Annotated in this window: 95 protein-coding genes (1 of these 95 running past the window's edge); 51 read left to right on the top strand and 44 right to left on the bottom strand. The window is 48.0% G+C overall.

What is annotated here, in order from left to right:
• From IM638_14705 to IM638_14620, 18 genes are all read right to left on the bottom strand, one after another.
• Positions 1–1,697 carry the 5' portion of a hypothetical protein gene (locus tag IM638_14705; protein ID MCA6364286.1) on the bottom strand. 607 nt of this gene lie to the left of the window's left edge, so the window shows 1,697 of its 2,304 coding nt (coding positions 1–1,697); it begins with the start codon at positions 1,695–1,697; its stop codon lies off the left edge, out of view.
• Between the two features lie 33 nt (positions 1,698–1,730).
• Positions 1,731–5,231 carry a hypothetical protein gene (locus IM638_14700; GenBank protein ID MCA6364285.1) on the bottom strand — a complete coding sequence of 1,167 codons (3,501 nt, stop codon included), beginning with the start codon at positions 5,229–5,231 and terminating at the stop codon, positions 1,731–1,733.
• A 2-nt stretch (positions 5,232–5,233) separates the two neighbouring features.
• Entirely contained in the window at positions 5,234–9,199 is a 3,966-nt protein-coding gene (locus IM638_14695) for a baseplate J/gp47 family protein (GenBank protein MCA6364284.1), read from the bottom strand.
• Between the two features lie 7 nt (positions 9,200–9,206).
• Positions 9,207–9,632, bottom strand: coding sequence for a GPW/gp25 family protein (locus IM638_14690; GenBank protein MCA6364283.1), 426 nt, complete (start codon positions 9,630–9,632; stop codon positions 9,207–9,209).
• 24 nt (positions 9,633–9,656) lie between these two features.
• A complete protein-coding gene (locus IM638_14685) occupies positions 9,657–9,947 on the bottom strand; it encodes a PAAR domain-containing protein (protein ID MCA6364282.1) in 291 nt (96 codons plus the stop codon).
• Positions 9,948–9,954: 7 nt separating this feature from the next.
• Positions 9,955–11,715: a type VI secretion system tip protein VgrG gene (vgrG, locus tag IM638_14680; protein ID MCA6364281.1), complete on the bottom strand. Its 1,761-nt coding sequence runs from the start codon at positions 11,713–11,715 to the stop codon at positions 9,955–9,957.
• A complete protein-coding gene (locus IM638_14675; GenBank protein MCA6364280.1) occupies positions 11,712–12,419 on the bottom strand; it encodes a hypothetical protein in 708 nt (235 codons plus the stop codon). The genes vgrG and IM638_14675 overlap by 4 nt, the downstream gene beginning before the upstream one ends.
• 8 nt (positions 12,420–12,427) lie before the next feature.
• Positions 12,428–12,592: a hypothetical protein gene (locus IM638_14670; protein MCA6364279.1), complete on the bottom strand. Its 165-nt coding sequence runs from the start codon at positions 12,590–12,592 to the stop codon at positions 12,428–12,430.
• Positions 12,589–13,110: a phage tail protein gene (locus IM638_14665; GenBank protein ID MCA6364278.1), complete on the bottom strand. Its 522-nt coding sequence runs from the start codon at positions 13,108–13,110 to the stop codon at positions 12,589–12,591. The genes IM638_14670 and IM638_14665 overlap by 4 nt, the downstream gene beginning before the upstream one ends.
• 2 nt (positions 13,111–13,112) lie before the next feature.
• Positions 13,113–13,547 carry a phage tail protein gene (locus IM638_14660; GenBank protein MCA6364277.1) on the bottom strand — a complete coding sequence of 145 codons (435 nt, stop codon included), beginning with the start codon at positions 13,545–13,547 and terminating at the stop codon, positions 13,113–13,115.
• A 51-nt stretch (positions 13,548–13,598) separates the two neighbouring features.
• Positions 13,599–15,524 carry a phage tail sheath family protein gene (locus IM638_14655; protein ID MCA6364276.1) on the bottom strand — a complete coding sequence of 642 codons (1,926 nt, stop codon included), beginning with the start codon at positions 15,522–15,524 and terminating at the stop codon, positions 13,599–13,601.
• 43 nt (positions 15,525–15,567) lie between these two features.
• Positions 15,568–16,632, bottom strand: coding sequence for a hypothetical protein (locus tag IM638_14650; GenBank protein MCA6364275.1), 1,065 nt, complete (start codon positions 16,630–16,632; stop codon positions 15,568–15,570).
• A gap of 9 nt (positions 16,633–16,641) precedes the next feature.
• Entirely contained in the window at positions 16,642–17,214 is a 573-nt protein-coding gene (locus IM638_14645) for a DUF4255 domain-containing protein (GenBank protein MCA6364274.1), read from the bottom strand.
• A gap of 680 nt (positions 17,215–17,894) precedes the next feature.
• Positions 17,895–18,671 carry an OmpA family protein gene (locus IM638_14640; GenBank protein ID MCA6364273.1) on the bottom strand — a complete coding sequence of 259 codons (777 nt, stop codon included), beginning with the start codon at positions 18,669–18,671 and terminating at the stop codon, positions 17,895–17,897.
• A 258-nt stretch (positions 18,672–18,929) separates the two neighbouring features.
• The gene (locus tag IM638_14635; GenBank protein ID MCA6364272.1) at positions 18,930–19,412 is read right to left on the bottom strand and encodes a cupin domain-containing protein; all 483 of its coding nucleotides are present in this window, start codon (positions 19,410–19,412) and stop codon (positions 18,930–18,932) included.
• Between the two features lie 165 nt (positions 19,413–19,577).
• On the bottom strand, positions 19,578–21,371 hold the full coding sequence (locus IM638_14630; protein ID MCA6364271.1) for a PspC domain-containing protein: 1,794 nt from the start codon (positions 21,369–21,371) through the stop codon (positions 19,578–19,580).
• A complete protein-coding gene (locus IM638_14625) occupies positions 21,368–21,805 on the bottom strand; it encodes a PadR family transcriptional regulator (protein MCA6364270.1) in 438 nt (145 codons plus the stop codon). The genes IM638_14630 and IM638_14625 overlap by 4 nt, the downstream gene beginning before the upstream one ends.
• Positions 21,802–22,050, bottom strand: coding sequence for a hypothetical protein (locus IM638_14620; GenBank protein MCA6364269.1), 249 nt, complete (start codon positions 22,048–22,050; stop codon positions 21,802–21,804). Before IM638_14620 ends, IM638_14625 begins: the two co-directional genes overlap by 4 nt.
• A gap of 199 nt (positions 22,051–22,249) precedes the next feature.
• Between IM638_14620 and IM638_14615 the strand changes: the two genes are divergently transcribed.
• Positions 22,250–22,996: a TerC family protein gene (locus tag IM638_14615; protein MCA6364268.1), complete on the top strand. Its 747-nt coding sequence runs from the start codon at positions 22,250–22,252 to the stop codon at positions 22,994–22,996.
• 52 nt (positions 22,997–23,048) lie between these two features.
• Here the strand turns inward: IM638_14615 and IM638_14610 are convergent, their stop codons facing one another.
• A complete protein-coding gene (locus IM638_14610) occupies positions 23,049–23,741 on the bottom strand; it encodes a response regulator transcription factor (protein ID MCA6364267.1) in 693 nt (230 codons plus the stop codon).
• Complete coding sequence (locus IM638_14605) at positions 23,732–24,697, bottom strand: histidine kinase (GenBank protein MCA6364266.1); 966 nt, start codon at positions 24,695–24,697, stop codon at positions 23,732–23,734. Before IM638_14605 ends, IM638_14610 begins: the two co-directional genes overlap by 10 nt.
• Positions 24,698–24,848: 151 nt before the next feature.
• Here IM638_14605 and IM638_14600 point away from each other — a divergent pair, with 151 nt between their 5' ends.
• On the top strand, positions 24,849–25,583 hold the full coding sequence (locus IM638_14600; GenBank protein ID MCA6364265.1) for a hypothetical protein: 735 nt from the start codon (positions 24,849–24,851) through the stop codon (positions 25,581–25,583).
• 187 nt (positions 25,584–25,770) lie between these two features.
• On the opposite strand, the gene IM638_14595 is transcribed toward IM638_14600, so the two are convergent.
• From IM638_14595 to IM638_14575, 5 genes are all read right to left on the bottom strand, one after another.
• Positions 25,771–26,448: a YdcF family protein gene (locus tag IM638_14595; GenBank protein MCA6364264.1), complete on the bottom strand. Its 678-nt coding sequence runs from the start codon at positions 26,446–26,448 to the stop codon at positions 25,771–25,773.
• Between the two features lies 1 nt (position 26,449).
• On the bottom strand, positions 26,450–27,331 hold the full coding sequence (locus tag IM638_14590) for a UbiA family prenyltransferase (GenBank protein MCA6364263.1): 882 nt from the start codon (positions 27,329–27,331) through the stop codon (positions 26,450–26,452).
• Positions 27,331–27,588, bottom strand: coding sequence for a hypothetical protein (locus IM638_14585; GenBank protein MCA6364262.1), 258 nt, complete (start codon positions 27,586–27,588; stop codon positions 27,331–27,333). Before IM638_14585 ends, IM638_14590 begins: the two co-directional genes overlap by 1 nt.
• 9 nt (positions 27,589–27,597) lie before the next feature.
• Complete coding sequence (locus IM638_14580; GenBank protein ID MCA6364261.1) at positions 27,598–29,736, bottom strand: S8 family peptidase; 2,139 nt, start codon at positions 29,734–29,736, stop codon at positions 27,598–27,600.
• Between the two features lie 97 nt (positions 29,737–29,833).
• Complete coding sequence (locus IM638_14575) at positions 29,834–31,282, bottom strand: hypothetical protein (GenBank protein MCA6364260.1); 1,449 nt, start codon at positions 31,280–31,282, stop codon at positions 29,834–29,836.
• A 146-nt stretch (positions 31,283–31,428) separates the two neighbouring features.
• Here IM638_14575 and IM638_14570 point away from each other — a divergent pair, with 146 nt between their 5' ends.
• From IM638_14570 to IM638_14560, 3 genes are read left to right on the top strand one after another with little or no spacing between them, the layout of a single operon-like run.
• Positions 31,429–31,788, top strand: coding sequence for a cupin domain-containing protein (locus tag IM638_14570; protein MCA6364259.1), 360 nt, complete (start codon positions 31,429–31,431; stop codon positions 31,786–31,788).
• Between the two features lie 9 nt (positions 31,789–31,797).
• Complete coding sequence (locus tag IM638_14565; GenBank protein MCA6364258.1) at positions 31,798–32,418, top strand: hypothetical protein; 621 nt, start codon at positions 31,798–31,800, stop codon at positions 32,416–32,418.
• A gap of 21 nt (positions 32,419–32,439) precedes the next feature.
• Positions 32,440–33,048, top strand: a complete 609-nt coding sequence (locus tag IM638_14560; GenBank protein MCA6364257.1) for a phosphatase PAP2 family protein — start codon at positions 32,440–32,442, stop codon at positions 33,046–33,048.
• 6 nt (positions 33,049–33,054) lie between these two features.
• Here the strand turns inward: IM638_14560 and IM638_14555 are convergent, their stop codons facing one another.
• The 3 genes from IM638_14555 to IM638_14545 form a co-directional block, all read right to left on the bottom strand.
• Positions 33,055–33,846, bottom strand: coding sequence for a hypothetical protein (locus tag IM638_14555; GenBank protein MCA6364256.1), 792 nt, complete (start codon positions 33,844–33,846; stop codon positions 33,055–33,057).
• 47 nt (positions 33,847–33,893) lie between these two features.
• The gene (locus IM638_14550) at positions 33,894–34,565 is read right to left on the bottom strand and encodes a hypothetical protein (protein ID MCA6364255.1); all 672 of its coding nucleotides are present in this window, start codon (positions 34,563–34,565) and stop codon (positions 33,894–33,896) included.
• A gap of 87 nt (positions 34,566–34,652) precedes the next feature.
• Positions 34,653–35,102, bottom strand: coding sequence for a hypothetical protein (locus IM638_14545; GenBank protein MCA6364254.1), 450 nt, complete (start codon positions 35,100–35,102; stop codon positions 34,653–34,655).
• 239 nt (positions 35,103–35,341) lie between these two features.
• Here IM638_14545 and ettA point away from each other — a divergent pair, with 239 nt between their 5' ends.
• The 9 genes from ettA to IM638_14500 all read left to right on the top strand — a co-directional run bounded on the left by ettA (position 35,342) and on the right by IM638_14500 (position 44,723).
• Positions 35,342–37,021 carry an energy-dependent translational throttle protein EttA gene (ettA, locus tag IM638_14540; GenBank protein ID MCA6364253.1) on the top strand — a complete coding sequence of 560 codons (1,680 nt, stop codon included), beginning with the start codon at positions 35,342–35,344 and terminating at the stop codon, positions 37,019–37,021.
• 125 nt (positions 37,022–37,146) lie between these two features.
• On the top strand, positions 37,147–37,854 hold the full coding sequence (locus IM638_14535) for a hypothetical protein (GenBank protein ID MCA6364252.1): 708 nt from the start codon (positions 37,147–37,149) through the stop codon (positions 37,852–37,854).
• Between the two features lie 73 nt (positions 37,855–37,927).
• The gene (locus IM638_14530; GenBank protein MCA6364251.1) at positions 37,928–38,629 is read left to right on the top strand and encodes a hypothetical protein; all 702 of its coding nucleotides are present in this window, start codon (positions 37,928–37,930) and stop codon (positions 38,627–38,629) included.
• A gap of 32 nt (positions 38,630–38,661) precedes the next feature.
• Positions 38,662–39,717 carry an AAA family ATPase gene (locus tag IM638_14525; protein MCA6364250.1) on the top strand — a complete coding sequence of 352 codons (1,056 nt, stop codon included), beginning with the start codon at positions 38,662–38,664 and terminating at the stop codon, positions 39,715–39,717.
• A gap of 7 nt (positions 39,718–39,724) precedes the next feature.
• Positions 39,725–40,354 (top strand): hypothetical protein, encoded by a 630-nt coding sequence (locus IM638_14520; protein MCA6364249.1) that lies wholly within the window; start codon positions 39,725–39,727, stop codon positions 40,352–40,354.
• A gap of 1 nt (position 40,355) precedes the next feature.
• Positions 40,356–41,744 (top strand): histidine--tRNA ligase, encoded by a 1,389-nt coding sequence (locus tag IM638_14515; protein ID MCA6364248.1) that lies wholly within the window; start codon positions 40,356–40,358, stop codon positions 41,742–41,744.
• A gap of 225 nt (positions 41,745–41,969) precedes the next feature.
• On the top strand, positions 41,970–43,469 hold the full coding sequence (gene hutH, locus IM638_14510) for a histidine ammonia-lyase (protein MCA6364247.1): 1,500 nt from the start codon (positions 41,970–41,972) through the stop codon (positions 43,467–43,469).
• The gene (locus IM638_14505; protein ID MCA6364246.1) at positions 43,466–44,056 is read left to right on the top strand and encodes a hypothetical protein; all 591 of its coding nucleotides are present in this window, start codon (positions 43,466–43,468) and stop codon (positions 44,054–44,056) included. Before hutH ends, IM638_14505 begins: the two co-directional genes overlap by 4 nt.
• Positions 44,057–44,204: 148 nt before the next feature.
• Complete coding sequence (locus IM638_14500; protein MCA6364245.1) at positions 44,205–44,723, top strand: hypothetical protein; 519 nt, start codon at positions 44,205–44,207, stop codon at positions 44,721–44,723.
• A gap of 82 nt (positions 44,724–44,805) precedes the next feature.
• On the opposite strand, the gene IM638_14495 is transcribed toward IM638_14500, so the two are convergent.
• The 4 genes from IM638_14495 to IM638_14480 form a co-directional block, all read right to left on the bottom strand.
• Entirely contained in the window at positions 44,806–45,444 is a 639-nt protein-coding gene (locus IM638_14495) for a cupin domain-containing protein (protein ID MCA6364244.1), read from the bottom strand.
• Positions 45,445–45,517: 73 nt separating this feature from the next.
• Positions 45,518–46,372, bottom strand: a complete 855-nt coding sequence (locus IM638_14490) for a helix-turn-helix transcriptional regulator (protein MCA6364243.1) — start codon at positions 46,370–46,372, stop codon at positions 45,518–45,520.
• 76 nt (positions 46,373–46,448) lie between these two features.
• A complete protein-coding gene (locus tag IM638_14485) occupies positions 46,449–47,294 on the bottom strand; it encodes a HEAT repeat domain-containing protein (protein MCA6364242.1) in 846 nt (281 codons plus the stop codon).
• A gap of 722 nt (positions 47,295–48,016) precedes the next feature.
• Positions 48,017–48,463, bottom strand: coding sequence for a hypothetical protein (locus IM638_14480; protein ID MCA6364241.1), 447 nt, complete (start codon positions 48,461–48,463; stop codon positions 48,017–48,019).
• A gap of 98 nt (positions 48,464–48,561) precedes the next feature.
• Between IM638_14480 and IM638_14475 the strand changes: the two genes are divergently transcribed.
• Positions 48,562–49,839 (top strand): replication-associated recombination protein A, encoded by a 1,278-nt coding sequence (locus tag IM638_14475; GenBank protein MCA6364240.1) that lies wholly within the window; start codon positions 48,562–48,564, stop codon positions 49,837–49,839.
• Between the two features lie 254 nt (positions 49,840–50,093).
• Here the strand turns inward: IM638_14475 and IM638_14470 are convergent, their stop codons facing one another.
• Complete coding sequence (locus IM638_14470; GenBank protein MCA6364239.1) at positions 50,094–50,870, bottom strand: TIGR02757 family protein; 777 nt, start codon at positions 50,868–50,870, stop codon at positions 50,094–50,096.
• A gap of 187 nt (positions 50,871–51,057) precedes the next feature.
• Between IM638_14470 and IM638_14465 the strand changes: the two genes are divergently transcribed.
• The 3 genes from IM638_14465 to IM638_14455 all read left to right on the top strand — a co-directional run bounded on the left by IM638_14465 (position 51,058) and on the right by IM638_14455 (position 60,405).
• A complete protein-coding gene (locus IM638_14465) occupies positions 51,058–53,763 on the top strand; it encodes a gliding motility-associated C-terminal domain-containing protein (GenBank protein ID MCA6364238.1) in 2,706 nt (901 codons plus the stop codon).
• A gap of 100 nt (positions 53,764–53,863) precedes the next feature.
• Positions 53,864–57,316, top strand: coding sequence for an immune inhibitor A (locus IM638_14460; protein ID MCA6364237.1), 3,453 nt, complete (start codon positions 53,864–53,866; stop codon positions 57,314–57,316).
• A gap of 398 nt (positions 57,317–57,714) precedes the next feature.
• Complete coding sequence (locus IM638_14455) at positions 57,715–60,405, top strand: gliding motility-associated C-terminal domain-containing protein (GenBank protein ID MCA6364236.1); 2,691 nt, start codon at positions 57,715–57,717, stop codon at positions 60,403–60,405.
• Positions 60,406–60,416: 11 nt separating this feature from the next.
• Here the strand turns inward: IM638_14455 and IM638_14450 are convergent, their stop codons facing one another.
• Both IM638_14450 and IM638_14445 read right to left on the bottom strand, forming a co-directional pair.
• A complete protein-coding gene (locus IM638_14450) occupies positions 60,417–61,433 on the bottom strand; it encodes a hypothetical protein (protein ID MCA6364235.1) in 1,017 nt (338 codons plus the stop codon).
• A 157-nt stretch (positions 61,434–61,590) separates the two neighbouring features.
• Entirely contained in the window at positions 61,591–62,844 is a 1,254-nt protein-coding gene (locus IM638_14445; GenBank protein MCA6364234.1) for an aminotransferase class V-fold PLP-dependent enzyme, read from the bottom strand.
• Positions 62,845–63,200: 356 nt separating this feature from the next.
• Here IM638_14445 and IM638_14440 point away from each other — a divergent pair, with 356 nt between their 5' ends.
• The 11 genes from IM638_14440 (at position 63,201) to IM638_14390 (ending at position 74,907) form a co-directional block, all read left to right on the top strand.
• Positions 63,201–64,349, top strand: coding sequence for a hypothetical protein (locus IM638_14440; GenBank protein ID MCA6364233.1), 1,149 nt, complete (start codon positions 63,201–63,203; stop codon positions 64,347–64,349).
• 13 nt (positions 64,350–64,362) lie between these two features.
• Positions 64,363–64,596, top strand: coding sequence for a hypothetical protein (locus tag IM638_14435; protein MCA6364232.1), 234 nt, complete (start codon positions 64,363–64,365; stop codon positions 64,594–64,596).
• Positions 64,597–64,720: 124 nt separating this feature from the next.
• Entirely contained in the window at positions 64,721–65,419 is a 699-nt protein-coding gene (locus IM638_14430) for a hypothetical protein (protein MCA6364231.1), read from the top strand.
• A gap of 476 nt (positions 65,420–65,895) precedes the next feature.
• Positions 65,896–66,570 (top strand): hypothetical protein, encoded by a 675-nt coding sequence (locus IM638_14425; protein MCA6364230.1) that lies wholly within the window; start codon positions 65,896–65,898, stop codon positions 66,568–66,570.
• 471 nt (positions 66,571–67,041) lie between these two features.
• The gene (locus tag IM638_14420; protein MCA6364229.1) at positions 67,042–68,892 is read left to right on the top strand and encodes a PKD domain-containing protein; all 1,851 of its coding nucleotides are present in this window, start codon (positions 67,042–67,044) and stop codon (positions 68,890–68,892) included.
• Positions 68,893–69,017: 125 nt separating this feature from the next.
• Positions 69,018–69,521, top strand: coding sequence for a GNAT family N-acetyltransferase (locus IM638_14415; GenBank protein MCA6364228.1), 504 nt, complete (start codon positions 69,018–69,020; stop codon positions 69,519–69,521).
• Positions 69,522–69,737: 216 nt separating this feature from the next.
• Positions 69,738–70,097 (top strand): hypothetical protein, encoded by a 360-nt coding sequence (locus IM638_14410; protein ID MCA6364227.1) that lies wholly within the window; start codon positions 69,738–69,740, stop codon positions 70,095–70,097.
• 83 nt (positions 70,098–70,180) lie between these two features.
• Positions 70,181–72,253 (top strand): tetratricopeptide repeat protein, encoded by a 2,073-nt coding sequence (locus IM638_14405; protein MCA6364226.1) that lies wholly within the window; start codon positions 70,181–70,183, stop codon positions 72,251–72,253.
• Between the two features lie 10 nt (positions 72,254–72,263).
• Positions 72,264–72,896, top strand: a complete 633-nt coding sequence (locus IM638_14400) for a response regulator transcription factor (protein ID MCA6364225.1) — start codon at positions 72,264–72,266, stop codon at positions 72,894–72,896.
• Between the two features lie 103 nt (positions 72,897–72,999).
• Positions 73,000–73,965: a caspase family protein gene (locus tag IM638_14395; GenBank protein MCA6364224.1), complete on the top strand. Its 966-nt coding sequence runs from the start codon at positions 73,000–73,002 to the stop codon at positions 73,963–73,965.
• A gap of 3 nt (positions 73,966–73,968) precedes the next feature.
• Complete coding sequence (locus IM638_14390; protein MCA6364223.1) at positions 73,969–74,907, top strand: nucleotide-binding protein; 939 nt, start codon at positions 73,969–73,971, stop codon at positions 74,905–74,907.
• A 97-nt stretch (positions 74,908–75,004) separates the two neighbouring features.
• Here IM638_14390 and IM638_14385 read toward each other — a convergent pair whose 3' ends face one another.
• A complete protein-coding gene (locus IM638_14385) occupies positions 75,005–78,154 on the bottom strand; it encodes a UvrD-helicase domain-containing protein (GenBank protein ID MCA6364222.1) in 3,150 nt (1,049 codons plus the stop codon).
• Positions 78,155–78,342: 188 nt separating this feature from the next.
• On the opposite strand from IM638_14385, the gene surE reads away from it, so the two are divergent.
• The 4 genes from surE to IM638_14365 are packed head-to-tail and all read left to right on the top strand — an operon-like array spanning position 78,343 to position 81,709.
• Positions 78,343–79,137, top strand: a complete 795-nt coding sequence (gene surE, locus IM638_14380) for a 5'/3'-nucleotidase SurE (GenBank protein MCA6364221.1) — start codon at positions 78,343–78,345, stop codon at positions 79,135–79,137.
• A 4-nt stretch (positions 79,138–79,141) separates the two neighbouring features.
• Positions 79,142–79,435, top strand: coding sequence for a hypothetical protein (locus IM638_14375; protein ID MCA6364220.1), 294 nt, complete (start codon positions 79,142–79,144; stop codon positions 79,433–79,435).
• A 4-nt stretch (positions 79,436–79,439) separates the two neighbouring features.
• The gene (gene lpxB / locus IM638_14370; protein MCA6364219.1) at positions 79,440–80,543 is read left to right on the top strand and encodes a lipid-A-disaccharide synthase; all 1,104 of its coding nucleotides are present in this window, start codon (positions 79,440–79,442) and stop codon (positions 80,541–80,543) included.
• Entirely contained in the window at positions 80,540–81,709 is a 1,170-nt protein-coding gene (locus IM638_14365) for a SpoIID/LytB domain-containing protein (protein ID MCA6364218.1), read from the top strand. The genes lpxB and IM638_14365 overlap by 4 nt, the downstream gene beginning before the upstream one ends.
• A gap of 8 nt (positions 81,710–81,717) precedes the next feature.
• On the opposite strand, the gene IM638_14360 is transcribed toward IM638_14365, so the two are convergent.
• Positions 81,718–82,110: a transcriptional repressor gene (locus tag IM638_14360; protein MCA6364217.1), complete on the bottom strand. Its 393-nt coding sequence runs from the start codon at positions 82,108–82,110 to the stop codon at positions 81,718–81,720.
• A gap of 141 nt (positions 82,111–82,251) precedes the next feature.
• On the opposite strand from IM638_14360, the gene IM638_14355 reads away from it, so the two are divergent.
• Positions 82,252–83,481 carry a GTP-binding protein gene (locus tag IM638_14355; protein ID MCA6364216.1) on the top strand — a complete coding sequence of 410 codons (1,230 nt, stop codon included), beginning with the start codon at positions 82,252–82,254 and terminating at the stop codon, positions 83,479–83,481.
• Between the two features lie 15 nt (positions 83,482–83,496).
• Here the strand turns inward: IM638_14355 and IM638_14350 are convergent, their stop codons facing one another.
• The 5 genes from IM638_14350 to IM638_14330 form a co-directional block, all read right to left on the bottom strand.
• Positions 83,497–86,199, bottom strand: a complete 2,703-nt coding sequence (locus IM638_14350; protein ID MCA6364215.1) for a gliding motility-associated C-terminal domain-containing protein — start codon at positions 86,197–86,199, stop codon at positions 83,497–83,499.
• A gap of 114 nt (positions 86,200–86,313) precedes the next feature.
• Positions 86,314–89,034, bottom strand: a complete 2,721-nt coding sequence (locus IM638_14345) for a gliding motility-associated C-terminal domain-containing protein (GenBank protein MCA6364214.1) — start codon at positions 89,032–89,034, stop codon at positions 86,314–86,316.
• A 429-nt stretch (positions 89,035–89,463) separates the two neighbouring features.
• The gene (locus tag IM638_14340) at positions 89,464–90,162 is read right to left on the bottom strand and encodes a WG repeat-containing protein (protein ID MCA6364213.1); all 699 of its coding nucleotides are present in this window, start codon (positions 90,160–90,162) and stop codon (positions 89,464–89,466) included.
• Between the two features lie 73 nt (positions 90,163–90,235).
• On the bottom strand, positions 90,236–92,944 hold the full coding sequence (locus IM638_14335) for a gliding motility-associated C-terminal domain-containing protein (protein MCA6364212.1): 2,709 nt from the start codon (positions 92,942–92,944) through the stop codon (positions 90,236–90,238).
• A 142-nt stretch (positions 92,945–93,086) separates the two neighbouring features.
• A complete protein-coding gene (locus tag IM638_14330) occupies positions 93,087–95,561 on the bottom strand; it encodes a carbohydrate binding family 9 domain-containing protein (GenBank protein ID MCA6364211.1) in 2,475 nt (824 codons plus the stop codon).
• A 218-nt stretch (positions 95,562–95,779) separates the two neighbouring features.
• On the opposite strand from IM638_14330, the gene IM638_14325 reads away from it, so the two are divergent.
• Positions 95,780–96,319 carry a hypothetical protein gene (locus IM638_14325; GenBank protein MCA6364210.1) on the top strand — a complete coding sequence of 180 codons (540 nt, stop codon included), beginning with the start codon at positions 95,780–95,782 and terminating at the stop codon, positions 96,317–96,319.
• 61 nt (positions 96,320–96,380) lie between these two features.
• Positions 96,381–97,106, top strand: coding sequence for a hypothetical protein (locus IM638_14320; protein MCA6364209.1), 726 nt, complete (start codon positions 96,381–96,383; stop codon positions 97,104–97,106).
• Positions 97,107–97,157: 51 nt separating this feature from the next.
• On the opposite strand, the gene IM638_14315 is transcribed toward IM638_14320, so the two are convergent.
• A complete protein-coding gene (locus tag IM638_14315; protein ID MCA6364208.1) occupies positions 97,158–97,940 on the bottom strand; it encodes a hypothetical protein in 783 nt (260 codons plus the stop codon).
• A 156-nt stretch (positions 97,941–98,096) separates the two neighbouring features.
• Between IM638_14315 and sucC the strand changes: the two genes are divergently transcribed.
• The 8 genes from sucC (at position 98,097) to IM638_14275 (ending at position 105,984) form a co-directional block, all read left to right on the top strand.
• Positions 98,097–99,311: an ADP-forming succinate--CoA ligase subunit beta gene (sucC, locus tag IM638_14310; protein ID MCA6364207.1), complete on the top strand. Its 1,215-nt coding sequence runs from the start codon at positions 98,097–98,099 to the stop codon at positions 99,309–99,311.
• A gap of 75 nt (positions 99,312–99,386) precedes the next feature.
• Positions 99,387–100,064: a Crp/Fnr family transcriptional regulator gene (locus tag IM638_14305; protein MCA6364206.1), complete on the top strand. Its 678-nt coding sequence runs from the start codon at positions 99,387–99,389 to the stop codon at positions 100,062–100,064.
• A 77-nt stretch (positions 100,065–100,141) separates the two neighbouring features.
• On the top strand, positions 100,142–100,957 hold the full coding sequence (gene bamD, locus IM638_14300; GenBank protein MCA6364205.1) for an outer membrane protein assembly factor BamD: 816 nt from the start codon (positions 100,142–100,144) through the stop codon (positions 100,955–100,957).
• Between the two features lie 32 nt (positions 100,958–100,989).
• Complete coding sequence (locus IM638_14295) at positions 100,990–101,328, top strand: DNA-directed RNA polymerase subunit omega (protein MCA6364204.1); 339 nt, start codon at positions 100,990–100,992, stop codon at positions 101,326–101,328.
• Positions 101,329–101,451: 123 nt separating this feature from the next.
• Positions 101,452–102,654, top strand: coding sequence for a bifunctional phosphopantothenoylcysteine decarboxylase/phosphopantothenate--cysteine ligase CoaBC (gene coaBC / locus IM638_14290; protein ID MCA6364203.1), 1,203 nt, complete (start codon positions 101,452–101,454; stop codon positions 102,652–102,654).
• Positions 102,654–103,559, top strand: a complete 906-nt coding sequence (locus tag IM638_14285) for a DUF4835 family protein (protein MCA6364202.1) — start codon at positions 102,654–102,656, stop codon at positions 103,557–103,559. The genes coaBC and IM638_14285 overlap by 1 nt, the downstream gene beginning before the upstream one ends.
• A gap of 80 nt (positions 103,560–103,639) precedes the next feature.
• On the top strand, positions 103,640–104,734 hold the full coding sequence (locus tag IM638_14280) for a hypothetical protein (protein ID MCA6364201.1): 1,095 nt from the start codon (positions 103,640–103,642) through the stop codon (positions 104,732–104,734).
• A 113-nt stretch (positions 104,735–104,847) separates the two neighbouring features.
• Complete coding sequence (locus IM638_14275; protein ID MCA6364200.1) at positions 104,848–105,984, top strand: BamA/TamA family outer membrane protein; 1,137 nt, start codon at positions 104,848–104,850, stop codon at positions 105,982–105,984.
• Here the strand turns inward: IM638_14275 and IM638_14270 are convergent.
• A complete protein-coding gene (locus IM638_14270) occupies positions 105,981–106,463 on the bottom strand; it encodes a hypothetical protein (protein ID MCA6364199.1) in 483 nt (160 codons plus the stop codon). The two genes, IM638_14275 and IM638_14270, sit on opposite strands and share 4 nt — an antisense overlap.
• A 301-nt stretch (positions 106,464–106,764) precedes the next feature.
• On the opposite strand from IM638_14270, the gene IM638_14265 reads away from it, so the two are divergent.
• The 7 genes from IM638_14265 to IM638_14235 form a co-directional block, all read left to right on the top strand.
• A complete protein-coding gene (locus IM638_14265; GenBank protein MCA6364198.1) occupies positions 106,765–108,480 on the top strand; it encodes an alpha-keto acid decarboxylase family protein in 1,716 nt (571 codons plus the stop codon).
• 27 nt (positions 108,481–108,507) lie between these two features.
• On the top strand, positions 108,508–110,526 hold the full coding sequence (locus IM638_14260; protein MCA6364197.1) for a hypothetical protein: 2,019 nt from the start codon (positions 108,508–108,510) through the stop codon (positions 110,524–110,526).
• A gap of 177 nt (positions 110,527–110,703) precedes the next feature.
• On the top strand, positions 110,704–111,414 hold the full coding sequence (locus IM638_14255) for a DUF2490 domain-containing protein (protein MCA6364196.1): 711 nt from the start codon (positions 110,704–110,706) through the stop codon (positions 111,412–111,414).
• Positions 111,415–111,580: 166 nt separating this feature from the next.
• Positions 111,581–112,165 (top strand): sigma-70 family RNA polymerase sigma factor, encoded by a 585-nt coding sequence (locus IM638_14250; GenBank protein ID MCA6364195.1) that lies wholly within the window; start codon positions 111,581–111,583, stop codon positions 112,163–112,165.
• A gap of 21 nt (positions 112,166–112,186) precedes the next feature.
• Complete coding sequence (locus tag IM638_14245; protein ID MCA6364194.1) at positions 112,187–113,815, top strand: hypothetical protein; 1,629 nt, start codon at positions 112,187–112,189, stop codon at positions 113,813–113,815.
• Positions 113,816–113,826: 11 nt separating this feature from the next.
• Positions 113,827–114,519: a hypothetical protein gene (locus IM638_14240; GenBank protein ID MCA6364193.1), complete on the top strand. Its 693-nt coding sequence runs from the start codon at positions 113,827–113,829 to the stop codon at positions 114,517–114,519.
• A 144-nt stretch (positions 114,520–114,663) separates the two neighbouring features.
• Positions 114,664–115,343, top strand: a 680-nt coding sequence (locus tag IM638_14235) for a hypothetical protein (GenBank protein ID MCA6364192.1), incomplete at its 3' end; no start/stop codon positions are given.

Genomic DNA, 115,343 nt, shown 5'->3' with positions numbered 1-115,343 from the left:
GCTGTATCAGCCGGTTGCAGCTCCTCGTTAATATTTTCTTTGGTGGGTTCGTTACTGATAATTAATACGGCTGCATCTTTCACAATCATGTTGAGCGTATCAATTATCTCATTGAAAAAGTTGAGCAGAAAGAAACGTGCTGCGATATAATCTTCCTGAACATCCTCAAAACCGCAGAGTTTTTCTTTGCCTGCCCTTACACCGTCGTTATTTATTTTCAGTGCAATTACATTGAAGCTGAGGTTATGCTGTCGTTTAAGCTGCTCAATTCTGGCAATCACATCGGGATAGGGTAGTCCGGCAAAACCTTCGATACGCAGAAAAGGAGTTTGCTGCAGCGACCAGCTCTGTGCCTGATTGTACCACGAAAGCGGATCGCCGGTATTGTGTGAGTTGTAATACGAAAGGTGATTTCGCCATAATCCGAGTGATGATCGTGCCGGATACCAGAGCTTGGCAATGCGGTCGCTGTTTTCGTTGGGATTATAGTAGTACGGGATGGCGCGTTCGGCCAGTTGCTGTGGCGACCAGCCGCCGGGTGTAATGCGGATATTATTTACCGATGAAGAAGGAGGGAGTTTTTTAAAATCCTGAATGAGAGCCAGCACCCGGTCGAAAAGTATTTTTGCATTTCGCTGGGAGCTTCCGTTGCTGTTGCGCACGGCCACGAAGTTGTGTCGGTATCCGTCGCGCTGGCTGGCGGGTGTTTGTAAAAGCCCGAGTGTGAGGTGGCGTGGATAGTTATCGGGTATGTAGCCACATTCGGTACTGAAACTACCAGCTGCTATTGCAAAATCGTTGCAGGCCAGCGTAATGTGTTGCATTGCATCCACAACGTGCTGGCGGTAAAGCACACCTGTATCGATATTACTGAGCGCGGTTTGTGCTACAGCCGGGGGAGTAAGTGCGAATACAGCCCCAAACTGGCTGAATGCTGTATTGAGCCAGTTGCTAATAACTACTTTTTGTTTTGCAATTACTTCGGTCTGGTAGCCGCTAAAAAGGTCGGCAGGATTGTTTGTATTTGAAAGCACACTTCCCGGAAGCCTGCGCATATTAATAAGCGGAAGCGCTACCGGCGAATTGGGAAACGAGTAGTTACCCATATTAGCAGGTAAGGGAAGCTGCGAAATATTTACCAGCAGGAAACGCAGCGTACCTGAGCGCAATTTGCCTTTATTGTCGCAGTTGCTGGTGCTGCACGAGCGCAGGTCTTCATCGGTTATCTCGTAATGAATAACCACTGCCCAGTTATCAGGGTTCGAAATGGTGCCGCTCAGCGGTAAACCATCGGCCAGTACGTTATGCAGTTCGTACACATTGCTGCGCGCACTATCAAGCGGACCTTGTTTGGGGAATGTTACCGGGCTGGTATCGAGCGCATCGTTGGGAAGGCTATTGCCAAACTGATAGTCGGGGTTGGAAGGGTCTTTCCATTCCTTCACTCTGCTAAAAGTTTTAACACTATCAATGCCAAGCAAGTAGCCTTCGGTAGTTATGCCATATCCTTTGGTAATTGAAATGGACATGCCACTCCAGCTTATCTGCAAACCGCAAACGATGCCGGTTCCCGATAACCGAACCCGGGTAAGCCGGTTTTGCTGATCGAGGTAAGTCCGCATCCGGTTCAGGTTAGTGCTGGTGAGTACCTGATTCGGCTCGAAAATGGGCAGCGCGGTGTTGGTCGGAATTTCCATAGCGGAAGTTATTGAGGTGTAATACGTTTTTCTTTATTGATTTCCTAAGGTGGTCTGATCGAGTATCATCTGCGGTTCGTCGGCATCAATGTCATCGCAACTATGCAGAATGGCTGTGGGATACACGTTATACAGATTACCCATTTGTGTAATTAGCTGGTTGGTAAGCGTGGCATCGGGATACTCGTTTGTATTGAGCGATTCGAGCCAGGGGCGGTAGGCCAGTTCGAAGCCGCGCATCTGCTGAAGGCTAACCCAGCATATTTTCACGTAAATATGTGCGGGTGTTTCTTCGCGGATGGTGCGCTCCACAAATTCGCGGAAGTACGAACTGCGGAAACGGGTAGGCCAGGCCGGCAGGATAAACGACATACGGAATGAATACGGATCATCGGGAATGTCGCATTCTGCAGGCAAATAGCTTTCCCAGCTTATTGTTTTAAAGGCAAGCCAGTTGGCCAGTTTTTCTACAAATTCGCGGGCCAGCGCCTCTGTAAGAAATACCGGTATTATTTCGCACAATACTGTGTTTGAGGTGCCAGAATCGCCAAGCAGTTCTACCGTCCAGCTGTCTGTTGAAACGTCGGCCGGCGGATTGAGCCTGTAGTTGCTTTCGGCCATTCCGCGGCGGCGAATTGCGCCGAGTAATTCGCGTAATTCGGCCGGATCTTCCACCTCCGGTGTTGTTTCAATTATTTTGAGGTAATCACCATTTACCTGCGGCAAAAATTGCTGCCCGTTTTTACGGTAGTTGCCATTTTCCTGCTTACTAAAAATGCGCAGGCTGAATGTATTTGACCCGTTGTCGTGAAAATCGTATTCAAACAAATTTTCCTGGCTGTATTCCGAACTGCGTCGCAAAGTTTGGCAGGCCGGCAGCACATTTTCATACGGCACGTTTTCGGGGTTCATGGGCACACGCGGACGAAGCAGAATGTGCTCAAGCAGGTGAAAATCTTCAATATCGCATCTGTCGCGGAAGAGGAATAGCAAACGGGTAAATGTGGCGTTGCGGGCTTCGGCTGTGGTGAAGGTATTGCCTCTGGCAACCAGACGGGGCGGCTCGCAATCGTCGTAAAATTCGAATGAAAAATCGGCCGGCCCGTTGTCTTTCATCACGTAGTTATCTTCTTCATCGCCCGAGTGGAGCATGAAGAGCAGATGCCCTTCGGCACATTCGAGGCTGTCTTCACACACGGTAGTGAGGAAGGTTTGCACAGGCGCTCCGGGATTGTCGTTTACCGGGGCATTCATTACCACCTGCCAGCCGGGAGCAGAGTTTGCCGTACATGTTTGAATGCTGAACATGTCGGTAGCAATGCTTCTGCGGCGAATGCGGTCGATGATAATGTCTTCGGCAAGCAGCGCAATGGCCTGTGCCGAGAAGGTATTGAGTTCTGTCAGGTTGTCGAAAAACTGGTAGGCCAGTTCGCGGCTGTTATCGCCTGTATCATTCAGGCGGAGTGAAAGGTCGCCAGTGTCGGTTACAAAGTTCGACGCCAGCATGCCGCTTTCGCGAATTTCGTAGTAGCGTTTCTGGGCCAGCTCAAACGTGGAGAAGTTGGGCGTATCAAGCAGCAAATCACCGTTTGCGTTTACTAATTGTACGCGCCATCTGTTGGTACCGGTGCTTATTACACGCAGGTTACTGTCGTCATCATCTTCCACGGGTACACCGGCCATACCCAGCAGGCGTGCAATGCGTACTTTCAGTCCGGCCACATTGGTGGTATTCCAGACATCAGGAAGCTGTGCAGGCGGAGGCGTTGCATTGGGAATTTTTTTGCGGTAGTTAAATGCCTTGCCTCTGTCGCGGCTCAGCAGACTGTAGTCGCGCAGCAGGGCTTCTTTGTCGGCAACCAGACGCAGGCTTCCGGCTTCCTTGCCCATCTGGTGAAAAAGAATGAGGCTGTATTCGGTCATGCTTTCGCAGAAACGCGCCAGCAAATGATCGAGAAAACGGTTACGCCGTTCGGCAAAAAGCGATTCGTCTTCCACCAGCTTATTGAGCTCTTCCTGATATTCAGTAAAGTTGATCAGGCTGTTGAAATCGTTTATACCGCTTTGCTCATCTGCCGAATAATCTTTAAGCAGTTGGGTATAATAACTTCTGCCGGTAACTGTAAGTGTACGCCGGTCAACGGTTTCTGATGCCGAGAAGAGTTTGCGTACGCCGGCCAGCTGAGCCAGATAATTAGTAAGCAGCTGCTCGAAAAAAAGCATGTAGGCTTTTAACTGCCGCGCCTGTGCCTTTCGCAGGTCGGAAGCATTGTCAGACAATCCGGGCTGTCCAATACCATACACCAGCGGAAAATCATTCAGTACCGGGAAATAGTCATTCAACTCACGCCATTTTCCTTTGGGCACTTCAATGTCCATCTTATGCCCGGTTTTGCGGAATCGTCCGCTGCTTTGCTGCAAACGGTTTAGTTCAACCAGTACTTCATCCTGCTGAGCCATGAACGGCAGCAGACCTTTATAAAAAAGAAGCTTTGATTTCAGTCGCGAAAACTGTGCCGCAAACCCCGGATTAAGCGAAAGGATCCACGGTTCGGTATCTTTCAGTACGCCATCTTCATAACGCAGCAGTTTAAAACCACGCACAGCAATCACGTCTTCAATGTCCATAATGGCATTGATCAGGTCAGACGTATATAGTTTTTCGCGCAGGTTGGCATTTTCTACTTCCGTGTTATCGAGGAATCCGTGACGAAGCAGCGGTCCTTCAAAAATTTCATCCACCGTGTAGCTCTTATCGAGCATTTCTTCAAGGGTGTAGAAATTGAGTGAAGGCGAGCAGTAGTTAATGGCAATCTGGTAAATTTTTGCCATCACCAGATTGATATCGGCATTCTGCCGCACCTCAATATCGGCGCAGATGGCAATTTCATTGATGCTTACTTCACTGATTCCGAGAAGGTCTTCACAAAGGTTGCGGTAGGCCATTACGGCTGCATGCACATCGCGACGGGTCTGTTCTTTTACGTTCGCTCTGATTTGTTTTTCCTCGGTATTTAGTTCACTTTCTTCCTTTCCGTCGCCCGGCATTTCATATTCAAGCATGATATTGAAAAGGCCGTTGAGCGGAAGTATGCCCGTGGCAAAAGCGGGATTGTTGGTAAGCTCTCCGTAGTTGCTGTTTATGTACACAGGAGCTTCGCTGGTGCGTGCCGTGGTAATCCACGCATTCTTTACTCCTTTTACATCAATGATTATTTTGCGTAAATCAGTTTCAGTGGTTGGATTAACAGGCAATACTTCTGCGGCGGTGAAAAAATCGCGTGCAGGATTATTTTCCGACGGATGCGGAGCCAGAATATCTTCGAGCGGGAATGACGTGCGGTAGCCAAGATCGGTAATGGCATAGCACAGCAATTCCATAATGGTAATACCCGGATCGTGAACGTTGTAATCAGTCCAGATTTTGGAAGAAAGCCGTTCGATAAATTTTATTCCTTCGCTGCTGAGCAGGGAGTAGTTTTCACTCGTATCGAGCTCGGGTGTTTTAGGTATTGTGAGCTGGCGGTCTGTCATAATCAATACGAGATAATATGATTAGGAGCTGATACAAGAATGGAATATACCTGTGATGCGCTTATTTCTTCGAGCGGCTGACTATTTGCAGGTACTTCACCATTTTCGGCTCTGTACATTTTGAAATCGGTGATATAATCCACGTATTCGCGTTCCTCAATGAAATTAAGGATGTATGATGCGTGCAGTTTACCTCCGAAGCGGATGTCGGTGCCTTCGGCATAAGCCCAGGGCGAGAGGAATTTCTTAATGTCTTCGTTGAGCAGTGAACTGTAATAACCTTTATCACTGCTCCATTTTTTTCCGAAATACACTTTGAAATGTACCTGTACTTCCTCGTACACCGGATTAATCACACTTACATCGGCAAAACGCGAATTCCGTTTTTTCAGCATGAGTCTGATTTCTTCGCGCGTGGCTGTACTGGTAGTGGGTTGAAGCGGATTTACCAGATTTTGGTTGCGCAGGTTCGACACCACAATAACTGTTACACCGCCTCCGGCCATTTGGTTGAAGCAGGCTTCGTTGTTGATGATGCGGTGACGCATGTGGTTAATACATTTCACCTTATAAATTGAAGGGAAGTTTTCGAGCACAAGGCGTTCGTAATCCCAGATGGTAATGGCGCGGCCTTTATGGCGCAAACGTTCGCTGACACGGCGGTAGTATTCATTTCCGGCTTCGCTGAGTTTACCGCCAAATGAAGCGTAGGGCTGGCTTACTGATTTAATAGCCGAGTTGCTGTTTTCGAGTTTCGAGATGGTGGCAGCCGGCAGGGCCTCACGCAGGTGCTCGGGATCGTTGTTGTTGTTTCGGAAACTGGCTTTTATGGCCTGGGTGTGTATGTTTAGTACATTACTCAGCGCACTGGTGGAACCGGGCAGTGTAAGTACAGGTGCATCAATTACCGGATCTTCCTTGAGCACGGTGGCAGCCCGCAGCCAGTGCAAACCATTGGTAAGTATGGAGTTGGTGTTGCTGGCGTCTTCGGGTATGCTCAGTTCGATTAGGCCGCTGTTGATGAAGCCGTTGGTGGTATCGGAAATGAGCATCGACTGATCAAGGGCAACCCATTCATTGTTTCGCAGGTAGCTCCAGTGTACTTCAGGCTGGTTCTGGTTGGGATCGGCACTATCGTCAACCGTTTGTACAAGCATTGATACACTTTCCTGTGGATTCAAGCCTTTGAGCCCGATAAACAACATGCCTTCCAGTCTGCGCGCTATCGGTTCCGGCCTTGTGTCTATGCTTTCGTTAATGGTGTACTTGGGTACAAGACAACGACTGGATGCTTTTCCGCTTCCCACTACTTCGGCTATTTCCGCATCGCCCGGATCGGCCATAATGGCTGGATTGGATGCACTGCGAAAAGCACCGGCTTCTTCGGGCGGCGTATTGATGGCCGTTGTGGATACAAAAGAGCCGTTTGCGTCGAACGTAACGCGCTCCTCGCCAAACGGATGAACAAGGTAAAACTGATCGTGTGTGGTATTCAGGTTGCGTCCTGATTTGTAGGAGGCGCTGATGGATTTAAAAATGGGGGTGTAAGGCGGATTTATACGTGCAATTTGTGGTGTGCCGGGCGTGCTGTTTAATTGCGCGGCACGCATCAGTGCGGCAGCATACTTGTTGTGCTGAAAATCCAGATTGCCTAACTGCAAACGAATAAAACCGCGCTGTGTAGTGGTGGTAAATTCTTTCAGTTCTTCAAACTGATCGGGATCCGGTAAATCAGCATTGAAAATGGGTCTTTGTGTTGCCGGATTCGACGACTGGAAGGAAAAGGTATGAAGATCGGTGGCGGTATTCTGAAACAGGGTTACCTGCACATCATTGGTATTATTTATCACTCTGGCAATTCCGGGTCCTGGTGTGGGTAAATTTTGTACATCGGGTTTTTTCCACACACGTCCGGAGAGATAACTTACCGTAGCCAGTACCGACTGATTATTCGCAAACGGGTTATTGCCACCTAACACGGTTACCGCAGCTGCAGTAGGCGAAGTGGTGGCCGGCACACTGAAATAATGCTGATAATGATCCTTAAACTGAAGCTCAGGAGTTTCGTGCCAGTCAACCGTTACATTGAGTTCGTAAATACTTTTGTATAAAATTTCATCGCTGCCAATGTAAAATGCGGCACCGCGCGGGGCCTGAACACCAAAGGGCTGGAAAGGTTTGGCCGGATCGCCTTTGGCCGCATCATTCTGAATAATGATGCTTTGCAGATTTTTTACCTCCACAGTTACATTCACACTTTCGGGCTCGGCATTCTGAAGAAGCTGCCAGATGTTTCCGTTTGCGATGTTGTTGTTCAGCGTTACCCGCATCACTGGCCAGAGCGACGATGAGTAGGTGCCGCCATGCACTTTGCTGTTCCAGGCCGAGGTTGCCGGATCATCGTTGAGCAGGGTAAGGGTGAAGATGAGTTTCCGGCTGCCCGCCACATAGTCAATATCCACCGTAGCAGGGTTGGCTACTGCATCGAAAGTAAACCACGATTTGGCGGTAGTAATCTGAAAATTGAATGCCGATGCCGGAGGCGAAGCAGGAAACCCAGAGAGATTATTTTTGAGGGTAACGGTAACAATAATTTTTCGTTCACCCTCGCGCAAAATTAATTGTGGCGATGCAATGGCAAAACCTACTGTGGCATCGGGCATGCTGAACGCAGGTGTAAAGCCGGTTTCCAGCGACAGTTGTGGTGAGCCGAAAGCTTCCCATTGCGGCAATGCAGTATCTAATGCGGCACCAAGTCCGTTTGCCGAATTCGCTACAGGTGAGGCAAACAAGGCTGTACGTTCAATACCGTCTGAGGGTTTGTAACGCTGGATGTAAATGCTTTTGAACTCAGTAGCCTGTGCTTTGTTAAATACCAGCGTATCGTCGGTGCCGTATGAAAGTGGTTTGCCTAAAGCATCTTTACCGGCTTTGAGCAATGTGTCTTCTTTAATTTCAAACTGTGCCACATTGGCTGCCAGTTCAAAAATAAGATGAACACTGTCGGCTACTGCCGGTTTGCGTTCGAGTTTAAGTACGCGGTCAAAATAGAAATCAAGATGGCGGCGGGTAATTTTATTGATGTGCTTTTGTGCGTAGCCAAACAATTGCAAAAAAGCAAGAAACAAACCCGCCTGCGCTTTGTGGTAGGGAAACGCTTCAAGACTCTTGAGCAGGTATTCAGGAGCCCGCGAAATAATATTGAGCAGGGCCATGTAGAATTCATCAAAAATACCTCTGATGAAATAAGCCGCTGCGAGTGTGCATTTATGCTTTTGAGCAGGCGAAAGCCCAACGAAAATGTCGAAGTTTGGTGTTACAGGTGTTGTATTGATCTGGGTCAGCCAGTCGGAGTTGATTGAAAGTCCGTTTACAGCCCATGAGCTTACTCCCGGTGGGGGAGGTTCGGGTAAAAGATCATAGAGCGGATTGGCTGCAGCGGCATCAATGTTTCGGAAACGACTGAATCCTTCGCTGAACACAGATGTGAAATAGAGCGAAAGGTCCGAACGCAGGGTCAGCTTTTCGTCGCACAGGTCGTGCCACTGTCCCAGCAGGTTGATCAGATCAATTACAGGTTTATAAAGCGAGAGGTAGGTGGTTTTCGCTTCCGTAATTTCGGCCGGAGAAGGTGCATTGAGCTGTGCAAGCAAATCCAATTTCTGGAATGCGCTGCGGAAGTCTTTCACCAGCTGATCGAGGTTGGTGCCGCTAATGTTTGCACAAAGTACCGACACGTCTTTCGCCAGGAAGTTATACCAGTTGCCGTTCAACTGATTCCCTTCGTTATAAAAATTGAGTTTCTCCGCGTATTTCAGTGCGAATCGCAGCAGGTCATCGATATTACGTTCGTCAACCTGCACGTATGTCGGGTCAAGCGCCTTTAGCAGGCGTTCGGCCTGGCTGGTTCCGTCGCGTTGCAACGGGTTTTTTACTTCACAGCCACAGTTATGGTCGATTTCGCTCATAGTTCAATCAGCGGCTTACGCCGTTGCCTTCGTTGAGGTAATAGGGGTAAACGAAATTATATCGTGAGTTGGTGGCAGAAACCGTAAACTCTACCGTAATGATAATTTTACCTTCGAGGTAAAACTCGGAGTCAATGACAATCTTTTCGGGACGGATGCGTGCTTCGTGATAGAATATGGCATCCTTAATCATTTTCTCCATGTAGCTGATCAGGTTGCTGTCCATAGGTTCAAACAGAAACCGGTTCAGGTTGCAGCCATAGTCGGGCTGCATAATTCGTTCGTTTATTGAGGTTGACAGCAGGATATGCAAGCTCGATTTAATATCGTCGAGCATGGAAGTAAGCTGCACATCGCCGGCCACCTGGTTAAAGGTGGGCGGGAAACTCCAGCCGGTTCCCAGAAAGTCGTAATTCACATCGTAGGTATTCATATTCTGTCTGTGTCAAATCATTTATTAACCGCCAATCATTACTGTCGGACAACCTACTACAATGCTTCCGCCGTGAGCGGTGGTATCGCCCATGCGTGCCGCGGGTTGTCCGCCAATCATTACCGTTGCCGAACCTTTAGCAATGGTATCTGGCGGGCCGGTGCATGTACACATACCGCCTACTACGGCAGCGGGCATACCGCCAATCATAACCGTTGGCGCCCCCGGGGGCATAACCGGGCCGCCTACGTGAGGCACAGTTCCGGTAACCATCGGGCATACGTGCATATCGCCCACTCTTGCAGCCATTGCCATAGTTGTATCAGTTTATCTGAACCATTGCACCTTTAACCACCATATTTCCGCCGGCCGAAACTTCGGCACCTGCGCTTCCTTTGGCGGTAAGCTGTGCAGAGGCTTCTGCTTTAATATTTGTGGCACTCATCTTAATATCGCCCGAGGCGGCATCAAGAATGATGTCTTTTTTACTTGTAAATGTGATGCCCTTGTCGCTCATCTCCACAATGTTTCCTGTTTTGTCGGTGAGCGTAATGGCGCCTTTGTCGTCGTCTATCACCACGGTTTGCTTGCCGGGTGTTTCGAGTGTGATGATTTTTTTTTCGTCGTCGAAAAAGAATTTCATCTCACTGCGGGTGTAAATACCTTTGATGTGATTATCGTCGCTGTCGGCAGTAACGGGTGCGGGCATCTTTTTGCTGTTGAGCATGCCCAGCACCACCGGCTGTCGGGGATCATCGTTAAGGAATCCGAGCAGTACTTCGTCGCCCACTTCAGGGCGGAAGAAAATACCGCGTTTGTTTCCTCCGTCGGGCGTGGAAACGCGCGCCCATATCCCTTCAGCGGCATTGTCGAGCAACGGCATTTTCACCTGTATGCGGTCTTCTCCATCCGGATCACTGCCGAGCTTGGTCACCAGGCCCACATGCAGTCCGTTTACACCCGGCAACATACCCGATGCTTTTCGGTCGGCCAGTTCAAACTGTTCGGCAAAGCCACGTTCTGAGAAACCAAACTGCAAGTCGGTTGTCCAGTTTGTGCCGTTTACCTGATGACGGATGCCGGTTACAAAAGCTTTGCCGTTAAAACGGTCGCCCACGCCTTTGAGGTCAATCATTTGTCCCGGTTTCATGCTTCCCAGTCCCTGAAAACGGGCATGTCCGCAAATACGGGCCAGCTTATGCCTCACAGTACGTGCATCAATCCAGTCTTTCAGTTCCTGTTCTTCAAACTTTCCGGGATGCAGCAATGGCATCGGGTCAATTCCCATCACATCGGCCAGTGCAGCAGCGTCGAGGTTTCCGTTTCCGTTTACCGAGGGGTCGCTGCCTTCTGTTTCCACCAGCTCCTGATCGGAGAAATTCCAGGTTTTACTTTTTATGGCTTTCACCTGCGTTTCGGCATCCATTGTGGCTTCAAATTCAAGCATGGTGGCTCCGAATTCGAGTTGAAGTGCAATTTCGCCTGAGGTGTCTGCTTTCTTCGCTATCAGCTTACCGTCGTCGGTGAGCACAAGCAATCCGCATGCTTCTGCACGTGCCAGCAGGAAATCCCAGTCTGATACGTGGTACTGTACCATTTCTTTGTGCTTCACGCCGGTGGCTTCCACATCAGTTTGCAGGCCGGCGCCGGAAGCAAGCTGTTCAATTATTTCACTGTCTTTCTGTTCGTAGAAATAAGCACTTTTTCGTGCACCGGTAAGCTTAATTGCTTTATCGCGGGCTTCGATGAGCAGAAAATTGCCCTTGTTGTTGCGAATGCGTACTCCGTGTCCGAGAATAATTCCCTTAAATACAGTTTCGTTTTCGCCATGATAGCCCAGTTGAATTTCAATTTCCTGTCCGGGCTTGAAGTCATCCGAGTCACTGATCGCAAATGTTTGCGTGGCCGGATCGCCATCGCTGAGTGTAATGCGGGCATACGAGATTTTATTGTACACCTTTCCAATGTCGATAGAAGTTACCTTGTATTCAGGCTTCATATCGCTTCCTCCCAGTTTGATATCAAACGTGGAAAGGTCATTCGGCTTAGGTGTGGGTATTACCCTTTGATTCTCGTTACTCATGCTTTTTTCTCCTCATTTACCACCGGAGGCAATTTAATCTGGCTGCCAATGTTTAAGCGGCGGAAATTGTTGAGATTATTTGCGCGTGCCACAGAAAGGTAGTAGGTGTGGTCGCGGTATTCTTTCAATGCCATAATGGGCAGTTTGCTATCGTTTTTAACCTGCCTGAGGTGGGTGAGGTTTGGCGACTGCTGGTTTTCCTGCCTAACGCGCAGGGTATCTTCAATGCTTTCGGTAAATGTGGCAGTAACTTTAGCCCTGAGCGGATTGCCCTGCGCATCAAGCAGGGTAACGGCTATGTCGGCTGTTTTAAGAATTACATTAATAGCCAGTTTCCCCCAATTCAGGGTTAAGAAATGCGGACGGTGAGTGTCTTCGCGGCTTATGACAGCCACTTTGAGAAAATCCTGAATTTTTAAGTGAACGTCTGTTTTAGGAGCCGATACACCGGTACCGTCGAAAATGAATTCAAAAGAGAAATCGCGCGGTTTAATTTTGCCAAACTTCGGGGCACCGGCAGTATTGCCTTTTCCCTGTTCGGGTTCATACACTACTTCATACTTTGATGTATATGTAGTGGGGTTGAACATGAGTTCAAACTCAGCGGGATCACCTTTATCACCCTTCTCGAACTTTTCAGTTTTGAAGGTGAGGATCTTCATTTTTACCAAACCGGTATCGGTAGGAGTGCTTTGTACTGCCATAGTCGGTCTCAGCGTTTATTTTCGCGGCGCAGAATTTCGAGCACCTGTTCCACACATTCGGTAATGATGTCTTCTTTTTCCTGTGCATTACCCGTTCCTCCTCCTGCCGGAGGTGCGGAAGAAGCATCAGTAATGGTGGCGCGAATAATGATTTCGTTTACCTGAACCGTCATTGCCTTTCGTTTGTGCGTGTTTGTGCAGAGGGGCGTGTGCTCGACTCTTTCGGATTATCGATTGTAAAGTAGGCGTAGGCGAGGTCAAATGTTTCAATCACAATGGCGTTGTCGGTGGCTTTCAGATCAGCAGTTACCCATTTCAGGGGCCATGCCTTTACAAACTTCCATGTTCTTACCGGCTCGTGATTGAAGTTGAGCAGCGACACGTACACGGTGCAGGTTGAAAATTTATGGTTGCTTATGGCATCCATAACCCATTTCACCACTTCCGAGTCGCCGCGCAACATACCGCGTTTGAGGCTGAGATTTCCGAATTTTGATTTAGTCGGAAGGCGGTGTGTATATCGGTTTTCACCGCCTTCCGACAATTCCTCCACGCCAAGTTCCATGCTCAGGCCACCCACTTCCGAAAACGAGACCTCGGCCATTGTAGTGCCGGATTCGTCGGAGATGAGTTCCACCTTGAAATGGAAGTTAACAGGCGGATAATAATTCGGATTTTTTCTGTTGGCCACGCTTATGCGAATTCAACAGTTAAACCTTCGTGGGCAAGTTCCATCGATTCGATGGCGACTTCGTTACCAGTGGCTTTCAGGCCGGGGCCTTCGAGTTTTACCGGGAACGCATTTTGCACTTTCCAGATCACCACCGGCTCGTGTTTTTCGTTGAGCAGGTTGATGGTGATGTCGCGGCGTTCAATTTCGTTCAGTTTAACGGAATTGAGCCAGGTAAAAAACTCGTTGTTGCCTTTGGTAAGTCCGCGCTTAAGGGTAATGTTGTTGTACTTGCGCATACCCGGCATTTTGATGGATGAATACTCCGGCAGATCGCCGGTGCGGTATTCAATGGCCTGAAGTTCCTGTGTAAGACCTGATACTTCGGTGAAGCTGATGCTGGCACTTCCCCAATCGACACGGAAGTGGAACACAGCCAGCGGATATTTATTTGCCATAATGGTTGTTTGTTATAGAGTTAAACACTTTGTGGTTCGTGCTGCCGTGTATTACGACTGCTGGAGTTTGTGAGAGAATTTGAGGACGATGAATTCTGCCGGGCGAACTACAGCCATGCCGATTTCCACCTTCATGTAACCCTCAAGGATATCCTGGGCACTCATGGTTTGTCCCAGACCAATACGCACAAAAAATGCTTCATCGGGCTTGGCACCTACCAGTGCACCTTCTTTCCATTTGTTGGTGAGGTAATTCTCAATCATACCTTTCACCTTAATCCAGGTGTTGCCGTTGTTCGGCTCAAACACAGCCCAGTAGGTCGATTTCTTGATCGATTCTTCGGCGGTGTTGAAGAAGCGGCGAACCGGAATGTAACGCCATTCGTTGTCGTTGCCGGCCAGTGTACGCGCACCCCAGATGAGTGTGCCTTTGCCTACAAACGAGCGGATGGCGTTGATTGATTTACCAGCATTTACATCAATGTTCAATGCATCAAGCTGTGAAGCGGTAAAGGTGGTAGCCGGGCCAACAACAGATGAAAGGCTTACGTTGGCGGGAGCCTTCCACACGCCGCGGTCGCGGTCGGTAGCTGCATACTGGCCCACAACAGCACCGGAGGGGGGCATTACGGTTGCCGAATCATTCATTCCCTGAATGATTGTTTTATACAGCGGGAATGATTCAAGCAGCGCGTTTTCGAGAGTCTCGTCGAGTGTGTTCACCGCATCAAGCACTTCAATAAATGCAGCTTCGGCCTGATTGAACAATGCCTTGGCAGCAGTAAGTGCCGAATTGTAACGGTCGGTTGCTGTGGTTCCGTTTACATAAGTTGTTGATGGCAATCCGCCAAGGGTTGTTTCATCAAACCAGCCATAAGCATTATTTAGTGTAGTGGTGCCAGACTGAGGAACATACGCTGATTCTTCAGCATCAAGCTCGTATTCGAGTTTGGCAAGCTCTGTCCAAACCGGGTTGAGGCGGGTCTGGATTTTTTGACGAATAGCACCGGTGGTAGCGTCGATAAGACGGCTGCTGGTGAGTGATGTGGCCCAGGCATTAACTTTTTCAAAACCGTCGTAAATTTTCTCCAGCACCGCCTGAATTTGTGTAGGGGTAGGTGCAGTAGTTATAACGCTGGCAATTGCAGTATTAACCTGATTGCGGTATGCACCTGAAGCAGCGAGTGTGTCGCCGTTTACGGTGTTGATATCGTTGAGCAGATTGTTATAGTCTGTGATCAGAGATTTCAGTGCCGGATCAGCAGTAAGCGAGTCGAGCGTTACAGGGCTTCCTCCTTTGCTGAGTACCGATTTCACGTTTTTGTACGTGATGTTTTTTGAGAGGCTTACATTGAGCCAGGGCGTGTAGGCCGAACCATATTTCAGGTAGTTGATACCGATTTTGCTGCGGAAGGTATCGCCAACAGCATCGTTTTTTGCCAGATCAAATACGCAGAAACGATCTTTGAGTTTGTTGGCCTGTGAGAGTGCTGCCTGCTGAATTGTGTAAAGGCCATCGCCCGACAGACTCACCGCATCAGGAAAAACAAGAATGGTGGGTTCATCAACCATTTCTACAGCTGAAAGACCGTTCTGAAACTCAGCCAGATCGGGCGAAGGTGTGGTTTCGTAAAGTCCGATTGAAGTAATGTAGCAATCACCACCGCCATTGGCATAAAACAAGCGCAAACTGTCGTACATGTAATACGAAGTTGACATAGTGGCTTGCTGGTAATTGTTATTGTTATCAATAGCAACAGATGATACATTAACCTCAGGCGCCCCGCCAAAATACTGCGCATAGTCGAGCATTGAGGTGATTCGGGTAGGTTTGTTAATCAGATCGTTGTTACTGATTTTTGTTGCTTTCTCTGTATATCCGATAAAAGCGGGGATACAGGTCTCCACTTCCGCAACGGAGGGAGGGAACACCGAGATTTCCTCGACGTAAACATCTGGCGTTTTGTAGGTAGCCATAGGTGAATTGGATTTGTGGTTGATGATTCTTGTTTATGGTTGTTCAGATGTAGATGAACAGGTTGGTGCCGGTTTTACGGATGTCGGGGTTCGACAAATCGGCCACAATAACTTTTGTAACCAGGTTGTTTCCCACCTGTGTTTTGTGAAGCAGTTGAAGCAGTCGCCGTGCTTTCTGTTTGAAAGCGATGGGCTGAGCCGACTGGAACAAAACCACCGTTTTGCCGGATTTTTGAAGCAGCGGAGCCACGGTATCTGTAGAAGGAATATTGGTGACCCGGTTGAATACAATGGGGCCGGCCAATGTCTCGCTGTAACGGTTTTCACCGTTGCTTTTGTCTTCTACAAAATACTGTGTGGCTACTCCTGTTGATGGCATAACCAGGTAGTAATTCCAGGTCCCGCTCGTGGCGGTGAATCCCAGTTTGTAGGCATCGTTTCCTGAATAGTCATAGGGGTAGGCTGTTTTATTTTCGATGAGCACAATGCCGAATATTCTGCTGTTGAGCAGTTCGGCATCCGCATAGTAGTATGTTCTGTCGGGCGGTGCGGCTCCTACGGTTTCGTGCACTTCGTATAAGCCGGTGGGAAGGGTTTGTATGTCGAACTGATATTCTTTGTTCTGCGAACCGGCCTCAATGCTTCCTGAACGGATTATTATTCCTTCGCGGTTCCTCAGTTCGATGGATGCTGCACTATTGGTTTTTATTTTGTGTGTGATTACTCCGGCCGTAAGAAAAGCTTCGGTTTTGAGGAGCGATAAATAGCCGGCCGTTACCGTGCGCGACACATTGCGGTAGAGATTTATTTTACCAATGGCCGGTAATTCTGTGGTGGTGGTAAAATGAAAGAATTCGGCCGAGTTATTGATGATTGCAAAAGAGAGTGCTTCATTAGTCTGGAAAGCAGTAAGCGGTAAAGAGGCTGTTTCGTTGAGCTGATAAATCACCGCGCCCGAATCACCGCCCCATCTGAACACACAACGCCGGCTGCGAAGCAACTGTGCTGTGGCTGCAGTAGGCTGCAAGGTAAAATCGCCACAGCGTCCGTTGGAATAAAACGTGTGTGTGCAATCTAAGCGGAATAATGTTTTAAACTGATCTTTCATAATACGGCTTTATTCGCGTCCGCCCGCAAAAGAGCGATCAAATGTGCTAACAGCCGGAGCCGTATCGCGTACAAGGTTGTCGTTCATAATCAGCATCCGGATACGGTAAAGCACCGAAGGCAGGTATTTTGCTCCGATAGAAGCCCACAACTGGTTTTGCTGCTCGAAATTGATGGTGTATAAGTCAACCATTAACTGCTCCACATCATCCAGTGCCGGAAACTCCACATTGGAAAATGTATTGCGCCCCTGAAAAAATAATATCGTGTTGGAAATAAGTTTAAGCGCTTCCGTGTGGCTGGTATGATTGGCCGCAATCATCATATACACATTGATCTTCAGTTCGGGATTTACCAAGGTGTAATTTGAACCTACCTGAATGGTTTGCGGCGATACGGAACGAAACTGCTTTTCTTCTTCAATATTTACCACCATCATACCAAGCGTTCCGGCATCAATGTCGAGATTTCCGTTCTGGGCAATAATGGATGTAAGGGTTACCATATCCGTGGTAGAACCCATTTTTAATTTTAAATATTCGTTCAGCTCTTTTTGGAGGAACGACAGCGCTTTATCAATCATAACTGTACTTACTATACTTAAGACTTACAGGCGCTGCTCGGTCAATCGGGGTTGACAGGCAGGGGTCGAGACAAACCTACATAGCAAGCCCCCCCTCCGTCAATACGGTTATCAACAGATCTAGTTTGTTTGCGACAATCCTGTGTTAATCATTCACAATTAACAAAATGTGGAGTTGTTAACAGATGTTGAAATCATCTGATTAGTAATCATCTTACTAAATAAAACGGCTCTCTACTTGTTTTCTGTAAACTAAATCCGTTAATAAAATAAGCATGTATCAGCAACAGCCGGCAAAATAGGTGCCTGTTTTGTTTATGATAAAATGGGTATAGGTTAAACAAACCATCAACCAATAAATGAACTGCTAAACAGTAATTTTACCTGTTTAGCTGAGGCAAATTTTCCGGGCATTAAAACGCTTTCCAAATTTCATCCTCCGGCTGTGTGAGGGTCAATTTTTGTTTGCCGCGTTACCTTGTTTGTCGTTACTTTTTGGTGTTGTCTGTGCCGTTAAATTCAGCGCCGATGACTTGTCGGAGAAAAAACGTTTAAAGACAAAATTCGGACAGCCTTTCAAAAAAGAACTGCGACAATTTGCTGCAATAAAAAACGCCACTGAAATGACATCAGTGGCGTTTAAAGCGGGCTAAATTATGCTGTTCGTGAAGCGGCGCGAATTATTTTTTGGTTACACGCACATCAATACGGCGATTTTGAGCGCGGCCTTCTTCGGTGCTGTTATCGGCTTTGGGGAACTGATCGCCGTAGCCTTCTGCGGCGAGGCGTTTTGCGTCAATGCCGCGCTTTGCAATTTCGGCCATAACCGACTCTGCGCGCTGCTGCGAAAGTTTCTGGTTGTCTTCTTTTTTGCCGGTATTGTCGGTATAACCGCCAATTTTCAGCTCTACAGCCGGATATGCTTTCAACACAGCGGCCATGTTATCAAGCTGGGCCAGGGTTCCGGCGTCGTTCAGGTTGAGGCTGGCTTTGCCGGTTTCAAATACAAGACGGTCGAATGTAAACCAGGTGGTTTTGTCAACCGGCTTTGCTGCATCGCTGATAAAAGCCACCAGTGCTGATTCGATGCCATTGGGAGCACCGCTGATTTCTTTGCCGTCGTTCAGTTTCGTAATCACCATGTTGCTGTCGGGAGCAAGCATAGAATCATTTTCTGAAGTGTGCTTGTGATCAGCCTCGTGCTTGTCGCCATCGTGGTGAGCTGCCATTTCGGTTTTGTGGCCGCCATGTCCGTGTTCGTCATCGGCACTGTGTTTGCCCCAGCGGTCGGTACCGGAAAGGCTGAAGAGCCAGCCGCCCAAACCGGCAAAACCTATAGCAAAAACTACAAGCGCCACCAGCGGAATCCACCAGCCTTTGGGATAATACTGGCGGTTGCCTTCGGTGTGATCATGATCGTGGTCGTGTCCGTCGTGGTGTGCGTCGTGATTGGCCATAATTGTGTTTTCTGTTGAGTTTTTTATCGGTTGCAAACATACACTTTTTAGTGAAATCTGCTTCTTAAAATGATTAAGATCAACTGAAAGAAAAAAGGAAAAGCCGACGCTGCGAAAGCCGGCTTTTCCTGCACACCAATTGCACGAAACAAATTCCTCCCAAAAGAAACAGACCTGACCAAAGGTTGGGAGGATGTTCAGGTATAAGACGCTGAAATGTGTATTTCGTTACAGCCCGGAGGTGTATTTTTTAATTTCTTAACAAAACGCGGCTGCATCGGGGTGTAGCTGGCTTAGTTTTTCGGCTTCCTGCGGGGAGGTAAAACGGAACCCGCTGAACTGAAAAGCCGGAGCCACCGTGCAGCCGCAAAGGCTGTAACTGCCGGTAGAACGCACGGCCTGAAACCAGCCCGCCGGCACCACCGCCGAAGGCTGCGTATCAGCCCCCGGCTGGCCGAGCCTGATTACACGCAATTGCGTAATTTCCGGATTCACCAGCCAAAGTTCCAGCTCGTTGCCCTCGTGCCAGTGCCAGATCTCGTCGGCATCCACTACATGCCAGCGGCTAACTTCATTTTGCTGAAGCAGATAGTAAATTGAAGTTACCGCACTGCGAGGCGCCTCGTTTTGGCGTTCCACCAGCAACTGCGAGCGGTAATGCTCGGCATAGTACCCGCCTTCGGGATGCGGCTGCATGTGTAAATGACGGATCAGATAAGCAGCGCGGCTCTCGGTATTCATATATAGCTGTGAATTTTGGCAAAGGTCATAAAAAAAGATACGCCGGGCTGCGAAACCGGCGTATCTCATTCAATTGCATGAAACAGGTCCTGAATACCTAACCAAAATGGGGAGCTGTTGTGAATAAGACGAACAGACAGGACGTATAGTTACAGTTCCGTGCAATTATTTTTTCCCGGCCGCATTGCGAATACTGTCGGCCACACGCTGAATTTTCTTTTCCAGTTCATCCTGCGCTTTGGCTGTACTGTCGGCTTGCTTATTGGCTTGCGAATTTTCACGGGCTTTGGAATTTGTATTCTCCATATCAAGTCCGTCGCAATCCACACAGGTCAGCATGTCTTTACCCATACGCCAGCGGCGGCCTGCCATATTCGGGTCATAGGTGTTTTGCTCATTGTCCACGTTGTGAATGATTTCACGTGTACTTTGGTCAAGGTTAACTACCTTTCCCTGAGGTACATGTAGCTCAAGCTCCACTTCCTGCGCCCGCCATTTCTGGTCGTGCCCAATGGTAAATGAACCGGGGATGATGAGTTTATTCCCTTCCTGACGCAACTGAAAACGTATTTCTCGTGCCAGCAGACCGGCTTCTTCGCGGGTACTGCCTTCGGAGTATTTGTGTATCACCAGCTCATATTGGCCGGTTTGCGAAGGGATAATATGCAGTTCGGTGGTACCGAATTTCATGCCTTCGTTGGTTACTGCAAAATACGCGTAGCGGCGGTCGTGATTTTTATATTTCTTGTGGCGATAATTATAGGTTTCGTTTTCCAGATCGGAGTCAATATTTACCGAAAGCTGCAGGGTATCGGGTGCCGGACTGGCAAAATTAAAGCGTTCGGTAATGTGACCGCTGTGGCGGAAATTGGAAGCCACGCCCACGCCGCAGTAGATGCCAATAACGATACCTATAAACCAGAGCGACAGGGCGCTATATCCAATTACCTTAGTTGTTACTTTAATATTGAAAAGTGCTTTAATTCCCTGATAAATCATCATCATGGCCGGAATACCGAACACGAGGAAGAAGGCAATAATGGCAAGTATGTAATCGCTGTTGCTGCTGAACAGGTTTCTGAAACTATGGCCAAGTTCGTCGGGGCCCACGCGGTGAAAGGTAAAGGTTGACGTAAGTATGCCGATGAGTATGCCTACACCTATTACGAGCAGTACAAAAGAAAACACGCGCCCGGCTACTTCAAATAGTGACCCAAGCACCCGTTCAATGCCACGGCTGTTTCGGCGTTCGCTGTTATAGTTTTCGCGGGCCGATCCGAACTGTTTTTTACCCCAGTTGCTGGCTTCTTCGCCCAGATCCTCCATGCGCCGTTTGAAGTTTTCGAAATCATCCTTAATGCTTCGGCTTATGTTGTTTACGTCAACCGGCTCGCCGCGCATTTCAAGCTTTTCGGCTGTGGTTTCGGCTTTGGGCATAATGATGAGCAGGAGTATGTAAAGCAGAAATCCTGAACCGAATACAAAGAAGCTCACGGCCAGTGTAAGGCGGATCCAGATGGGATTGATATCGAAATAATGTCCCAAACCGGCGCAAACACCGCCAATAATACGGTCGTCGGGATCGCGGAAGAGCCGTCGGCGGGCGTATCCGCGCGAGTAGCTTTGCTGGCCGGTATTGTTTTGCTGGTTCTGCTGGTTTTGCTGGCCGGTATTTTGTGTTTGCTGGGGTTCTTCGCCTTCCGCAAACGATTCGGGGCTGCCCATTACGGCAATTACGCCTTCTACGTCGGCCATCACAATCACCTCTTTCGAAATACCGGTTTTGGCTTTGAGCAGTTCGGCAATGCGGGCTTCAATGTCGGCCATTATTTCGTCGCAGCCTTCTTCCTGGCTGAAACGGTTGCGCAGGGTTTGCAGGTAATTGCGCAATACCTCAAACGCATCTTCCTCGATATGAAAAATAATGCCGCTGATATTGATGGTTACCGTCTTGTTCATTGTACTTCAGTATTATCGTTGGTGGTTGTGTGGTTGTTTGCTTGTTTTTCGGGCTGCGGAGCAGCTTCCGGATTAAAAGGCACTGCGGCTGATATGGCCTGCTGCTGCGGCTTTTGGGTAACCTGCTCTACCGAGGCCACCAGTTCGTCCCAGGTGGCTTCCAGTTCGCGTAAAAAACTAATACCTGTTTCGGTAAGCCGGTAATATTTACGCGGCGGCCCTGAGGTTGATTCTTCCCAGCGGTAGGTGAGTAAGTCCATGTTTTTCAGGCGGGTAAGCAGCGGATAGAGCGTGCCTTCCACCACTACAAGCCGGGCCAGTTTCATGCGTTCAATAATTTCGGTGGGGTAAGCATCTCCGTCTGAAAGAATGGAGAGAATGCAAAACTCCAGCACCCCTTTGCGCATCTGGGCTTTGGTGTTCTCAATGTTCATGAGCGTTTGGCTTTAATGTGTAATGTGTTCAATTCGCCCACCACTTTATACTCGTGGCGAAAGCAGTTAATGCGGGCTACCCAAATTGAATTACCTCCGGTTTCTTTCACCGTAAGTAAATCAGCCTGTATATAGCGGGTAAATTCAATATGCCGGTTTTTTATCTGGAATGCGCTTTCTGTTTTTACCTCTGCGGGAACATCGGCACCCGGAAACAGAAACAAACTGAGTAATAGCGTTTTCATGGGTATGCGGTGTTATCTTGTTATATATGGATGCGTGTATAGCATTTAACTTTACGAAGCAAAGATATATCCATAGATAGGTACTATGCAAGACATAGTACTAAAATAATTTTCAATTGTTTGATTATCAGTGAATTATTTTTTAGATCGAGAAAGGGAAAAACTGATTATTTTTGTGCGCCTCAATAAATACTACGAAATGGATCAGTTTTTAGAATCTTTATCCGTGTTCGGCCGGGCCGAAGGCTGGATGAACCTGCTTACCTTAATTGTGCTCGAAACCGTTCTGGGAATCGACAACATCATTTTCATTTCCATCATTGCCGGAAAGCTGAATGCCAAGGATCAGCGTAAAGCCTGGAATCTGGGTCTGGCCATAGCCATGGTGGTTCGTGTGGTGCTTCTTTTCTTCATTTCCTTTATTATGGGAATGGAAAAAGAACTCTTTACCGTATTCGGAGAAGGGTTTAGCGGACGTGACCTGATTTTGTTTGCCGGCGGCGTATTCCTGCTTGTAAAAACCACCTCTGAAATTCACAATAAAATGGAGGGGGCAGGTGAGGATGAAGAACAAAAAGGCAGCAAAGCCAAGGCATTATTCAGTCAGGTTATTTTGCAAATAGTACTTATTGATATCGTGTTTTCATTTGATTCTATCCTCACTGCGGTGGGCATCAGTAAGTACCTTTCGGTAATGGTGTTTGCGGTAGTTGCATCAACCGTAATTATGATGCTCTTTTCGCGTCCGGTGGCCGAATTTGTGGAACGTCACCCCACGGTAAAAATGCTGGCGCTGGCGTTTCTGCTTATGATTGGTATGGTGCTTATTCTCGATGCCTTGCATGTGCATGTGGAAAAGGCTTATGTGTATTGCTCCATGGCCTTTGCATTCCTTGTGGAATTGCTCAATATGCGTTTCCGCAAAAAGAGCGCAAAGAAAGAATAATCAAAAGCATACAAAGCATGTATGGCTGTTCTGCATTGGCAGGGCAGCCATTTTATTTTGCGGTGCGTTGTTCGAGCAGGAGTTTGTATTTGCGTCCAACGGGCAGTATCACCTGATTTTGCAGCATGACCGAATTTTCAGAAATCTGCTGCACCAGCGCGGTATTAATCACAAACGATTTATGAATTTGCAAAAAGCCACTGCCGCCCAGTTGCCGGGCTGTATCGCGTAAACTGCCATAAACGGTAAGCGGCAACCGGGCGGCAGTGAAATAAAGCCGGATATAATTGCCCATACTTTCCACATGGCTCAATTCCGAAGGGCGTATATGTACCTTTTCGCCTTTTACCTGAAACTGCAACACTTCTGTTGACTGCTGCACCGGAATAAACGGTTTGGCTTTTTGAAGCGATTTAATGAAACGCGGCAGCGAAATGGGCTTCAGCAAATAATCAGCCACATCAAGCTGGTACGACTCAAAGGCAAAATTTTCGTAGGCCGTGGTAATGATTACAGCCGGACGGTGCGGCAGATTGCGTAACAAATCAAGTCCTGAAATTACCGGCATTTCTATATCCAGAAACACCAGCCCGTAGCGGCCCGAAGCCATTTCCGCCAGTGCTTCGGCACCGTTGCAGGCATGGCCGGCACAGTAAAACCCCGGCACCTGCGCCAGATGCGATTCGATTACCAGATGCGCTGGTGCTTCATCATCGGCAATTAAGCAGGCGCAATTTATATCCATAGCTTCAGCTCCGTAAAATACATCGAAGGTTCTTTCTCGTGGCTGCTTAATTCGTGCCGCAAACCACTCAGCTGCAGGCGCTGCTTCAGGTTTACAAGGCCAAGCCCGGTACCGTTTTTACGCTGTGCAGGTGCCAGACAACTGTTTGTAAGCGAAACAGTAAAAACGCCGCTGCGGTAATCGATCGCTATTTCAAAATACGGCTCAGGCGTTTCGAGCGCAAACTTAATGGCGTTTTCAAGCAGCGGCAAACCCAGCAACGGCGGTATTTCCACGCTTTCTCTTATGCCCGTGGTACGCAAACCTCCACGTAATTGCCGGCTTTTCCATTGCTGGTGCGCAATAAACTTTTCAAGAAATTCAATTTCCTCGTCCAGCTTCACCCGCTCACGGCGTGTAGCATTTACCTGATAGCGCAGCAGCTCCGACAACTCCACAATTTTACCGGGCACCTGATCAGGCGCAGATAGCGATATGCCATACAGGTTGTTCAACGCATTCATCAGAAAATGCGGATTCATTTGCAGATGCAGCAAATGCAACTCATCCTGTTTCTGCCGGAGTTGTTCGCCGGTGCGGATGTAGTTGTCTTTTACCCACAGAAAAATAAAATACAAGCCGCTACCGGTCAGTTGCACAAGCAGGCAATTCACAAATGCCCACAACCACTGACCTTCCTTAAAGCCCTCCATACCGCCCCAGAGCAGAAACGAAACTGCAATAAGATACAGCAACAAGGTGGTGCCAAATATGGCCAGCTTTTTTCGCAGCAACAAAAGACGGACGGCAAAATGATTGAATAGAAAAACAACGCCATAAGTTACCGCCATAAATAGCAGCGGAACAAGAATATAAGACAATGGACGGCTAAGCAGAAGTGATATGAAAATACAGGCCTCTATAAATAGCAGCAGCAGGGCATTGCGCAAAAAAAGGCTTCTCAGTATTCGTATCATGCATGTATAACTGCATCTATAAAAGTACAAAATTCAACAGCCTGCGGCAGGCAATTATATCATCGCCATTGGTATAAAATCTGTTTCGTTGGCATAATTTTAAATCAACTGCTTAACACATCGTTGTACCATTGCCGGAAAATAGGAGCGAATGAAAAAACTTCTGATTGCAATTTGCGTGGTGCCGCTTGGATTTGCACTTGCCGAACAGCCGCTGGTGCCGGGCAGTTCATACATTGATATGCACACAATTAAACCTGTGCGCTACGAAACATCGTGGTTCATGATGGTGGGGAAAAAGGAAATTCCGATCGGACTTATGACAGATTCGGTACGGTTTGCAAACGGAAAACTCTATGTCGTGTCAACCATGCGTATGCGCAATTCAGACAGATTGTGGATTGACTCAACCATTGCCGATTCGGCCACACTTAAACCGATACGGCATAGCTCAGTGAATGCGCAGCGCGAAATGGTACTCAACTTCAATCCAATTATTACCGGGCATTATATCAACCTGAAAAAAAACGAACGCAAAGAAATCCGCGATACTGTTTCAGCAGCTTATTTCGACAGTAATTTATATACACATCTTGTGCGCTGGGTGAAGCTTGAAGACGGGCTCAAAAAAGACATTACCATTTATAACTATGACCCCGACAAAAAATCAGGCATCATGCAAATGCATATTGCCGAGGTGAAATCGCAGGTGTTTACCTCGGGAAAAAACAACAAGTATGAGGTATGGCGTGTGGTAGTAACGGATGATATTTCGCCCGGACTGGCTTCGGTATATTATATCCGTAAATCAGACCGGCAGCTGGTGCATCAGGAAATTGTGAAAGGAAAGAAGGTGAAAATGAAGATGGTGAGAGCTGATTTGTAGTTGTGGGCGCATGGGGGCACGGTGCGGGCTTTGGGGGTTTGCATGTTTTTCATGGGGCTTGGGGCTTGTTTTTCGGTTTCCTTGCGGAAACCGTGGAGTCTGGGTTTTCTTGTGGAAACCCTGGTTTTGGTTTTTGGGTGAAAACCTTGGGTTTGGGTTTTCTTGTGAAAACCGGGAGGATGTGAGATCAAAGTTTGATGGGCTCCGGCGGGCCGCCAAATTTCGGTTGGCGGTTGAGCAGCACCACATCAAACACTGCGCTTACGCGGGCAAGATACTCGCGGAGCTGTGTACGGCGGGAGTAGGCACCGGGCACGTCTTTTGCGTTAAATGCCACGGCGCTAAGGCCACGACGATTGGCAATAAACAGGGCACGCTCATTGTGAAACTGCTGCGAAACAATAATCACACTGCTTTGGCCGAATACTGTTTTGCAACGCACCACCGAGTCGAGCGTGCGGAAACCGGCAAAGTCGAGCGTGATGCACGAATCGGGCACGCCAAGCGAAGTAAGCGCCAGTTTCATCGCTGTAGATTCATCGTAAGTGGCAATGTGATTATCGCCGCTAACAATAATGTGCTTCACTTTACCGGCTTTGTAAAGCGCCGCCGCCGCTTCCATCCGATAAAGAAAATACAGATTGGTGCGGCCCGTGCGCGCAAGCGGATTGGCTCCCAGCACCAGCGCCACGTCATGCGCCGGAACAGCATTTACCTCGCTGTAAATTTGTGCCTGCGTGCTGCGCTGTATCCATAAATGACAACTTACTACCAGCAGCACGCCACACAGCGGCAGCCAAATGAAAGCCCAGCGCCGCAGTCGCGTGGCAATGAACCAGCCGAAAAATCGTTTCACCGCGTTCATTTTACAGCGGGAAAAACAATTCCAGCACCACAAACACCGCAAACACCACGCTGGCTATGCCATTGGTTGTAAAAAAAGCACGGTTCACCTTACTCAGATCATCGGGCTTTACAAGCGTGTGCTGATACACCAGCAAACCGCTGAACACCGATGCGCCGATGCAGTACCATACACCAAAACTGTGTGTATAAACCGGCAGCCAGATAAACACTGCCGCAAACACATGCAGCACTTCCGACAAACGAAGCGCCCCCTTTTTACCCAGCAAAACCGGCATTGAATTCAACTTGTTTTCGCGGTCAAACGATTCGTCCTGCAACGCATAAATCATATCAAACCCGCTCACCCAGCACAGCACCGCAAACGAAAACAGCAGCGGCAGCCAGGCAAACACGCCGGTAACGGCCAGCCACGCACCAATGGGCGCCAGCGCCAGCCCCACGCCCAGCACCAGATGACACAGTGCCGTAAAACGTTTGGTTAAGCTGTAGCCCAGAATTACCGCCAGCGCCACCGGCGAAAGATAAAAGCAAAGCCGGTTGATAAACCACGTGCAGGCCACAAAGGCAAGCGAGGTGAGTATAACAAACCACAACGCATTTTTGGGCGTGATGATGCCGGCCGGAATTTCGCGCGTGGCGGTGCGTGCATTCTTTGCATCAATATCGCGGTCGATGTAGCGGTTAAACGCCATGGCGGCGCTGCGTGCACTTACCATGCAGCCCAGCACCAGCAAAAACAGTTTCCACGAAAACGTATAATCCCCAAACCGTACTGCCAGCAGAAAGCCGATTATGGCAAACGGCAGCGCAAAAATGGTATGGCTGAATGTAACCAGTGAAAGGTAGTTGGATACCTGTGTGCGGGGAGCGGCGGTTTCCATTAGTTGATGAGTTTAAACAAAATAATCAGCAGCAACGGCACCGAACTCAGCAGCAGACCAATGTAGCCGGGGTGTATGTATCCGTGCTCCACGCGGTAACGTGTGCTCAGCATAAGGTAAATAGTAGAAAGCCCCATGCCCATTAGCATCATTGGCAGGGCAAGAAATCCGAGTACCCCCGGAAGTGTGGAAAACCCGGCTGTAAGTGCGCCAAACAAAAGCACAACCCAGCCAAACGGTTTCATATAACGTAGCATACAGTTCTGTCAGCGAATCACAAGCCGCATCACGTTGCCCGCCGTTGTGCGGAGCAGATATAAGCCGGGCGGCAGCTTTTCGGTATGCAAAGTTACCGTATTCCCGCTGGCCGCAATGGTTTGTGCAAGTACAATTTCGCCCAGCATATTGAATACTTCAATTTGTGTGGCCGGTTGCGGCAGCTGAAGCGTAACGGCCAGTCCGGCTGCGGCCGGGTTTGGATACACATTGCCCTGTGCTCCGGCCGGTTGTTCGGGGCCGGTGGTGGTGAGGAAGCAATTGGTGAGTGCTGAAAATGCATCCAGCTTTCCGTAGCCCCAGGTATTATCGGGTGCAGCGGCTACGGGGCCGGTAAAGCTGTCGTTGCGGGTGCAGTAAAGCAGTGCATTGCGCACTTGCAGCCAGTCGGCACCGGGCGTGTGTTGCAGGCACAGTGCCGCTGCGCCCGCCACCACCGGCGATGCTGCTGATGTGCCGCCACCCTGAATATGATAGCCGCCCTGCGCCACCACCTGCGGTGCATTGGTAATAAAATTGGGCAGGGTGCTGATTACCGCGCACGAAAAGTTGTTTGCACCCGGCGCGGCAATTTCGGGCTTGGTACGGCCTGTGCGTGTGGGGCCGCGGCTGCTGTTGCTCATAATATCGCCGGCAGTTACGCTGGCGTCGGTTTGCCACACGTTGTTTACATCGGGCCAGCGGCTGCGGTTTACGTAGTTGCCTACGGTAATTACTTTGTCGGAGCACTGAAAGCTGCTCACTAATGTGCTGATGCGGTCGGGCATACGGTACTCGCTCATGCGTGGATAAACGGCCTGCGAAGGAAGCGAGGCATTGGGCACAAAATCAAAGCTCCAGCTGTGAAACACACCGCTGCCCGTGGCTTCGAGGCTCCAGCCGTAGCCGTTGAGCGAATCGGGCTGCACCAGAAATTCCATTGAATAGGCGCTGCCCTGTACGGTGCCTGCGCGTTGTACAATGCCCAGCCGCTGGCCCTGCGCGTTAAACACCGTGTCGGTGCCAATGCCACTCAGGTTTTGTGCAATGGTGGTAAACGGCGTGCGGCCTCTGTCGGTCCACGAAGTGGTGTTGGTGGTGCCTACGGCAAAATGCGCATTGGCTGCAGCGGCAGTATCCATCCACAACTGCATGTAAATATTGCCGCTGCCCACGGTAAACCACGTCAGCGCAGTATCGGCGCTGAGCGGGTAGGAGAGGTGTATGTCCAGATCGCCGGCGTTGCCTGCTGCGCCCACAAACACGCGGCCTGTTTGCGCCGTAATTAAATTGTCCATCAGCTGCGCCTGCAAATCCTGCCCGTCGTGCGAGCCGTAATAATCGCCAAGGCTGGCATTGATTACGCAGGGCAGGCCGAGGGTTTGTGCCTGTGCATACATCCACGCGGTAGCATCGGCAATGGCCGTGGGGCTGTTGGCGCCTGTAAAGTCAATGGCTACGGCTACAATCACGGCATCAGGCGCAACACCTGAGTAATTCCGAACGGCAGTAGCACGTCCGTTTCCGGCAGCAATGCCGCTTACGTGGGTGCCGTGGCCGTAATACTGCAAATCGTTGTGCGTGCAGTTGCCGCCGTTTATCTGTGCCTGTGTCCACAATGTGCCGTAGTTGTAAGGCGCAGGGCCGGGGCCGGTATTGTCGCGCTGATCCCACAGGGCATAAATGCGCGTATTGCCGAGGCTGTCTTTAAAATCGGGATGGTTAAAGTCGATGCCTGAGTCCATAATGCCCATTACCACATTGCGGCCGGTAAAGCCCTGTGTTAGCGGCGCAAGGCCATTGTGTACTTCATCCACGTGCGATTGTGTGCGCATGGTATCATTCAAAAGCTGCAGCGCCACCGGCGCATGACCAATTTCCAGAATGCCCGGTTCAGCGGCAAATGCCCGCAATGCAGCCACCGGCAACTCCACCGAGCTGATTTGTCCTGTGCTTTGCCGCATGCGCCCGCCATGCTTTTTCACAGCGGCTGAAACCTGTGCCGCATCACCTTTTACCAGCAGGCCGATGGACGAGCCTTGCGGCTGCTTTTGAGCAAGCATCAGTACATTTAATGGCACATTTGTTTGTGCATTGGCCGCAAATGAAAATGTAAAGGAGAGAAACAGGAAGGCGTATAGTTGTTTCATGGCTGATTGTACAGATGATGTATAAAGATCGGTGAATTAAATCAATTGCGGCTGCCAAAGCCAGCAACAGCCGATATTTTAATCACAAAGGATTTATTCATTTTTTCTGATCCGGCGTAAATACACCAGTTAGCTGTGCAGAATATCCCGGTTGCATTTTATCCTTCGTAATTATTGATTGTCCACCGGGTGGTTCTTTAAATCTGGCCGTAATCAAAAATTTATTTTCCGTTAATATCTGAAAATCTACAACCGATATAAACCGACTATTTTCCATGATTACAAACGTGGAAAGCTGATGTGTGGTTAAATCAATACGTGTAAGAATTAACCGGGTTAAGTTAATACAATCCAACAGGTTCTTACCGTTTACAGTATCTGGCCATTGAATGGATAGCACGTCGATCGTTGTTGAATTCATATTGCCTGCCATGCGACTAGGAGCTGTAAACAAACTGTCTGTTTGAAGCTGACCATACCACACTAATTTTCCTGTTGAATCAGTATGCAGCAGAATTGTTTGAATTAGAAACGGACTATTTTTGCTATAGGGATAGTGTATTTCTTTCTGGTCACAGATAATTTTGGGTTCCTGAAAGGTTGATTGCAGACTTATCCTGAAAATAAGATCATGATTAATTTCAACCACATCATCGCTGAAATGCCCCATCCCCTTTATTAAAAAATTTTTATTCCATCTTACTTCACCTGATTGATCAATATAAATGAGTTTATAATTAAAGGTCTCATATTCGTCCAGTGAATGTTTATACTGCGCCTTTGGTAATGTATTTCTGTCTTTCAGAAACTCCAGCATATAGCCCGTTCCGCGTGTATTATAGATTGTTGATAATTTATATGTGGTATCCGTTTTAAATTTCTCCTGGCGGATAATTTGCCCGTTTGCATGAATCAGTATGAGTTCGCTATACGCACCGCTTGTTTTTGTTTTACTTATTGGAGTTTGCAGTTCAATTTCCTGAAAGTTGGAAGTAATCAGTAATACTGTTCCAATGTTATTAATTGAATAATCTGATAAAGATCTGCCTTTATAAATTGCATTTATTGTGGAAATTAACTGGCCTTTAGCAAAAACATAAAAAATAATCTTACCCTGATTCTTGTCAGGCCTGGCAGCATAGGAATCGTATTGGGCAACCAAACAATAGCTTCCGTTTTTACTAAAGGTTACCCTGTTTAACTTTAGTGTATCGTTTAGCGGGAATGAGGAAATACGTTGTGAAGTTTTTGTACTGCTGTCAAACCTGTCGAAATTCAGGTAGTGATTGAATTTACTGGTATTGAGGTATTTTTTTCCTTGAAAAATAATACTGTCGCTTTTTAATTGGATATTATATCTGCTTCGTAAAAAGAAAGAATCGGTTAGCGTATATTTTACGATGTCGGACTCGCGTTGTTTAAAAGTACTTCCGTCGAACCAGGTTACAGTTGCTTTGGGGGGATCTATCTGCGAAAATGCGGAAAGTGGTATCAGCACGAGTAAAAGCTGCACGAACAGCGCACAATTAGACTGTATTTTATTCATGGCGATTGACGAATGAGCTTAAGGGCAAACAAGGGTTACATTCATAGTGTAAATGTATTAATTTGCTAGTGTTTGAGTAAGCATTTTAAATCTCCCGGATTCTTAATTACACCTATTATTCCGGTCAATTCATTTATCTTCACTCCATGCAAAAAATAAACCTCACCGATAAACTCACCCAATTCACCGACCACTGGAACCCGCGCGTAGTAGCCTCTCTCAACGGACAGCAGGTGCGGCTGGTGAAATTTAAAGGTGAGTTTGTATGGCATTCACACACACATGAAGATGAGTTGTTTTATGTGGTGAAGGGAAGTTTTACCATGCAGTTCCGCGATAAAAATGTGCAGCTTCATGAAGGCGAAATGATTGTAGTGCCGCGCGGAGTGGAGCATTGCCCGCTGGCCGATGAAGAAGTATCGGTAATGCTCTTTGAACCGGCCGAAACCATGAACACCGGTAATGCGGGTGGTGATAAAACCCGGATTACCCTCGAAGAAATCTGATTGCTTTGTATGCGTATTCTATTTTTACTTTTTCTTCTTACACTTCCGCCTGTACTCATTGCACAGCCCGATTCCGCATTACGCCACCGGACTGTGGAATTGCAGCCGGGCATTTACCTCAGCTTCGACGCATTTAAAGCCAACAGGCCGGTTCCGCTTGCACAACTTATTTCTGCCGCCGACCGGGAAGCGCCCGATTTTATGAGTAAAACGGTGGCCGGCCGGAACATTTCCTGGCGCGACAGTGCCGGTGTGCAGCATGATACGCTTACTTCGGCACTTTGGGGCTATTGTTTTAACCGCCATATTTATATCCGCACGCAGGAAGGATTCACACGCCTTATGGTGGTGGGCACGCTATGTCATTTTACCACCACAGAAATGAATTATCTATACACGGGCGGCCCTGTTGCAGGCAATGCCCCTGTGCGCCAGCAAATGCAATATGTGCTGGATACCTACACCGGCAGCATAGCCTTGTTTACGCCGCAGTTCATGCTCAGTTTTCTTGAAACGCACGACGAAAAACTGGCCGCAGAATTCAGGCAACTTAATAAACGCAAGCGCGCTCAGCAGCTTTTCATTTTTCTGAAGCGATTTAATGCGGCGCATCCGCTTACATTTAAGTAATTTGAAGCTTTCCTCCTTAGTATGAAATACACTTTACTTAGCCTGACCTGCTTTATTGCCTTGCTGCTGCCTGCCCAAAACTGGGACATCCGCCAGCTGCGCAGCATACATGTAGAACGCAATGTGCGCCTCGACGGACTGATGAAAGGTGCTTCAAACAGCATGGTGCCGGCCTGCGCCATTCTTCCAGCCGGTCTGCTTGTGCATTCGCTCATGAAATGCGATAGTTTGCGCCAGCAGCGTTTCTGGATTGTGGGCAGCACAATGGCAGTTTCCACAGCAATTACGGTTGGGCTTAAATACAGCATTGGTCGCAAGCGGCCGTATGTGACCTATAACGATATTGTGCCGCAGCAGCATGCCGGACCGTATTCATTTCCTTCGGGCCACACTTCTTCGGCGTTTGCGCTGGCTACTTCGCTTACCATGGCTTTTCCCAAATGGTACGTGGCTGCGCCTGCGTTTGTATGGGCAGGTACGGTAGCCTATTCGCGCATGCATCTGGGCATGCACTATCCAACCGATGTAATTGCCGGCGCGCTGATTGGCGTGGGGTCGGCGTGGCTTTGCTGGCAGCTTAACGCATTTATTCTGCGCAGCGGAGCCGGGCTTTTCCGTAAAAACTGCTGATACGTTTTACTGCTGTCTGCTGTTTTCTGCAGCGGCCGGAGGCTTGCCTGAAAAAGGCAAACCACGCAGCGCCTGCACAAGTGTAAACAGCGCCAGTAAAAAGTAAAGCGCAGCCGTAAGCCAAACCCAGCGGCTTTCCCTGAACACATACCAGCCCAGCAACGGCAATACCTGCAAGGCATGCATACCAATAAAATGCGCCAAACGCGGATCGCCGAAGCGTTTGCTCCAGCCTAAAAACGCAATGCCGTGGTTGCCATCGGCCCCGCCAATGGTGTGCGAAAGCCGCGAACCCATTACAAAACCCTCGAGCGAGAAAATGACGAAGATGAAAATACCGGCGCGTATGCCATTCAGATAAGCCGCCGGAAGCTGCACCGGCTGCCTGAAAAATTCGATACCCGCGTATGCCGTGTAAAGTGTAACCACGGTGGCCGCTATGGCCATTAGTCCGTACAGAATTACATAAACAGGCGCACGCTGGTTGTAATGCGAAAGCTCGCCGCGCCCCGCCTGCAGGGCGATGTACACAATTTCAAAACCCAGCAGTACAATAATGGTCAGGTTGAAAAGCGATACATTGAATTTTGGAAGGTAATGTATGAACCAGCCCATTGTCCAGCAGTAAATACCGATTGAAAGGGCAAATTTGATTGGTTTATACCAGGCATTCACACCCGCCACAAGCAGGTTTGAACGCAACGAAAGCAGAATAAACACCAGCGCAGCCGCAAAGCAGAGCAGACCAAACCAAAACAGCGGTTCGTTTCGTGTTCTTAATTCAGAAATGAAATACATGCATACAAAACAACACCTGCACGTATTTGTTTGCCGGAGACGGATTTCTACTTTTTATGCAGCCGCACCAGAAAAGCACCGGTAATTGCACCTACACTTAAACCGGCAAGAATGCTGCCGCAGGCTGCATAGAACAAGGTTTCCAGCAACGGTGTATGTTCTTCGGGCAAGCCGGCAAAGAAATAAATCCAGCCTATTCCGGCACCCCAGCCCAGCGCATTGGCCAAAATCCATTGCTTTGAATGATGCACATAATGTTTCAGTTCAAACCACTGGAAAAGCCCGAACAACGCGCCCAGCAATAGCCCTGCACCCACACTCAGCGCCGCAAATAAAGTACCCGGAAGCGGAGGCGCAGAAGTGCTTGTGTTGGCAGGCTGCTCATCGAAAAAAAACAACGAAGGCAGCATACCCAGCATCCAGCCCAGCACGGCAATAAGCATTGTGTATTGCAGCCAGTTGCTGCGCGGCAGTTCAGGAAGTTTTTGACGCAGTATGCGCCATTGCATGTAGCCCAGCACAGCACCTTCTATTAATCCTGCACACATCATGCAAAACAACACAAGTAACTTCGACCCTGTAGTTTGTGGTTCGCCAAGCAGCTTAAAAACCATCAATGCAATTAAACCCGCCGCACCGATACCCAGCACTTCACCCAACGCACAGTTTATTGTCCAGCGCAGCCAGAACAGATTTTTGTTGTCAATTGATGACGGCATCTTGGTGCAGAGATTGGTTTTGTGGGTAAATATATAAAAATATTAAATTATATGTTTGGTTATTATATGAGTTTTATGTGATTACTATCAGTTCGTGATCCAAAACCGGCCTGCCACTTTTGTCAGTAGCCTGACAAGCTCTTTTTCCTTGCCGCCTTTTATCGTGTGAGGTAGTTTTCCACATACCATCCGGGCTTCATTAATCAACCTGCTGAGGGATGACGTGTTAAGCAGTTTTTTTCCGTCATTTTCCTTTTCATCGCAAACCATTCTGAATGCTTCATGGAAAGGAACGATTAACTGATATTCACTTTTAGTAATACGCGCTTCCTGCAATGCCCAGTCAGGCCCGGCTTTCATATTCAGATCGTCGAACCACGCACTGCAATCTTCGGCCGGAAACCAGCCCCAGCCCACATGTTGTATTCCTTTCAGCCAGGCATCACCCACAATTTCAACCGAGCTGAAGAAAAACAAAGGTCTTATCAGGCTTAAACGCCAGTGCAGAAGGGCTTCTGGGGAGATTGGCTGATTCATTTGATTTATTGCTCTTCTTTTTGAGTGTAAAACAGGATTTGCAACTGATGCGGAAATTTGCGTTGCTGCACGATCTGAGTTATATCAGCAACATACGAAATTCGGGAGATAGATGTTTTTTGGGGTTTAATGGCTTGTTGGTTAGTTGTTTATAGGGTAATTAAGGATGTTGAAGGGAACAGTTTATCCTTCGTTTAATTTACCGATATTTGCATCCTCTAAACCAGATTTTACATACCATGTCGGAAGGCAGACAGATTATTTTTTCGATGGTGGGCGTGAGCAAAATTCACCCGCCGCAAAAACAGGTTCTTAAAGACATTTACCTCTCGTTTTATTACGGTGCCAAAATCGGTATCATTGGTCTTAACGGCTCGGGTAAATCATCGCTGCTTCGCATTATTGCGGGTGTGGACAAGGATTACCTCGGCGATTTGCATTACTCGCCCGGCTACAGCATTGGTTTTCTCGAACAGGAGCCGCAGCTTGATGAGTCGAAAACGGTAATGGATATTGTGAAGGAAGGGGTGAAGGAAATTACCGATGTGCTTAATGAGTACGAAGAGGTAAACAACAAATTTGCCGAGCCCATGAGCGATGAGGAGATGAACAAACTCATCGAACGTCAGGCCCGCCTTTCCGACCGTATTGAGCAGCTTGATGCGTGGAACATTGAAAGCAAGCTGGAACGCGCCATGAGTGCGCTCAACTGCCCCGAAGGCGATACACCCATTAACGTATGTTCGGGTGGTGAGCGCCGCCGCGTGGCTTTGTGCCGCCTGCTGCTTCAGCAGCCTGATATTCTCCTGCTCGACGAACCTACCAACCACCTTGATGCCGAGTCGGTATTGTGGCTCGAGCAGTTCCTGCAGAATTACCACGGCACCGTAATTGCGGTAACGCACGACCGTTACTTCCTCGATAACGTAGCCGGCTGGATTCTCGAACTCGACCGCGGCGAAGGTATTCCGTGGAAAGGCAACTACTCAAGCTGGCTCGACCAGAAATCACAGCGTCTGGCGCAGGAAGAAAAGACCGAGAGCAAACGTCGCAAAACACTTGAACGCGAGCTGGAGTGGGTGCGCCAGGGTGCCAAAGGCCGCCAGGCCAAATCAAAAGCGCGTATTGCCAACTATGAGAAAATGCTCAACGAAGACGTGCGCGCTAAGGAAGATAAGCTCGAACTTTTCATACCCAACGGCCCGCGTCTGGGCAACGAAGTAATTGAAGCCATTGGCGTAAGTAAAGCCTTTGGCGACAAGGTGCTTTACGAAAACCTCAACTTTAAACTGCCCCCGGCGGGCATTGTAGGCATTATTGGTCCCAACGGCGCCGGTAAAACCACGCTGTTCCGCCTCATTATGGGCGAAATACAGCCCGAAGCCGGTGAGTTTAAAGTAGGCCCCACGGTAAAAGTGGCTTATGTCGATCAGTCGCACACCGAAATCAATCCCGAACACACCGTGTTTGAAGCCATAACCGGCGGCACGGAGTATGTGGAGCTTGAAGGCCATAAGCTCAACTCGCGCGCGTTTGTATCGAAATTCAACTTCAGCGGCCCCGATCAGGGCAAGAAAGTAAAAGTGCTTTCGGGTGGTGAGCGTAACCGCCTGCACCTGGCACTCACACTGCGCTCGGGCGCAAACGTGCTCCTGCTCGACGAACCTACCAACGATATTGATGTGAATACGATGCGCGCACTCGAAGAAGCCCTCGAAAACTTTGCAGGCTGCGCCGTAATCATCTCACACGACCGTTGGTTCCTCGACCGGGTGTGTACGCATATCCTTGCTTTTGAAGGCGATGCCAGCGTGTATTTCTTCGAAGGCTCATTCTCCGAATACGAAGAAAACCGCCGCAAACGTCTGGGCGATTCAGCCGAGCCGAAACGCTTTAAGTATAAAAAACTGGCAGTGTAATGCTTTTGTATAAATCCCCGGTACAGTTTTTGCCGGGGATTTTTTATCACAACATCTTTTTTTTATACCACAGGCATTCAACCATATTTCACAACTTTGCGCTGTGCAATAACTCACTCACTGCCATGAAAAAATTACTCTTCCCGCTCCTTGCTTCCGCCTTTCTGTTCACCTCCATGGTGCCTGCTGAAGTGTGCGAAAGCGACCTTTTTGTAAAAGGCGTAAGCATTACCACCACCACCTACGATGAAAAAGGCAAACTGGTATCAACCGGCACCAGTACCATTAAAGAGGTGACCAAAACAGCCAGCAGCGCCACAGCCGAAATGCATGTGAGCACGGTTGACGCCAAAAGCCGCGAAATGGGTTCGGCCGATGTGAAGATGCGTTGCGAAAACGGCAAGTTTTACATGGACATGAAAAATTTCGCATCTACAAGCAATGCCCGCATGGGTGCCGATTTTACATTCGAGTTTGAAGGACTGGATATGGAATATCCCGGCAACATGAGTGTAGGCATGAAACTGCCTGATGCGCATGTGGTAATGAATACCAAAAACAAAGGCACACAGTTTTCAACCACTACCATAAAAATGTACAATCGTAAAGTGGTGGCCAAAGAAAACAAAACCACGCCTGCCGGAACTTTCGATTGCTGGAAGATTGAATACGATATTGATTTTGAAATGGTAATGGCCATGGGTAAACTGCCCATCAAGCCCCGTCATAGCATTGAATGGTTTACACCCAAAATCGGAACGGTTTATTCAGAAAGCTATAAGGAAAGCAAACTCGAAAGCCATTCTGAAATAAGCAAAATTGTGAGACCCTGATTTCCCCTTTTATTCTCACAACCTTCAAACACGCCGCTACGACCCTGTGCGGCGTGTTTTGTATTTTTAGGGAATGAAACATGCCGGATTGATTTTACTGTTAGTGGTGCTCACCGCATTTTCGGGCAGTAATGCCCTGTTGCCAATGCCGGTTCGAAAGCATGCCGCGTTTTCGTTTGTACGTTTTAATGAGAAGGGGCAGGCTATGGGGTATGTGAATGTGAATGTATTGCTCACCACCGATGTGAAGGGAAAAACTGTTTCAACTGCTGAGGCGCAGTACATGACACGCAAACGGATACTTATTGGCACCACGCCGCAGTATTACAGTGCCGATTCGCTTTTTTTCTACGTGGCAGCCCGGCAGTGGGTGGTGGATGTGAAAAACACGGAAGATGAAATGCACTTACCCGAATCGCCGTCCTTGTGGCTCAACTATCCGCTCAATCCGCAGCCCGGCGATTCGCTGCGCGAAGCTTCTTTTTCCGACACCCGGCCCGGTCCCAATGGTCCAAGTACAATGAATTACCGCATTGTAAACCGCTATGTTGTGGCGGCCGATTCGATTATACTGCCCAAAATAGGCAAACTCGCCGCGTGGAAAGTAAGCGCCGATATGCTGGCACAGCGGCCTGATCTTGAAAACGGCAGGTTTTACCGCTATGCCACGGTACTCGAGTGGTATGTGCCGCGGCTCGGTGTGGTGCAGCATGTGCGCAATTATGCTTCGGGCGGATATTATAAGTTGCAGCTGAGAGGGTATAAGGTGCCTTGAAATTGGGGAGTTTGTGGTTATATTTGTGGCTTATGGCTCCAAATTTCCATATTACTGATTTCATGGTCGGGCATTTCAAATGTTTTGATCGTTTTGAAATGAGCAATATCGGCCAGATTAATCTGATTGCCGGTGATAATAATATCGGCAAAACCAGTTTGCTGGAGGCTTTACTGTTAGATACAGATCTTGTTCAGACACTTCATAATCTTAATGCTGTATATGCTGTAAAGCATAGTGTTGACAGCGACGAATCGTCAAAACGAAATTATCTTGCTTATTTTATAAATAACAGCCAGCCCGAAAATCGTGAAATTGAATACGGGTTCAATAATAAATCAGTTTTCAGGATACTAGCTCAGGATATTCGTTTGCATGAAGCAAGTGTAAAGGAGAAATTTAGTGAAAAGTATTCAGGTCAAAACAAAATCGGGGAAGTCGTTGCTCAATACACTAATAATACCCTTACTGATGTATCACCTGCAGTTTATTTACCAGAAAAGCATTTAACTACAGGAGCAATTATTCCTAATAATGTTGGCTATACTTCGCGCATTGTAAAAAACTACTCGCGTCTAATTAATCAGGATCTCAGTAATAACGCCAGACTAATTCAGTCGCTGAAACTATTTATTCCTGAAATCGAGGATATACGCCTTCTCGAAGATCAATACGAAGAAACTTCAATTGCTATTCAGCAGAAAGACAATTCTAAATTATTACCAATAACAGCTTTTGGCGATGGTGCTCTCAAAATGCTCCGCCTTATGCTGCGTATAATGACTTCATCCAATCAACGTCTGATGATTGATGAAATTGATACCGGTGTGTATTACCTGCGTATGAAAGAATATATCAAAGCCATTATTGAATCGGCTTTAGAATATAATGTGCAGCTTTTTGCAACAACACACAGCAAAGAGTTTATTGAAGCATATCAAGAAGCACTCTTCGAACTGGGTGAAAAATATCAGGACAAGTCCAGATACATCATTTTAGGTAAAACAAAAGATAACCAGATAAAGTCGTATGTGTTAAATTATACCGAGTTGGCTGCAAATATTATTTCAGAGAACGAGATTAGATAATTGAGCGATGAAAGAGTTTTTGCTAATAGTTGAAGGTGTTGCCGATCAGCGCTTCATATCTCAATACATTTCTCAAGTTACCCAAGGCTCGATTTTAATTAATGACAATAGTTTTCTGAGATTAGATACTAATCTGGAAGGTTTTATTAAAAGAACTATGTTTCAATCTCAGCTTCAGAAAGCAATGGATGCGGGCAAGTCCGTTATAGCTATTCTCGATGCCGATTTTGTATATACTCAACGATTAGACAAACTTCAGCAAATGGTTGAAGTAAATTTGCTCACCGATTTCTTTCTGCTACCATTTAACAGACCACGCGAAGAAAAAGACATATACTCAAATGTTTATAATCTTGAAACATTGCTGATTAATCTTTGTCACGAAGATCATCACGACATCAATCAATGCCACAATCGATATGTAGAATGTTTGTTGGGCACAGGTAAAGAACTTCAGTTACCTGACGAAAAAATAAAGCTGTATGCTTATTCAGCATTACTCAATAAACGGACCGACAGAAATATTGATCCGGCTCATGAAAAGTCAAGAAATTATCTTGATCAAACACAGTGGAATTTGAATCACGAAGCATTAAATCCGCTCAAAGAATTTCTCCTCAAACACCTATCCGCCTAAAATGGCCGCTCAGAAACCTTCCATTCCCAAAGGCACACGCGATTTCTCTCCGCAGGAGATGGTGCGCCGCAACTATATTTTTGATACCATCCGCACCGTGTTTCGCCGTTATGGCTACCTGCCCATTGAAACACCGGCCATGGAAACTATTGAAACCCTTACCGGCAAATACGGCGACGAAGGCGATCAGCTGCTGTTCAAAATACTAAATTCTCGTCCGCACGAAGCCAAAGACGAGACCAAAGCGAAAATGCGCGATACATTTGAACGCACACTTTCGCAAAATACCAACTCCGACATACTCACCGAAAAAGCCCTGCGCTACGACCTCACCGTGCCCTTTGCGCGCTTTGTGGTGATGCACCAGAACGAAATTACATTCCCTTTCCGCCGCTACCAGATACAGCCTGTATGGCGTGCCGATAAGCCGCAAAAGGGACGATACCGCGAGTTTTACCAGTGTGATGCCGATGTAATCGGAAGCAATTCGCTGCTGAATGAGGTGGAACTGGTGCAGATGATTGACGATGTGTTTACCACATTTGATGTGCCGGTAACGGTGAAAATTAACAACCGCAAAATCCTCAGCGGTATTGCCGAAGTGATTGGCGAGAAGGAACGCATTGTCACCATCACCGTAGCGATCGACAAGCTCGATAAAATCGGGGTGGATGGCGTAAACAAAGAGCTCGAAGCCAATGGCGTTTCGGCGGAGGCCATCGAAAAACTGCAACCGCTTATTGCTTTTACCGGTAATTACGCCGCCAAGCGCGATTTGCTGCGCAGCATGCTTGCAGAATCGGAAACAGGGCAGAAGGGCATTGAAGAAGTCGATTACATCTTCACCAAAATTGCCGAGGCCGGTTTGCAGAAAGCCGAAGTGGAACTCGACATTACGCTTGCGCGCGGACTGAATTATTACACCGGGGCCATTTTTGAAGTGAAGGCCAATGCCGGTTCACTCAGCAGCAGCATTTGCGGTGGCGGCCGTTACGATGACCTCACAGGCATTTTCGGGTTGAAGAACATGTCGGGCGTAGGCATTTCGTTTGGTGCTGATCGTATTTACGATGTGCTGAACGAACTGAACCGCTATCCGGCCGATGTGACCATGAGCACGCAACTGCTGTTCATCAACTTTGGCGGTGAAGATGGCGACGAAGCTTTCCGCACCCTGCACAAAGCCCGCCGGGCCGGCATTGCTGCCGAAATTTATCCGGATGCCGCCAAAATTCAGAAACAGTTCAAGTATGCTGATGCCCGTAAAATTCCGTTCGTGGCCGTAATTGGTGAAAGCGAACGTGCAGCCGGTAAAGTCATGCTCAAAAACATGCAGAACGGCGAACAGGAGCTGATTGCCATTGATGAATTGATAAAACGACTGGCATAGGCAGTAAGGCATTTGTTGTTTCCGGCGGCTTCGATCCCCGCAGGCCTGCAGGGATCAGCCTCCGGGAAAGCAAAGTCCTCCGGCGGCTTCTGCAAGATCAGCCTCCGGGAAAACGTATCCCCACGGTGGTTGAGCCTGTCGAAACCACCGTGTACAAATCGCCCGGCGGCTTCGGTAAAACCCGCCGCCGGCAAGTAAGAAGTAAAAAATACGACGCTCAGACACATGGCGCATACTTTTCAAATACACCCGCAAACTCCGTTGCAGCTTGCTCATCTTACACATGCACTGCAGCCGGGCGCGCATATCGAACTTACAGCGGCTGCCGCCGAAGCAATTCACCACGGCCGTGCGTGGCTCGACAGTCTCAATACTGAAGGCGCAGCGCCGGTGTATGGCATCAACACCGGCTTCGGGGCTTTGTACAACATTACCATTGCGCCCGATCAGCTGGGGCAGTTGCAGCAAAACCTTGTGATGTCTCACGCCTGCGGAACGGGCGATGAAGTGCCGGCCGAAATTGTGCGGCTCATGCTGCTGCTGAAAGTGCAGGCGCTGGCGCGCGGCAACTCAGGCGTGCAGCTTGTTACCGTGCAGCGCCTGGCCGATTTCTTTAACCACGATGTGCTTCCGGTTATCGTTGAGCAAGGCTCGCTGGGCGCTTCGGGCGATCTGGCTCCGCTGGCGCATCTGGCGCTTCCGCTGCTGGGCATGGGCGATGTGCGTGTGAACGGTGTAAAACGCCCTGCTGCCGATGTGCTGAAAGAAAAAGGCTGGCAGCCTGTTGCGCTGCAATCAAAAGAAGGGCTGGCGCTGCTCAACGGTACACAGTTTATGAATGCGTATGCGGTGTGGTGTTTGCTCAATGCAAAGCAAATTGCCGATGCGGCTGATGTAATCGGCGCGCTTTCGCTCGAAGGATTCGACGGAAGACCGGAGCCTTTTTTTGCACAATTGCACACCATTCGTCCGCATGCCGGCCAGCTGCACACCGCTGCCCGCATTCGCCGCCTGCTCGAAGGCAGCGAGCTGATTACGCGTGAGAAAAAACATGTGCAGGATCCTTACGCGTTCCGCTGCATGCCGCAGGTACACGGCGCCTCGCGCGATGCTATTGGCTACTGCGAAAACGTATTTGCCACCGAAGCTAATTCGGTGACCGATAATCCCACCATTTTCCCCGATGAAAACTTAGTGCTTTCGGGTGGCAATTTCCACGGGCAGCCGCTTGCACTGGCGCTCGATTTTCTGGCTATTGCGCTGGCCGAAATCGGTTCTATTTCCGAGCGCCGCACCTATCAGCTTATTCATGGCCTGCGTGGTTTGCCCATGTTCCTCATTGCAAAGCCCGGCCTTGATTCGGGCATGATGATTCCGCAGTACACCGCCGCCAGCATTGCCAGCCAGAACAAACAGCTTTGCACCCCGGCTTCGGTCGATTCCATTCCCTCGTCGGCCGGACAGGAAGACCACGTGAGCATGGGTGCCAACGCGGCTACAAAATGCCGCAAAGTGGTGCTCAACGTGCAGCGCATCCTTGCCATCGAGCTTATGAATGCCGCACAGGCCATGGAATTCCGCCGCCCGGCCCGCACATCGCCGCTGCTCGAAAGCCTGCTGGCCGATTACCGCGCCGTGGTGCCCGCGCTCGAAAACGACCGTGTGCTGGCTGCCGATATTGAAAAAAGCATTCAGTTTTTTGCAGCCCGCAATTTCGGCGTATGAAAAAGCTAACCGCACTTGTCGCTTTTGTTTTGCTTGCAGCAACAGCGTCCTACGCCTGCAAATGCGAAGGCTTTAAGCCGCTAAGCACTGAAACGCTGAAACCCTACGAATTCATTTTCAGCGGGCGTGTAACGGCTGTTTCGGGCTGCACGGAAGGCGATCAGGCCACGGTGCGTTTTGTGATAGATACACTTTTTCGCGGCAAGGCCTTTGCCGAAACCGATGTGCTTTTTGACTGCAGCAGCAGCTGCGCCATGAGTTTTGCGCCCGGCGAGCGATGGATCATTTACGCCACCTACCAGAAATACGGTGTGGGCGAAGTAAGCTTGTGCAGTCCGAGCCGAAAACTCATACCTGCCGGCACTCCCGATTTTTATACCGATATGCACGGCGGCAGCACATACGCCTCAGAAGCCGCGTGGCTTGCTAAAAATCTCGGCATCATTCCCCTCAACACCGATGCCGATAAAACCACCAATACGCGCGAACTCATTAAGCCGAAAGGGTTTGATGTGTTGTGGCTTTATCTGGGTGGAGCTGCCGGTGTGGTGGCATTGTTTTTTGTGCTGAAACGCTTTCTAAAGTAATAGCTAAAGCATCTAAATAGATTCCATCTTTTAGCAGCTGGTTTCTAAATGGATTTACCGGTATCCTAATTCCAATTTAATATATTCTGATAGGGGAAAGTATGCTCTTTGCTGTCATATTGATGTATTCACTAACACAAAAAAAACGATGAAAAATTTCAAATTATTACTTTCGGCTATTTGTTGGGGATTGCTTTTAACCTTCAGTTCGTGCGGGAAATATGAAGAAGGCCCCGGACTTTCGCTCATCCCCAAAGAAGTTCGTTTGGAAGAACTCTGGAAATTGGAAAAATACTCGCGCGAGGGAATAGACAAAACCGACAGTGCGTTTCATTATCTCGGTTACAACTATCAACTGCGTTTTTCCGATGTGAATGATGGCGATTACACGGAATATTTACAGGAATGTGCCGGCTGCTCGGATCAGCTGAGCTGGACAGGCAAATGGCGCTTTGAAAACGACAAGGAAGAAATTCTTCTTCAACCCAATGGCCGCGAGTATGGCGACCGCCGTTTCAAAATTTTGCGTCTCACTCAAAACGATCTGTATCTGGAATGTACCAACAGCAATGGAATCAAGGAACGGTTTGAGTTTTCGAATGTACTTGAGCAGTCGGAAATAGATGAAGAGAAGGAGAAGGATAAAGACAAGAATAAATGGGAATAACAGCGTAAAATTTGGTTAGGATTGAAAAGAGGATGTGTAAAAACGCCCGGCTGCAATGGCCGGGCGTTTTGCTTTTTTTGTGTCAGTATCCGTAACCCAGCAACCGTGCTGTGGGCCCAAGCAGCCAGCGTATGGTTTTTTGCGCGCCTGGTGGGGCATCGGCAATCCAGGTATCGAAACTGTTGCCTTGTGCGGCAAGTTGTAAAAGCACTTTGCCCGATTTCGGGTTGCCGGCTTTGTCCATGGCGGGATAAAGGCTGGCCAGTCCGGCGGCAAAGCCCGCGGGCATGGTGGCGTGCAGCAGCGTGGTATCATGCAGCACTACGGTTGAATTGGTTTCGTTGTAAATGCGGTGCGGTGTACCGGCGGGCACAGTCACAATGCTGCCGGGGCCGAACGTTTTTTTGCTTCCAGCCAGCTGCATGCTCAGTGTGCCTTCTTTCACCACAAACGTTTCATCGAATGTGAAGTGAATGTGTTCGGGCGGGCCGGGGGCGTGTGGTTTCAGTTCGATGTGCATACACAGCATGCCGTTGTTTTCCTGCAACACAGTTTGCGAAATGCCTTCCTGTGCGCTTTCAATTACGCTGCCCGGCTTTAATGCGGCAATGGCCTGCGACGGATCGGGCGGAAAAATATGATTCATGAGAATGCCTACAAGGCCAAACCAGAATACGAGTAAAAGGAGAAAGCCAAGCATGATGCGTTTGAGTTTTTTCATTGGTTTGATTTTTCGGCAAACCTACATGCAGCTGCATCAGCAAACTTGTAAATACTGAACATGCTGCCGGACATCAGTGCAGATAAATAACGCGCCCGGCCACTACGCCGCCCATTTTGCGGAAAGCCGCAGGTGTAAAGCCCGTCATGGCCTTAAACTCGTGGTTGAAATGTGCCTGATCGAAATAACCTGCGTCCACGGCAAGGGCGGTGAGATTGTCGCTGTGCTTTGGCGGAAGTGAAAGCGCCTGCACGGCATCATTGAGGCGGAAAATGCGTTGCAGGGCTTTGAGGTTTACGCCTGTGTCGCGGCGCAGCAGGCGGTTGAGGTGCTGCTGGCTGTAGCCGGTACGCGCGGTAATTTCGGCTGCAGTTTCGTGGCGGTAGCGGCGTATGAGCTGCACCAGCGGCTGCGACACCGGCGCTGCATGGAGTTGATTTTGCAGCCAGTGCAGCACAAGGGGAATGCGCTGCGCAGGATGTGTACACGCGGCCAGCTGTTCCCAAAGCAGATGCAGGTGAGCCGGTAAATCGGTTTGTGTAATGGCTAAGTTGTTCACTGCTTCGGCTGCAAAGCCCAGCAACTGTCCAATGGCATAAGGATAAAAAATAATGCCCAGCTGCTCGTGCTGCATACCCGGCTGGTAAAACATGGAAGCCGCATGCGTAAACACGCCCGAAAGCATTACGCGGTTAAACAAAGTCGTTTCACCGCTTCCGGCCGCTTCACTGCGCACCGCATCACCAAAGTTGAACAACAACACACCGGCCCCGTCGGGAATAATCCGCTCCTCACGAAAAGCCGCCACACCCGCCGAAGCCCAGATCAGACTCACCGCATCGGCCACCACGCCCTGCGGCCTGTGCATCCAGAAACGGGAAGTGCCGGCGTTGATTTCTGTAACGGGAACGGGTAGTGTATTTTTCACGCGTGAAAATTACAAAAGAGCCGGGGCGGGAGAATTGTAAATTTTGAACATGTGTTAGAGACTGTTAGCGCAGAGATTATCGTTTCCACTCCTCAACCACATAATTTATGGCATAATCATTCATTTCAACAAGCATCTTTTCAATATCTTTCCCATACAGCTTCAATAAACTGTCGGCAGCAAATTCTTTGGTAGTTACATCAGCACTTTTTAGTAACTCCAATAAAATTGGACGTGTATTTTTATGTCTATACATTCCTAACGCCAGTGCAACAGACTGATTTATCGAATCAGACTTTCTATCCAGTAGGAAAAGCAGATTTGTTGGGTCAGCACGCCTTCTTGTTCGCCTTACTGTCCAAAGTAGCTCATCAATTTCGTTCTCAGTGTTAGCAACCTTTAATTTTTCAATTATCTGATAATAATCCATTGCTTTTACCGGTGGTTCAAGCTTTTCACGAAGACGTTTCCCTTTTATCGAACCAATAGGGATACACATATTACATGCACATGCAGGTTTTTTTCGGTTACTTCCGGGAAAGTATCGCCATCCTGTTTTTTGAGGTAAGATTTTGATTTTATCTATTTCTTTTGTTCCTATTTTTCTGCCAATGATCAATTCATAGCCAAGCGGATCATCCAGACTCATTATTTCCTTTATTGCTTCACCAAGTGTAATTTGTTTGTGCGGTTGATTGTATTTGCCTGCATAAACGATCTCATTGGAATTTAATTTGAAATACACACCCACATAAGTTCTTGCACCACGTCTTTTTAGTTCCCTGAGCCATTGATGGGTAAAATAATAATTTGGAAGAACAGGCATACAGAACACACCGGGTCTGTATTTCCCGATTTTTATTCCGTTTTTACGAATAGTTGCTGCGTCTCTTTCATCAGCAAGATGCACTAAAAATGGCATTGTGTGTTATTATTAGCAATTCAATATTTTTCTAGGTAACATTAAGTTACTTCATATTCTTCATAAATCTCAGTCGTATCCAATGAAAAATTACAGCCACGAGACAAAAAATAACAATATGCCAAAGCCAGTTTGTTATTTGTTCAGGATGATACATTGTCCAATTGCTTTGTTGATAATCGCGGTTGAATGATGTCAGATAGTTAACAATTCTCTCTAACGGAAAAAGAATGATTACAGAAACTATTATTCTGATTAATCCATTTTTACGCAATCTCTTCATCCAAAGAAGAACAGAAGATAGATAAATCATGTACTGGAACCAGTATGCATACCAATAAGGGCCAGTGATGCGTTGGAGCAAATCTCCTTCATTCGGATTTGGCGTGATAGTTATTTCTGAATACAGATAGAGAATATTGATAATCAATAAAAGCAGGCCAACAACAGGAATAAACGTGCAAACCGATTGATCGAATTTTTCGATTTGATTTTTTATCCGGCTACCCGGAAATAGGTTACACAATAGCACAATCAGGCTGTACACTGCAAACCCGTATAGTATGGAATGTAGAAATGAATTTGCCAAAATAGCTTTATATATTAATCCTGTTAATTTATGCTTTTTGGGCAAGTATAGCTTTGTACGATTGAATTACCCACAAAAAAAGCGGCCCCAAACAGAGACCGCTTTCCCAACTATATCGCTTGATAGGAAAAGCTTACTTTTTCCCTTCCTTCTCCGAGCCTACAAAATCGTAATGGCGTTTTACTTTACCTTTCTTCGAAAGCTCCGCAGAACCTTCAATGCCGTAGCCGTCTATGGTGCCTTTTACCTCAACGGTTTCCTCAAGTTTGTTGGTAGCAGTGCCTTCAAACTCAACGTAAAGAATTTCGTAGCCATCGTCGCGGTACACCGAATCAACGGTGAGTTCGATGCTGATGGCATCGGCGCCCATTTCGCGGCCGAGGAGTTTGGAGCGGAGTTTTCCGTTTTTGATGCTCAGTACATCCTGCTCAGGCTGGCCTGATTTGCCGCCTTTTTTGGCTTCGGTCATGGTTACTTTATAGGCTTTGCCTTCAATGGTTTCGGTATCGCCGGGCAAGGCCACCGAGCAGAACAGCATAAAGAGTCCGGCCACGGTAAAAAGGGAGAAATAACGTTTCATACGACGTTAAAGATAATTGTTTGGATGGTGTAATGAAAAAAATGTGCCAAAACGTGCTGGTGTTTGACAGCGGCTGTGCTCCATTGTATCTTTATGCCATGACATCCGCACCGCTTGCCGAACGCCTTCGCCCCACATCGCTTGATACGTATATTGGTCAGCGCCATCTGGTGGGTGAAACGGGTGTAATACGCCGCGCCATTGAGGCCGGGGTTTTGCCTTCCATGATTTTCTGGGGGCCGCCCGGTGTGGGCAAAACCACGCTGGCCAATATCATTGCCGGGCAGCTTAAACGTCCGTTTTATGCGCTCAGCGCCATTAACTCCGGCGTAAAGGATGTGCGCGAAGTGATTGACAAGGCAAAGAGCCAGTCGTTTTTTGGCACCAACCAGCCCGTACTTTTTATCGACGAGATTCACCGTTTCAGCAAGGCGCAGCAGGACTCGCTGCTGGGCGCGGTGGAAAAGGGCACGGTTACGCTGATTGGTGCTACTACCGAAAATCCCTCGTTTGAGGTGATTTCTGCTTTGCTTTCGCGCTGCCAGGTGTATATTCTCGAATCGCTCAGCAAGGACGACCTGATCCAGCTATTGCACGATGCGCTGGAGAAAGACGAACTGCTGCGGCAGAAGCAGGTGGAAATCCGCGAATACGAAGCCCTGCTGCGGCTTTCGGGCGGCGATGCGCGCAAGCTGCTCAACGTGTTTGAACTGGTCATCAATGCCATTGGCGGGTCGCCGGTGGTGATTACCAACGACGAGGTACTGAAACACGTGCAGCAGAACATGGCGCGGTACGACAAAACCGGCGAGCAGCATTACGACATTATCTCCGCCTTCATTAAATCCATCCGCGGCAGCGACCCCAATGCGGGCGTGTACTGGCTGGCGCGCATGCTGGCTGGCGGCGAAGATCCGCTCTTTATTGCCCGCCGCCTGCTCATTCTGGCCTCGGAAGATGTAGGCAATGCCAATCCGAATGCGCTGCTGCTGGCCAACAACTGCTTTCAGGCCGTACACACCATAGGCATGCCCGAAGCGCGCATCATACTTGCGCAAACGGTTACGTATCTCGCTTCCTCGCCAAAGAGCAATGCCTCGTACATGGCTATTAACGAAGCCATGGCGCTGGTTAACCAAACCGGCGATTTGCCCGTGCCCCTGCATTTGCGCAACGCGCCCACCAAACTCATGAAAGAAATAGGCTACGGCCGCGAGTACGACTACAGCCACAGCCACACCGGCAATTTCGGGGAACAGGAATATTTGCCCGATGCGCTCAGTAATCACAAACTCTACGAGCCCGGTCAATCGGCCCGCGAAAACGAACTACGCGCTTACCTTCGTAAATGCTGGGGCGATAAATACGGCTACTGATTTATTAAGCACATTCACCCGTCGCAAAACCAGGCCGCCGGTTTGCCGCATTTTAGTTTTTAGTCACAGCACTCATTTAGTTTGAAATGATGGGTGATATGCAGGCTTGTCAGTTAGGTTCGGCTTTAGTTTGAAAACAACTGACTTGAAATCACATTAATCAGTCGCATCAAGCGGAGCGAAGGCGTTAACAGCTGTGCTCAAAAAACTAAAGCCTTTTGTCACCTCAGGCGTAGTCGAGACGAGGCAAGAGGTTACTTCACGCCATCAAACACCCCCAAGCCGAAAAGTGCAAAGTCATATTTCACGGGATCTTTGGCATCAAGCAGGCGCAGGTTGGCGGTGAGTTCTTCTACGGCTTTCCAGTCGTTTTGAGTGCGTTGCAGCAGGCCGAGTTTGCGTGCCACATTGCCCGAATGCAAATCGAGCGGGCAGTGGAGCAGGGCGGGCGATAGGTTTTTCCAGAGGCCGAAATCAACGCCGGCTTTATCGCTGCGTACCATCCAGCGCAGCCACATATTAATACGTTTGGCCGAGGATCCTGCAGCCGGATCGGCTACGTGTTTGCGGCTGCGTGCAGGATGCGGTTTTTCGAGCAACGCGGCGCGGAATGTACTTATGGCCTGCGCCATGTTGCCCTGCCGGAGTGCATTTGCAAACACCGCTTCCGGCCCGCCGTGCTTTTTGTAAAGATGCCGCAAACCCAGTACCAGTGTGCGCGCATCTTCGCCGTTAAATGTGCGGTGTACAAAGCCATTGAGGTGTTTCAGCTCGCGCGCATCGGCGTGCAGCACAAATTGTGCGGGCGCCATGTCCATGCGTTGCATGAGTTGCAGCGCATTGCGCAAAATAACCGGCCGCTGGCCCCAGGCAATGGTGGCAGCAAGAAAACCGGCAATTTCAATATCAGCCCGCGCTGTAAACAAATGCGGAATGCTCACCGGATCGGTTTCGATAAATGTAAACGTATTGAAACGCTGCACACTCGTTTCGAGTAAGTACCGAAGTTCTGTATCGGATGGATCGAACATGGTACAAAGAACACCATTTTCGGGAAACCGGTTCAACTACCTCCTGGTCATTCCGGGCTACAGCGGACTGATCTAATATGATTAGGTTTAAAATTCTGTTTTTCAGTCCGATAAATTGCTTTGCAGCTAAACAGATTAGCCGAAGAAATGCATCTATGTTTGAAACTACAATCTCATAATCGTAATTATGAACAAGCTAATCAGGTTGTTTTTCGGGCTGTTGATTTTTCTTACTTCTGCCGGATTTCTTTCTGCTCAGCAAGGGGGTGAATGGACGTGGATGCATGGGAATCAGCCGGCCAATGCGTTGGCAAATTACGGAGTACAGGGAGTGCCATCGCCTACAAATACTCCCGGTTTCAGGTACGAATCATTGCGCTGGGTTGATTTACAAGGCAATCTTTGGCTGCATGGCGGTCAGAGCAATGATCCTCAGGGCGGTGGTGGATCATTTTCAGACATGTGGATGTATGATATTTCGCTGGGCATGTGGGTGTGGATGAATGGGCCGATGTGGTCTTCAACTTCGTTCGGAACATATATTCAGAAAGGCGTTTTTTCGCCAAATTATTATCCGGCATCTGCCGGATTTGGAAACACGGAATTTACAGATGCCGATGGAAATTTCTGGCTGCTTGAAGGAAATGGAAGCCCCAACTTGTGGAAGTATGATGTAAGTATCAATCAATGGGCATGGATGCATGGCCCAGGTTTTCCACTCTTGCCTTATGGCAGTCCGGGTACACAAAATGTTTTTGCGCCTACCAATATGCCCGGCAGTTTTACCGAGCATCACAGCGGATGGGGCGATACATTGGGAAATCTTTGGCTCTTCGGAGGTAATTATATCACTGTTCCGGGATGTTCTGATCTTGTGTGGACGTATGACACACAGCTTAATCAGTGGAAATGGGTAAGTGGTAACCCGGCTCAGCTCTCCGGGTTACCTGTGTATGGGATTCAGAATGTACCATCGCCATTAAATACCCCCGGGCCGCGTAATGTATATATATCTTGGAAGTCATCTGCAGATGAGTTATACATATACGGACACGGCGGTTTTTGCGGAGCTGATTTTCTTGATTTATGGAAATACAATATTGGAACGGGCGAGTGGACCTGGGTTTCGGGAATTCAGGGGCCGCAGTTTACTTTGCCCAATCAGCAAACAAGTGGCATCTGTGTCCCCTCAGCTACCGATTTTCCGGTGCGTAGTCTTGAGTCGCATCTGAATGCCAATAAACTCAATTGTGATTTGTTTTATACCTATGGCGGTGAAGCCAATTTGATAACCACACACCTCACACTGTACCGGTATAATGCAGCTACCAATAAGTGGACATTACTTTTTGAGGATCTTACCGGACAGCGGGTTTATGGTACTTATCAGGTACCTGGGCCGAATGTAATGCCGGGCGAACATTGGGGCGGCGTGGCGTGGGTAGATAACAACGGGAATTACTGGGTATATGGAGGAATGTATAATGGAAGTAATGAGTTATGGCGATTCATTCCCACAATTCCTCAGGCCGATTTTACGTGCGACACTGCAGTTTGCCTTGGCGATACCGTGCATTTTGCACTTTCCTTAACCGGTTTGTGTGGTTTAACCGGTAGTTTGCATTGGGATTTTGGCGATCCATCCGTTACTACTGATACCTCCTCAGCAGCAGCTATCGGGTGGGTGTATGCGCAACCCGGAACATACACCGCAACGTTGATTGCATTTGATTCAACACGCTGCGATATTTGGGGCGATACGCATCAGGTTGTAATTACGGTGTACCCGCAGCCTGTAGTTGATTTGGGAAGTGATACCGTACTTTGTCCGCCACAGCAAAATTATTTGCTCGATGCCGGCAATCCCGGTTTTACTTACAGCTGGAGTACTGGTGCCACTACGCAAACCATTTCGCCGGGCAGCAGTGGTGTGTACAGCGTTACTGTATCAGCGGCATCTTGTTCGGCCAGCGATACGGTGCAGCTCACATTTACTGCCGCACCAGTGTTTACGGATACCAGTATTTGTGCGGGGCAAAGTATTACACTTAATGCAGGCGTACCCGGTCAGTATATCTGGAGTACGGGAGATACTACTGCAGCAATTACGGTAACTGCATCCGGAATTTATTCTGTTACAGTCATACATCCGCCCTGTACGCTCATGAGCAGTATGCAGCTTATTGTTAATCCGTTGCCCGTTGTAAACCTGGGGGCGGATACGATACTGTGTCCTGGCAGCACCTTGCTGCTTGATGCGCAGAATTCCGGTGCTGTGTGGAACTGGAATACCGGCGCCAACACGCAAACGTTACTGGTAAACAGCGGTGGAATTTATGGGGTAACTGTAATCTCCCAACCCGGAAACTGTTTCAGCAGCGACAGTATCAACTTACAAGTAGCAGGGCAATTAAGCTTAGGACCAGATGTATCACTTTGCGGACAGCTTAACGGGATAGTCCTTCAGGCAGATAGTAATGCCACATTCTATTTATGGAATACAGGCGACACATCCCGCACAATTACGGTTACGCAGCCCGGACAGTATTGGGTAACTACAGTTAGTGGTTCCTGTACGCAAACAGATACTATTACGGTTGCCGGTAACCTTGGCGAAGCTATTGTGTTTGTGCCAAACACTTTTACACCCAACGGCGACGGGCTGAATGATTGGTTTGCGCCAGTGGGCGACGGTATCACCGAATTTCATTTAATGGTATTCAACCGCTGGGGTGAACTCATTTTTGAAACAAGGAATCCGATGGGATGGGATGGAAAATATGCCAATAAGCTGGCCGAAAACGAGGTTTACGTGTACCGGCTTTCTTATAAAAGCAGCTGTACCGGAAATGCCGTACAGATGAGGCTTGGGCATGTATTGCTAATGCGGTAATGACAAAAAGAATCAGCCATACATTAAATTAATTCACAGATTGAAAATGCAAAAAAAAATTACGCTTCTTGTTTTAGCCCTATGCGCTTGTAGCCTATTAATGGCACAGACAACCGTCTTTCACGAAGATTTTGAAACGGCAGATTCTGTGGCCTCGTCCGGCAATCCGGTATGGAGTTCCAACGCAGTATATCAGGCTGGTGGTTTGCTGAGTTATCGTAATCAGGTTGCTCTTAATGATTCTTCAAGGCTTACCACAATTTCATTCAGTACACTGGGCAGCCCCTATGTATTTCTGGAGTTTGATCAGATCTGTAAAATTCAGTTTCTGGATAATGCACGTATAGAAGTATCCAATAACAATGGTAATACCTGGCAGGCAGTAACCAGTGCTCATTATTTGGGGGCAGGAATATTTGGTGCAATCAATAATCGTTTCTGTTCGGCATCTTATCCCGACTGGCTATTTAATCAAGACGCCACAGCACCTTCGAATACATGGTGGAAACATGAAACATTTGATTTATCGGCCCTTTGCGCAAATGCGGCTGGTGTTTTAATCCGCTTTAAACTAAGTGACGGAAATGGCAACGGCCCGGGAGCGGCATACGGCTGGTTGCTTGACAATATTAAAGTTACCGGCGCCCTGTCTGAAATTACTCCGCCTGTAATTTCCTACCAAATTCCGTTGTTTCTGAATAGTGTGTATTCATCAGGTCCATTTCCCATAACCGCTGAAATTACAGATACAAGCGGAGTGGATACGGCTTATGTCTATTACACTGTAAACGGAGGCCCCCAGCAGGTTGCAGGCATGAATAATACTTCGGGAAATACCTGGGTGGGAAATATTCCATCCGTAAATTTTACTGATACCGTTTGTTATTATATAATGGCTGTGGATGGATCGTTAATGGCGAATACCGCTGTTCAGCCTTCTGCCGGATGCAGACCATTTATTGCTACTGCACCTTTGATGCCTCCGTTTATGGATGATTTTGAAGTAAATAACCTGCTCTGGACAGAGCAGGTGGTAAATGGCATGTCTGTTTGGCAGTATGGCGCCCCGGCGTTTGGACTAACCACCGGAGCAAATTCAGGACTAAATGCGTGGGATATCAATTTGATAACCGGATATGCGTCGTCTTCCCGCGCTGAGTTGTACACACCGGTGTTCGACTTTTCGCAAACCGTGAATGCGCGTATGAGTTTCTGGCATAATTATAATACTGAACAGGGGCTTGACGGGATGTATATTGAATACACCACAGACAACGGAAGCACCTGGCACCTGCTGGGCACACCGACCGATCCGAACGCGGTAAACTGGTACACCGATATTTCAATTTATGCCAATAACTCCTCGGCATGGTCTGGTCAAAGTAATGGATGGGTGTATTCGGAATATCAGTTAAGCAGTTTTAATTCTATGCCGAATGCTGTACAATTCAGATTTGTATTTGTGTCTGATCCGATAACCGGTTTAGATGGGTATTCGATTGATGACTTTCAGATTAGTTTACCCTTTGCGCAGGATATACAAATGCGTGTGCTGGAAGCTCCTGATGTGAGTAATTGTGTGCCATCAGGTTCAAATACAATTGACGTGCGGTTGTTTAATGCCGGAGGGCTGAATATTAACGGGCCAGTAGCGGTTTCCTATCAGCTCGATAACAATGCGCCGGTTACCGAACAGTTTTCAGGTTCACTTCTTCCCGCACAAACTGCGGTATATTCGTTTCTTACTCCTGTTAATATTAGTCCGGGTACTCATACCATTACACTTTATACGTCGCTTGTTAACGATGGCTATTCGGCCAACGACACACTCAGGTTTATTTTTAACGCAAAATCAGCTGTATCAGTCCCTTATTTTAATGGTTTCGAGACAACGGCAGCGTATAATGATTTTTGTGTCACAAACACAACCTGGGGGCAGGTAAACCAATCGCCTTTTGCGGCAATTACAGGTAGTCAGGGGGCTTTGTTTGATGCACAAACAGGTACAACATGGAATTTTTTGACAGACACGCTTGTGAACTCACCCAATTATATCTGGCTGCCATCGGTAAACCGTGACTTTCGTTCAAATCTTCGGTTAATTGTTAATTCCACAGGTTATAGCAGTCTGGCGCTTGAGTTTGATAATTTTTTGAGTTCGAACCCGTGGACCGGGGCCTCGTATTTCAGGGTTTTGGTAAACGGGGTTATGATTTCGCCGCATTTGCAATCACAATCGGCTTCTATGTTGACTACCTACCGCTTTGACCTTACACCGTTTCTTCCAGCGGCTTCAATAGCGATTGATTTTGAAGCGAAGGTTGGGGATAATTTCTTATCAAGCAGTTCCGGTGTGCTGCTTGATAATGTGCGCATTTTTGAAATATATCCGCAAGATGCCATGGTGGAGGCGATAACCGATCCAACCGCACCATTTGTAGCAGGCAGCCAGCATACAGTGAAAGTAAAACTGCGTAATAACGGTGCTAATACCCTTACATCAATTCCGGTACAGTATCAGATCGGATCGTCAGTACCTGTGGTGCAAACCTGGACAGGTTCACTGGCGCCAAACACCTCAGCGGTATTTACTTTTACCGTGCCTTTTACTGTACCCGCAGGTGCATATACCATTTGTGCCTGGACTTCACTGTTAACTGATGGAAATCTTAGTAACGATACAGCCTGTGTTACAACTGCGGGCTTACCGGTACTACCGCTTCCGTTTTCGGATAATTTCGACGGGCCTTCGACGTTTTTCACGCCTCAGAATTCATTTTCACCCTCATGGCAGCTGGGCACACCGCTTGCCCCTCAAATTCTTAATGCGCATTCGGCACCCAATGCTTGGGAGGTTAATCTTGGCGGCGCATACCAGCCGGATGCTAAAGAATATCTCTACTCGCCATTCTTTGATTTTTCCGGCAACAGTTATGTGCGCCTGAAATTCTGGCATGCATTTTCAACAGATACCGGTGGCGATGGCTGCTATATCGAATACAGTACCGATGCCGGAGCCAACTGGATTCATCTCGGCGTCTTTAACGATCAGGCTGGTGTAATGTGGTATAATCAATCATTTATTTTTGCCTCAAATACACCCGGCTGGTCAGGCTTGCAAACTTCCTACATTCAGTCTGAGTATAATCTAACCTTTCTCAATGGTAATCCGCAACCTGTGCAGTTCCGCTTTGCACTGGTATCAGATCCGGGTGTAATTTACCCTGCCGATGATGGTTGGGCAATAGACGGATTTGAATTGATCTCAACGGTTGGTCTGGAAGAAATTACGGGCAATGAAATACAGCTTAGCTGTTCTCCCAATCCGGCTTCGCAAACCACAGCAATTTCATTTACTGTCTTACAGGCTGCGCAGGCCATAATTACATTGCGCGATATTACCGGTAAAACAGTCTTTACTGAAAGCTCTGTATGTTCTCCCGGAATACAGGTGCGGAATATTGATGTAAGTACCTTGCCGGCCGGAGTGTATAGCTGTGAAGTAGAGTATAACGGCGCAAGGGCTGTGCGTAAAATAGTAGTGTATCACTGAGAACCTGTTTGGGAACTACTTACTAATAATTTTGTGTCTTTGGGGCACCTCATCGTTGGTATTTTTTGTCGATCCTCTCCAAGTATCGACAAAAAATACCAATGCAAGATGAGGAAAATGAGCCATTACAAAATCAAAGGATGAAATACAAAAAGCCTCACACACGAGGCTCTGATTTATTTAATATTACCATTTTACTGATTTAATTGATTTAGTTGTTGATGATAACTATTATATTACGATAAAACTAATTAATTTCATTTTATCTAACAGATAATCAGTTTTTTAAAATTTTGTTTAGTGCAAAATTGCTAAACAAATTAGATCAATTTATCGGAATAGATTTGAGAGGTAATTCAAATTTATTTTGCATGAATAGAATACGATATAGTTTTTGTATGCTGTTATGCATACTCTCAATCGGATGCGGAAGTGTTTTTGCGCAGTCGGGCGGAGAGTGGACATGGATGAAGGGAAATCAACCCTCAAATGCGATGGCCAGTTATGGAGTAATGGGGCTTCCTTCTCCAACCAATACACCTGGCTCTCGTTATCAGGCGGCACGTTGGACTGATCATCAGGGCAACTTATGGCTTCACGGAGGTGTAAGCCAGGATCCGCAATTCGGAGTATGTGCCTTTGCTGACATGTGGATGTATGATATATCGCTGGGTATGTGGGTATGGATGAACGGGCCTATGTGGGGCGTATTTCCTTATGCAGGTACGTATGTGTCGCAAGGGGTATTTTCACCTGCCTATTATCCTTGTCCGGTAAATTTCGGAAGTACTGAGTTTATTGATAAAGATGGTAATTTCTGGCTTCTGGAAGGGAATGGCAGTCAGAATTTATGGAAATTCGACGTGAGTATTTATCAGTGGGCATGGATGAACGGACCGGGTTTGGGAAGTATGCCCAACGGTAATCCGGGGCCGCAAAATGTGTTTACGCCCACAACATTGCCTCAGTCTTTAACCGAACACCATTGTGGTTGGGGCGATTCACTCGGGAACTTATGGTTTTTTGGTGGAGCAGGGGTTAATGTTTCAGGCGCGTCTGATGTAGTCTGGACTTACGATACGCAATTGAATCAATGGAAATGGGTGAAAGGAAATCCGGGTGTTGGTTATGTGGCTCCGGTGTATGGTACTCAGAATGTTCCTTCAGCAGCCAACACACCCGGAACAAGAAATGTATATATCAACTGGCAATCAACGGCAGATGAATTTTATCTCTATGGTAATGGGGAATATGCCGCAGTAGGCGGGGCGTATTATGATATGTGGAAGTATAATTATCAGACAAACGAATGGACTTGGGTTTCGGGAATACAGGGAGCGCAACAAGTATATCCCACGCCGCTGTCCGGTGGTATTTGTGTACCCTCGGCAACTGATTACCCGGTGAGAGATTCGGAATGGCACTTGAATGGGAATAAACCTGATTGCGATTTGTTTTATACGTTTGGCGGCAATCCGGGGCCTTTGTCGCCACATTTAACGCTATACCGCTATAACGTAGCCACCAATCAATGGACATTGCTTCACGAAGATTTTACCGGACAACGTGTGTATGGTACCTATCAGGTGCCAGGCCCCAATGTGTTACCCGGCGTTCATATGGGTGGGGTAGGCTGGGTTGACTACGATGGAAATTTCTGGGTTTATGGTGGATTTTCAAATACCAGTGACGAGTTATGGCGTTTTACGCCAAGTCCGCCCAGTGCCGGGTTTAGCTGTGATACCGTTGTTTGTTTGGGAGATACGGTACACTTTGCGCTTTCATCAACCGGCCTTTGCGGGTTAAGCGGACGCCTCAGCTGGGACTTTGGCGATCAGGCAACATTAGCCGATACCTCGTCGGCAGCGGCTGTGGGCTGGGTTTATGCTCAGCCGGGAACTTACACAGCCACACTTGTCGCATTCGACTCTTCACGTTGCGAGGTGTGGCGTGATACGCATCAGGTGGTTATAACCGTTCATCCTCAGCCGGTGGTTGATTTGGGCAGCGATACGGTAATTTGTCCGCCGCAGCAAACGTATTTACTCGATGCGGGCAATCCGGGGTTTAATTACAGTTGGAGCACCGGAGCCACCACACAAACCATATCGCCGGGAAGCAATGGTGTATATAGTGTAACGGTTTCGGTTGCAAACTGTATTGCTTCCGATACCGTGCAACTTACATTTCCGGTGGCTCCCGCACTTGGCGATACCAGCATTTGCGCAGGACAAAGCACCACACTTAATGCCGGTGTTCCCGGCCAGCATTATATATGGAGTACCGGTGACACCACAGCAAGCATTACTGTAAACACCGGTGGTTTTTATACGGTAACTGTAATTGTACCACCCTGTTCACTGAGCAGCACCATGCAGCTTACCTTAATTCCGTTGCCGGTTGTAAATCTTGGAAATGATACTGTACTTTGTCCCGGAGCCACACTCTTGCTCGATGCACAAAACCCGGGTGCCGCATGGAACTGGAACACGGGTGATGTAACCCAAACACTGCTTGCAGACAGTACAGGCCTTTACGCCGTAAACGTAACCGTGTCAGGAAACTGCTCTGATGCCGACAGCATACAGGTAAACATAACAAGGCCTGTAAATCTCGGACCGGATGCATCGCTATGCGGCACACTGAACGGAATTACACTTGATGCCGGATATCCCGGTGCGGCTCACCTCTGGAATACGGGAGATACCACACAAACCATATTAGTAACCACCCCCGGCAACTATTCAGTTACGCTAAACACGGGGCCCTGTACGCTGCGCGACAGTATTCTGGTAACCGGCAGTTTGGGCGAGGCCATGCTGTTTATGCCCAACAGCTTTACACCCAATGGCGATGGCCTTAACGACCGCTTTACCGGCACAGTGGAAGGGCTTACTGAATATCACCTGCTTATTTTCAACCGCTGGGGCGATTTGATTTTTGAAACGTTTGATCCCGCAGGCTGGGATGGCGCATACGCAACTAATATGGCGCAAAATGAGGTGTATGTGTACAGGCTTTCGTACAAGAGTACCTGCACGGGCAATGCACCGCAAACACGCCTCGGACATGTGGTGCTGATACGGTAAATACTTGTCTATTACCCGGCCGAAATCTTTTCGCGCATCTTCGCAATTTTATCATTCATCATGCGGAAGAAGCGGAAACGTTGTTTTTCGGAAACACCGCTGATTGGAATTGATTTTCGGATCAGGTTGCGCAGCCAGCGATCGGTTTCTTCATTAAACGCCGGGTTGGTAGTGGTCATTGAATTGAAGGTGTTGTAGGAGATGTATGACACACTGTTGTTGCCAAAACGCACCAGAATGCAGTTGTTGCCAATCATCAGTTCGCTGCAATAGAGCGTATAATTTTGCTGCGAGGCAGCCGGTGGCACATCGCCCTGAAACTTCGTACTGTGTGCGGCCTGTTTTTCAATGCCGGCAACCATCAGTTCTACATCATTCAATACATTCAGTGCATCTTCCTTGCTGGCAAACAATCCTGATTCCCAGTAATATTCTACCTGTTTTACCGTACTGTTGAGCGTATCTTCCGACCAGATTTCGATGGATGGAATTTCGAGATAGATATTGTATATCTCACGCACTTTGGCAATCATTTCTTCGCTGATAAGTGCCGGATTAAACCGGGCGCCATCAAGCTGTGGCGTATTCAAAATAGAACGGCTCCAGTAAAAGACCTTGAAGGCTGAGAGCAGCGGAAACTGAAAATGATGGAAAATTGGCACATCTTCGGCCGCAAAGATAATTTCTGATTTAGCCGAAGCCTTGATCCGTTTCAGATCGCTGGCAATATTCGAAAGATACTGCTCGAAATTGAGCGTGTTATCAGCCAGATGATGATAGCTGAAGGTAACCGTATTGCCCGATGCTCCCGGAGGTTGCAAATCAGGCGCAATCCGGAAATGCGCGCACAGCAAGGCTACCTCATCCAGCGAAAGCGCCGTTTCACCACGGATGCGGCGGTAAGCACTGTCGGGACTTACATCCAGAATATCGGCCAGTTCGTCAACAAATGAGCGCGACGGGGGAAGCGACTCTTTGAGTCGCTGAATAAAATTGAGCTGAACAGTACGGTCTGACGAAGTTGGCATGATCTGTTTTCCGGCTAATGCCGGTTTAGAGGAGTATGATTTCTGCAAATCTTGCAAATACACGAAGTGTATAGTTGCAAAAATCGCAAAAAAAACGATGCGGATTCGCACCGGGTGTTAAAATCGGGCAATCAATAGTTTCTTATTCAATCACTACTCATTGCGATAGTTTTTCAATCGCTTTTACAAGCTTCATTACTTCATCATCCATATTCACCACGGAGCAGCAAATACGAATGGCATTTAATTTATTCTCATAGATACCCCGTACACGAAATGAAAACTCTTGCTGCAGCTGATTGATTATTTGCATGTAATCTTTTCCTTTAATACGGAAAGTAACAATTGCACCTGCATACTGATGATTAAGTGGCGTTAACAGCTCAACCTGTTTGTTTTTTTGCAGTTCGGTCTTCAGCAGACTGGCCAGATAATTTGTTCGTTGCACAATATTGGGAAGACCTGTTTGCATAATAAAATCAATACTTTTGCCAAAAGCCAGGGTTAATGCGGTATTGCGTGTGCCGTATTCTTCGCGTTGAGCTGTTCGGGTAAACTCAAGTTCTTGCGTTAACAGATTAAATTTTTCATCGGAATTTGCGCCGGCATATACAGGATTAAGTTTGGGAAGTAATTCTTTATTGATATATAATATTCCGGTTCCTTTCGGGCCAAGCAGCCATTTATGACCACTTCCTGCATAAAAATCGGGATTAATCTCTTTCAGATTTACATCAATCATTCCCACGGCCTGTGCGCCGTCCACACAGGAGTAAATATTCTTCGACCGGCACAATTCCACAATTTCCTTAGCCGGCAGTACCATACCGGTGGTGCAGGTTACATGTGAAAACATCACCACTTTGGTGCGGCTTGAAATGCTGTTTCGGAAAAGCTCAAGATTTTTCTCGCCCGAATAATCGAGGTCGATAAGTTTGATGCGGATCCCTTTTTCTTTCATCAGTGCCACCCAAATCTGCGATCCGCCCACATGTTCGTCTTTGGTCATAATTACTTCATCGCCTTCAGCGAGTGGCAATGAGCGGGCTATGCTGTTTAAACTTTCGGTAGCGTTGCGGGTTACGGCAATTTCGTGAAAGTCGCAGTTAAGAAATGCAGCTAATTTTTTATTGGTTTCAAGAGTAAGCTCATGCCTGATTTCGCCAGCTGTTTCTAATTCAATCGTAAGCTCATTAAGCGTTTTTACCACTACTTTCGGACTTGGCCCCAGGCTTCCGGTGTTAAAATAAATACGGTCTTTGCGAAGGTAAAATTCGTCACGTAGTGAAGCCCATAAATCGTCGCCCTGAACTTCCGTATCTGCTTCTTTGGCCGAAAGTTTTATGCCCGATGCCAATAAAGCTCCTGTGAATACAGTTTTTTTCAGGAAAAATCGCCGGTTAATTTCCATTCTTGAGGGTTCTGAGCGGGTGATCTGGTATAAATATATTGTTTGTTTTCTTAACTCAGCGGTATGTGTTAGTGAATGGGCAGACTTTTGAGCAAACTTAAGTTTTCGGACAGGACAATATTCGTACACCAAAAAATTCTTTTGGTTGAAACCCGTAGTTATTCAATTTTTTCAAGGGATTCGTGCAAGAGTAAGCAGGGTATTTGCAATAATTGCAAAAGAGCAGTGCAAAATCATTGTGCAGTTTCCCAAAAAAGCGATTAACGCCAGCATGCAACCGGGTTAACGCAAACAGCCGTTTCATAGCGTTGATGTGTCAATTTAGTTTTGCCTTGTTCAAACAAACGAACTGTAAAATGAAAACACACATTAATCATACTATTTCACGGGTATTTCACAAAGCACTTGTTTTTGCGGCCTTTCTGTTTTTTCAAACGGAGCCGCTGCAGGCCCAGTCATCGCGCATAAAGGCGGGCGTGATGCATATCGACTCCAATCTGCCCGAATTTAAAGACGAACAAATGGGCAGCATGGTCAGGCTTGAAGTGCAGAAACTGGATACGTTTAATGTACTCGACCGTTATGAAATGCAAACACTGCTTCAAAAAGCCGGCCTTAAAACCGACGAGTGTTTTGGACGCCTGTGCGTGGTAGAGGCTGGTAAGGCATTGGGTGTACAGAAAATGATTACAGGCAATATTGAGCGTTTGGGCGATCAGCTGGTTTATACACTTCAGTTTATTGATGTGCCCACCGAAACAGTGGAACGCACCAAAGTGATGGAATTTATTTATGATCCGAATGAAATACAAACCATGACTACGGTAATGCTGCGCAGCATGTTTAATCGCCCGGTAGAAGAACTGGTAATTGCACAGCTGCAAAAGCCGGGAGCTTATGAAATGCGTTCGCGCTCACCCAAAACCGAAAAACTACGTCTCGACGGGCCTCGCATGGGCGCCACCCTGTTTACAGGTGAAACAGCACATATACTTGGCCTGCCCAAAGCGCAAGGTGGCTTTAATGCGGTGCCTTATATGTTTCAGTTTGGCTATCAGTTTGAGAAGCAATATCTCACTGCCGGTAATTTTCAGGCGCTGTTCGAATTCATTCCCATGATTACCGGTCTCGATCAGGGTTTGTTTATACCCAGTTTCACCATTATGAACGGTTTACGCGGCAGCAAAAGCGGCTGGGAGTTTGCCTTTGGCCCTTCGCTTAATCTAATTACCGTAAACGATGGATTTTATGATGCCAGCGGAAACTGGATTACTAAAAACGAATGGAATGCTGAGCCCGCCAACCAGCAATTGACGCAACCCGATTACATCTCCCGTCTCGACAGCAGGGGCGATGTAATGCTGCATTCGTCGTTTGTATTTGCCATGGGTAAATCGTTCCGCACAGGTAATGTGAACGTGCCGGTAAATATATATGCCATTCCGGCCCGCAGCGGCTGGCGTTTCGGACTTTCGATAGGCTACAACGCACGCAACAGAAGCTAACCTGACTACCAAGATGCGTCGTTTACTTTTTAGTCACGCCTGGCCGCTTTGTAAACTCAGTTTACTCATCTGCTTCTGGTTCAGCCGGATTACAGCCAATGATATGCACACCCTGCTTGTGCGTGGTGCTGACGAACGGCAGAAAGCATGGCGGCTCTGGTTGCAAAGCGGCTGGCATAACTCAACCCCGGAAATCCCTCACTATACTGTTCCGGGAAGTTTACCTGCACCCCCAATAAATTACTGATTCACCAAATCATCCCCTAAATAACATTTCCATTTGTTCTATAAATTTCACTTAACAAGCTAAAACAATGAAAAATTTTCTCGCACTTTTTATTATCACATTTTTTCTCAGCAGCTGCAGCTCGTTGCATATCGAACAGCGCAAGTACCGTAAAGGCTGGTATGTAAGCAATACTAACCGCAGCAAGGTCAGTGAAAAAGTTTCACCCAACACTGCAATTACGGATATTAATTCCGACGAAAAAACGGCTGCAACGGAAGCATTGGTAAAAACCGTTACGGCATCGGAAAATATCATCGCTGAAAATACGGATTCAGCAACTGCTTGTGAACAGAACAGCTGTATGCCTCCACAGGCGGGTTCAGACAACCAAACAGCCAAAACAGAGAATAATAATCGAAATGTTTCAGACACAAAACAAGTGCAGGCAGAGGAAAGTAAACGCAGCATTCTATCGTCGAAAATGCCGGTGAACAGATATCCGCATATTCCTACGCTCGACGAAACCCGGAATATTGCGGCAAGTATTCATCCGGCAGTGAAAATAGCTGTTGGTTTGGTGTTAATTACTGTGGTTACCTTCTTTCTATTATTGGCTACCCCGTTTTTATGGTTCTTTTCGTTTTTATTGGGTCTTGCACTGTTAATAGCAGGTATTATTGATCTTGTACAGCGTCATCGTGGTACGCACACACCCGAAAAAGCCGCACGTAACCTGAGAGGTTCGCTGGTGGCAATGATCGCACTTGGCGCTGTGATGGTAGCTGTGTTTCTTGTGCTATTGGTGTTAATGCCATTTATTATTCTCAGCGAATTTGTTTGAGAAACGAGCATCTCATAAAACTGAATCTGCAGGCAATGCAATTCATTACCTGATTACAACACTGTTCAGGGAAGTCTGATAACCTCATCAGCCAGACAACGTGGCCGGGTAAAAATTAATAATGTGGCATATTACCCGGCCACCGCAATGCGAAAAAAGTAGAACATCAGGAAAATGAAAAGGATAAAATTCAGTTTGAAACAGTTTTCCTTCAACGGTAGCCAGTTTCGTGCACTTTCGTATATGTTAATTGTGTTATCGTTTATTCAACTCATACAGCTTATTGGTGTCGGCTACATCTATTCACAGTTTCCGATTCGGTTTTTCCTGACATTATTTATTTGTTTAGCTGTTCAATGTCTTATGTGTATAGGGATTTTGGTGTATATTGGATCATCAAAAGGAATTAAATAATTGAAGAAATGAAAGCGCTGTCATTACTCATCCTGTTTACGTTAATGCTCGGTAGCTGTAGCATGAATCATATTGAAAAGCGTCGCTACCGCAAAGGCTGGTATATTTCAACAACCGAGTCTGGTGGAAACCACAATAATGTGCAGCAAAACATTCCGGCAAATGCCACTGCGCAGGATTGCAAAACAACAAGTGAAAATATCGGTATTCCCGATACGACTGCCGTGGTTGATTATCCGGCTTCTGATGGCCTCAAACCGGCCAATGAAACGATACAGCCTGCACAGCAAGATGCAATCACAACTGTTCAGCTTGTTACAGAAGCTCAACGGCGAATACCTGCCGATACTTTTATTGTTAAGCCCGAACGCTCAAAAGCAAAGAAGGCCTCGCTGGAAGAAAACCGGAAATGGTCGCAAATATACTTTATGCTTTCCATTACGCTGTTTGTACTTGCCGTTGTATTAATGATTCTGACTATTGGTACCTATTTACTTGTTGGGCTTACAGTTATTTCCTTTATTGCATTTCTCAGCGCATTAATTTTTTCCATTGCAGGCATCAAAAGAACATCATCAGTAGTTAATGAAGTTAAAGAGGTAAACAACAAAGCCGTAACAGGAGGAAGTGGATTATCCGTTTTGTTTCTTGTATTCAGTTGGCTCATTATGATAGCTTCTTTTTTAGGTTCGCTTTTTATGGGAGGAGCCGCTATTGTCCGAATATTGCTGATGTAATAAAAACAACATTTATACTCTAAAACGGTAAACAGCAAACTCCTCAGTGCTGATTTAACCGTGAAAAGCCTTTAGAGCCTGTTAGCGTTTTTCGGCTTCTGCGGAACCGTTATTCTGAACCGAATTCAGGAAAACGGGTGCTGCGGGAGTTTTTTATTTATATCAGACCTGTAAAAAGTGTTTCAGGTATGTGTTAAACTAAAATTAGTAATGATTTCGGATAATTAACACGAGTTAATACTATTTATTATTCATATACTTTAATATTGAATAAGCAAAAGCGCGCTTCATTTTTCTCATCAAAAACACATTATTATGAAAACAAATAATTTCTTTCAGAGAAAGTCAGCAATAAGTGCATTGTTGATTCTTTTTCTCAGCGCCGGTTCACAAAAGGCAAGCGCGCAAGGCTGCACATGTATAGAAAACGGAGGGTTCTCGTCTATATCTGCACCCGGTAATATGAACCAGATGAACTCCCCAAGCCTCACTGTAGATAAATGGTTTGTATCACATGGCAATCCCTCTTTATTTAATACCGATTGCCCTCCAGATAACAATCAGCGTTCGGTATGGATGTGGGCTGCGGAGGGAATCGGGGAAGGAATACATACGTGTTACAATTTCGAGAATGGAAAAAAGTATCAGGTATGTTTCTGGGTAAAAAACAATGGCAATTTTGGCAATCAGACAAACGGACGAATGAATGTGAAAGCAGCCAATAATCTGCCTGTTTACTCCCCACCGTCCTCCAATGCCAATTATGCCATTCCATCTGTTTCCTCGCAGATAATTGCATCTTCCTCGGTAAGCTACCCCAGCTGGACACTGGTATCGTATCAGTTTCAGGCTTCATCAAACTATAATCGCTTATGGATTTATCCTTCACGCGGCGACGGAAACCTGGGAAACAATATGAATCAGTTGGAAATTCAGGTGGATAAAGTAGTAGTAAATGAAATTAGTTCCACCTTATCCGGCGCATTTATTACAGCCAGCACAAACAATATAACCTGGTGTCAGTCTGCTACACTTACTGTAAATAATCTTCCACCAAATGCAATTGTGAAATGGACACCCGCTCCTGGACTTAGCAGTACGCAAGGAGCCGTAGTAACTGTTAGTCCGTGTACTACACAAGAGTATGAGGCATTAATAGTATTACCCAATGAAAACTGTGAAATATGTGCTGATGGTGGTCAAAAAGTTCGGATCACTATTAATTCTTCTCCACCAGCATTTAGCATAAGCGGAAACACAAATCCCCAATGCGGAGGAGTTCTTAATCTCAGTGCCTCGCCTGTGTTGAGTTGTAATGATTATGTATATAGCTGGAGTGGCCCTAATGGATTCAGTAAATTTGGTTCGGCTTTTTCAATTCCAAATGTCACCGAACAGTTGGCCGGCACCTATACACTTACCGTAAAGCATATCAGTGATTTCAGGCAGAGTTGTATGGCTACCCAAACAGTAAATATTGCACCTGTAAATTGTCCTTGCAATGCACAGCCCGATTTTACTACCTCACTTTGTAATCCGGTTGCCTTCAGTGGCACCAATACAGGTGGCACCAATGTGGTTTCGTGGCACTGGGATTTTGGCGACGGTACTACTTCTAATCAGCAAAACCCCGGCCATCTTTTCCTTACAACTACTTCACGCACCTACAATGTATGTCTCACTATTGTGGCACAACCCTCAAGTGGCCCGGCCTGCACCACGCAAGTGTGTAAACCGGTAACGGTTTGCCCAACCGATCCGTCTTCGGTAAACTGCGAGGTGAATGCGTTCTTCTGGCCAATGGGATCAGGCTATTCCCATGTATTTATGCAGGATATCACCGTGACTAACGGCACATTATGCAATTATATATGGGATTTTGGTGATGGAAGCACCGAGTCGTTTACGCCTGTTACTTTTCATACATACAGCAATCCCGGAACCTACAATGTGTGCCTTACCGCTATAAGTTGTGTGTACGATCCGTTTGGTAATTTAATTACCGATTGTATGAATGTATATTGTACTTCGGTTGACGCCGGAGATTTTAATCAGCGGCTTGCCCAAACCACACCAGCCGGACAAACCTTGTTTGTATTTCCCAATCCGGCAAAAGACCGTGTTGAAATTACACCTGGCCGAGAAAACCCGCAAAGCATTACTATTTACGATGCACAGGGCAAAGTTGTAAAATCAGTAAGCTGTGCTGCCGCATCCGGTAAAATTACAATCGAACTTAATGGCCTTTCTTCCGGCTACTATTTACTAGCAGTGGATTATGCTGATGGTGGGCGCGAAAAGCAGCCGCTCGTGATCGAATAAACCCACAGTTCATCCGGCAATAGGTTGTGCCTTTGAGCTTCCGCAGCATCGCAATTCTGAATCTTACTCAGAATTGCGATGCTGCGGAAGCTTTTTTATTTGTGCAGCATTACCCATCTTTGTGTATGAGCCCGCATGAAGTAAGACTTATTGAAGCCACCACACACGATGCCAGTTCCATAGCCAAACTGGCGGCACACATCTGGCAGCAGCATTACCCGCAAATTATCGGTCAGAAGCAGGTTGATTATATGCTCAGTAACATGTATTCTGAACCTGCGCTGCTTAAACAAATGCAGGAAGGCCAACTGTTTTACCTGATTTATGCGGGCGAAATAAAAGCAGGCTACATTGCCGTATCACAAAAAGAGGAAGGGCATTATTTCCTGCACAAATTTTATATTGATCCGTCTTTGCAGGCACGCGGACTTGGAAAAGCTGTTTTTGCAGCCACAACTGCGCTTTTTCCAGAACTGAAGCAGTGGACACTTACGGTTAACCGTAAGAATTACAAGTCGGTAAACTTCTACTTCCGTTTGGGGTTTGTGATTGATAAAGTGGCCGACTTTGATATTGGTGAAGGTTATTTTATGGAAGATTTTGTAATGATCTGGAAAAGTAACGGGTAGAAGTTCTATTGATTCAGGCTGATTTATCAACAGACGCTGAACTATGCTGAATGAGATTTATATATTTCAATGCTTTAATTGAATGCCCCCGAACAGTCTTTTGTCGGTTTTAAAAATCCTCTGAACTGAGGATATGCAAACCGTAAAAAATTGGGACTATTGACAAACGGTGTTGTTTCAATTTTGGGTAAACCAATTAAACGTACAACAATGTCAATGCAAAACCCTGTTATTCAGCTTGTAACTAAAGCTGTAAATGGTAGTACTGAACACTACCTTTACCTGACCTCACTGTTTTCAAAATCGGGCTATGTGGCGCAATCCTACGCACTGCCAGCCGATCTTACAGTTAATCCGGTTGAAGTTACTGCTTATGTAACGCAAAACAGCACTGCGCTGCGTCAGGCATCGCTTGTAAACCATCAGATTCCTGTAACAGCCATTGATTTCAGCACCACCCGTGAAATTAATGTAATGGTAAAGGATGGCAGCACACTGCTTTCTTCTGCCAGCGTAAATGTGGTGGTGAGTCAGGGCGATAATGAAGATCAGGTTCGCCCCATCATTTTTGTGTAATGCAGCCAATGCCCTCACGATCCATTCAATCTGTTATGGGAGTTCATAAGTATGAACTCCCATATCCACATTATTTCTTTTCCATGCAATTTATCTTGTTTATACTTCTATTTATTCCTTGCAGCTTTATTGTATCACTTTCAGGCTGTACACAGTCTGATCAGCCTTCGTCAGCTGTTTCCGTTTCTGCTGATTCAGCCAGACTGGCCCGCAATCTTGATAGTGCTTATGCGTTGCGCGAGGGCGATCCGGCAAAGAGCCGCGAAATACTTCGGCAGGTAATTGCGCAGGCTGGCACACCACAAACCCGGTTACTCAAAGCCGATGCCTATTGTCAGTATGCGCGTTTGGCTGAAAATACCGGCAATACCGATTCGGCAATTTATTACTACCGTAACGCAAAGGCAATTGATGATAATGCCAAGTACATGCACGGCATGGCGCGAGACCGATATATGCTTTCAGTTATCCTGAAAAACAGAGGCAGCTATGATTCTGCGTTACATTATACCAATGAAGCTGCCCGGATATGGGGCACAATGCCTGATAAAAAGGAGCAAATGGTGCAGGCGTTGGTAGGAGCCGCAAATATTCATTTGAAACGTTCCAATTATCCCAAAGCATTATCATTCTATCAGCAGGTACTCGATACTGCTGAGCGAATAAACGACAGCCTTATGCGGTTTAAAGCCCTGCAGGGAATGGGGCAGGTGTATGAACGACAAAATTTAAACAACCGTGCTGCTGGTGTGTTTGAAGAAGCACTGCTGATTGCCAACACATTTAAAACCAAGAAATATCAGGCCGAAATACTAAACCATCTTGGCGGAATTTACCTCAAGGAAAATCGTGATACTGTTGCTTTAAATGCGTTTAATAAAGCTATTTCGATTTATTCTGATTTAAAGCTCGAAAATAAATTAGCTGTGGTGCAGATCAATATCAGCCAGTATTACGAGAAAGAAGGGGAATATTCGCAGGCTGATGCCTATATACGAAAATCGCTTGAGTTTAATCAGAAAACCAATTATGCACAGGGGCTTTCGCTTTGCTACTTTAATATTGGCCGGTTGCTGATCAGGCAGAATAAATATGATGAGGCAATTTTAAATCTGGTAAAAGCCGATTCAGTAGCCGCTTCAATCAGAGACTTGTTTCTGCTTCAGAAAATTAGCGATTGCCTTTCCGAGGCTCACGCCAGAAAGCAAAACTATTCAGAGGCTTTTCGATATGCTGCAAGCGGAGGAGCACTCCGCGATACACTTGAATATATTTCGCAGCAAGCCTCTGAAATTGCCATCGCTTACAAGGAGGAGCAGGCAAAACGAATTTTATTAGAAAAGGAAAGAGACCATCAGAAAGCCCGCATCGAGCGAATTAATCTGATTGTTCTTGCACTGACGGTAATAATTATTTTACTGCTCATCCTTCTTTTTGCATTGTATCGAAACCGGATTGTAGAGAAACGAAATCAGCAAAGCAAAAAGCAAATTGAAGACCTGCTTAGCAACCAGGAACAACTGGCCGTTCAAACCATGCTTGAAACACAAGAGAAAGAACGGCAACGAATTGCTCAGGATCTGCACGATAGCCTCGGTGTTAAACTTTCTACCGCAAAACTGTATTACAACTTAATGGAAAATATGGCCGGAAGCCTGTCGGCCGAAGAACTTGAAAAACTGAAAAAAGCCAATTCAATACTCGACGAGGCCTGTGAAGAAGTGCGGCTTGTGGCGGCTGATTTGCATAAAGGCGAACTGGTAACCTTCGGATTAGTGAGAGCCATTGAGAATTTATGCAATAACATTAACGGCCTCAATAAACTTCAGGTGGAGTTTCATGCAAACGGCCTGAACAGCAGGCTCGACGGAGCTACCGAGTTTAATATTTATCAAATCGTGCGCGAACTCATGGCCAATATTTTGCGTCATGCCAATGCGTCGGAAGTTACAATTCAGCTTCAGCGCCAAAATGGAAATATTAACCTTATGGTGGAAGACAATGGAAATGGTTTTGACACAGCCAAAGCACAGTCGCGCTCAGGACTTGGGTTAACCAGCTTGCGCAACCGTGCCACACAGATTAACGCCACTTTCCACATCGATTCACAACCCGGTCACGGAACATCCGTGTCAATTGATATTCCTGTTCATTGAACCAACGCTTATGATACGCTTAATTATTGCCGACGATCACAAAATGTTTATTGATGGCCTCAATGATGTACTGAAAAGCCTTGCCGGCGACAGTATCAGTATTGTGGCCGAAGCAAACAACGGAAATGAAGTGCTGCCTCTGGTAAGAGCACATATGCCCGATGTACTGGTGCTTGATATTGGTATGCCCGGAATTTCAGGCATTGAAGTGGCCAAACTCATGCGAATTGAATTTCCTGATATTCCCATTCTCATTGTTACGTATTCCGATCAGTCAGAACATGTGGATGAACTGATTGATGTGGGCGTGTCGGGTTACATTCTCAAAACCAGAGGTGCTGAACAATTGGTGCTGGCTATTAAGGAACTTGCCGCAGGGCGTATTTATTTCAGTCAGGAAATTATGGCTGTAATACGCAGCAGCAAAAGGAAAAAAGAGGAAATAAAAAACGTGAAACTCACACGGCGTGAAGAGGAAATTTTACGCCTTATTGCCCGAGAATGTACCACTCCCGAAATTGCCGAAAAACTTTTTATTGCCGCCAGCACCGTTGAAACACACCGCCGCAACCTGATTGCCAAACTTGGTGTGAAAGGTACACTTGGCCTTGTACGTAAGGCTGTGGAAATGGGATTAGCTTAAATTTTAATAAATCCATAGTTCTAAGGATTTAAAATAGTGGGAACTGAGGAAAAATTATGAATGTGTTTTGATGATGTTTGCTTCCACACTAATTCATAAACTCATGGCCCGTGCTTTAATTGTTGGCATTAATGATTATGCCACTTCACCGCTTAAAGGAAGCGTTCCTGATGCAATTGCAATGAATAAATTACTGAGTCGTCATCATGATGGTTCTATAAATTATGATTGTAAACTAATTACTTCACCCGTTACGAATGTAACATTAAGGAAACTGAGAGAAAATATTCACGACCTGTTCCGAACACCTGATGACCGTGTTTTATTTTATTTTTCAGGACATGGCTATGAGAATAATCTCGAAGGTTTTCTTGTGGCTCAGAATCCCGAAAAATTTAATGAGGGATTTCCCGTTTCCGAACTTCTTGCGCTGGCAAATGATGCCCTCGCCAAACGAAAAATAAAAGAGGTTACACTGATATTGGATTGCTGCTATGCCGGTCATTTAGGTAACTTTTCATCTCTCGATATTCCACATGCACTGCTTTCTCCCGGCCTATCAATTCTTACCTCAAGCTCCCCAAAGGAACTTTCATGGGAAAACAGCAATGGCGGGCTTTTTACCGGAATACTGTGTGATGGATTAAATGGTGGTGCTGCTGATATTCTTGGCCGGGTTACTGCTGCCAGTTTATATAATTATGCCGATCAGATGCTTGGTGCCTGGCAGCAACGCCCGCAGTTTAAAACGCATACAGACCGGTTGCATCTGATTCGGAAAGCACATACGCGGTTGACTATAAATGAACTACATCGGCTTCCTGAGTTATTCATTACACCTGATTCGAAGGTGAAAATGGATAAAAGCTGGGAGGAAACGGAGAAAGAATTTATGAATCCTGAAAACGTGAAGAAGTTTAAGGTGTTCAAAAAACTCCGCGATGCCGGTTTGCTTAAACCTTGCGAGCCGGAAGAAGACTTATACTGGGCAGCCATGAGAAACGGGGCCGCAGAACTTACCTTGTCCGGGAAACTTTATTGGAAAATGTCGAAAAAAGGAATGTTCTGATTTATGGTGCCACTAAAAATATTTATCGGATCCTCGAAAGAGGGGCTCGCAGCAGCCGAAAAAGTAAAAACATTACTTAAACCAGAACTCGATGCCACACTTTGGAACGAAGGCGTGTTCAGAAGTGGTGAAACTGTAAGTCAAATTCTACAACGATCGCTGAACTATTATGATTTCGGGATATTTGTGGCTACGGCCGATGATAAGTTAGCATACAGAAATGAAATTTACTCAGCAACACGCGATAATGTATTGTATGAGTTTGGTCTTTTCGACGGAGCTAAAGGATACAATTTCACATTTCTTATTTGCGACGAAAAGGTGAAACTGCCATCTGATCTTGATGGTGTGGTAGTTTTAAAGTTTAATACCGGTGCAGCTGATGAAGACAGATTGAGCTTACTTTCTGTGGTGAATACTATTCGCAATCAGATTCTGAAACAACAGGATAATGTGGCTTTGAGTAAATTTTCATCGGGTGTGCTGGCCTATGAGTATTACATTAATTGTGTTTCGCCATTGGTTGTGTATCTGAAAGAAAACCTCCCGAATTATGCATTGGGCGCCAACATTAAACAGTTATCACTACACATTTTAGTTTCCAATTCGATTCACGATCATACGCTTGCGGCAGTTGATTATTTTTTTTCACAGTCAAAATGGAAGAAGATAATTTGTGAGTGCAAAGGGGCTGTATTTGCGGCATACCGGAACTTGCGTGTTCCTGATAACCGCATTGAGTTTTGTATAATACCTTCTTCGCCCTTAGCAATTGAAGCAGCCATTAACATGCTTTTTCCCCAAACCTATTTTGGCAATAACGAATCAAAAGAGGAAGTGATAATTCGTGAAATGAATAATTTTTCCCGGGTACTTTCACATTACATCGCACGTGATACGTTATGCCAAAAAATAGTTCATGTCACCCCAATGCACCAGTAATCCTTATTCCTTCCGATGTGTATTTGTGATTGCTGTGTGCTGCCGGTTTCTGCTTTTGCAGGAACCGGTTTTTTATGCAGAATAATTCCGAAAATACTCAGACCTCTGTGGCCTTACACAACTTCCCGTCCTGCAAAAAATACAACCAGGCTTCTGTTTTTTTCTTCTTTTCCAATGCTGCTGCCGCCAAAAGTATTTCTCTTCGCGGTTTTGCGGGCATGCCTGTAACAAAATTCAGCAGCAGCAGTTTTTCGCCGGTGTCGGTTACGCGGTCAATCTTTATGCTGCCTGATGCAGGCAACAGCAGTTCGGCGTTTGAGCTGATAGGGCTGGCGGCATCAAAAAACGGTTGCAAAGCGGGTTGGCGTATGAGTTGAGTGGCTTCATGCGCAAGCAGAAAGGCCTGTGTGTCTTCCGCCACGCCTTCAAGCACAAGTCGGCGGGCAGCATCCTGCACATCGTCAGCTGTGCGGCAATGACTGAGAAGCAGGCGCAGCAACTTGTGTTTATCGCCCGGCTGCTCTTTCTCGTCTGTCCAAAGCTCACGGGCATGTGAACGTATGCTTATGCGCTCGGTCCAGTCGGTAACTTTTGCAGCGCCGGTGTTCAAAAACTCGCCCGGCCTGCGTTGCTGCCCCGAAGGTGGTGTTTCTTCGCCGAGAAGATACACGGTTTCTTCAGCATCTTCGCCGGTGGCTGTCAGAAAACGCGCAAAGCAGTCTGACGCTGTTTTCAGTTCCGTGCCTGCATCTTTGCCGCTGCGTCCGGTAAAAACATAAAGCCGGTGTTCAGGTCGTGTAAGCGCCACATACAGCACATTCAAATGATCGAGCAGCGATTTGTTGCGCTCTTCTTCATATTGCGCGGCATAAGAAGTGTGCAGCAAACTTTCGTTTACAGAAACCACTGCAGTTTCCAGTCCGGGCAGTGCCTCGTCATCCAGATCAATCCACAAATCCTTACGGCTTGTTTCGAATTTCCAATTGGCAAACGGGAAAATTACCACCGGAAATTCCAGTCCTTTTGATTTGTGAATGGTCATTACGCGCACGGCATTCATGCCTTCGGGCACTACCACAGAAGCCTTGTAGCTGCGATCTGTCCACCAGTTCAGAAAATCGGCGGGATTATTGCCCCGTCCCATTCCAAAACTCAGCACTTCATCGAGGAAAAAAAGCAGGTAGGCATCTGGTTCATTATCCAGTCTGAACCGGCGAATAATTTCTTCGCAACGCTGATACAAAGGCATGCGTGCCAGTACCAGCTCGTTGAAAATAAGGTTATGCTTTTGCAGTAATGCGGCGAGTCCGTCCTTTGCAGCTTCCTCCAGCAGGCTGTGCAATGTGCCGTGAATACGGCCGGTATTTACTAAGAATCCGAGCATTTGCGTGCGCGCAATCGCGTCAGACGGAAGTTCGATAATGCGCAGCACCGCCAGCACAAAGCCAACGGCAGGCGAGCGGCTGATGAGCAACGACTCCGACGAAATAACCGGATAACCTGCATCAAGCAGTGCCGCCGCAATGCGCGAGCCTTCGTTGTTGGTACGGGTGAGTATGGCTATGTCCTGCAATTCCCAGCCTTGTGCGCGTAATTCATGCACTTTTTCAAGCGTGCGCTGCACATGAAGCTCTTTTTCGTCGTCGCCTTTTTCGGGTACAAGCCGCTCAATACACACACTGCCTCCTGTGTTGGCGGTGTCTGATTCCTGCTCTAACTTATCGTATATATCCTGATAGCCTGCCGTTAAATCCTGCGCCAGCAAGCGGAAAAGTGCATTGTTAAACTGTACAATTTCAGTTTTACTCCTGAAATTCCGGGCAAGCTGCAACCCGCGATAGTTGCGTATTAAACTTTGCTGGCGATCAGCAATAATTTCGTTTTCGGCATCCTGTTTCACATACGGCAGGCGGGCAAACTGTTCCACTTCGCCGCCGCGCCAGCGGTAAATAGCCTGTTTCCCGTCGCCCACGAGCATCGTGAAATTTCCTCCTCCCAAAGCATTGTCAATGAGCGGAAGCAGGTTTTGCCATTGCAGCACCGATGTATCCTGAAACTCGTCGATCAGGTAATTGGTGTAGCGTTCGCCCAGGCGTTCGTAAATAAACGGCACGGGCTCGGCAAACACAATTTTTGAAATAATCCGATTGAATTCAGAAATATGTACAATGTTCTGATCGGCGCGGAAACTGAAAATGAGTTTTTCTATTTCGTTGAGTGCGGCAATGGCATAGATGTTTTTCAGCAGCAGCGTGTGTATTAAATACGTGCCGTAATGCTTATCGCGTAAGGCCAGCAGCTTTGCATACAGTTCGCTGAGTTGCGGCTTCAGTTCATCAATTGCCGCCTTTTGCGCCGCCGGCGTTTTGGCCGAATACCATTTGTCTTCTTCGAAACTATGTTTTACATAACTGCTGTAATCGGCCAGCTTTTCAAGCGTACCTTGGGCCAGATCGTCGAACCATTTGGGCACTCCGCTGCTGCCGTGATAAAATGCCGAAACCGGTATCCCCGAAAGTTCAATGTGCTGCACACCTTTTGCGGCTGTTTGTTTTATCAAGGTTTTGAATGCTTCGGTTGATTTCCGCAGTGTATCGCGGAACCCGAGAAAGTCGTTCAGCGAAAGATTACGCAGGCGCTCGGCTTTGGCAGCACCTTCTTCACCAAGCAGGTGGCGTGCCGTAGTGAGCAGCTCCTGTTCAATTTGCCAGTTGCGGTCTTCTTCCGTTTTGGCTTCGGCAAACTGCACGAGCACTTCGGTAAGCTGTTCGTCGCTGCCAATGCGGCCGATAAGCAGATCAACCGCCTGCCGCAACAGCTTGTCAGCATCGGTTTCCACTTCAAAGTTCACAGGCAGGTGCAGGTCGAATGCAAAGGCGCGCACAATCCTGTGCACAAACGCATCAATGGTACCAATGGCAAAGTCGGTATAGTTGTGCAGAATTGCTTTTAGCACACGTTGCGCCCTGTCGGCCAGTGTAAACGGGTCGAGCAGGAGTTCGCTGCCCAGCGCCTGAGCCATGGCAGAGGGTTTGCCCGACTGTGCATGCGACAATTCCTTGAGGGCCGAAATGATACGCTGTTTCATTTCTGCCGCGGCCTTATTGGTAAATGTCACCGCCAGAATATGCTTGTACACCTGCGGCGGATCGGCCTCGTCGGCCAATGCCAGTTTAAGGTATTCCTTTACCAGTGTAAAAGTTTTACCCGATCCGGCCGAAGATTTGTAAACGGTGAAATTTTGCACGCACAAATGTACCGGTATTCTGTTAATGGCGGGGCGGTTTCCGGGTGCGCTGTTCGTGCCATGCATCATCTACACAGCCGGATATGCCCGGCATGGGCGGCCGGTACATTGCCCTTATCAACATTCTGCTCTTCATTACTCCTGATTCAGGCCGGTTTGGATGGTGGGGCTTTCCCTATTTTTGTAAAATGACAGCACAAAAGCGTCCGCTCATCCTTGTTACCAACGACGATGGTATTTATGCGCCTGGTATTGCCGCGCTGGTGGAAGTGGCCCGCTCGTTTGGCGATGTGGTGGTGGTAGCGCCCGATAAACCGCAGTCGGGAATGGGGCATGCCATTACCATTAATTCCACACTGCGTGTAGATAAAGTAAATGCGCATGCCGGTGCCGAAGCATGGAGTTGCAGCGGCACACCGGTTGATTGTGTGAAGATGGCTGTGAATAAACTCTTGCCGCGCATGCCCGATCTCTGTGTGTCGGGTATCAACCACGGTGCCAATCACTCCATCAATATTATTTACTCAGGCACCATGTCGGCTGCAATTGAAGCTGCAATTGAAGGCATACCGGCTGTTGGTTTTTCGTTGCTCAATCATTCCATTGAAGCCGATTTTACTGCCGCCAAAGCCGCAGCGGCAACTATTATTGCGCAGGTACTTGAACGCGGATTGCCCGAAGGCGTTTGCCTGAATGTAAATATCCCCAAACTGCATATCGACGAAATTAAAGGCGTTAAAGTATGCCGTCAGGGCCGTGCTTCATGGATTGAAGACCTTGATGAGCGTACAGATCCTTCTGGACGAACTTATTTCTGGCTCACCGGCCATTTTGAGAGTTTTGAACCCGATGCGGATGATACTGATGTATGGGCGCTGCATCACGGCTATGTGTCAGTTGTGCCGGCTCAGTTTGATCTTACAGCGCATGCCGCCCTGGGCAGTTTGTCTGCCATGAATTCCGTTCCGCTCATCAAACCCTGACACCATGAAACGTTTCGATCACATTCTCATCGGTATTGCGGTTGGTTTGATTACACCACTCATCACGCTTTATCTTTTTTATGCGCTTACTTACAGCAGCCAGACCTCATTTTCCGGATTCATTGAGTATTTCGAGCGGTTTCGTAATCTGGTGCCTGCATTGAGTTTGTGTGTGATTTCGAATCTGGCGGTGTTTTTTATTTTTCTCTGGACAAACCGCAACCAGAGTGCGCGCGGAGTGATGTTTGCCACAATGGCGTATGCGGGTTGGGTGGTATATCGAAAATTTCTAAGCTAAGCCGATGAAGTATTATATCATAGCCGGCGAGGCTTCGGGCGATTTGCATGCTTCCAACCTGTTGCGTGAAATTCGGGTGCGCGACGAAGCGGCGCAGTTTCGTGGTTTTGGTGGCGATCTCATGGCCGCGCAGGGATGTGCTATAGTGAAACATTACCGCGAACTGGCTTTTATGGGTTTCACTGAAGTGCTGATGAACCTGCGCACCATTTTACGGAATATTGATACCTGTAAAAATGATATTGCGGCGTGGCAGCCCGATGTGCTAGTGCTGGTTGACTATCCCGGCTTTAACCTGCGCATTGCCCCGTTTGCAAAGGCGCTGGGCATAAAAGTGGTGTATTATATTTCGCCGCAAATCTGGGCATGGAAACAAAAGCGAGTGCATAAAATTGTGGCAGGTACCGATGCCGTGCTTACAATTTTACCTTTTGAAAAAGACTTTTATGCCTCGTTCGGATACCGCGATACGGTGCATTTTGTGGGCCATCCGCTGCTTGACGCGGTCACACAAATTACACGTGATCCGGCTGTTGCCGACAACGGTAAACCTATTATAGCCTTGCTTCCCGGAAGCCGTAAGCAGGAAATTACAGCCAAACTGCCGGTTATGCTGCAATGCGCGGTGCAGTTTCCGGAATACAGGTTTGTGGTGGCCGGTGCTCCTTCGCAACCCGAAGCTTTTTACCGAAGTATGATGCAGGGCACACAGGCCGAACTGATTCATAACCGCACCTACGATTTACTTAGCCAGGCCCATGCGGCTTTGGTTACTTCCGGCACCGCTACCCTTGAAACGGCACTTTTTAAAGTACCGCAGGTAGTGTGTTACAAAGCGGGTGCCATTTCGTATCAGATTGCGCGAAGACTGGTGAACGTGAAATACATTTCGCTGGTGAATCTGGTGATGGACCGTGAGGTGGTACGCGAATTGATACAACATGAAATGACTGCCGAAAACATGGCTGCCGAACTTCGCCGCATTGTAGCCGGGGGCGATAAACGCGCTGCACTGCTTGAGGGTTATGAAGCTTTGCGAACAGCACTTGGCGGTGCCGGAGCTTCGGCCAAAGCTGCACAACTTATTCTCGAACTTCAGAAAAAATGACCCGACCCGCCTTATCATTTCTGTTTACCCTGCTTTTTTCCGCATTACTTTCCGCTCATGAGGTTGATGTGAAACTGCTTTCCACCATGAAGGTGCAGGTTGTTTCCGTATCGGCTTCGCGGGGCAATTTTATGCTGCTGCTCGATGGCAAGCGCCAGGCTGACTCGCTCGCCGCAAAAGCCTTTCAGCTGATTATGGTGAATGATTCGCTTGAAGTGCGCGTGCCGGGCGATACACTCGGACGCTTTGCGAGTTTTGTGCTGAAGCCGCTTGCCGACAGTTGTATATTTAAAATAAAACCCATCAAGCCGCTTTCCGGTACCCGCACATACGACGGGCAACTCAGCATTTCCATACGCGATAATTACCTGCATTGCCGGAACGAAGTGGAACTGGAGTCGTATGTGTGTGGCGTGGTGGAGTCGGAATCAGGCGGACAGGGCGGAAGCGAGTTTTATAAGGTGCAGGCCATTCTTTGCCGCACGTATGCGCTTGCGCAGCTTGGACGGCATATTACCGAAGGTTTTGACGTGTGCGATGGTGTGCATTGCCAGGTGTATCGCAGCCGTACTTCGCACCCGGAAATTACGGCCGCCGCGCAGGCTACCGCCGGGCTGGTGCTTGTTGATAAAGGTCTTACACTGATTACGGCGGCCTTTCACTCCAACTGTGGCGGACAAACCGCCAATTCGGAAGATGTGTGGGGCGGCACGCTGCCTTATCTGCGCGGACGAAGCGATAGTTTTTGTAACGGTATGCCACACGCCACCTGGGAACGACGTATCGCTAAAGACGACTGGCTGAACGGACTTGCCCAACGCTATAAGTATCCGATTGAAGACAGTGTGGCCTGCCGCTTGGCCTGCAACATGAAACAAAATTCGCGCACCAACTTTTTCAGCTACGGCGGTGTGCGCATTGCCTACAAAAACCTGCGCACCGACTGGCAATTAAAATCGGCCTATTTCAATGTAACTGAATCGGGCGATTCAGTGATTATTCGTGGCAGAGGATACGGACATGGTGTGGGCATGTGTCAGGAAGGCGCCATTAATATGGCCCGCAAGGGGTTTGAATTCCGTTATATACTTACGTACTATTACAAAGGCGTGGATATTGTGCATATTTCCCGCCTCGCATTTTTCAGAGAAGAAGAGCAGGAGTAAGAGGTTGTTCAGCCCGCTAAGCGACAGCCGGCACAAATACCACTAAGTACAATATTGGCATCAATTACCTGATAGTTTTCAGGCAAAGGAATTGTCATTTCCGTTTGAAGACACTCTACTTTATTGCACGAATTACACTGGAAGTGTAAATGATAGTGCAAATGATGGGCGTGGCTTTCGCTGCAATTGCGGCAACAGGCATAATAGGCTTTCCCATCATTACCCATAATCCGGTGCACCTTGCCGTCTTCCTCAAAACTCCGGAGAATGCGGTAAATGGTAACGCGATCTATGTTCAGGGCAGGATTTTTTTCCAGCATATCCTGACTTAACGCCGTTTGGCTGTTCTCAAGAATTTGCATTACCTGCCGTTTTCCCGATGTTTCGCGTTTTTTTAACATGTCTTAATGCAGTTAAGTTGCAAAATTAAGTAATCGACTTATATTTGCAACATTGTTGCGTTTTGGTGTTTAATGCAAGTTAACAAGATTGTTGATACATACAATCGCTTACAATCGAATCTCTTAAACAAAAAAGAGCTTATGATACAAACAAAACTTCCGGTAACAGTGCTCAGCGGCTTTTTGGGAGCCGGGAAAACAACCTTACTCAATTATGTGCTAAATAACCGAGAAGGTTTAAAGGTGGCTGTGATTGTGAATGATATGAGCGAGGTGAATATTGATGCGCAGCTTGTGGAGCGGGAAACCAGTTTATCGCGCACGGAAGAAAAACTGGTGGAAATGAGCAACGGATGTATTTGCTGCACACTGCGTGAAGACCTTATGACTGAAGTGGAAAAGCTGGCCAGAGAAAACAGGTTTGATTATCTGCTTATTGAAAGTACGGGTATTTCGGAACCCGTGCCTGTGGCTCAGACTTTTTCATTTGCCGACGAGGAAAAGAATATTGATCTGAGCCGCTTCAGTTACATTGATTGCATGGTAACCGTGGTTGACTGTTATAATTTTTTCCGCGATTTCGGAAGTGCGGAAACGCTGGCCGACCGTGCACTTACCGATATGGATGGCGATTACCGCACCATTGTGAATTTGCTGACCGATCAGATTGAGTTTGCGAATGTGATTGTGCTGAATAAAACCGATTTGATAGAGAAAGAATCGGTTGATCTGCTTGAGCGAATGTTGCGCAAACTCAATGCCGGTGCGCGTTTTATACGGTCGGAATTTGGGAAAGTGCCATTGGGTTCAATAATTAATACAGGTTTGTTTAATTATGAAGAAGCGGAAAAGCAGGCGGGCTGGATTGAAGAATTGAAAAAAGACCATCATACCCCGGAGACGGATGAATACGGTATCGGTTCCTTTGTGTATCGGGAACGCCGGCCGTTTCATCCCGACCGGTTCTGGAATTATGTGAATGCTCAATTTCCCGACAATATAGTGCGCAGCAAAGGTTTGTTCTGGCTGGCTTCTCGTCCGCAGCAGGCAATGTCGTGGAGCCAGGCCGGAGGCTCGCTGCGGGCCGACAGTGCGGGCGTGTGGTGGGCGAGTATGCCTTTCGGTGAACGTATCGGCTTTGCTTCATTTGTAAATAATAAAGAGCAGATTGAAAGCCGCTGGGATACAAATTTTGGCGACAGAATAAATGAGCTTGTATTTATTGGCCAGCAAATGGACGAGCAAAAAATACGCGCCGATCTTGAACAATGCCTTGCAAACGAAGCCGAAATAGCACGCATGTGGAAAGGCATCGGGCTTAGTGACGATTGGCCGGTGCCTGTTGCACAGCCGGTGAGCGAAGTACAATAGTATGCAACTAATTGCTTACCTTAATAACATTACATGCCCCAGCCTGTCCACAAATTTACCACCTGTGCAGGCGCTGGTGTAGCTGAGTTTGTACACATACACATCGTCGGTAACTTTTGTGCCGTTGAAATTTCCGTCCCAGCCGGCCGGATCGGTGGTTTCAAAAATGAGTTCGCCCCAGCGGTTGAAGATGAGGAGGCGGAAGGAAGTAAAACTCTCGCCGTAGCCGCTGAAGTTATCGTTGAGACCATCGCCGTTTGGCGAGAAGCTGTTGGGGATGTACACTGCAGCTTCGCCAATATTTCCAATTATTTCAATGGTATCAGTAAGTACACAGGGCGGAGCATTTACCGTAACCCAGTAGGTGCCGGGCTGTTCAATGCTGATGGTTTGTGTGTTTTCGCCTGTATTCCAGAGGAAGCCGGCTCCGGGATTACCGGCATCCAGTATGAGCGCATTGAAACTGCCGCAGAGCGATATGGTTTCATCAAAAGTAAGTGCTGCGCTGGTGTTTATGTTTATTGTATCGCTGTTGCTGCAGTTTTGTGCGGTAACGGTTACGGCGTAGTTTCCTGCTGTGGCGGTGGTGATACTTTGTGTGTTGGCCGCATTGCTCCATAAAAACATAGCGCCCGGATTTTGTGCGTTGAGCAGAATGCTGTCGCCGGGACAAAGTGTGGTGTCGGCGCCGAGGTTCACTATCGGCAGCGGTGTTATGTTCAGGTTCATGCTGCTGCTGAGCGTGCAGGGCGGGTTGATGATTTGCACGCTGTACAAGCCGGCAGTATTAACCGTAATTGTAGGCGTTGTGGCGCCGGTGCTCCAGTTGTATTGTGTACCGGTAACACCCGGATCGAGCAGGAGCGATTGGTTGGCGCAAAGGGTGGTATCGCCGCCGAGGTCGGGCTGCGCGGGTTGGGTGATTACGATGGTGTCCTGCACACTGCAAAGTCCGTTCGGGCCTGCAGAAACAGTAACGGAATAGATGCCGGGCGCATTCACGGCCAGCGTTTGTGTGGTAGCGCCGGTATTCCAGAGGTAGCTATTGCCGGAATTTCCGGCATCGAGCAGCAGGTTAACGGGGCCAATGCAAATGGTGGTATCGCTGCCGAGGTTTGGCTGGGGCTGCGGATATACGGTAACTGTGGCAGAAACCGTATCGCTGCCTCCACCACAGGCCGAAAGGCCCGAAGTAATCAGCGTTACCGTATATGTGCCCGGCTGTGTGTAGGTCCACACCGGAGAAATCAGGCTACTTGTATCGGCTGTGGTGGCTGTATCGCCGAAATTCCAGGTGTATGCGGAATACAAATTTACTGCCGGTGTAAATTGGGTGGTAAACGGGGCACAACCTGAAAGTCCGGGTGAAACGTTAAACTGCGCCGTAACATTGGTTCCCGGACAAACCGGGTCAATCTGATAGCGCCAGATGGTGTTGTAGCTAAATCCTGTATTCGCATCCATGCCGCCATACAAACAAAGATTGCCGCTCAAATCGTTAAAAGACGCTGTCCCCACCAAGGCAAGCGGATAATTAGCGGGCGAAGGTACATTTTGTGTTCCAAAATTTGCGGGTGTGGCCGGACTAAGCGCACCGCTTATCCACGAAAACTGATTGGTCACCGGATCAAACATCCAGATGTGGTTTTCTGCTTCAAAAATACTTCCTCCGTGTGCATTCCAGAATCTTCCGCAAGCATCAGTCCAGAACGAACGACCTTCATAAGTGGCATCGGGGTAACCGCCCGGGGTGCATTGCTGAGTAAAAGTAGTTGAATCGTTAGGCAAATTGCTGCCCGCCATCCACGTCCATTCAAGCGTTACCGGATCAAACTTCCACATATCACCCATGAGCGTAGTGCTGTTAAGCAATCCGCCATAAAGCCAGAATTTCCCCTGCTGATCGGTCCAGTGGGCGTATGCCCAGCGTTGCCCCGGTGTGTTGGCGGGCGACGAAACGCCAAGTGTGCCATGCACAACAAGCGCACCTGTTACATTGCTGCCTGCCATCCAGGTCCAGGTGTTGGTAAGCGGATCAAAACGCCACATATCATCATAGTAGGTGCCGCCAAACAGCCAGAGATTACCGGCACCATCTTTCCAGTTGGCTAAGGTTTCTGACCGGTACGAAGGCATATTTGCGGGCGATGGAACCTGCAACGTACCAAAGCTCCCGGCACCGTAAATATTCTGACTGCCACCCATCCATGTCCATTCATTGGTAGTAATATCAAATTTCCAGAAATCGTTCATTTCACCCTGCAGGCCGGTAGCATCAATGCCAAACCCGCCAAATAACCAAAGATTGCCCGCATTGTCTGTCCAGGTTGATGCCCCGAATGCACGCGCCCCCGGTTGGTTCAGCGGTGAAGGAACACCAAGAGTACCATATACGCCAGAATTATCTGACACATTCGGCCCTTTCATCCACGCCCATTGTCCCAGTGCCTGATCGAATTTCCAGAGATTACCCCAGTAAGACGTTACTGCCGAATTATCCAAACCGCCAAACACCCAGAAATCACCGTTCAGATCAGTCCACGAAGCTGCGCCGTAAACCGGCGGAGGCCTGTTGCCTGCCGCAGGTATAGTTTGAGTGCCGAATACCGGTGCCTGATTGGGTAAATTACCGCCTCCGATCCATGTCCACACGCCGTTTTGTGCAGAAACAGTGCATGTAATGAGAAGTGTGCAAAATACAAAGAGGCTACGGGGCATTTGAATGTTAAATTGGGTTCAACAAGTAAACACCAGTTATGTAAAAGAGTTCAAAATGCAGGTACGTATTAATGTTAAATGCCGGAAAACTGCAGACTTAACACGATGTGCCGTTCAACGCACCAGTGTTACATGCCCCAGCTTGCCGATAACCTGATTGCCTGTGCAGATATTCGAGTACGATAGTTTATACACATACACATCGCCTTTGGCAATTTCGTTTTTAAATGTACCATCCCAGCCAGCCGTGTCAAACGTTTCGAAAATAAGTTCGCCCCAGCGGTTAAAAATCATCAGATGAAACTGTGTGAAGTTTTCACTCGATGCGGTGAAGCGGTCGTTGAGGCCATCGGCATTGGGTGTAAAGCTGTTTGGCACAAATACAAGTCCTTCGCCAAGTATTCCGTTTACCTGCACGGTATCGGTAAGTATGCAGGGCGGTGCGTTAATTGTGACCCAGTAAGTGCCGGCTTGTTGCACGGTGATGGTTTGCGATGTTTCGCCGGTGCTCCAGATAAAGTTTGCGCCTGCATTTCCGGCATCAAGCACCAGCGCATTGCTGCTGCCGCAAAGTGTGGCTGTTTGGTCAAAGTCCACATCCTGCATGGTATTGATGCGCACCGAATCGGAGGCGCTGCAGTTTTGTGCAGTTACAACCACGGCATAGCTGCCTGCATCAGTAACTTCAATTGTTTGCGAGGTGGCTGTGTTGTTCCATGCATAGGTTGCTCCTGCATTTTGTGCATTGAGCTGCAATGTATCGCCGGGGCAGAGTGTTGTGTCGGAGCCCAGATTTACCACAGGCAGCGGTGTAATACTCAGTGTCATGCTGCTGCTGAGTGTGCAGGGCTGAGCGATGATTTGCACAGTGTATAAACCGGCTGTATTTACAAGTAGTGTGGCTGTTGTATCGCCTGTGCTCCAGTTGTACTGGCTGCCTGTAATGCCCGGATTAAGCAGTAGCGACTGTCCGGCACAAATTGCAGTATCGCTGCCGAGGTCGGGTTGTGCAGGAAGTGTAATTGTAATTGAGTCTTCGTCGCTGCACACGTTGTTGGGGCCGGAGAAAGCTATTACGCTGTATATCCCGGCTGCAGTTGTCTGTATGGTTTGTGAAGTGGCTCCGGTGCTCCATGCGTAGGAGGCTCCGGCATTGCCTGCATCGAGCAGCAGGTTTACGGGTGGTGAACAAATTGTGGTATCGCTACCCAGATTGATTTGCGGTGTAGGATGTACGGTAAGGGTAAGGTAAGATGTATCGGCGCCGAGATAACAACTGTTCAGGCTTGTAGTGATCAGTGTAACCGTGTACACACCGGGTTGCTGAAACGTGTACGAGGCAGATGCCGTAACAGCCGTGTCGGCAAGTGTTGTGCTGTCGCCAAAATCCCAGAAGTAACTCACGTTTGCAGTGTACACACTTGATAATTGAGCGGTGAATGGCGCACAGCCCGAAACGGCCGGATTTGCAGCAATGGAGTCGAGCAGGGGGAAGCGCGGACAGTTGGGATCCTTCTGATAACGCCAGAGGGTGTTTTTTACTGCTGCACCGCCATACAACTCAACGCCGCCCCAGAGCCAGAAATCGCCGTTGGCGCCGGTAAACGAAACAGTACCCATGAGCGACGGCGGGCGGTTAAGTACAGAAGGCACACCCTGCGTGCCATGATGGGCAGCCACGCCGGCAGCCGTGGGGCCACTTACCCACACAAACTGATTAGTAAGCGGATCGAAGCACCAGAGCGTGCTGGTACTGGTTGATTGCGGGCTATTGGGGTTCTGTGAACTGTCTGATGCAACGCCGGTCATTGACCACAAACGTCCGCATTCATCGCGCCAGTTTGCACGGTTTTCATATACCGCATGCGGGTGTTCATTGCCCGGTGTACATTGTGTAGTAAAGTTTGTGAAATTGGCATTTGTCGGAGTTCCGGCCATCCATGTCCAAACCAATGTAGTAGGATCATACATCCACAGATCACCGCAAAGTCCGAAAAAACTGGCACCACCATAGAGCCAGAATTTTCCCTGCAAATCTTCCCAATGTGCATACACCCGACGCGATCCGGGCGTATTACTTGGCGATGGAGATTGAAGTACACCATGATTAGGCATGACCGGAGATATCGTTTGCCCGCTCATCCAGGTCCAGGTATTGGTAGCTATATTGTAGCGCCACATGGCATCATGAGCGTTAGGAGTGATCGTTCCCTCGCCACCATACATCCAGAAATCGCCCGCGGCATCTGTCCAGCCGCAGGCTGTTTCGTGTATGCCGGGTGGATTGTTTGTCGGAGCCGGAACCTGCAATGTGCCAAAAATGGCAAGCTGGTTGGCGTTACCCGAACCCTTCATCCATGTCCACTCATTGGTTGAAATCTGATACCTCCAAAGCTCGTCTGATGTACCGTCGAATCCATTTATATCGGGACCGCTTCCGCCATACAACCATAAATCGCCGGCGGCATCCACCCAGGTTACACAGCCGCGTTCGCGATACCCCGGGTTGTTTTGCGGAGAGGGCACTCCCTGTACACCATAAGTTCCCGGCATCAGCGGAATCGACGACCCTTTTACCCATGTCCAGAGTTGCGAAACCGGATCAAATTTCCAGAGATCCGAATACGCATTTTGGGTAGAAATATTGGAGCCGCCAAAAATCCAGAAATTTCCGTTTAAATCGGTCCATTCTGCCGCTTCATACAACGCTGGCGGAACATTGGTCGGAGAAGGAACACCCTGCACGCCGAAATCGCCCGGTGAAGCACTCAGTGTATCACCCGAAATCCATGTCCATGTGCCGTTTTGAGATACACCTGCAAGATGCAACAGCATAAAGCCTGTTATCAGCAGCCATTTGGCGCGGAATAAAAAACAATGTTGCAATTCAGATAAACTGTGCACGTTATGCATACATCCTTTATTCATCAATTCATGCAGCCAAACGCTGGTTGCACGTGCCTGTTTCTGCAATTTAACGGAGCGGAATGTGTGAAGCAAAATACAGCTAATGCCACAAAACCGTTAGTAATGTTAATAAAACATTTGCCGGCAACAGGGCAATTCTGTTATCCGGCAGCTAATCTTTATCAAGTGGTTTGAAGCAGGAAATACCAGTGTCAATGTCAAATGAAAACAACCTGTAAAAATTGCTGTAAAAAGAAAACCGGATTATCAATTTTAGCTGATAATCCGGTATGACTAATGATGAAAGAATTCAGACAATCTGAATTTAGAATCCGGAAGATCAATGTGGCAAACAGCTTATTTTTTGCCTCTGGCTTTTTCGCGCTCACGTTCTTCTTCTTCGTGGCGGTTTTCTTCCTTGCGTATAAATTTGTTTTTAGGGGAAATAAAATATGATTTATCGCCTTTGCGCACTTTGGCTTCGCCTTTAACAAAGGTATAGGCCTGATCATATTCAAAAGGAATTACTGTTAGTCCCTTTACATCAATAAACCCCCATTTCCCGTCTTTCTGCACGGAGGCAAGTCCTTCTGAAAAGTTGTTGGCGTTGCTGTACTGAGCGGCAATCACAAACTGATTCGTGTTGTTGATAAAGCCATATTTCCCGTTTACCGCCACACGGGCAAGTCCGTTAGAAAAATCGTCGGCAAAGGCATAGCTGAACGGAATAACGATACTTCCTTTTGTATTAATAAAACCATACAATTTATCTTTCATCACACGGGCAATGCCATTTTTAAACTGTCCGGCATCTTCATAAATCATCGGAATAACCAGTTCGCCCGATTCGTTGATATATCCGCGTTTTGAGCCTTTCAGCACAATCGCAAAACCTTCGCTGAAATCGCCACCGGCGTCATAGGAAGGTGCAACAATAATTTTACCATCGGCACTTTTATAGCCAACTTTTCCTTTTTCATAAAAACGTACCGGGCTTTGCGCGGCAAGTAATGAGGCAAACAGCAATGCTGCCAGCGAAGCAAAAAGTTTTGTCATCAGAATTGGTTTTACCATGAAATATAACATATAAGTACACAAAGTGTTTGCATGTATGCAGTCAAAAACAGGCTTAACGCAATAAATTCACATGCCCAATTTTTCTGAAATCGTTTTCCCCGCCACATTCTGTACGGTAGTCGATGATATAGACATACGTATCATTCTGGCATTTCACACCATTCAATGTACCATCCCAGTACTCGTTCATATTGCCGGAAATGAAAATCAGTTGCCCCCAGCGGTTGTAAATGCGCATTGTAAACTGGGTAATTCCGTCGCCGGCCACGAAGAAGTAATCATTTGTACCGTTTGCATTGGGTGTAAACGTATTGGGCACATAAAGCATACCCGAACTGGTGCCTCCGGTAATTTCTATTGAGTCGCGCAGCTGGCAGGTGCCATTGTCGAGCAATACGGAATACATACCCGCAGTGTTGGCCACGATTGTTTGTGTGGTTTCGCCGGTGTTCCACAAATAGCTGAGTGCCGGTCCTGCATCAAGCGAGAGTTCGGGCACCAGACAGAGGTTTAGATCAGGCCCGAGGTCGAGTGGCGGATAGAAATTGACAAGCACAAGATCATTCACGGTGCAGTTATTTTCGGTTACGGAAACCGAATATGCCCCCTGCTGCGAAGCCACCACCTGTTGTGTGCTGGCGCCGGTGTTCCAGCTGAAAGTGGCATTCGGGTTGCCTGCATCCAGCACATATACCACATCAGGGCAAAGCGTAGTGTCGGGGCCGAGATTAACTACGGGCAGGGGATGTATGGTAATGCTGGCCGAATCGGTAAACGTGCATGGGCCGGCAGCCACCTGTACCCACCAGATTCCGGTAGTATCCGGCTGCACGGTGGAGGCCGTAGTCTGGTTGCTCCACAGGTAGGTATCCCAGATGTTTCCGGCCGAAAGCGTGAGTGGCTGACCTTCGCAAAGCGTAGTGTCGTTGCCGATGTTTGGTGGTTGCAGGTAGGTTACATTTATGCTGTCGCTGCCCGAGCAGTTGGCCAGCGATACCAGCACACCATAGGTGCCGGGTGCGTTTATGGTAAGGGTTTGCAGCGTATCGGCCGGGCCGGTGTTCCAGCTGAATGAGGCGCCGGGATAACCGGCATCAAGGGTAAGCGACGCATTTCCGCAAAGAATGGTATCAGGCCCCAGCGCGGGTAGTGGAACGGCGCTCACCTGTATTGTGGTGGTAATGGTATCAGCCAGTAAGCCGCATGAGTTGTTTGTGATAATTGCGGTTACGGTAAATGTGCCTGCGCTGGTGTACACATACGAAGGAGCGGGCAGGTTGCTTGTATCGGCCTGCGTGGCAGGATCGCCAAAGTCCCAGTGAAAGTTGAAATTATTGCTCACAGGCGAAAGCTGGAAGGTTACCGGCAGCGGGAAACATCCGGTTGACGGGGATGCGGTGAGGTTGAACTGTACGGAGAAGCAGGAAAGATCGGGTTGAAAGCGCCAGAGGGCATTGCTGGTTCCGCCGGCGGCGTTAAGCAACCCGCCAAACATCCACATATCACCGTTCAGTGCAGTGTAGCTCATGCTTCCTGCCAGGCCGGCCGGTTCGTTTGTGGCCGCAGGCACTCCCATTACGCCAAAGCTGGCAGGCTGGTTGGTGGCGGGTCCCCCGCGCGAAAGCAGAAATTCATTCAGCACCGGGTCGTAAAGCCACATATCCTGCACGAGCTGATTCAGCTGGTTGTTGGTGCTGCCGCCCATAAGCCAGAAACGGCCGCAATTGTCTTTCCAGCAGGTGCGTGTTTCCATCCGCGACGAGGGCCTGAAACCACCGGCTGTGCAAAAGGTGCCGTAATTGCCCGGATCGTTTGCCGAGTTACTGCCGCCCATCCAGGTCCATTGATTGGTGGCCGGATTGTAGCGCCACATATCGTTATAGGTGTTGGTAAAACGGTTCCCTCCAAAAAGCCAGAAGTTACCTGTCGCATCCGTCCAGTGGTTGTATGATGAGCGGCTGCCGGGCGTATTGGTTGCAGCGGGCACCTGAAGCACGCCCCAGTTGGGAAATGCATTGGTTGTGTTGGGCCCGCTCATCCAGGTCCAGTTGTTGGTAGCAGGGTCATAGCGCCACATATCGCTGTAAAAACCGCCGCCGCCCTCGCCGCCAAACATCCACAATTCGCCGTTGGCTGATACCCAGGCGGCATTGCCTTCATGCCGGCAGGGCGGGTTGTTGGCGCCCGAAGCCACCTGCAAAGTTCCATAGCTGCCCGGCTGCCCCGATATTGTAGGCCCCTTCATCCATGTCCATTCATTGATGGCCACATTATACATCCACAAATCGCTCATTTGCCCCTGTTGCCCGTTCGAGTCGAACCCGTAGCCGCCAAAGAGCCAGAGATTCCCATTGGCATCAATCCAGGTGCAGCCCCTGAAACGTGCTCCCGGTGTATTACCGGGTGCCGAAACGCCCTGTGTCCCGTAAACAGGCCATTGACCCGTAGCACTGCTGCCATTCATCCAGGTCCATTGCAAATTACCCGTATCAAACCGCCACAACGCACTGTAAATCTGAAAGGAACTGCTGTTGAGCCCGCCGTAAAGCCAGAAATTACCCGCCGGATCAGTCCAGCTCAACGCAGCATACATGGAAGGCGGGTCATTGGCCGGGGAAGAAACACCCAGCACACCATAATTACCGGCAGCATTGGTTACCGATGAGCCTTTCATCCATGTCCATATCCCGCCCTGAGCGTGGAGAAAAACAGTGAACGACAGACACAAAACAGTAAAAAAGCAGTGCAAGGGTGGTCTCATGCAACGTATCCGGCATTCAGGTTCGCAGCACCGGATGCTGTCAAAAATACACAGACCTGTCTAAACTACAACGATGCAGAAGTAAGTGGCAGAAATTATCATGCAGCCGGAAGGGAAAATGTGGTAATAGGCAAAACAACACTTATTTGCGTTGCAATGCCTTTTTCAAGTACACGTAATCAATAAAATACAACACCCTCACCGAGAACTGGTTCAGCTGCGGAGCCTGAAGCGTATTTTTCAGGTTATAGGTGTAGTTGTAATTTATTTGCGGAATGCCAACTTCATCTGTAAGAATATTTTGTTTCCAGCCCACGCTCAGTATGCTGCCCGGCGCGAAAATCCAGCGAAAAACCATATCTACATTGAACGAGTTGAAGTTAAAGTTGTGATTTCCGGTGTAGTAAGCATAATCTTCCAGAATACCTTCATTGTTAAGCGTGTAGTAACCGGTATAGCGGCCGGTGGCCCAGAAATGGCGGCCGTTAATGGTAAGCGACATATCACGCTTAAACACGTAGCTTGCGCTAAGACCGTTTTCGATATTGCGTAAAATGCGGCGGCCAAACACAATGTTACCGTTGTTTTCTGTGTTTACCCAGCCCCGGTCGCCAATGTCGTTGTGTACACTGGGAAAAACCGAAAGCGTGAGCCGGTCGTTTACCCGCCAGTCCATCCAGAAACCACCGCCAATCCAGGGGTTTGCGGGGATTGTTTCAGTCACTTTATCCGTTGTGCCGCAATATACATTTACGCCACCGCTTATTTTCTTGTTTGAGTTGGTATTGTAGCCAGCCCACATGTTCATCATTCGCCGGCGCAGGAAGAACCGGCCCTGTTCGCGCGGCTCGTAATAATCGCGCTGATCGTAGGGATTGGCTTCCATGCCGAAAAACATATTGGAGAAATTCCTGAACTGCAACCAGGAGTTAATGTTCAAAAACAAAGCATTCCGTTCTTTGGTAATCAGGTTGTACTGATATCCGGCATTAAAGCCGAAATTGCCCTGATTGATACGTTTCCACGGGTTGAAAATGAAGTAGGTGATACCGGCATTCTGCTGGGCAAAATTGGTTTCAAACGTAATGCCCAGGTCGTTTGCATCAAAATTGAGGCTTTTCACGTTGCGGGCAATGTAATACTGAATTTTTCCGCTTGTGCGTGCCAGCTGCAGGTTGTACTGATAACCAATACGTGCATCAAACTCTCCTTTTACACTGTCAACCGGCGAAAGAATATCACTCACCGCGCCGTCAAAACGGAGTTGCCAGTTTTGCTTTTTATCATTCAGCACTGTACCGGCCCCCGTTACATTCGAACTGTTCCAGCCGTGTGTGCGTATTACATTGGTGTTAATTACATAAGCCGATGAACTGTTTTTCATTTGCTTCTGAAAAACCACAATGTTATAATTTGAACGAGGCTCTGTAAGCAGTTTGCGCTTGTTGCCCGTAATGGTGTCGTGGGCTTCCGCATAAGTGTCTTCTACAAATGCATTGAGAATACCGATGCCTAACCCCGTATTGGTGCGCCCTGAAATTTTGGTGGCATTCATGAGCCGCGATTGTGTAGGATTCTTTTTCAATACTTCTGTACTGTCAAGCTCATAAGGCGCGCTCCAGAATCCCGACGGCCGTTTACCTATTCGCCGGGAATAAAATAAATCGCCCAGCTGAAACAGATCTACTCCCTCAGTAAAAAACGGACGCTGTTCCTGAAACTGCTGCTCAAAAGCACCGAGGTTTTTAATTACGTTGTCGCTTTGTACCTGACTGAAATCAGGAAGCAGTGTCATATCGAGGGTAAAGCTTTCGTTGATGCCGTATTTTACATCCATACCGCCGGCGTAATTCAGCACGGGCGATGTTTCGCCAAAACGGTCGTCGTTTTGCCAGATCAATGATGCGTAGGGCGTAAGCTGTAACCGCAGAGGCACGTCAATATCAGCCAGCCCTTTGAGCTTTCCCCAATACATCATCGCATTTGACGCCGCTTTCGGAGTAAGCGCCCACTGATCAAATTCCTGAAAACGGCGCACATTGCGTGTAAACTGCACGCCCCACTCACGGCCGTTTTCGGTTGGGAAACGCAATGCCGACCAGGGAATTTCCACTTCCACACTCCAGCCATTCGATAAAATCTGAACCTCGCTGGCCCACACCGCATTATAATTCATATCTGAGAAACGCGAGTCGTTTTGCACGCCCGAAGCCGTTACCGAAAAGTCAAACGCATCCTGCTGGGTGTTGTAGGTGTCAAACACCATCCTGAAATTGTCGGCATTCACCCAGGTGTCACGTATGCCCAGCTGACGCATAATGCTGTCGGGACTGTTGTCGTACAACATCGCCGATATGTAAATGGCTGTATTGTCGTACAAAATCCGCACATCCGTATCAAAATGTACCGGCGCCCCTTCAGTTGGACTGTTTTGCTGGAATCCGTTTATTACCGCTGCTTTCTGCCAGATCGCTTCATCCAGTTTGCCATCAATTTTGGGCGACACATCCGTACGCACTGCAAAAGCCTCCTTACGCACAATAACAGTTGTGTCTGCCGCCCCAAAAAGCGACAAATAGTTAATAATCAGAACTAATGCGGTTAGCGTAAGGCGCATAAGGTGGTTAATTTGGCGTTAAAAGTAGGGCAAACATCTTTCTTTATCTTGTGAAGAAGGATGAAAGGATGTTAAATAGCTATAAATGGTTCTTTTTTATGGACGGATAAACCGGAGATTGGTAACAGAAGTTCATGAATTTATTTTTCATAATTCTATAACACTGCATTCACAGTACAGTCACATGGAGAGAGAATATTTGTATCAGAAAATAGAATATGAGTATTACAGATTACCCACTCTGGCAAGCAATACAAGACTTTCAAACAGATAACCCCGCGTCCTCCCTCAAGTTTACACAGCGCCTTGCGCGGGAGAACAACTGGAAAACAAGCTATGCAATCCGGGCGGTGGATGAATACAGGAAATTCATCTATCTTATATGTGTAGTGCCACACCCGCTAACCCCGTCCGACCAGGTCGATCAGGTGTGGCATCTGCACATGCTTTACACGCAATCTTACTGGAAAGATTTTTGCGAACAAACTCTGAAACGCGAAATTCACCACGGCCCCACGAAAGGCGGAAAACAGGAGGCCGAAAAGTTTAACGATTGGTATGCCCGGACATTGCAAATGTACCGGGCTGTTTTTTTATCAGAACCGCCGGCCGACATCTGGCCGCATCCCGCCAAACGCTTCAGCGATGTGCATTACAAGCGCATAAACGTGCGCACAAACTGGATCATTCCCAAACCGGTCTGGCTGCTCACAATTATCAATTCACTCACAAATCAAATCCGCAAAAAGATCATGTAAAACTATTTCACACAAAACAATACGGCGCGGGACATTTTTAGTAATCAATAAAAACAAACAAATGAACAATACTTTATTACTTACCCGATTCAATCCGGCCGAGATACTTGTTTTCCTGAAAGGCTATAGCGCCAGCCGGAGAGAAATAATCACCACCTCGCTTATGGAGTTTGAGCTAAGCGGACAAATACGGTTTCACGATACAGATGATGTGGAATATGTGCAAATGACCAATATCCAAACCAATCAGCCGCACGAGCTGGATTACCTGCTGAATAGTTTGAAATCTGAAGGCAACGGCACACTGCTCAGTCACTTCGTGCGCATACTGGCCGAAACGGTTGACCAGCACAAACTCATACGGCACATACTCCGCAAACTTAAAAAAGCAGGTTACTTTTCGCAGAACCTGCTTGGCTGGATTACCGGAAACTTTGAACTCACACACGAAGGACGGGAGGTACAGCACACATTGAAAACCGAAATCAACCAACTTCGCGGAATATGGCAGCATGCAGCAAACAAAACACAACTGCATACGCTGCTGCAAATGCTTGGCGCCAGACGCTGGTTTATTACCGGAGAATTTACGGAAGGGATAACCCGCGTTGATGCACGCTGGGGGCCGATAGCCTGGGCAATTGAAGATGAAAAACGGGCAGCAATGATTCTGACTTCAGCCAGCAGCGGCTGCGCAGGCGGTTGTTTGAGCGACGGCGGAGGATCTGGTTGCGGAGGCGATTCGGGTTGCAGTGGTTGTTCGGGTTGTGGCGGGTGTGGTTCGTGAAAAAAAGTAACGGCTTTGCCGCAGACTGATTTCGGTAATCAAATGTAGTTGTTAAAGGAAAAAATAATAGATAATATTTAATTGAAGATTGCTTTGTGATACATTGTGCTCGAAGGCCAGATTTGAGAAACCTTTGTTCCACATCAATGAGGCATAAAGCGGAACATTGTCCTTTTTCGTAAGCGGAGCTTCAATTCCGATATTGGTACTGTAATTAAGGTTGTCGATTTTTGTAGTTAACTGATATTCCGCGGTGGAATTAATTGTACCGCCGCCATTATTTGTTAAATAAGTATAATACTGATGATCGTTCATCCATCCCTCATTTTTACTGCTTACACATTTACTTACCCCCAAACCGGCAAAAAACTTAAACCTGCTCCCTGTGCCACACGTAAATTGAGCCATAATTGAAAAATCAAGCCAATTGTTTTTCCATTTCGCTCCCTGCATGGTGCCGTGATGACCCCTAAACCAGGTTCTGGTATAGTCGTAATTTAAGTTCAACTGACTGAACGCAAGCTGCGCTGCAACGCTTACAAACTTTCCGGGGTTGGATAAACGCAATCCGAATTGAAATCCGGGACTGTATTTAACATTTTCCACACGGGTGGTATATGTAAAATCATGCTCCTCATAGGGATTCAGCAATGGAGTATTCCCATAGTAGAGGTCTTGCTTAACGTACGGATTTTGGTGACCTAAAAGATCAAATACCCGGATGGTGGAGAAATTGGTGCCGCCAAAGACAGAATAAACAAGCCTTTGGGGGATTTCGGTCTGACTAAACAGGGAAAGAGGGAGAAAAAAAAAGAAAGAGGTTAGCTTTTTCATCAAACAAGTAATTTGGGATAGTTAAATTTAAGAAATTTAATTAGGGGTAAACCAAAGTGGCCAGAAAAAGGGTGAAGCATATCTCCAAAATCCTGCTAATTTTACCCCCCGATTACCAAAACCGAATTCTAACACTCTCAAATACAAAAGCCGATTATGAATCTTCACGAGTATCAGGGTAAATCCATTCTCAAGCAGTTTGGTGTGGCCATTCAGGAAGGAATTGTAGCCGATACGCCGGAACAGGCCGTAGAAGCAGCCAAAAAACTTCAGGAACAAACCGGCACCGGCTGGTGGGTTGTAAAATCGCAGATTCATGCCGGCGGGCGCGGAAAAGGCAAAATTGAAGGCACCGAACAGCGTGGTGTGGCTTTGGCCAAATCGCTTGATGATGTGAAGCAAATCTCAGAAAACATTCTGGGCAAAAAGCTCATCACACTTCAAACCGGTGAAAAAGGCAAAACCGTAAACAAAGTGCTCATTGCACAAGACGTGTATTATCCCGGTGCCGAAAAACCTTCTGAGTTTTACATGAGTGTGCTGCTCAACCGTGGCAGCGGACGTAATGTAATTATGTATTCTACCGAGGGCGGTATGGACATTGAATCAGTGGCCGAACATACGCCGCACCTGATATTTAAAGAAGAAATTGACCCGCGTGTAGGCCTGCGCGATTTTCAGTGCCGTCAGATTGCATTCAACCTCGGCCTGAGCGGCGAGAGCTTCAAAAGCATGGTGAAATTTGTGCAGGCGCTTTACAAAGCCTACGAAAGCATTGATGCCAGCATGTTTGAGATCAACCCGGTGCTCAAAACCAGTGATAGCAAGATTATCGCGGTTGACTCGAAAGTAACGCTCGACGGCAACGGTCTTTATCGTCATGCCGATCTGGCCGCCTTGCGCGATACCAGCGAAGAAGACGCCACCGAAGTGGAAGCCGGCAGCTACGGCCTCAACTATGTGAAGCTCGACGGAAACGTGGGCTGCATGGTAAACGGCGCCGGTTTGGCCATGGCTACTATGGACATTATCAAACTCTCTGGCGGTGAGCCGGCCAACTTCCTTGATGTAGGCGGCACAGCCAACGCAGCCCGTGTTGAGCAGGCTTTCCGCATTATCCTGCGCGATGAAAACGTGAAAGCCATTCTGGTAAACATTTTTGGCGGCATTGTGCGTTGCGACCGTGTGGCGCAGGGCATTGTGGATGCTTACAAAAACATTGGCGATGTCAAAGTCCCCATCATTGTACGTCTTCAGGGCACCAATGCTGAGGAAGCCAAGAAAATTATCGAGGAGTCGGGCCTGAAAGTATTCTCTGCAATTCAGCTTCAGGAAGCAGCCGACCTGGTGAAGCAGGTGGTAGGCGCTTAAGCAATATATTGAATTACACAGCAAACCTCCGCCCGGCAACATTGCCTGCGGAGGTTTGTTATACCATTACTACCTATGTTCGTCCCGCATTCGCCGCCTTTCCCGTTTGAAGCACTTACCCCGGCCGATGAAAAGCTGCTGGCCGAAGCGGGTACAGTGCAGGTATTTCAACGGCGTGAGGAGCTTTTTCTGGAGGGCAAACAGCCGGTATCCGTGTATATTTTGCAGCGCGGCAAAGTGAAACTGTTTACCACTGATTTGCAGGGGCGTGAGCAGATTGTGCATCTGGCGCGGCCGGGCGATCTGATGGGCTACCGGGCCGTGCTGGGCAACGATGCATATTCATGCTCGGCGGCGGCGCTCGAAACCACCTCCGTGCTGGTTATTCCCAAGGCCGTGCTCTTTCAAATGCTCGACCACAGCCCGGTGCTTTCGCATTACATTATCCGCCTGCTTACTTCCGAACTCCGCCACGCCGAACATCACCTCGCCGGACTCGCCCGCAAGCATGTGCGCGCCCGTTTGGCCGAAGTAACCCTGCTGCTGGCCGAAACCTACGGCTTTGAAAAAGACGGCAGTACGCTGGCTGTACAGCTTACCCGCGAAGAAGTTGCCGGACTGGTGGGCACAGCCACCGAAACGGTGATCCGCCTACTGCACAGCCTGCGCGATGAAGGCCTGCTGGCAACCGACGGACGGAAAATACGTCTGCTGAATGTGCCCGGACTGCAAAAACTGGCCGAAAGCAGTTAACACCCTGCTGTGGGTAAACTGAAAAAAGGCGGGGCCGGGTACGTAAAAAAGTATTACTTTTGCCCTTCTGAATCGGTATGCGCCAACTTGCATTCATTTCTGTAATTTTTGCTCTGCTTCTTGCCGGCGGCTGTAATGAATTTAATAAAATTCAAAAAAAAGGCACGCAGGAAGAGAAGTACAACAAAGCACTTGAATACTTCGGCAAAGCCGAGTACGTGAAAGCGCAGATGTTGCTGGATGAGCTGTATCCCCAGATGCGCACCACCGATAAAGCAGAGAATGTGGCCTATCACCTTGCATTCTGCAATTACAATCTTGGTGATTACATCATGGCCGGCTACCAGTTTCGCAGCTATTTCCGCAGCTTCCCGCTCAGCCCCCGCGCCGAAGAATGCCTCTACATGAGCGCATACTGCCATTATCTCAATTCTCCCCCGTATTCACTCGATCAGACCGATACCTATCAGGCCATTAATGAATTTCAGTATTTCATCCAGCAATTCCCAAACAGCAAGCGCATTCCCGAATGCAACAAGCTGATTGATAAAATGTATGAAAAGCTGCAGAAAAAAGAATTCCTCATTGCCCGCCAATACCTGAAAATTGGCGATTACAAAGCAGCCATTACTGCGTTTGAGCAACTCGTGAAAACTTATCCGGGTTCCATTTACCGCGAAGAAGCCATGTACCTTACCCTTCAGGCACGTTACCAGCTTGCGGTTAACAGTATCGACACCAAAAAAGAATTACGTATTAAAGATACACTCAACGAATACCAGAAATTCACCACTGCCTACCCGGTAAGTCCGTTTACCGACGAGGCGAAGAAGATTTACAACAATACCCTTCAGTTGCAAACTGAATTCAGTAACCAACAGAAGACCCGTTAATTCAGCAATCACTTCAAACGTTCATAACAACCATGGTTGACTTCAAGAAAACCAACGCCGAACCTACCACAGTAACCCGCGACGTGCGCAAGCTCGACACCGAAACCGGTAATATCTACGAATCGGTAGCGATTATTGCCAAGCGTGCCAATCAGATCAGCGCTGAACTCCGCGAAGAACTGACGGGTAAACTGAACGAATTTGCCACACATTCAGACAACCTCGAAGAGGTGTTTGAAAACCGTGAGCAGATTGAAATCTCGAAATTCTACGAGCGTTTGCCCAAACCCGTTAGCATTGCCATGCAGGAGTTTGTGGAAAACAAAGTGTATTTCCGCAACCCCGCCCGCGAAGAAGGCAGCAACGCCTGATCCGGCAATAAAATAAGTAAGGCATGACTTCCGTTTACGGTTGTCATGTCTTTCTGTTTATAGCACTCAGCGTATTTTGTTTTTTGCGATGAGTGCTGATATTGTGCTTAACTTTCGTGCATGATCCTTCAGGGTAAACGTATTGTGCTGGGCGTAACCGGCGGTATTGCTGCTTATAAGGCTGCGCTGCTGGTGCGTCTGCTTGTAAAAAACGGGGCAGAAGTAAAGGTGGTAATGACCCGCGCTGCGCACGATTTTGTAACCCCGCTCACCCTGGCCACACTTTCGAAACATGAAGTGCTTACTGAGTTTGTGGCCGATGCGCACGGCACGTGGAACAACCATGTAGAACTTGGTCTCTGGGCCGATGTGCTGATAATTGCTCCGGCCACGGCCAATACATTGGCCAAACTTGCCCACGGACAGTGCGACAATCTGCTGCTGGCTGTTTGCCTCTCTGCACGTTGCCCGGTTATGGTGGCGCCGGCCATGGATGTGGACATGTATCATCACGCCGCCACACAGGCTAATCTTCATTTGCTGAAAAGCCGTGATGTGCATGTAATTCCGCCCGGCACCGGCGAGCTGGCCAGCGGACTCAGCGGCGAAGGGCGGCTGGCCGAGCCCGAAGAGATTGTAAAGCACATTGCGGCAACGTTTGCACAGGCCGAACGTCTTAGCGGTAAACATATCCTTGTGACGGCAGGCCCGACTTACGAAGCTATTGATCCGGTGCGGTTTATTGGCAACCACAGCACAGGCAAAATGGGCTTTGCGCTGGCCGAGGAACTGGCCCGCCGTGGCGCTGATGTAACGCTGGTTACAGGACCGGTGGCACTACATACTCAGCATCCGCGCATTAAACGCATCAGCATTACGTCGGCGCAGGAAATGTACGAGGCCGCCACCGCTGTATTTGACCAATGTGATGCCGCCATTCTCAGCGCAGCTGTGGCCGATTTCAGGCCGAAAAATGCGGCAGGCAGCAAAATCAAAAAAGAAGCCGGCGGTGTGCCGCAAATTGAACTCGAACAAACGCCCGATACATTGGCCGAACTGGGCCGCCGCAAAACCGGCAAACAAATACTGGCCGGCTTCGCACTCGAAACCGACAACGAAGAAGCCAACGCCCAAAGCAAACTTACACGCAAGAATCTCGACTTCATTGTGCTCAATTCACTGCGCGATGAAGGGGCCGGTTTTGGCAAAGATACCAACCGCATTTCCCTGCTGACCCGCGAGGGAAAAACACTTAAATTTGAACTGAAGACAAAATCGGAAGTAGCTGCCGATATTGCCGATTATCTCCAAACTATTCTTACCTGATGAAGCTGCTTAGTCGCTTACTTGTTTTTATTGCCTGCTTTTCTGCCACAGCCGCACAGGCGCAGGAACTCAACTGCCAGGTGCAGGTGGTGTCGCCTCAGATTCAGGGCACATCTGAACGCCGTATTTTCGATAACCTCCAGAAAGCCATTTTCGAGTTTATTAATAACACGAAATGGACAAACGATGTATTCGGTCCCGATGAACGTATTAATTGTAGTTTCTTCATAAACGTAACCGAAAAACTCTCGAACGACGAATACAAAGCCACGTTGCAGATTCAGTCAACCCGCACGGCCTTTAAATCGTCGTACAATTCGGTAATGCTCAACCACAACGATCCAAACTTTCAGTTCAAATACATCGAGTTTCAGGCGTTCGATTTCACCATCAACCAGCACACCACCAACCTTACCTCGGTGCTGGCGTATTACGCTTATGTAATTCTGGCACTTGATTACGATTCATTCTCACTCAACGGCGGCACCCCATTCTGGCAAAAAGCGCAAACCATTGTAGCCAATGCGCAAAACGCCCCCGAGCGCGGCTGGCGTTCGCAGGAAGACACCAAAAACCGCTACTGGCTTGTAGAAAACATGCTGCAGCCGCTGTTTGCGCCCATGCGCAGCTGTATTTACAAATATCACCGCCTGGGCTTTGATATCATGTACAACGATGTGGCTGCTGGCCGTGCCGCTGTGCTCGAAGCCCTGCAAGGTCTCGAAGCCATTCATGCACAGCGCCCGCTTTCGTTTCCGATGCAGATTTTCTTCAATGCAAAATCTGATGAAGTAGTGAAACTCTTTACGCAGGGCATGCCCGATGAGAAAGGCAAAATTGTACCGCTGCTTCAGAAAATTGACCCCGGAAACGGTATAAAATACCAGCGGATACAGCAGGGCTGACCACTTACAAAGCAAAACGCGCATGCTTGCAATACGATGCAGTCATGCGCGTTTTGTGGTTTCATTTAAAACCTCTTTGCATGAAATCGACTGTGGGTAAACTGTTCGGAGCCTTTCTGCTCTGCCTTATTATGCCGGTATCGGGCATGGCCTGTTTAAACGAATATGAGTTTCATGGAATAAAAGGAAATGCATATCACGGATTAAACGGATTTGAAGAATTGCCCGACCGTCATTTCGATGAATTACGTGTACTTAACCCGGCCTGTGCCACGTACAAAGATTCATCAGACTTTGCCGTGAATCAGCTTAAAAGGGGTTATGTGGGGCAAGGGCTTCGGATATTGTTTTTGCTGAGCGCCGCTCATCCGCGCGAGTATATAATTGCCGCCAATCTGGGTACGGCTTATGAACTTGCCGGGCAAAACGATTCGGCGCTGAAGTGGATTGAATACAGCCTCACGCTGAACCCCAATGCCCACGAGGGAACCGAGTGGGTACATACCGATATTCTGAAAGCAAAAATCAATCTTGCCAAAGATCCGCAATGGCTTGACAAAAATCATGTACTGAACATAAACCGCAAGGACTTTGGGCTAAGTATTTTTGGCAAAGACCCGGCAAAAGTTAAATTGTATAACACACTCAACGCAATTTATATTCAACTGAATGAACGCCTGCCATTTACCTCGCCGGGCGATATGATTATGGGAGATATTTGTGCGGATGCTGCACAAATAATTGAAAATACCAGCATTGAAGTGGGTATGGCCTGGTGGAAACTGGCCCAAGAATTTGGCACACCCGCAGTAAGTCCCGATCCCGCACAGCGCATATCCAAACTGCGGGAAGCCGGAAGCAAAATACCACTTCAGTCGGAATTGGTAGAAATACCTTTTGAGGATACGGCGAAAGCCGTTAGAAATCATTATTTGAAAATTCATTACCATAGCTTTACCCAGTTTTCGAATGCAAAAGCCTGGAAACTGAAAGATGAAGCTGTACTTAAAGCAGCCCTTGAAGAGGAGAAGAAATTTGCATTGATGAGAAAACCACCGGCAGCAACGGTTGCAGCGCAGGAAGAAAAGACCACAGATTCCACATGGCTATGGATGTTGGGTATTGGAGCTGCTGTGCTGACGTTTCTTTTTATCGGGATGCGCATGAAACAATGAGTGCGGCCGCGCCCGGCGCACCTACCCGTGAATAAAACACGTATTAATTTTTATGAGGTGTATTTGCACTACGTTTTTTGCACTTATCTTGACCAATGAAAACCTCGATGTAAGTGAAAAGTAAATTAATGCTGATATTGGTCTTTCTGGTCACTGCCTTTCAGGCAAATGCACAGGAAGAAGAAAAACGGAAGTTTTTCGGTTTCTCACCGCTCAGCGATACGGTTGAAAGCGACAAAAGCGGCTTTTTCATTTTACCCTTATTATACTACACACCTGATACACGCTGGGCTGCGGGTGCCGCCGGAGTATATTACTTCAAAGTGCCGCCTAAATTCGAGCACGAAGAAGAAACGCGTATTTCGTATGTACAGTTCCTTGCCGATTACACACAGAACCGGCAGCTGGATGTGTGGGGGCAATGGAAAATTTTTACGCGAAACGAAAACTACCTGCTTGAAGGGGAAATGCGTTACCGCGATTTTCCCGATCGTTTTTACGGCATAGGCAATCAGAGTTCAAGCAGTAATGCCGAGAAATACGAATACAACTACATCAGCGTAAAAAGTCTTATGCTGAAACGCATGAGCCGCAAGTACGATTTCTTTGCCGGGCTCGATTATCAGTTCCGGCGTGAGTACGGATTCAGCTACACACCCGGCGGTTTGCTTGAACAGGGCACTATTCCGGGCTACAGGGGCGGCACGGCATCCGCCATCGGGCTGGTGGCTATTTACGACAGCCGCGACAATCTGATTAATGCCTACAAAGGGTCGCTGATTGAACTTACCTCATACATTTTCAATCCGGCATGGGGCAGCACGTTCAACTACTGGAACATCAACGCCACTTATCAGAAATACTGGCAGGTTAGGCGCAAACATGTGCTGGCAGTGCAGGCCAAAGCGCGGCATGCCGAGGGTGAAGTGCCGTTTCTTGATTTGCCTACGTTGGGCAATGATGATATTTTACGTGGCTATCCGAAGAACCGTTTCCGCGACCGGAATTTTGTGGCGGCACAGGTTGAATATCGTTTTCCGGTGTGGTGGCGTTTCGGGCTGGTGGGCTTTGCGGGGGCGGGCGATGTGTTTAACCGCCCGTCGGATGTAAGTATGCGCACACTTAAATACTCGGTAGGTGCCGGTTTACGCTTTGTGGTAAATCCGGCCGAGCGGCTCAATATCCGGCTTGATTACGGCCACGGCCGCGAAGGTGGCTATTTCTACTTTGTGGTGGCCGAAGCGTTTTAAACCGTAGCAGCCGGGGGCGGTGAAGGAGGTGTTTGCGATTGTCCTTTGGAGGCAAGTTGCGCCTTTAGTGCCGCTACTTCAAGTTCTAGCTCGGCAATTTTGGCTTTCCGGTTGCGCTGGGCAATGCTGAGAAGCGGAATAATAAGCATGAGAGGCAAAAACAACGCGCAAATCATTACCATCATATCATTGAAACCTGCAAGCGAATTGTTTTCATCAAGTTTGCCAAACTCACTTGCAAACCAGATTACACCTGATGCCAGCAAACCTCCCAGCATGGCTCCGCCAAATAAACGAACCCACGAAAACCAGCGTTTGTAAACCACACGGCCATACAACAACGCAATAACGCCCGCTGCGGCTGCCAGAAAAATAAACAGCAGCAAAATCAGCAGATTGAGCATAAAAAAATTCTCGGTATTCACGGGTGTTTCCATGCGTGCAAAGTAACGGATTTCGGGAATAATTGAAAATGACATCCTTCATATTACCGGTACTTGATTTTGCCTGCTGTTATTTAGCTATGATGCAACCCTGCGGTTGTTGATTAACTGGATACAGATTTCTACCTGTATTATTACGCAAAAACAAATCAGGTAATTCTACCCGACCCGCTGAATGCCTTGCTGGTAAAGAGTTTCAGCAGCTGTTAATATCTCGCATTTTCATTTGAATAGTGAAATACGAATATTCGTTCAAACAAGCTGTTTTTACATGTTCATGCTTGCGTAATCAAATCAGCAAGCTGCTGCGGCAGCGCCACTTCAACTCAATTATCGCATGGCCAACAAAACATTTACAGTAGCCGATTATCTGCTTACCCGGCTTAAGCAACTCAACGTTACGGATGTGTTTCAGATTCCGGGCGATTATGTAAAGCATTTCACGCAGGCGCTGGAATATTTCCCGGGCGTAAATACAATCGGCGCCATCAATGAACTGGATGCCGCCTATGCAGCCGATGCGTATGCCCGTACACGCGGACTGGCTGCGGTTTCGCTGCAATTCGGGGTGAGTACCTTCAGCGCACTTAATGCCATTGCCGGTGCCTGGGTAGAACGTAGTCCGATTGTGGTAATCAGCGCTGCTCCGGGTGCTGATGCGCGAAATATTACCGATATGTACGATGTGCTTTTTCATCACTCCACCGGCGATCTTCGTGCCGATCAGAATGTGTATGAAAACGTAACGGTAAAAGCAATTACGCTCAGCACAAACGTAGGCGCGGCCGAACAGATTGATGAATTGCTGATTGAAGCCATTACGCAAAAACGCCCGGTGTATATTGCCTGCTACAAGGAAGTGTGGGGACAGCCCTGTCCGCCGCCGCCTAAAACACCGCTAAAGCCGCGCGAAGTAAAAAGCCCTGCACTTGCGCTGCAAAATGCGGTAGAGCAGGCGTGGAGCCAGATTACGGCAGCTAAAAAGCCGGTGATTTTTGCCGGTGTGGAAATACTGCGCTTTGGCCTTACCGACCTGCTTCAGAAAATTATTGATGCCAGCGGATTTATCTATACCACCACAAGTCTCGGCAAAGCGGTGCTCGACGAGAAGGGCAATAAATTCATGGGCACATACTCCGATGCAGCTTCCATTGAGCCGGTACGCAATACCATTCTCGAATCAGACTGTGTGCTTACACTGGGCACAATTATAACCGACGATTACCTCACGTTTATTGAAAAGCAGTATGCCAACATGGTGCTGGCCAATACCGACGGTGTGCGCGCCGGCTATTTCAAATACGGCGATGTAACCATGAAAGATTTCATGGAAGCACTGCTGCGCCGTTTTAAGGCCGACAAAGCCTATCCGCTTAAAACGGTAGCTCCGCCGCAACCAAAATATCCCGAACCGTGGGTGTCAAACTCCGATCCCAAATACAATGCCGACCCGGAGGTGCTTACCTACAACCGCTTCTTTCAGCATTCAATGAAGTTTTTGAAAGACAAAAACATGCTGAAAGATATTGTAATGACCTACGGTGTAAGCTCGGCCATGTATGTGGCTACAAATGCCTACGGATTATCGCAGGGCAGTTTCGTTTCGTCGGCAGCGTGGCAATGTATCGGGTTTGAAACCGGCGCAGCTTCAGGTGCACAGCTGGGCAGCGGCAAACGCGCCTGGACAGTAGCCGGCGATGGTGGCTTTATGATGGTTTGCCAGTCGCTCTCCACGCTGGCACGCAACAAGCTGAATGCGGTAATTTTTGTTATGAGCAATCAGGTGTATGCCATTGAGCAGGTGTATGTGGATATGACGGCTTTTCAGCCCGGCCCGCAGCATAAGTTTGATGCATTCGATATTTTGCCGAAATGGGATTACATCGCTTTAGCGAAAGCGTTCGGCGCCGAAGGCATGCGCGTAAGCACGGTATCAGAACTTAACAAGGCATTGCCGCTCATTGCCAAAATTAAAGACCGGCCTGTGCTGGTAGAAGTAGTGATACCGCAAAAAGATCTGCCGCGTCAGATGTATCGCCTCGGCAGCGAATAAATGATTAACCTCCTAACACATTATAAGATGTCACAAAAAACGTATTCCATTTTTGGCGCCGGAGCAGCCGGCCTTTATACCGCATGGCGCTTGCTGAGCGGAAAAAGCAAAGATCCGAAACTAAAGGGGAAGCAGCTTGTAAAAGGCGATGTGCTTGAACTTTACGACTGGGGCCGCTATGATTTCTCGAAGCAATATCCCGGCACACGCTCGGCCGGTGCGCGCATCTGCACCTGGTTCTATCAGAACAATCCCAAAAACTCCTACGTGGAGCTTGGCGGTATGCGCTATTCATACTGGGATAAAAAACCGTCGAAAGAATTTCCGGATCCCAACAACGGACTTGCTCCGGGCCACCGCGTAGTTACTGAAACCATTGAACGCCTCGGACTCAACAAATATTCGGTGCCGTTTAATGTTACCGGTAATCAGTTGTTCTATCTGCGCTCAAAGAATTTTTACCTCAACGACATTACCTCCAGCAATCCCGCACCCTACAACGTAAATAACTTCGGTGCCACCACCTCGCCCGATCAGGGATTTACCACCGTCGAGAACCTTTCGGTAACAGCCACCACCGGTCCGCAAACACGTTTGGAATGGTGTCGTTTTTACAACGAAGGCACCATCACAGCTACACTTCCCGATACATCAGTGTTTCAGAAGGGCGACTACCTGAAAGATATTGGTTACTGGAATTTGCTGTATGATCAGCTGGGTTCGGAAGGGTATGATTATGCAGCTGATGGCAATGGTTACAGCTCAAACGTAATCAATACAAACTCGGCGGTATCGTTTAACATGAACAACGAGTTTACGCCGGGCAGCCAGTACCGCACACTTTCCATCGGTTATTCAGGCATGTTTAATGCGTTGTTTGATGAGATTGTGCGCCTTTGCAAAAGCAAGGGAATTGTGTTTAACTATTACCCCGACACACGCCTGCATTCTATTGTCTGGAAGAGCAACAAAGCTGTGTTTACGTATGCCAGCCGCAGCAATCCGGATATTGCCGAAGGTACACGTACTGCCGATGCCGCCTGGCTGGCCATGCCCCGCGCAGCAATCGAGAAAGTAGCACAGGCCACGCAGTACACCGCACCTGCTCCCGGCACACTTGATGTGCTTAACCACGAGCGTGTGAGCCTTTACCTCGAATCAACCATCATGCAGCCTTCGTACAAAGTGGGCATGTTCTTCGATCAGCCCTGGTGGGCACCCGATGCCGAAAATCCTGCGCCTTATCCGGCATTGATAAACGGCTACGTGATTACGGAAGATGTAATTGCCGCACTTAAAAAGCTGAAGTTCCCGGCCAATGCACTCAAAGCCATGCAGCAATTGCTGTTTGTGCCTTACAACTCGGAAGCCGATATGGTAAAGGCCATCGAAAACATCACCAATCAGGCGCTTACCATTACACAGGTAAAACAACTTGGTGCTGCGGCATTGCGCAATACCATTGGCCCGAGCGTGACAAATTCGCCGATACGCATGGTGGTGTATTTTGGCAACAATGCCAATGAGCAAAAGCAGAAACCGATATACGGTATTCTGGCCAGTTATGATGATGAAGACAACACCACCTTCTGGCAGGAACTCGAACTTGGCCCGCAGCGCGAACGGAAAATTCCCGTATCGCGCGATACACAGCCTATTGACGGCCCGCGAAAAGTACCTGCACGTATGGTCAAAATGCTGCGCAAAATGCTGGCCGAACTGCATTACGGACCCAATTCAAATTATACCTATGTGCCCGAACCGCTTGAAGCAGCCTATGTCGATTGGTCGCTGCCGCCGTTCAATGCCGGATACCACGAATGGGCTCCGCACTATAATATTGGCGATGTGCAGCGCAAAATCCGAAAACCCTCGCAACTCATCAAAGGAAAAGATGCCGACATTTTCATTGTAGGCGAAGCCTATTCAAACGATCAGGCCTGGGTGGAAGGCGCATATTGCACAGCCGAATCGGTACTCAATGATTTCTTTGGCATCGAACCCATTATCGACAATAAACAGTATCCGTTTATTTGTCCGGAATAAATACACAATACACATTTGCACGGCTGCTTCCGGTAAAAGGAGGCAGCCGTTTTTTAATGAGGCAAATTAAATCCTATAAATTAGATAGAAATTATAGGAATTTTATAATTTTACGCCCCTGCAATTACGATTATGTCACTTCAGCTAAGATTAATCGGGGTAATATTCTTTTGGGCAATGGCAATAAGCAGCCCTGCACAGCAGCAAACGGTATATAGGCAGCAGCTTATCTGGTATGGCTGGTTTGAAACGTTGCAGCTAAACAGCCGCTGGCACATTCAGGCCGAAATACAGGAAAGGCACTTTGTGAATCCGCTTGCACAGCATCAGTTCCTGTTCAGGGCGCATGTGCATCGTTTACTTGGTAAAAAGGGCTGGGAGGTATCGGCAGGGTTTTGCACATTTTTTCACAACCCGAACCGTCCGGGTGTATCACCACCACTTACCATTCCCGAACTCCGGCCGCATGCCGAACTGGCTTACCGGCATCAGCACGGCAAGGCTGTGTTCGATCATCGGTTCAGAACGGAAGTGCGTTTCTTTCACCACACCAATCAAACAGCCGATGCGCTTGAGGCGGGTTTTGGTTTCAATGCTTTCCGGTTCCGCTACCGCATTCAGCTGATTTATCCCTTGTTTGAAAAGCAATTCAGCTACAAGCTCAAACTCAGCAACGAGTACCTGATGCAGGCCGGCGGCGAGGCCGGAAACGCCTCATTTGACCAGAACCGCGTTTATGCAGGGCTTTCTGTGGAGTGCGGCAGGCGGCTTACGTTTGATGCGGGCTATTTATACTGGTATCAGCATCGTGCCCCTGCTTCGGTTTATAGCCGGCATATTTTGCGCCTAACCGTGTTTCACCGGATGGAGTGGGGGAAGCATCCCTGAAAACAGTCTCTTTTAGCCAAGTCGTGGAGTTAATGATAAATTATCCCGCAGCTTCTGTATCTTTCCACCACTGTTCCGGTTATAGGTAATAAATGCCCTGCCGGACAACCCGGTTTGGGACAAGTAGCTGGACCAAAGCGGTAATTTTATGATGAAAACCCCGGCTATGGAGGTAGTATCAAAATACCACGTTTCAGGTGAGGAACTGAACCGTGAGCAGGAACTGGTGGAGGCCGCCAAGAGCGACCCTGTGCAGTTCAAGCCCCTGTACAATCTCTATTACGAACGCATTTACATGTACATCTGGCAGCGGATGGACGACAAAGAAAAAGCGCATGACGTAACCTCGCAGGTATTCCTCAAAGCCATGACCAATTTGCATAAGTATCAGTTCAGGGGTGTGCCTTTTGCCTCGTGGCTGTATCGTATTGCCAAAAGCGAAGTATATACTGTTTTCAGACAGGAACAGGCACAACGCACGGTAAGTATTGATACCCACGGACTGCACAGCATGATGGATGAGATACAGGAAGATCCCTACGAAGGATTTGCGCCCTTGCTTGGCGATGCGGTGGCTACACTTGATGAGGAAGACCTGCAACTGATTGAAATGCGCTTTTTTGAAAAAAGGCCGTTTAAGGAAATTGCAGACATACTGGAAATTACCGAGAACAATGCGAAAGTGAAAACATATCGTATTCTCGAAAAACTGCGTAAAAAACTAATGGATATGCGCCGTGCTGCCCGATAGTACTGCATCATCATATATACTATGAAAAGAAACGTACAATACGACCGCCAGAAACCCGGTACCGACGAGATTCTCTCGCGCCGGAATTTCGATGCGCTGCTTGATCAATACAATCAGCAGTCGGGAAAGGTGGTGAAAATTCCTTCGTCGCGCCGTTACGTGTGGATGGCCGCCGCCGCCGCAGCAGTAGCGTTGCTGGCCGTGGTGTTTTTCTACACCGACGAAAGTGCTGAAAAAGCAAAAGGCAACCAGCCGCTTGTCAGTAACCCCATGCCCAATCAGGATACGGCGGTGGCTGCGGGTGCAACTGGTTTGCCTTCGCCGGCCTATAACACCTTACGTGTAAGTACTGCGGTACAAACCGTGGTGGATGCCGGCAATGGTGTACGTATTACCATTCCGGCCAATTCACTTGCCGATGCTTCGGGCGCACCGGTAAGCGGAGAGGTAGAGCTGCGTTACCGCCGCCTTGCTGATCCGGTTGATCTTTTCCTTGCTGATATTCCCATGAGCGCAAGCCCTGTATCAGCCTCCGAGGCCTACGAATCGGCCGAGATGGTAGAAATGCTTGCTTTCCAGAACGGCAAACCACTTACCCTGCGCAAAGGACAGGGCATTGATGTGGAACTTCCCGCTGTACAGGGCTTTACGACCTACAGTCTTGAAACGGCCTCAGCTTCCTGGATTCCCGTCCAGCTGCCCGAAAACACCAGCGCCGCCGCCCCCGGCGAACTTTTGCCCATTGAAGCACTCAGTGCCGCCCGCCGGGCAGAGTACGATGCCCTGCTCGAAGAGCAGCGCATGGAAGAATACCGCATCACCGCGCCGCTGCTGCCTGCACTGCCCGATGCCCCGAAAGCTGCTGATCCCAGAAAAAACCGCTTTAATGTGGATTTCAATCCCGGCGAGTTTCCTCAACTGGCCGACTGGAAAAATGTGGTGTTTGAAGTGGATGAATCGGCCCGCCGTTTTGATCCGGCCATTTACAGCGTGCAGTGGGAAGATGTGAAGCTTACACGCGGCACGCAGGATGGCCGTTACCAGATTCGCCTTTCAAAAGGGCAGCGTGTAGAAAAAATAGACGTTTATCCCGTACTCGAAGGACAATCGCTGAAAGCGGCGCAGGAAGAATACAGCGCCGCAGTAGAAAAACGTCAGCAAATTCTCGATAATCAGCAAACACAGCTTAACAGCCTGCGTACGCGCATTGCTGAAAAATGCAACGTCCTGCGCCGTGCCGATGTTTCAGCGCCGAAAACCGAAACCGCAAGGTCTGCAAAGTCGTTCCGCTCCGGCCATTTCGGCATCTTTGCCACCCTGCGCAAAATAGCCTGGCCGGCATCCGTTCGCACCACCGCGCTTAATTTGCTTCGTCCAGATGGCACCACTTTAACCGCTTCGCGCATTGTACATGTGCAGCAGGGAACAAACAGCATTTTTAGCTGGCAGGGAAGCCCGCAGGCTTTCAATTTCAGCTACAATGCCGAAATGAAAAACCAGCTCTGGGTAATTGCCGATAATACACTCTGGTGGGCTTCGGCCGATGCGTTTACCACACCTAAACCATCGGGCATTCACGTTACGCTTAAACCGGTGCCTGCAGCTGCCGCACAAAGCGCCGATGCCCTGCGCAACTTTTTTGGAATCTGAGCCTGCATCGTATGGTTCGCATCATCTTAATCATGTTGTTTCTTTTTGCTGCGGTTGTGGCGGTTGCCCAGCCCGCACAGCAAACAGATACCTCGGCCAAAGCCACACGCACCATTGTGGTGCGCCGTAAACCGCTGCTGCCTTATGTAAAAGTGGAATACAACATGTTTGCCGTATGTGCAACCGAAAGCCGGCAACTGAGTTTCGATTCAACCAACAACGGCAGCTGGACAAACGCCGCATTATTTGATACCGCCTGCATTCCGGCTGGTCTTGAGCGTGTATTGCCACAACACCGGGTTCAGTTCGGCCGCACCTATGCGCAAAACATTACTTACACCTATTCACCGGCTGATTCAAACCGAACCGATACCATGCTGGTGGGCTTCTGGATAGACCGCACCGGAAAAATCAAAAACAATTATCCCGATTCGCCCGAAGCCACTACGATGCCCCCCGAACTCTATAATCAGCTTGTGCTCATCAGCAAGTCGTTTCAGGTATATGGCGATAAGGGGGGCGGATATTTTACCCGCCGCAAATTTTTGCGCCCTTCCGAATTCCGCCGGTCCGATTATTATTGCACGGTACGGATTATTGTTTCTGCCAGGCCGCTCACACCTGAGCAGCGTATTGCAGGTGAAAGTGCTATTCCGGTTATGGATTATCCCATTGGCGGAGCTCTGGGGCTGGAACAGCGTTAATACAAAATCAATTTAAAGCAATAATATAACTGATTGCCAGTGTAGTCATTTTGCACGGTCTTATTTCGCATGTCCGGGTAAGAGCAAAAAGCAGGGATGAGTATGGATATTATTTCTAATTTTCCACTCTAAAACCCTCAAGGAATGACACACAAACTACTCTTATTCTTCGCCGGAACACTTGTATCAGCCGGAGTGGCTGCACAATGTGTTACACCTGGCGCCCCAACTGCAGCTTTCGCAAGTCCGGCTGCAATTTGCAGTGATACGGGCGGAACCACCGTGCTTACGGCGGCTGTACCGGCACCTGCTAACTTTATTTCCTGGTACGATGCACCAGTGGGAGGCAATCTGCTGGGCACAACTCCGCTTGCCACCGGCTTGCCGGTTACAGTTCCCGGTACTACTATTTTTTATGCGGAGGCATTGGCCTCTGGCGGCACTCAATCAGTAACATTCTCATTCACAGGCGCACCACAATTCTGGGTAGTACCACAGGGAACAGACAGCGTAACGCTTGAAGCCTGGGGTGCTCAGGGCAACTCAAACAATCAGGCAGTTGCAGGTGGACAAGGCGGATATGCAACAGGTAAAATGGCTGTAACTGCCGGTGATACACTTTGGATTTATGTTGGTGGTGGTGGTATGATGACATCAGTTGGTGGATATAATGGAGGAGGAACCGGTGGTACATCACCTTGCAATTTAGCTGCGGGTGGCGGCGGCGGCGGTGCCTCTGACGTGCGCTTTGGCGGCAATGCACTTTCAAACCGTGTAATTGTGGGCGGTGGCGGTGCCGGTGCCGGCGGAAACCGCATCAGTGG

The organism is Bacteroidota bacterium (assembly GCA_020402865.1).
Taxonomy (GTDB): domain Bacteria; phylum Bacteroidota; class Bacteroidia; order Palsa-965; family Palsa-965.
The sequence above is the reverse complement of the archived record's forward strand: the minus strand, read 5'-3'. Positions and strand labels throughout refer to the sequence as shown.

What these genes read in the sequence shown, in the direction of transcription:
- IM638_14240 (MCA6364193.1), top strand. Translation starts at nt 113,827, where the DNA reads ATGGTTCGCATCATCTTAATCATGTTGTTTCTTTTTGCTGCGGTTGTG.
- bamD (MCA6364205.1), top strand. Translation starts at nt 100,142, where the DNA reads ATGCGCCAACTTGCATTCATTTCTGTAATTTTTGCTCTGCTTCTTGCC.
- surE (MCA6364221.1), top strand. Translation starts at nt 78,343, where the DNA reads ATGACAGCACAAAAGCGTCCGCTCATCCTTGTTACCAACGACGATGGT.
- IM638_14305 (MCA6364206.1), top strand. Translation starts at nt 99,387, where the DNA reads ATGTTCGTCCCGCATTCGCCGCCTTTCCCGTTTGAAGCACTTACCCCG.
- IM638_14630 (MCA6364271.1), bottom strand. Translation starts at nt 21,371, where the DNA reads ATGAACAAGACGGTAACCATCAATATCAGCGGCATTATTTTTCATATC.
- IM638_14390 (MCA6364223.1), top strand. Translation starts at nt 73,969, where the DNA reads ATGGTGCCACTAAAAATATTTATCGGATCCTCGAAAGAGGGGCTCGCA.
- IM638_14525 (MCA6364250.1), top strand. Translation starts at nt 38,662, where the DNA reads ATGGCTCCAAATTTCCATATTACTGATTTCATGGTCGGGCATTTCAAA.
- IM638_14315 (MCA6364208.1), bottom strand. Translation starts at nt 97,940, where the DNA reads ATGAAAAAGCTAACCTCTTTCTTTTTTTTTCTCCCTCTTTCCCTGTTT.
- IM638_14460 (MCA6364237.1), top strand. Translation starts at nt 53,864, where the DNA reads ATGGCACAGACAACCGTCTTTCACGAAGATTTTGAAACGGCAGATTCT.
- IM638_14395 (MCA6364224.1), top strand. Translation starts at nt 73,000, where the DNA reads ATGGCCCGTGCTTTAATTGTTGGCATTAATGATTATGCCACTTCACCG.
- IM638_14255 (MCA6364196.1), top strand. Translation starts at nt 110,704, where the DNA reads ATGGCAATAAGCAGCCCTGCACAGCAGCAAACGGTATATAGGCAGCAG.
- IM638_14480 (MCA6364241.1), bottom strand. Translation starts at nt 48,463, where the DNA reads ATGAAACGTTATTTCTCCCTTTTTACCGTGGCCGGACTCTTTATGCTG.
- IM638_14455 (MCA6364236.1), top strand. Translation starts at nt 57,715, where the DNA reads ATGCTGTTATGCATACTCTCAATCGGATGCGGAAGTGTTTTTGCGCAG.
- IM638_14550 (MCA6364255.1), bottom strand. Translation starts at nt 34,565, where the DNA reads ATGCCGTCATCAATTGACAACAAAAATCTGTTCTGGCTGCGCTGGACA.
- IM638_14690 (MCA6364283.1), bottom strand. Translation starts at nt 9,632, where the DNA reads ATGAATACCTACGATGTGAATTACGACTTTCTGGGAACCGGCTGGAGT.
- IM638_14655 (MCA6364276.1), bottom strand. Translation starts at nt 15,524, where the DNA reads ATGGCTACCTACAAAACGCCAGATGTTTACGTCGAGGAAATCTCGGTG.
- IM638_14245 (MCA6364194.1), top strand. Translation starts at nt 112,187, where the DNA reads ATGAAAAGAAACGTACAATACGACCGCCAGAAACCCGGTACCGACGAG.
- IM638_14620 (MCA6364269.1), bottom strand. Translation starts at nt 22,050, where the DNA reads ATGAAAACGCTATTACTCAGTTTGTTTCTGTTTCCGGGTGCCGATGTT.
- IM638_14350 (MCA6364215.1), bottom strand. Translation starts at nt 86,199, where the DNA reads ATGCCCCGTAGCCTCTTTGTATTTTGCACACTTCTCATTACATGCACT.
- IM638_14530 (MCA6364251.1), top strand. Translation starts at nt 37,928, where the DNA reads ATGAAACATGCCGGATTGATTTTACTGTTAGTGGTGCTCACCGCATTT.
- IM638_14520 (MCA6364249.1), top strand. Translation starts at nt 39,725, where the DNA reads ATGAAAGAGTTTTTGCTAATAGTTGAAGGTGTTGCCGATCAGCGCTTC.
- IM638_14565 (MCA6364258.1), top strand. Translation starts at nt 31,798, where the DNA reads ATGCGTATTCTATTTTTACTTTTTCTTCTTACACTTCCGCCTGTACTC.
- IM638_14295 (MCA6364204.1), top strand. Translation starts at nt 100,990, where the DNA reads ATGGTTGACTTCAAGAAAACCAACGCCGAACCTACCACAGTAACCCGC.
- IM638_14485 (MCA6364242.1), bottom strand. Translation starts at nt 47,294, where the DNA reads ATGCCATTTTTAGTGCATCTTGCTGATGAAAGAGACGCAGCAACTATT.
- IM638_14335 (MCA6364212.1), bottom strand. Translation starts at nt 92,944, where the DNA reads ATGAGACCACCCTTGCACTGCTTTTTTACTGTTTTGTGTCTGTCGTTC.
- vgrG (MCA6364281.1), bottom strand. Translation starts at nt 11,715, where the DNA reads ATGAGTAACGAGAATCAAAGGGTAATACCCACACCTAAGCCGAATGAC.
- IM638_14675 (MCA6364280.1), bottom strand. Translation starts at nt 12,419, where the DNA reads ATGGCAGTACAAAGCACTCCTACCGATACCGGTTTGGTAAAAATGAAG.
- IM638_14265 (MCA6364198.1), top strand. Translation starts at nt 106,765, where the DNA reads ATGGCCAACAAAACATTTACAGTAGCCGATTATCTGCTTACCCGGCTT.
- IM638_14445 (MCA6364234.1), bottom strand. Translation starts at nt 62,844, where the DNA reads ATGGAAATTAACCGGCGATTTTTCCTGAAAAAAACTGTATTCACAGGA.
- hutH (MCA6364247.1), top strand. Translation starts at nt 41,970, where the DNA reads ATGGCGCATACTTTTCAAATACACCCGCAAACTCCGTTGCAGCTTGCT.
- IM638_14600 (MCA6364265.1), top strand. Translation starts at nt 24,849, where the DNA reads ATGAAAAAACTTCTGATTGCAATTTGCGTGGTGCCGCTTGGATTTGCA.
- IM638_14505 (MCA6364246.1), top strand. Translation starts at nt 43,466, where the DNA reads ATGAAAAAGCTAACCGCACTTGTCGCTTTTGTTTTGCTTGCAGCAACA.
- IM638_14320 (MCA6364209.1), top strand. Translation starts at nt 96,381, where the DNA reads ATGAACAATACTTTATTACTTACCCGATTCAATCCGGCCGAGATACTT.
- IM638_14375 (MCA6364220.1), top strand. Translation starts at nt 79,142, where the DNA reads ATGAAACGTTTCGATCACATTCTCATCGGTATTGCGGTTGGTTTGATT.
- IM638_14500 (MCA6364245.1), top strand. Translation starts at nt 44,205, where the DNA reads ATGAAAAATTTCAAATTATTACTTTCGGCTATTTGTTGGGGATTGCTT.
- IM638_14650 (MCA6364275.1), bottom strand. Translation starts at nt 16,632, where the DNA reads ATGAAAGATCAGTTTAAAACATTATTCCGCTTAGATTGCACACACACG.
- IM638_14425 (MCA6364230.1), top strand. Translation starts at nt 65,896, where the DNA reads ATGAATCATATTGAAAAGCGTCGCTACCGCAAAGGCTGGTATATTTCA.
- IM638_14535 (MCA6364252.1), top strand. Translation starts at nt 37,147, where the DNA reads ATGAAAAAATTACTCTTCCCGCTCCTTGCTTCCGCCTTTCTGTTCACC.
- IM638_14410 (MCA6364227.1), top strand. Translation starts at nt 69,738, where the DNA reads ATGCAAAACCCTGTTATTCAGCTTGTAACTAAAGCTGTAAATGGTAGT.
- IM638_14355 (MCA6364216.1), top strand. Translation starts at nt 82,252, where the DNA reads ATGATACAAACAAAACTTCCGGTAACAGTGCTCAGCGGCTTTTTGGGA.
- IM638_14270 (MCA6364199.1), bottom strand. Translation starts at nt 106,463, where the DNA reads ATGTCATTTTCAATTATTCCCGAAATCCGTTACTTTGCACGCATGGAA.
- IM638_14285 (MCA6364202.1), top strand. Translation starts at nt 102,654, where the DNA reads ATGAAGCTGCTTAGTCGCTTACTTGTTTTTATTGCCTGCTTTTCTGCC.
- IM638_14590 (MCA6364263.1), bottom strand. Translation starts at nt 27,331, where the DNA reads ATGGAAACCGCCGCTCCCCGCACACAGGTATCCAACTACCTTTCACTG.
- IM638_14365 (MCA6364218.1), top strand. Translation starts at nt 80,540, where the DNA reads ATGACCCGACCCGCCTTATCATTTCTGTTTACCCTGCTTTTTTCCGCA.
- IM638_14635 (MCA6364272.1), bottom strand. Translation starts at nt 19,412, where the DNA reads ATGAATACCGAGAGCCGCGCTGCTTATCTGATCCGTCATTTACACATG.
- IM638_14400 (MCA6364225.1), top strand. Translation starts at nt 72,264, where the DNA reads ATGATACGCTTAATTATTGCCGACGATCACAAAATGTTTATTGATGGC.
- IM638_14560 (MCA6364257.1), top strand. Translation starts at nt 32,440, where the DNA reads ATGAAATACACTTTACTTAGCCTGACCTGCTTTATTGCCTTGCTGCTG.
- ettA (MCA6364253.1), top strand. Translation starts at nt 35,342, where the DNA reads ATGTCGGAAGGCAGACAGATTATTTTTTCGATGGTGGGCGTGAGCAAA.
- IM638_14670 (MCA6364279.1), bottom strand. Translation starts at nt 12,592, where the DNA reads ATGACGGTTCAGGTAAACGAAATCATTATTCGCGCCACCATTACTGAT.
- IM638_14555 (MCA6364256.1), bottom strand. Translation starts at nt 33,846, where the DNA reads ATGTATTTCATTTCTGAATTAAGAACACGAAACGAACCGCTGTTTTGG.
- IM638_14330 (MCA6364211.1), bottom strand. Translation starts at nt 95,561, where the DNA reads ATGCGCCTTACGCTAACCGCATTAGTTCTGATTATTAACTATTTGTCG.
- IM638_14465 (MCA6364238.1), top strand. Translation starts at nt 51,058, where the DNA reads ATGAACAAGCTAATCAGGTTGTTTTTCGGGCTGTTGATTTTTCTTACT.
- IM638_14580 (MCA6364261.1), bottom strand. Translation starts at nt 29,736, where the DNA reads ATGAAACAACTATACGCCTTCCTGTTTCTCTCCTTTACATTTTCATTT.
- IM638_14585 (MCA6364262.1), bottom strand. Translation starts at nt 27,588, where the DNA reads ATGCTACGTTATATGAAACCGTTTGGCTGGGTTGTGCTTTTGTTTGGC.
- IM638_14440 (MCA6364233.1), top strand. Translation starts at nt 63,201, where the DNA reads ATGAAAACACACATTAATCATACTATTTCACGGGTATTTCACAAAGCA.
- IM638_14625 (MCA6364270.1), bottom strand. Translation starts at nt 21,805, where the DNA reads ATGAACATTGAGAACACCAAAGCCCAGATGCGCAAAGGGGTGCTGGAG.
- IM638_14545 (MCA6364254.1), bottom strand. Translation starts at nt 35,102, where the DNA reads ATGAATCAGCCAATCTCCCCAGAAGCCCTTCTGCACTGGCGTTTAAGC.
- IM638_14260 (MCA6364197.1), top strand. Translation starts at nt 108,508, where the DNA reads ATGTCACAAAAAACGTATTCCATTTTTGGCGCCGGAGCAGCCGGCCTT.
- IM638_14645 (MCA6364274.1), bottom strand. Translation starts at nt 17,214, where the DNA reads ATGATTGATAAAGCGCTGTCGTTCCTCCAAAAAGAGCTGAACGAATAT.
- IM638_14475 (MCA6364240.1), top strand. Translation starts at nt 48,562, where the DNA reads ATGACATCCGCACCGCTTGCCGAACGCCTTCGCCCCACATCGCTTGAT.
- IM638_14570 (MCA6364259.1), top strand. Translation starts at nt 31,429, where the DNA reads ATGCAAAAAATAAACCTCACCGATAAACTCACCCAATTCACCGACCAC.
- IM638_14640 (MCA6364273.1), bottom strand. Translation starts at nt 18,671, where the DNA reads ATGGCCAATCACGACGCACACCACGACGGACACGACCACGATCATGAT.
- IM638_14420 (MCA6364229.1), top strand. Translation starts at nt 67,042, where the DNA reads ATGAACTCCCCAAGCCTCACTGTAGATAAATGGTTTGTATCACATGGC.
- IM638_14345 (MCA6364214.1), bottom strand. Translation starts at nt 89,034, where the DNA reads ATGCTGTTGCATCTTGCAGGTGTATCTCAAAACGGCACATGGACATGG.
- IM638_14250 (MCA6364195.1), top strand. Translation starts at nt 111,581, where the DNA reads ATGGAGGTAGTATCAAAATACCACGTTTCAGGTGAGGAACTGAACCGT.
- IM638_14575 (MCA6364260.1), bottom strand. Translation starts at nt 31,282, where the DNA reads ATGAATAAAATACAGTCTAATTGTGCGCTGTTCGTGCAGCTTTTACTC.
- IM638_14605 (MCA6364266.1), bottom strand. Translation starts at nt 24,697, where the DNA reads ATGATACGAATACTGAGAAGCCTTTTTTTGCGCAATGCCCTGCTGCTG.
- IM638_14515 (MCA6364248.1), top strand. Translation starts at nt 40,356, where the DNA reads ATGGCCGCTCAGAAACCTTCCATTCCCAAAGGCACACGCGATTTCTCT.
- IM638_14660 (MCA6364277.1), bottom strand. Translation starts at nt 13,547, where the DNA reads ATGGCAAATAAATATCCGCTGGCTGTGTTCCACTTCCGTGTCGATTGG.
- IM638_14435 (MCA6364232.1), top strand. Translation starts at nt 64,363, where the DNA reads ATGCGTCGTTTACTTTTTAGTCACGCCTGGCCGCTTTGTAAACTCAGT.
- IM638_14700 (MCA6364285.1), bottom strand. Translation starts at nt 5,231, where the DNA reads ATGACAGACCGCCAGCTCACAATACCTAAAACACCCGAGCTCGATACG.
- IM638_14415 (MCA6364228.1), top strand. Translation starts at nt 69,018, where the DNA reads ATGAGCCCGCATGAAGTAAGACTTATTGAAGCCACCACACACGATGCC.
- IM638_14450 (MCA6364235.1), bottom strand. Translation starts at nt 61,433, where the DNA reads ATGCCAACTTCGTCAGACCGTACTGTTCAGCTCAATTTTATTCAGCGA.
- IM638_14405 (MCA6364226.1), top strand. Translation starts at nt 70,181, where the DNA reads ATGCAATTTATCTTGTTTATACTTCTATTTATTCCTTGCAGCTTTATT.
- IM638_14610 (MCA6364267.1), bottom strand. Translation starts at nt 23,741, where the DNA reads ATGGATATAAATTGCGCCTGCTTAATTGCCGATGATGAAGCACCAGCG.
- IM638_14360 (MCA6364217.1), bottom strand. Translation starts at nt 82,110, where the DNA reads ATGTTAAAAAAACGCGAAACATCGGGAAAACGGCAGGTAATGCAAATT.
- IM638_14615 (MCA6364268.1), top strand. Translation starts at nt 22,250, where the DNA reads ATGGATCAGTTTTTAGAATCTTTATCCGTGTTCGGCCGGGCCGAAGGC.
- IM638_14595 (MCA6364264.1), bottom strand. Translation starts at nt 26,448, where the DNA reads ATGAACGCGGTGAAACGATTTTTCGGCTGGTTCATTGCCACGCGACTG.
- IM638_14340 (MCA6364213.1), bottom strand. Translation starts at nt 90,162, where the DNA reads ATGACAAAACTTTTTGCTTCGCTGGCAGCATTGCTGTTTGCCTCATTA.
- IM638_14695 (MCA6364284.1), bottom strand. Translation starts at nt 9,199, where the DNA reads ATGAGCGAAATCGACCATAACTGTGGCTGTGAAGTAAAAAACCCGTTG.
- sucC (MCA6364207.1), top strand. Translation starts at nt 98,097, where the DNA reads ATGAATCTTCACGAGTATCAGGGTAAATCCATTCTCAAGCAGTTTGGT.
- IM638_14470 (MCA6364239.1), bottom strand. Translation starts at nt 50,870, where the DNA reads ATGTTCGATCCATCCGATACAGAACTTCGGTACTTACTCGAAACGAGT.
- IM638_14495 (MCA6364244.1), bottom strand. Translation starts at nt 45,444, where the DNA reads ATGAAAAAACTCAAACGCATCATGCTTGGCTTTCTCCTTTTACTCGTA.
- IM638_14280 (MCA6364201.1), top strand. Translation starts at nt 103,640, where the DNA reads ATGAAATCGACTGTGGGTAAACTGTTCGGAGCCTTTCTGCTCTGCCTT.
- IM638_14685 (MCA6364282.1), bottom strand. Translation starts at nt 9,947, where the DNA reads ATGGCAATGGCTGCAAGAGTGGGCGATATGCACGTATGCCCGATGGTT.
- IM638_14325 (MCA6364210.1), top strand. Translation starts at nt 95,780, where the DNA reads ATGAGTATTACAGATTACCCACTCTGGCAAGCAATACAAGACTTTCAA.
- lpxB (MCA6364219.1), top strand. Translation starts at nt 79,440, where the DNA reads ATGAAGTATTATATCATAGCCGGCGAGGCTTCGGGCGATTTGCATGCT.